We start from the raw sequence: 115343 nt of genomic DNA, 5'->3' as shown, positions 1-115343 counted from the left end.
ATGCTGGCTGCACTTTCTGCGATATTTTGCCGCATAATCTGCCATCGCCCATTGTGAGAAAGTTTAAAATAGATAGTCTGGCTGTCGGCCCCCCAAGATGGTTCACGACTCTGCTGATCCGGAGTGGTAATTGCAACAGGCTCTTTTCCATCCTCGAGCAGCCATATCATAGCGTTCACCAGCACCAGTAGTTTTTTTCCATCCGGAGAAAACTCAAGCACTTTGGGATACATTTGGCCGGTAAACGAACTAATTTGTTTTTGCCTTCCATCAGGGTAATAAAGCCAGACCTGCTGCCCGCCTGATCTGCTGGTTAACACTGCCGCAGGTCCATCAGAATGTGGATTCAGTTGAACTATTCCTTCCGACCGTTTGGCAAATTCAACATCATCGGTACTTTGTATTGGGTTTTCCAGACGATTATTTATTTTACGGATACTGCTTTGCCAGAACCGCCCGATACTTGCAAATATCCGATTATCTTTACTAACTAAGACGTCATGAGGAGAACTGTCTGTATTTGCGAAAAGTGCAGAGACACCGGAGTCCAAATCATACACAGACAACGAATTAGTGCCCGACGGGTAGATAATTCCTTTACCATCAACGGTCCAGGCGACATTTCCAGGGTAGTTATGTTCTGGTTGAAATAACATTTTGCTAGATCTGGTTTCCATGTCCAACAACCAAATCTGTCCGGTACCACCGGCTACATCTCGGACGAATACAATTTTACTGCCGTCGGCGGAAAATCTGGCGGCAAAATCCCCTAAGCTGGTTTGCGGCGGTGTGGTCAGCTCTTCAGCCGGACCGCCATCAACGGGTTGAAGCTGTAAAACTATACTTTCGGTTCGGGCCAACCAATTGGGAAACACTACATATTTACCATCAGGGGACCAGCTCATCCGCGCGCCAACACTCTTCAGCCCGCAGTGTGTCAAAAGTTTATCTGATTCAACATCATAGGTTTTGGCATTCAACGCCATGATGCGAATCTCGCAAAAGTGCTCTCTTAGTAGATGTTGATATACCACCCGAGTCATATCAGGGGAAAATATAGGACCTCTCAAACCACCCGAGCTAACTGTTTTCAGGAGCTTTTTTTCCAATGTTTGCGTGTTTTGCAGGACTAATGACGAGTTGCCTTCAAAATCCGGAGAATGGCCATACACCAGATAACGACCATCATTAGAAACATCCGGATAGAGTTCCAATCCATCCATACTGGAGATTGGTTCAAAACGACCAAAAGGTACATGCTGTTCGAGCTGGCTTTGCTGCCAATAATGCCAGCCAGTGATGACCACCATACAACTCACAAATACTGCAGCGAGTAACCACCAATGCCGGTGCTGGTTTTGGCTTTGCTGTTGGGCGGAGTGTTCGTCCTGTGCGGTTGCAACATCGGCGTCAGCATTATCAGCGACGAGAATTACTTCAGAGACAGGTGCAATAAAGCGAAAGCCGCGTTTGGGGATAGTTTCGATATACTTCGGCTCGCGGCTGTCATCTCCAAGCGCCACCCGCAATACACGGATCACCCGGGAGATGCGCCCGTCAGAAACGTCGCGGACGCCCCAGACATCACTGAGTAACTCATCGCGGGTGATCAGCCGTCCCGCATTGACCAGAAAATAATTCAGTGCCTTCTGACACAGATTATCCAGACTGGCGGTTTCGCTGATATCACCGGTTTCATCGATTTTGACTAATTTATCCTGTTGGGGCAGATACCACCAATCACCGACTTTTAAGTGTTGTTCTGGTTTGGCTGACATATGCTGCTCATTTTATTAACAATTAATCGCAGGTACCACTAAGCGGCATTTCAACCGAAATGACCGGTAATAACAATACATTAACGCAACTTTCTGCTACAGGTCGACCTGATAATTTTGAAATAAATTGTTTACGAACTTTGTCCGGCACCGCGCGGAACAGCGAATTTGGCGGCATCCGGCTGAAATAACCGGCAAACACCGGTAAGGCGCCGCTGCCCCCTGTCAGGCCAATGGCCTGGTTATCATCTCGGCCTAACCAGACCACAATACCAGTTTCGTGGTCAAAGCCGCTGAACCAACTGTCCCGATAATCACTGGATGTACCGGTTTTACCAGCAAAGCGGGTGCGTGGAAACTGTGATGATAACGCGGCCGCAGTGCCCTGCTGTGTCGCCTGCTGCAGGGCATATTGCAACAGATACAATGGCTCCTGCGCGATACGCTGTTCAGCTTTTTGTTGACGCTGATGCAGCACGCGACCTTCAGTGGTTGTGATGGCACTGACCGCAGCCAGCGGCAGATATTGGCCTTTATTCGCCAGCGTCTGATACAGCTGCGCCACTTCAAAAGGACTGAGCTCAACAGCTCCCAACAAAGACGACGGCTGCAACGACAGCTCGCGCTGCAACCCGAGCTGTTGCAGATTATCAGCCAGTTTAGGCAGGCCAACCTGCATGCCAAGCCGCACAGTCGGAATATTCAGCGACTGACTGAGCGCTGTCACAATCGGCACCGGACCGCGGAATTTTTTATCATAGTTTTGCGGTTGCCAGTTGCGGCTGCCGCTGCGCAAATTCATCGGCGTATCCTGCAGCATAGTACCAAGATTAAATACTGCCGGTTGCTGCAGCGCCCCTAAATACACCACAGGTTTGACAATACTGCCGATTTGCCGGCGCGCCGACAAAGCGCGGTTGTAACCAGCATATTGCATCTGACGGCCGCCGATAATGGCTTTTAATGCACCGCGCTGATAATCAGTGACCAGCATCGCACCTTCAATTTTGTCATTGAGCTGACTCAAACGGGCCGACATCGCCTGCTCGGCTGCCTGTTGCGCCATCGGGTCCAGATAAGTAAAGACGCGCAATCCCTGCTGCAACTGAGATGTGTCGGCAATCAGCTGACGCAATTCCTGGCGGACTTTGTCGATATAGGCCGGAAAACGGCCTTTTAAATGTTGTCCGAGCGGGATCACATCCAACGCCTGCTGTTTGGCCGCGTTGTGCTGGTCATGATTCAGGATGCCGTGTTCAGCCATTAAGTCGAGAATGAGATCACGCCGGCTCAGCGCACGGTCGGCAAAGCGGCGCGGGTCATACACCGACGGGCCTTTAATAATGCCGACCAGCAAGGCGTATTCGTGCGGCTTTAGTTCTGCCAGCGGTTTACCAAAATACAGCCGGCTGCCAAGCCCAAGGCCGTGCACCGGGTTGTCTTTGAACTGGCCGATAAAAATCTCGTTTAAATAGGCTTCCAGAATTTGGTCTTTGCTGTAGCGGAAATCCAGCACCAACGCGATCAGCGCTTCATTCACTTTGCGCAAATAGGTGCGTTGCTGATTGGTATACATGTTCTTCGCCAGCTGCTGGGTCAGCGTCGATCCGCCTTGTACAGTGCGGCCGGCCAGCAGGTTTTGCCAGAAGGCGCGGATAATAGATAACGGCGACACACCGTGATGGCTATAAAACTCCCGATCCTCTACCAACAACAAAGTTTCCCGGATCGGCTGTGGCACATCAGCTAAACGAACCAGTTCGCGGTCTTCCTGCTCGGCAGCCACCAGATGTTGTAATAATTGCGGTTCCAGCCGGGCTTTTTGCAGCGTTTTATCACCCTGATACAGCCGCTGCACAAATTCACCGGCGAACTCGACACTAAAACGCCGCACGCCGTCAGCGCCATCCGGAAACTCAAAAGCGCGCCGCACCACGTGTACCGTATTGCCACTGACATCATATTGCCCCGGGCCGTTCAGCCGCGGATCGGCGCTATATTGCAGCCGCGACAGTTCGTCAAGAAACTGCTTCTGATTTAAGTGGCTACCCGGTGTCAGTTCCAGCGTGCGGCCGTATAACTGCGCCGGCACCTGCCATTTATGCCCGGAAAATAACGTGGTGATTTTGCTGTCGAGGTAAATCAGATAAATCGACATCGCCGCCAGTAGCAGCAGGCCGAGTTTCAGGCTGAATAACAATACTGAACGCAGCAGTGGGTTCATCGGCGTTTTTTTTGCCGTTTTACGTTTTGTCGTCATCGGTCCGTCGCTTTATTTGCCATCGCTTTTTTGGTTTTGTTGGTTGGTTCTGCTTCTGCCGGGTCATCCGGCCAATAATGTTTAGGATAACGCCCGCGCATTTCCTTTTTTACATCCTGATAAGCATTTTGCCAGAAACTGGCCAGATCTCGGGTTACCTGCAGTGGTCGTTTTGCCGGTGACAACAGAGTGATAGTCACAGGCACAGCGCCCAGACCCACCGTTGGTGTGGTGAGCTGACCAAACATCTCCTGCAGCCGGATAGCTAAATGCACTTCACCGTCTGGCTGATAATCCAGCGCAACATAAGTACCCAATACTGAACGCCAGCTGGCCGGCAGCAACGCATCGAGCTTTTGTTGCTGCGCATAATCAAGCCTGTCCCGCAAAATCTGGCTCAGGTTCAGCTGCTGTAACTGCGTCAGACTGCGCACATCGCCTAAATAAGGCCCGAGCCAGTCCGGGAGGCTGTCCTGCAGCTGTGTTAAGGATAAATCAGGCCAGGGCTGCTCCGGCTGTAACTGCCGCGCCAATGCCAGCCGCTGCTGTAACTGCAAGGCTTCGTCGCTCCAGTGTAATACCTGCAGACCTTTTTTCTGCAGATAGTCAAGCCAGGCCTGACGCCGGTCATCGCTGCGTATTTCATCATTGCGCTGTTGCCGTTTGAGCACCAAAGCGCCGAGCCGCAACTGTTTTTCAGCAATAAAACGGCCGTTTTGCTCATCAAATTCCAGCCGGTTCTGCCAGTGTAAATCGGCTTGCCAGCTTTGGATTAACGCATCAAGCGTCCATTTCTCGGCCAGGCTAATCACAGCTTGTTGTTGCCACAGCCGCAAATCCGCCACCACCAATACCGCAGCGCCCTGCAGCGCATCGTCCGGCGGCAGACTGGCACCACTACCGTTGGCCAGCAGATAACCCTGACCACGGTTTTGCGCAATGCGGTCGGGAAAAGCCCGGCTTAACAGCTCTGGTGTTAACGACAGAGGCAGGCTTTGACTATGCCGGCCCTGCATCAGCTGTAACAGCTGCTGGTACTGCTGCCTTGCCATGTCGTTCTGGAACCTGAGCTGACTGCTGAGTTCAGTCTGGGCAAAACGCCGCGTCTGTTCGATTTGGGCGGCAATGGTGGCCGCCAGACTGACGGCACCGGTTTCACCTTGCTGCTCTAATTTGCGGGCATGTAATAACATCGCCGCTAAGCGCGGTTCCACTGGTAAAGCCAGCATTTGCCGGCCTTTAGCGGTTAATTGCAACCGCTCGTCCAAAGCGCCGAGCAGCTGCAGACATTGTTCGGCGGCCTGCAGCTGTTTCGGCGGTGGCGCGTCCAGCCAGAACAAATCACTGACTTTGGCGCCCCAACCGGCAATATCAAGCCGCAGCGCCAACAAATCAGCCTGCAGAATATCCGGCACTGTCTGGGCCCGGCGGCGCTGCCATTTCTCCAAGGTATCCAGCCGGTAACAGACGCCCGGCATTAGCCGGCCAGCGCGGCCTGCCCTTTGTGTTGCAGCCGCCTGGCTGATTTGAATAGTTTCAAGTTTGCTAAAACCGAGTTTCGGCTCAAACACTGCGGCACGGGCCTGCCCGGAATCAATAACCACACTGATGCCATCAATAGTTAAACTGGTTTCGGCGATATTGGTCGCCAGCACCACTTTGCGCTGGCCGGCTGGCGGTGCGGCGATGGCGGCTTGTTGCTCCGACAGCGACAAACTGCCAATCAGTGCATGTACTTTGATGGATGCATCCGGCAAGCGCTCTTGTAAATACTCGGCGCACTGGTCGATTTCACGTTGTCCCGGCAAAAATACCAGCAGATTGCCAGCATGTTGCGCCAGTGCCTGCAGCACTAAATCGCCACACTGCAGCGCCAGCGGCTGCTGAGTTGGCGCCTGATAACGCACATCGACCGGAAAACTGCGGCCGAGGCTTTTTAGCACCGGCGCCTGTAAACGCTGACTGAGTTTGTCACTGTCCAGCGTGGCCGACATCAGCAGCAACTTCAGCTGATCGTTAAGCTGTTGTACTTCCAAAGCCAGCGCGAGCGCGAGGTCGGTTTGCAGGCTGCGTTCATGGAATTCGTCAAAAATCAGCAGGTCGACAGCTTCAAGCAGCGGGTCACTGAGCATCTTGCGGATCAACACGCCTTCGGTCACCACCAGCAAGCGGGTTGCCGCCGACTGTTTTTGCTCCAGCCTGATCTGATAACCGACCGTGTGCCCGACGGCTTCCCCGAGCTGCTGAGCCAGATAAGCAGCAATACTTTTGGCGGCCAGCCGGCGCGGCTCCAGCATGATGATTTTTTTGCCGGCAAAGGCTGGCTGTTGCAGCAGATAAAGTGGCAAATAGGTGGATTTACCGGCACCAGGCGGCGCAGTCAGGATCGCAACCGACTGCTGCTCCAGTTGCAGCACTAGCGCAGGCAGAATATCGGCAACCGGCAAGGCTGCGGCAGAAAACGACGTCATGGCAGTCCGTGTCAGTAAAAGTGATACGCGGTAGCGCCGGGTTCAGCGCTACCGCAGGGCAAATTAAGCAGTTTCGCGCAGCAGCGTCTCAGCAATCAGCCGGATGCCCATACCAGTTGCGCCAGCGCCCCAGAAGCCATTGGCGGAGCCCTGGAAGGCGGCGGCTAAATCAACATGCAACCAGCCGGCGCCGTCATTGCCAACAAAACGGCTGAGGAAACCAGCGGCGTTACTTGCACCACCCGTGCCGCCGCCTTTGACCGGCCGGCTATTCGCCGTGTCGGCATAAGCAGACGGACATTGTTGCTGATGCCAGCGCTCCAGTGGTAATGGCCAGGCCGGCTCTGTGACTGCGTTAGCATAACCCAGCACCCTTTGTTGCAGGCCTTTGTCCAGACCAAAAATCGCATTGTATTCAGTACCTACCGCCATCATGGCCGCACCGGTTAAGGTCGCGGCATCGATGACTAAAGGTGCACCTGAAGCTGCTGCGATTTGCAGGCCGTCAGCCAGCACTAAACGCCCTTCCGCATCAGTGTTGACGATTTCCACCGTCACACCGTTTTTGTAAGTCAGGATGTCGCCCAGTTTAAATGCACGACCGTTAATCAGGTTTTCCGCGCAGCATAAAATCAGCTGGACGCGCTTTTGCAGGCCCTGACTTATTGCCAGCGCCAACGCGGCGGTAACAGTGGCAGCGCCGCCCATGTCACATTTCATCGTCAGCATGCCTTCAGAGGCTTTAATCGAATAACCGCCGCTGTCAAAAGTGATGCCTTTACCGACCAGCGCAGCAGCGACAGGCGCTTGTGAGTCAGCCGACGGATTGTAGTCCAGCACCAAAATAGCAGGCGCGCGATCGCTGCCGCGGCCAACGGCATGCACACCAACCCAACCTTCACTCAGCAGCGCATCGCCGCTGATCACCCGGTGTGTCACTTTACCGGCCCCGGCCACCGCACCGATAAACTCGATGGCTTCGTGGCAGAGTTTTTCCGGATATAAATCTTCCGGCGCGGCATTGGTTTGTTTTTTCGCCCAGGCAAAACATTGCTGTAACGCGACCAATTGCGCCACAGTGGTGTCATCACCAGTCCAGTGCACGCCGCCTAATTTTTTCGCAGTGCAGAAACCCTGATAAAAGGCCCATTGTTTATCCAAAGTCCAGCCGTCACCAGCCAGTTGCAGTGTCTGTACACCGAGCCCATCTAAAGTCCGGCCAGCTTTTTGAATTTGCCGCAGCACTTCAGCGCCACTCTGATGGATTTGATAACCATCGGCAGTTGGTGTTAACAGCGGGTTTTTACCAAAACGGACGTCAGCAGCAGCGCTGCTTAATTGAATTTGCAACAGTTCAGCCATAACAAAACCTTTTAATCGGGACAAATACCACAATGGGCCGAGTGTATCACAGCGCAGCAAAGACAGGACAGCAGCGCGGACCGCAGCTGTTAATGTGTCAGAATGCTATGCAGCATTTTTGCACTCAGGCCAATCAACAGCAGCGCAAAGATTTTTTTTAAGGTCGCCACCGGCAGACGATGCGCCAGTTTTGCGCCGAGCGGCGCCGTAAAAAAGCTGACTGCCGAAATCAATAAAACTGCAGGCAGATAGATATAACCCAGGCTAAATGGCGGTAAACCAACCTGATCCCAACCCGCCACGGCGTAACCAATGCTGCCGCTCAGCGCAATCGGCAAGCCAATCGCAGCAGAAGTGCCAATCGCCTGTTGCACCCGCACATTACACCAGGTCAGAAATGGCACTGTCAGCGAACCACCACCAATCGCAACCAGTGCAGAAATACTGCCGATGCCAATGCCAGTCGCAGTCATGCCAACAGCACCAGGTAAGTGCCGGCTCGGTTTGGGTTTGATATTCAGCAGCATCTGCAGCGCAACATAAGCCATAAAAACACTGAAAAAAATCGCCAGTGGTAACGCACTGACACGGGCAGCAATAAAAGTGGCGCCAAAAGTCCCAAGCACTATACCTGCGCTCATCAGCCTCACCACGGGCCACAACACGGCCTGATGTTGCTGATGCGTACGGGTACTGGCGATACTGGTCAGAATAATCGACGCCATCGACGTCGCGAGCGCGATGTGCACCACCTGTTCCGGCAGAAAATTCAGTGACATAAACAAGGTCGTCAGCACCGGCACCATAATAGCGCCGCCGCCCACGCCAAGCAGCCCGGCGACAAAACCGACCACTGCGCCCAATAATAAAAATGCCCACCAAATTTCCATCTTGTCTTCAATCTCCTGTTATTTGCCTGATTTTCTGCTATTGTGCCGGCCCTTTTCCGCGCATGTAACGGAAAGCGGTGAAAATTGCCACGGTTTGCTGAGAAAAACAGCAGAACCGGATGACGGTTCTGTGGTCTGTCTGTATACTTCCGCGGCTTTTTTTAATGTGATTGCGATGGTGCCGATATTCTGCTATCAATAGCCGCCATCTTTTTGCTTGGCACTGTTATACAGGAGACTACCATGCCAGAAGGCAAAACTACCAAATCTCTCGGCCTGTTGGCCATGGCTGGCGTGCTGCCTTATCAGGACGCGCCGGGCGAAGAGTACATGAACCCGAAGCAGCTGGAACATTTCCGCAAAATCCTCGACGCCTGGCGTCAACAGCTGCGTGAAGAAGTGGACCGCACTAAAAACCACATGGCCGATGAAGCAGCAAACTTCCCGGATCCAGTGGACCGCGCGGCACAGGAAGAAGAATTCAGCCTGGAACTGCGTGCCCGCGACCGCGAGCGCAAACTACTGAAAAAGATTGAAAAAACCCTGCAGAAAATCGAAGACGAAGACTTCGGTTACTGCGATACCTGCGGCATCGAAATCGGTATCAAACGTCTGGAAGCCCGGCCAACGGCGGACCAGTGTATCGATTGTAAGACGCTGGCAGAGATCAAGGAAAAACAACTCGGCGGTTAATGATGACCGTCGACTTCTCCTGTGTCAGGGGCCGGTTTGCGCCATCGCCATCCGGCCCTTTGCATTTCGGCTCATTAGTGGCCGCGCTCGGCAGTTATCTGCACGCCAAATCACAAGGCGGCCAGTGGCTGGTCCGCATTGAAGATATCGACGCCCCCCGCACTGTGCCCGGCGCAGACAGTGAAATTTTGCGCACGTTGGAACAGTTTGGCCTGCATTGGGACGACAGCGTAGTCTGGCAAAGCCAACGACTTGATTTATACCAGGATTATTTCGAACAGTTCCGGCAACAGCTGTATGGCTGTCAGTGTAACCGTGCCCGTGTTGCTGCTTTGGGTGGTATTTATGACGGTCATTGCCGTGGTTTGGGTTTGCCGGCCCATGCGGGACCACTGGCCTGGCGCCTGAAAAGCGCAGGAGTCAACACTGAATTTACCGATGTGTTCCGCGGCCTGCAGCAGATCCCAACCGCCCTTGCCGGGGAAGATTACATCATCAAACGCCGTGATGGCCTGTTTGCCTACCAGTGGGTGGTGGTGATTGATGACGTCGAACAACACATCAGCGAAGTGATCCGCGGTGCCGATTTATTACAGATGACACCGCGCCAACAGGCGCTGTGCCGCACTTTTGGTGCACCGGTGCCGGTGTATGGCCATTTGCCGCTGGCCGTGACAGTGCCTGGCCACAAACTCAGTAAACAAAATCACGCCACCGACATTCGCCGTTTTGCACCGGCGCAATCACTGACGGCCGCGTTACGGTTTTTAGGCCAACAGTTGCCTGTAGACGCAGAGCAGCTACCAGTCACAGAATTGCTGCAGTTTGCCCTGCAACACTGGCAGGCAGCGACAGTGCCACGGCAGCCTGAAATTCAAATCAACAGTTTTACCTGACCGGTTTCTGATTGCCGGCAGTACCGTATTTTCATTCATTTTTTCACCAGCCTGCGTTATCATACCGGCAATTTTTTTTCGCCTGTCAGGTGACTGGCCGCCGGCCGCATTGAAGTCTGTCTGTTTCCGGAATGCGCTGCCAGCAAGTGCCGCAGGAATGCGCCGCCACAACTCACCACACAACACCGTTCTTTCAAGGAGAAAGGCCATTATTTCCAGAGTGTTAGATTTTTGCCGCAAGCTCACCGGCAAAAAAGCCAAAGCCATCACCGAAGCTGTGGTGGAACAAACCGACGCCCAGCAACCAGCTGCAGCGGCTCCGGAACGTCGGCCACGTCGCACTAATGTTGAGTATCAGCGCAACGACAATGGCCGTCCGGGCCGGCCACCGCGTGAACGTTTTGAACGTAACAAAGACTCTCAATATCAGGGCGACCGTTCGCGCCATGATTCGCACCGCGACGCACAACGAGACACACACCGCGACACACACCGCGACACGCCCCGCCCACGTCGCGACAGCGGCAATCTGGGCCCTAAACTGAATCCTGATCATCAATCAGCGATTTTACCGGCGCTGCGCGTCATTCCACGCGACCAGCACAGTATCTCGCGCAAAGACATCAGCCCGAATGCACTCAAAGTGCTGTATCGCTTAAATGATGCTGGTTTTGAAGCTTATCTGGTCGGCGGTTGTATCCGTGATTTGTTACTGGGCCTTATTCCAAAAGATTTTGATGTCGTCACCAATGCCACCCCAGATGAAGTGCGTGCCGTCTTTAAAAACTGTCGGCTGATTGGCCGGCGTTTTCGCCTCGCTCACGTCGTATTTGGCCGTGAAGTCATTGAAGTGGCGACTTTCCGTGGTCATCACAGCGGCGGCGAAGAAGAGGAAAACATCCCGGCCGGCGTGCGTTCTGACCACGGCCAGATCCTGCGCGACAACGTCTACGGCACTATCGAAGAAGACGCAGAACGTCGTGATTTCAGCATTAATGCACTGTATTACTCAGTACGTGATTTTGCTATCTACGATTTTGCCAACGGCGTAGAAGCCATCCAACAGCGCAAAATTGAACTGATTGGCGACCCGGAGACCCGTTACCGTGAAGATCCGGTGCGGATTCTGCGCGCCATCCGCTTTGCCACCAAACTGAATATGGATCTGGCGCCGGCCACTGCCGCGTTAATCCCGGAACTGGCGGTCCTGCTGAAAAACATCCCGGCGGCGCGATTATTTGACGAATCGCTGAAGCTGCTGATGGCTGGTAAGGCGTTTGACAACTTCGTGATGATGCGCGACCTCGGCATCCTGAAACAGTTATTGCCACAAGTACACAAAGTGCTGAAGCAGGACAACGAAGGTAAAGTGTTCCACCTCATCACTAACGCGCTGCAGGACACCGACGAGCGGGTCGCGCAGGATAAACCGGTCACGCCAGCGTTTATCTATGCGGCGTTGTTGTGGTATCCGGTGGAACTGCGCATGCAGACACTGCTGATTGAAAGTGGCCTGAATGACATCGACGCGCTGAATATCGCCATGACCGAAGTGCTGGACGACCTGGTCCGCACTATCGGTATTCCAAAACGTTTTACGCTGGTGGTGCGTGACTTGTGGTCGCTGCAAGGCCGCCTCGGCAAACGGGCTGGCCGGCGCGCCTTTAAACTGATGGAGCTGCCGAAATTCCGCGGTGCTTTTGATTTTATGCAACTGCGCGCTAAAGCCGAAGGCGGCCACCTGGCCGAACTGGCGTTGTGGTGGCAGCAATTTGTCAACGCCGATGACGCAGAGCGTGAAGAGCTGGTGCTGGATTTAGGCAAAGAAGGCATTGAACCACGCAAACCACGGCGTAAACGCAAGCCTGTGCGGCGTAAACCGGCAGCTGATCAGGCATGATCCGGGTGTATCTCGGCCTTGGCGCCAATCTTGACGCGCCACTGCAACAGCTGCAGCAAGCGGTGAACGCTTTGATGCAGTTACCACTAAGCGAGCTGGCCGCTGTCAGTAGTTTCTACGGCTCCAAACCGATGGGGCCGCAAGACCAGCCGGATTATGTCAACGCGGTTGCGGCGCTGGATACCCACTTAGCGCCGGAAACCTTACTGGACGAATTACAGCGCATTGAGCTGGAACAGGGCCGGCAACGTAAAGATGAACGCTGGGGCCCACGCACTTTGGATTTGGATATCCTGCTGTATGGTGAAGCGGTACTCGCGACATCGCGGCTGACAGTGCCACACTATGGCCTGCATCAGCGTGAATTTGTGGTCTACCCTTTGCTTGAGCTAGCGCCGGCACTGGTTATTCCAGGCCTTGGTGCGCTGGCAGATATTGCATTACAGGTGCCGCGCAACGATCTGACGATCCTGGCGGCGCCGCAAGCCTGAGATCCGGCGCTTTCGCGCCATCTGATGCTTGCAGCACCGGGCTTAATATGCCATCTTGCGCGCGGATTTTTTAATGGTCGGAAAAGAGCATCATGGCAAAAATTACCACTGCAACTTTGCTGAAAATGAAACAGCAAGGTGAAAAAATCACTATGCTGACGGCGTACGACGCCAGCTTTGCCAAATTGTTCGCCGACAGTGGCGTCGAGACTTTATTAGTTGGCGACTCGCTGGGGATGGTGTTACAAGGCCAACCCGACACCCTGCCGGTCACCGTTGAACAAATTGCCTATCACACCCGCTGCGTGCGCGCCGGCGCCCCACAAGCTTTTATCATCGCCGACATGCCTTTTATGAGCTACGCGACTATGGAGCAGGCCTTTACCAATGTCACCCCGATGATGCAGGCCGGCGCCAATATGGTAAAAATGGAAGGCGGCGAATTTCTGTTACCGACCATCAAAGCTTTAACTGAACGCGGTGTGCCGGTCTGTGGCCACATTGGCCTGACGCCGCAATCTGTGCACGTGTTTGGTGGTTTTAAAGTGCAGGGCCGCGACGATGCTGCCGCTGAACATATCCTGCAGCAGGCCATAGCACTGGAGCAGGCCGGTTGCCAGCTGTTAGTGGTCGAATGTATCCCAACTTTACTGGCCGAGCGCATCAGCAAAGCGCTGCATATTCCGGTGATTGGCATCGGCGCTGGTGTCGTCACCGACGGTCAGGTGCTGGTGATGCACGATTTACTCGGGATCAGCAGCGGTTATATTCCGAAGTTTTCCAAAAATTTCCTGCAGGAAACCGGTGATATCAAAAAAGCCATCAGCAAATTTGTCGCGGATGTGAAAAGTGCGGCCTTTCCTGGCCCTGAGCATAGTTTCTGATACGGGAGCCCTCTGATGCTGGTGATCTCAGATATTAAAGTATTACGCGCGACGGTCCGGGCCTGGCGTCAGGCCGGCCAGACTGTAGCTTTTGTACCAACAATGGGTAATCTCCATTCCGGTCATTTTAAGCTGGTCGATGAAGCCCGTCAGCGCGCCGACCGGGTCATCGTGTCGATTTTTGTCAATCCGATGCAATTTGGTGCCAATGAAGATTTGGCCAGTTATCCGCGCACTTTAACTGAAGACTGTGCTGGCCTCACCGAACATCAGGCCGATGCCGTATTTACGCCAACGCCGGAACTGATGTATCCGCGTGGCCTGGATGTACAAACCGCAGTAGAAGTGCCGAAAGTCGGCGACCAGCATTGTGGCGCCAGCCGTCCGGGTCATTTCCGTGGTGTTGCTACTATCGTCAGCAAGCTGTTTAACCTGGTGCAGCCCGACTTAGCGCTGTTTGGCAAAAAGGACTACCAGCAACTGGCGGTGATCCGTCAGCTCACTACTGATTTGTCATTCCCGATTGAGATCATCGGTATCGACACCGAACGCGCCGCTGATGGCCTGGCACTCAGTTCACGCAATGGTTATTTATCTGTGGATGCCCGTGCCAAAGCGCCGCTGATTTATCAGCAACTGCAATGGCTGCGCCAGCAAATCAGCCATGGTTTTGCTGATTTCCGCGCGCTGGAACAACAAGTTGCCGACACGCTGAGTCAGGCCGGGTTCCGGCCGGATTACATTCATATCTGCGACCGTCAGACGTTGGAACTGGCAGACAGCAACAGCAAACCTTTGGTGATTTTGCTGGCTGCTTATTTGGGCACTACGCGCCTTATCGATAATCTGGAAGTCTGATGCCATCGGCACTGGAGCTCGCTGCCAACCTGCTGGTCGCAGGCTCCATCTGGCTGGCCGCACGCAACTCGGCGCTGACCTGGTGGGCGACCATCGCCGGCTGTGCTTTGTTTGGTGTGCTGTGTTATCAGCATCAGCTTTATGCCGACGTGGTTCTGCAGTTATTTTTCATCGCGGCCGCAGTCTGGGGCCTGTTTAGCTGGCAGAGTGCACAGGCCTTGCCGATCCGGCAATTACCTGGCCGGTATTTGCTACCTTATCTCACCGCAGCATTAGTCATAGCCGCACTCTATGGCGCGCTGTTACACTTCTGGACTGACGCCTATGCGCCGTTTTGGGACAGTCTGGTGCTGACACTCAGCGTGTTGGCGCAGTTGCTGCTGATTCGGCGTTACCTGCAAAACTGGTGGTGTTGGTTACTGGTCAACAGCATTGCTATCCCGCTGTATTATCACCGCGGCCTGGAACTGACCGCGGCGTTTTATGCGTTATATTGGCTGAATGCTGCTTATGGCTTGTGGCAATGGCGTCATTGGCTGTCATCGCCGGCAGGAGCTGCGGGCGCTTCTGTGGATAAATCTGTCGGCTGAGGCGCGACCCGCTTCACACGCCCCGCCCTCACCAGCGCATCCCGCAGCAAAAACTCAATCTGACCATTGACGCTGCGAAACTCATCATCCGCCCAGTGTTGCAGCGCCTGCAACATCTGTTCGTCAATGCGCAACGCAAAAGCTTTTTTAGCCACGGCTCACCTTTTTAAGAATAAATAGTTCCGGTATTAATCACTGGCGACACACTGTGGTCACCACAAAGCACCACCAGCAGATTACTGACCATCGCCGCTTTGCGTTCTTCATCAAGCTGCACCACGTCTTTTTCCGACAAACGCTGCAGCGCCATTTCGACCATACCAACCGCGCCTTCAACAATCTGCTGACGCGCCATCACCACAGCCCGCGCTTGCTGACGTTGTAACATGGCACTGGCAATTTCCTGTGCATAAGCCAGATGACTGATGCGCGCTTCAATCACTTCCACCCCGGCTTTATGTAAACGGTTTTGGATTTCGGTACGGAGCAAATCAGTAATGTCAGTGCCGCTGCTGCGCAGGCTGATATCGTGCTCTTTTTCTGCTTCATAGGGGTAACTTGACGCCAAATAACGAATGGCGGCTTCGCTCTGAATGCTGACAAAATTTTCGTAGTCTTCCACTTCAAACACCGCTTCGGCGCTGTCGACCACTTTCCATACCACCACAGCTGCGATATCCACCGGGTTACCGGCATGGTCGTTGACCTTTAATTTACTGCTCTCAAAGTTGCGCACCCGCAGGCTGACTTTTTGTTTGCTGTAAAACGGATTAGCCCAGCGCAGGCCGTTTTCAAAGTCAGTACCGACATAACGGCCAAACAACTGCAGCACCGCCGACTGATTCGGTTGCACCATATAAAAGCCAAACCAGCAGATAAACACCACAATACCGCCCAGCAATGCCAACACTTTTAACAACGGCGGCATGGTCAGGACTAATGCCACAGACGCAATCTGCAGTACGAGCAACACAAACAACGTAGTAAAACCTGATTTGGCCTGCGCCCGAGTTTCTTTCAGCATAACTCACCTCAATGTGATATCAATTTAATATCACACTAGATCGCATTGGATCGTAGTGCAAGCAGATTGTCGGATTTTTCGGCACTTAAAATGACAAAACCGCCGGGAGCGGTTTGGATACCGATAGATGTTGATGTCTTTAGGTAGCCTAAGAAATTGATATTAATAAGTTATTTTTCAGACCTTACCGCCATTCCTCACTTTTCAATACTTAAACATTCAGCCATTTGTAATGTTCCAGATGGGCTCAATAAAAAAGTACCAGCCTTGCTTTGCAGCACTAAACGACCATCTGCCAGTTGCCAGACCGCCTCTGCTGTTGCCGGAATTTCGCGCCACAACTCCAGCGTCCATTGCTCCTTATCATTCTGTCGCAATTTGTAGATTCGACCATCGGGGGAATAGACGCCACCTTTAACCACGACGACATCGGTACCAACTATAAATACGTCCTGAAAATTACCTTTCGCAAGCTGAATATTCTTTTGCGGGTTGACGTAACGAAGCTCACCACTCCATTCACCGCGGTCGGCCACACTAATCCAACCATTCTCAAGTTGCAAAGCTGCTCTTGGCTCAAAATGAAATGCCTCTCTTTCCGGAGGCTGAGCAGTTGTTTCCTGCCGGGCTAATCCCTGATCAACTCCCCACTGCGCAACAAGAGGTACAAACTCTGTCCCAGTTGTTGTCGCACGCCAGGGTGCAACAACATTTGCCACGCTGAAACCTTCGGCACTTAGATCAGGGAAACGGAACGTCACACTTTCCAGCTGCTCTTGGTTATACCATTTATTTTGCTCAGGACTTGCTGGAGGTTCACGCAGATCGTGGCAAGCAGACATTTGTAACTTGTCGCGCACTCTAAGCATTCTACTTCGCTCTGAACGCTCATCTTCAGTCATCCCCCGAGGCACTGCGGTGTGCCTTGACAACGATTCTGCCAACTCGCGGATTGGTGGGTACCAATGCTGCTTGGCTTGAACACTTAATTGCTGCCATAGCGGTGCTGAGTAGAATGCGGCAGCTGTTAAAGCGGCAGCATTTTCGACTGGCGCATGCTGTTTTTGCCATGCACGCAAAATCTGAGACTCCGCTCCCGACTGCCGGGTCATGCCCAGCAAGATAATCCATGCGGGATAGTCATAGTCAGAAACCTCTGGATGTCGGAAACCATTGAATGCTTCTGGTTTTACCAATGGTGCCATTGCAGCAACTTCTTGCACAACATCGAGCAGTTGCCGATGCACTGGCCGCGAATTTGCAGCCAGAAGCTCTTTCAGCTGTGCAACAGCTTCGATGACAGCGGATGGACGCCCCATTGCTATTAATGTATGTTGCCTGGCGTGATGTAACCTGGGATTGTTGGTTTTCAGGCGAATAAGCTGGGATTCAGTCTTTTCAGCCAAATCCGGCGACAACTGTTGCAGCAAATTTTTGTCTGCCAGCATCAACAGCAATAGCACAAAGTCTTCCGGCAACTTGTTGTCTGCCAAGCGCCCGCCCCAAACTTGCCATATTTGTAAACGATGTTCCAAAGACAGAGACCGAAACATCTGAGAGAGTATGTAACACATCGAATGTTGGAAATTTTCTGCACTCTCACAGCTCATCGGGTGTTCAGTGACGGACAAACGTTCTAATTCACTCTGCAGGAAAACTCTGACTTGCTGATGACTTTCAGGCCACCTCAGAGACAGTAAACGAGCATCGAGCTGATGCTTCAGAATGAGCTGCAACACAGCAGGGACTATCGCGGGATGACGCATCCTCCGAGCAACTTCAATCCATTGTATCGGGTCGCGGTTTAACTTCACTTCAATCTGCGGCCAATAATGATCGTCTAATCCGGGCATCTCTTGCAGAAAGAGCAAGGCCAGCTGTTGGACGTTTGTATCAGGATCATCGCTCAGTCTGAGCAACAAAGGACTTAACCAATCCGCTGGCCGCTCTGTAACAGACTTAATCAGTTGGTGCCGTGCTAAAGAAGTCGATGGCTGTTTTGTCAGCTCCCGCATACTTTGCTCACACAACGCTGCAGTACTGCAATTAAATGTCTGCAGAAGCTGTTCTGATGCCTGAATGGGAACAGACAGTGACAGAGCGAGCAGAAACATTGCGCTCAGGTTTTGCAAGGATGTTGGCATCGCGTCCTTTTCGATATTGAAATTGCAAAGCGTTCCGACAATAACATTTATTTTACGCGGGTTTAAATGATCAGGAGTTCAAGTCGGTTAAAAATGCTGTTGCAAATGGACCGTCTGAGCAATCAGACGGCATAAAAAACCGCCGGAAGCGGTTTTTAACAACGCAAAGCGTTGGCCTGAAAGGTGAGCGCCATGGATGGTAGCGAATCGCAGAAAATTGCTCCTGCATTTTCTGCATACAATCCCCCCTGGATATAAAAAACCGCCCGGAGGCGGTTTTTTTACTACGACAGGATCCTGTAATCTATGAAGGATCAGGCCAACGTCACTTTGGCAAACTTACGTTTACCAACCTGAAAAATAGTGCTGGAGCCTTTTTCAAACACCAGTTTGCTGTCTTCTACTTTCACGTCACCGTTCAGTTTCACCGCACCTTGTTTGATCATCCGCAGCGCTTCTGAGGTGCTTTCTACCAGGCCGGCTTCTTTTAACAGCTGGGCGATTGGCAGGTTGTCGCCTTCGATATTCAGTGTCAGCTCCGGGATATCATCCGGTAACGCGTTTTTGGAAAAACGCTGGATAAAGTCCTGATGCGCGGCTTCAGCGTCGGCATCAGAGTGGAAACGCGCGATGATTTCTTTCGCCAGTTCGATTTTGATGTCGCGTGGATTGCGGCCATCTGCTGCTTGTTGTTTCAGCGCGGCAATGTCTTCGATAGCGCGGAAACTTAACAGATCATAATAACGCCACATCAGATCATCTGAGATCGACATTACTTTGCCAAACATTTCGGTTGGACTGTCGGTGATGCCGATGTAGTTGCCGAGAGATTTCGACATCTTCTGCACGCCGTCCAGACCTTCCAGCAGCGGCACCATTAATACCGTTTGTGGGCGCTGGCCTTCGTCTTTTTGCAACTCGCGGCCCATCAGCAGGTTAAAGCGTTGATCAGTGCCGCCCATTTCGATATCGGCCTGCAGCGCCACAGAATCCCAGCCCTGTACCAGCGGATACAAAAATTCATGAATCGCAATGGATTGATTGTTGGCATAACGCTTTTTGAAATCGTCGCGTTCCAGCATGCGGGCGACGGTCTGGCGCGCTGCCAGTTTGATCATGCCGGCGGCGCCAAGTTTTTCCATCCATTCGGAGTTAAAAGCAATGCGCGTCTTAGCCGGATCCAGGATCTTAAACACTTGATCCTGATAAGTCTTTGCATTGGCCAGCACGTCTTCACGCGTTAATGGCTTACGGGTGACGTTTTTACCGGTTGGATCGCCAATCATGCCGGTGAAATCGCCGATCAGGAAAATCACCTCGTGACCGAGCTGCTGGAAAGTGCGTAATTTATTGATCAGGACCGTGTGGCCTAAGTGCAAATCTGGAGCTGTTGGATCAAAACCGGCTTTTACTTTCAGCGGTTTACCTTCCTTCAGTTTTTCGATTAATTCGTCTTCCAGCAGGATCTCTTCTAAGCCCCGCTTGATCTCGGCCAGGGCCTGTTGCCACTGCGTCATGCGCCAGTTCTCCGGATATTTTTTCAGCTAAAAATCTAAGTCCGCATTCTACTGCAACATTACTCCCGATTAAACGCACAAAAGTCTTGGATCTTGCAAAAAATCGTTATATGCTCATTTTTTACGTGGAAAGAACCATAATAATAAGAGATGCGCCTTCAATGATTTCATCTTTGCCTACTCCGCACCGTGTTCTGATAGCCACATTGGCCACTATTTTGTCTGTGACGCTGCTTTTACCATCGGAAAAAGCTGAAGCGTCCAAAGACAGTGAAAAATCCAGTTTAGAAGTCGGCAAGCGTTATAGCCTTGCTGTGCCAGTTGTCACTGATTCCCTGCCACAAACTGTTGAAACCACCATTCCAACTGAAGACAACTCGTTAGAGTGGATTTCTGTTGAAGTGAAAAAAGGCGACATTTTGGGCTCAGTGTTCAAACGCGCCAAAATCGACGCCCAAACCATGCAAGCCGTGTTAGACGCCGGCAAAGACGCAAAAAACCTGACCCGGTTGTTTCCGGGTGTGCAGGTCGAGTTTGGTCTGGATGCTGAAGGAAAATTACAGGAACTGCGTTACAACCTCAGTAACCTGAAAACCCTGCGCATCACCCGTGGTGACGACGGCCAGTTTGTTGCCAAACAACTGCAAAAAGAAATCGAAACCCGCACTGAAGTCGTCGCCGGCATCATCAGCGGTAGCTTCTGGGGTTCAGCGATGAACGCCGGTTTATCTGAAGCGCAAATTATCGACCTCGCTAACGTGTTCGGTTATGACATCGACTTCGCGTTAGACATTCGCTCAGGCGACTCTTTCAGCGTGATGTTTGAACGTCAGTATGCTGAAGGCCAGTTTATCGGCAACGGCGCTATCGTTGCCGCTCAGTTCCAAAACCAGGGCCAGCTGTATCAGGCGGTGCGTCACACCGACGGCAATTTCTACAAGCCGGACGGCGGTTCGATGCGACAGGCTTTCCTGCGCGCACCAGTTAACTTCCGCTATGTCAGCTCCAACTTTAATCCACGTCGTTTACACCCGGTCCTCGGTAAAATCAAAGCCCACAACGGTGTTGATTATGTTGCGCCAATGGGTACACCAATTATGGCGGCTGGTGATGGCAAAGTGATTGAATCTTCAATGAAAGGCGCCAACGGTAACTACGTGGTGATCCAGCACTCTAACGGCATCGTCACTAAATATCTGCACTTGTCTAAACGCGACGTCAAACGTGGCGACAAAGTCAAACAAGGTGACATCGTGGGTCGTTTAGGCGCAACCGGCCGTGTCACCGGCGCGCACTTGCACTATGAATTCGTGGTTGGCGGCGTGCACCGTAACCCACGCACTGTGAAACTGCCACAGGCCGAGCCGCTGCAAGGCGTGGCCCGGGTTGAGTTCACTAAAAACGCCAAACAGCAAATCGCCCAGCTCAAAGCTCATGAGCGTGTGGTTCTGGCTGCAAACCAATAACTGGTTGTGACTACCGACTATTCGAATGAAGCCCTCTACATCGGCATCATGTCAGGCACCAGCCTGGATGGTGTTGATGTGGTGCTGGTAGATTTCTCCGCAGCTTATCCCAAGCTTGTTCACAGTTTATGCCTGCCCTACCCTGCTGAATTAAAAGCAGAATTAGCACTTTTAGCCCAGCCTGGCGCCAATGAAATTGAACGCTTGGGTCTGGCTGAAGCTGATTTAGCTGACTGTTATGCCGTAGCGGTGCAGCAACTGTTGCAACAAGCGCAGGTTGATCCAACCAGGATCCTGGCGATCGGTTGCCACGGTCAAACGATCCGACACAGACCGAACGCCCGCCAGCCCTTTAGTTACCAGATTGGCGACCAGCATCGCCTCGCTATGCTGACCCAAATCCCGGTCATTGCCGATTTTCGCCGTAAAGATATCGCTTATGGCGGCCAGGGTGCGCCTTTAGTGCCAGCCTTTCATCAGGCGATTTTCGCCGCCCAGAACCAAGGACGCTGTATCCTGAATATTGGCGGTATCGCTAATATCACGCTGTTATTACCCCATCAGCCTATACAGGGCTTTGATACTGGTCCCGGCAACTGTTTGCTGGATAACTGGATTGAACTGCATCAAGGCAAAGCTTTTGACGCCAACGGTGCTTATGCGGCGAGTGGCAAGCTGGATGCCGCGTTATTGGGTCTGTTACTCAGCGACCCATATTTCCAGCAGACCGGGCCGAAAAGTACCGGTCGCGAATACTTTCAACTTTATTGGCTGCAACAACAGCTACAGCAGCTTCAGACCTTGACCGGCAGCATGCCGGCCGCGGCCGACGTGCAACGCACTTTAAGCCGTTTTACTGCCGGCACTATAGCATTAGCGGTCAGCCGTTTTGTGGTGTCGGAGATTTATGTCTGTGGCGGCGGTGCGCATAACGCCGTGTTGCTGCAGGATTTGTCGGAGCTATTGCCACAATGTCAGATCAACACCACGGCGGCTTTGGGCGTTCATCCGGACTGGGTTGAAGCCATGGCATTTGCCTGGCTGGCTTATGCCTATGATCAGCAAATTCCCGGTAATGTCCCGGCAGTGACAGGAGCCAGCCAACCCTTGGTATTGGGCGTGCGCTATACGCCCTAATCCATAGCTATACCGGTCTGCGGTTTATTGTGCTGTTGTAACAGGTGCGAAGGTACCAACTGCCGCCGCAAACTGCGTGATGGCTTGTTGCCAGCCTTGTCCCAGAGTGTCCACTAAGGCCGGATACCCCTCTTCTGGCTGCGGCAATTGCAGCTGAAAGCTCTGGCTTTGTACTTTATCACCCTTGAGTAAATGGAAACGGCCGCTGACCAGCGCGATGCCCTGCTGCTGACCATGGAACTGATCCACCTGCACCAGCAGCCGAACCACATCGTTGCCTGGTTGTTGACTGGTCACCCGATACCCCGGCAATGCCTGCTGCAAACCATTTACTAATGCCCGTTGCAGCTGTTGGTCCAGCGCCTCAGCCCACTGATGCTGCGTCGTTTTGTGCAATTCGACGGCGGAAGTCTGCAAAATCAACGCATTGGTATTGAGAAACGACGCCACCATCACAGGTTCCACATAAAGTACCGGCGCATTGGCAACAGGCGGCGCCGTCACCCCAGCGGTTTGCGGTAACTGATAGTACCGCAGCTCCACTGACGAGCTGCAGCCGGCCAATAAGGTCAGCGCGGCCAGTGTTGTCATAGCGCTTAGAAAAAATCCTGTTTTCATGGTTGGTTTCCTTGCTCGGGTTCCGGATCTGTTGCCGGATCAGCGCTGATGATCAGCGCATTACTTTGTTGGTTCAGCGTCTGCACCACTGGCTGCAGGTCACGCAGCACTTTGTCCATCGCCTGCAAATTACTGTTGATGCGTTCATACACCGGTGAGCCCGGGCTTAAACCGGCCAGCGTTTTGCGTAAATCTGCCAGACTTTTATTCACTTCGGCCGGCAACTGTTGCGTCGCGTCGGCTTTAACCAGCGCATCCAGGCTTTGCACCAGCTGTTGGCTTTGCTGCATCAGATCTTTGGTCGCGTTTAACGTCGCAGAGCTGTCTGCCAGCACTTGTTCTACCGGCAGATTGTTAATTTTATCCAGCGCCTGCAGCACTTTCTGTTCGATATGGCCAAGGCCACTGCGGCTGGTCGGCAGAATTTTATAACCGGCAAATTCGGGTAATGGTTCTGGTAGCAGTGGCGTCGCTACTACTGTTGGTACTGTCGCAACCACTGTGGGCGTTGTCGCTGGTTGTTCCACAGCAGTAGCCGCAGTCTGGCTTGCTGACGCTGGATTGGTCATAACAGTGGCCGGCGCTGTTGATGCATTGGCTTCTGACCCGCTCTGCTGATTTAAATCAATATACAAACCGCCGGTCAGCAGGTTGCCGGTTTTCAGCACGGCGCGCAGGCCCAGACTGACCGCCTGATCCAGTTCTGCCTGTAACTGCGGCAACGTCAGATTGTCGTACAGCCGGCCGGTTTCAATCCGGATCAGCACCGGGATGCCTTTATTAAAAGCCACCTGCAGCGGGTTTTTCATCTTAAAGAAATATGGCACTGAGGCGACGGTACCGACCCGCACACCGCGGTATTCCACCGGCGCGCCGGCAGTCAGACCACGAATCGACTCGTCGAAAAACAGCAGGTACTCGAGATATTCGTTGTACAAGCCATCCTGAATACTTTTGCGGTTCTCAAACAGCTGGAAGTCGGTGTTATTAGCGGCTTTGTTGCCGGCCGGCCAGCCGTCGAGCACATCAAAAGTTACGCCGCCGCCGAGCAAAGTCGCCATCGACGCCATCTCAATCCGTACGCCTTCCGCCGACATATCGAGCGCCATACCGGACGATTTCCAGAAGCGGACGTTTTCAGTAACCAGAGCGTCATAAGGCGCGCGGATAAACAGCTGATACCGCATATTGCGTTTTTGCATATCAAATTCGCTGCGCTCAACAGTACCGACGTCATAACCGCGATACAAAATCGGGTCGCCGACCGCGAGTGCTGCGGCGTCGCTGCTGCTTAAGAAAATCCGGACACCCGGAGCATCCGGTGGTGCAATCGGCGGCGTTTCCAATAGTTCAAAGAAGTATTTTCCGCTGTCGCCTTTGCCGGGCTGCAATTCGATATAAGCACCGGATAACAGCGTATTAAGACCACTGACACCACCACGGCCGATGGTGGGTTTGACCACCCAAAGCTGGGATTCATCGTTCAGCAGATTGGCAGTGCCGGGATTCATCCGCGCCCGGATCACCACCTGTTTTAAATCCTGCGACAATTCCACCGACACCACTTTACCGACGTCGACACTGCGGCTTTTAATCTGGGTTTTGCCGGAAATGATGCCTTCAGCGTTGCTCGCGAGCAGCGTCACTGTCGGGCCCTGATTCTGAAAAGTGTGGTACAGCATCCAGCTGCCGATCAACACAGCAGCGACCGGCACTATCCAGATTGGCGACCATTGGCTGATTTTACGTACTGTGGCCTGTACCGGACTGTTTGTCACTTTGTAACTCCATTTCTGCAGGACTCGGGTCCCATAATAAGCGTGGATCAAAACTCATCGCCGCCAGCATTGTCACTATCACCACGGCTGCAAATACAAAAGTCGCTGCGCCGGGATAAACACCGACGAGGCTGTCGAAGCGCACCAGCGCAGCCAGAATCGCCACCACCAGCACATCAACCATCGACCAGCGGCCAATCCAGTCCACCACCGGGTAAACCCAGGTGCCGTGTTTACTGCGTTCGCTCAATGGCAAGGTTGTCAGATAACATAACCAGAACATCACGACGATTTTGACAATAGGCACCACCACACTCGCCAGCAACACCACTATCGCCACCGGATAAGCACCGTCTGCCCACATCAATAAAATACCGCTGATAATGGTCGATTCGATACTGTCGCCAAGCGACACCGTCTCCATCATCGTCAATAAATTCGCCGGAATATATAAAATGGTCGCAGTGACCAACAGCGCGATAGTCTTTTGTACACTGGCCGGAATGCGGGCCCGCACTTTGCTGCCACAGCGACTGCAGCGCAACTCCGCCAGTGGCACTAAGGCGGTACAGCACTGGCAGACTTTCAGTTGCTGGCTGAGGCCAGTGAGACCAGCTACAGCACCAGACACCGGTTGCGGCGCCGGCGCGATGCGCGACCAGAGTTCGTGCCGGTCCACCACCTGAAAAGTGCGCAGGTGCAGCAGGCAAAAACCACAAAACGCCCAAAAACTCATGCCGAGCGTCAGCTCAAAATGGGTCAGCAATTTCACAAAACTGACCAGCAGCCCCATCAGAAAAATATCGACCATGCTCCAGGGCTTCAGCGCATACAGCAGACGCGCCACCTGAACTAAGGCCGGCAACTGGTAAAACATACCCAGTTTCAAATAGATAATGGCCATCATACAGAAGGCCGGAATGGCCTGGATAAAGAGCCAAACCAACACCGCCAGCCAGGGATAATCTTCATCCAGTAACACAGCTGATGTATCGAGGAAGGTCATGTCGCGATGGCTGCCGGCCGCATCCATGCCGACAAATGGAAACAGATTGGTCAGCACCAACATAAAAAGCGCAGATAACGCGTATAAAATCGGCCTCAGGGCAGATTCACGCTGCCGGGCATCCAGTTCATGGCCGCAGCGGCTGCAGTGCGCTTCTTCGCCATCGGCCAGCACCGGCAAGTGTTGCAATAAATCGCAATAACGGCACAGCACCAGCTCCGCGGGCGCCGCTTGCGGCGACGCCGGAACTGGTGCCATTGATGAGTCTGACACCAGGCTGGCAGACACTGGTTTCAGATCGCCTCTTCGTCTTCTTCGCCGGTACGGATGCGGATCACCCGCTCGACATCAAAGACAAAAATCTTACCATCACCAATCCGGCCGGTTTGTGCCGTTTTCATAATGGCCTCAACACAACGGTCGACCTGATCGTCGGCGACGACTATGTCTAATTTCACTTTCGGCAGGAAATCCACCATGTACTCAGCACCACGGTACAGTTCAGTGTGGCCTTTCTGCCGGCCAAAGCCTTTGACTTCGGTCACTGTCATCCCAGTGACATTGATATCCGCCAACGCTTCGCGCACGTCATCGAGTTTAAAAGGTTTGATAATGGCTTCAATTTTTTTCATAACCCGCTTTACCTTTGTTTGCGCAGCGCTGAGGTGATCGGCACCCGGCGATCTTTACCAAAATTACGTGGCGTAACTTTGGGGCCAATTGCCGATTGCCGGCGTTTATATTCATTAAAATCAATTAGATTGAGCACACGACGAACAGTAGCTTCAGCATAGCCCATCGCCACAATGTCGGACAGCGATTTGTCCTGTTCGACATAAGCTTCAATCATCGCATCCAAATCATCATACGGTGGTAAATTGTCCTGGTCGGTTTGCCCCGGCGCCAGCTCAGCGGTTGGCGGCCGGTCGATCACACGCTGTGGGATCACCGGCGAGATGGTATTGCGATAGGCCGCCAACCGGTAAACCAGCGTTTTCGGAATGTCTTTAATCACGGCAAAACCACCGCACATATCACCGTAAAGTGTGCAGTAGCCCACGGCCACTTCGCTTTTGTTGCCGGTGGTCAAAAGGATACGGCCGGTTTTATTCGACAGCGCCATCAACAGCACACCACGCAGGCGTGCTTGTAAATTCTCTTCGGTGGTGTCGGCTTTACGGCCGGCAAATAACGGCGCGAGCTGCGTCATGTAAGCGTCGTACATAGGTTCAATCGACACCACGTCAAACTCAATGCCCATGATACGGGCTTGTTCCGTGGCATCGTCCACACTCATGCCTGAGGTGTAGCGAAATGGCAGCATCAGCGCCTGTACTTTGTCCGCGCCAATCGCATCGGCGGCAATGGCCAGCGTCAGCGCCGAATCGATACCGCCGGACAAACCCAGTACAGCACCGGGGAAACCATTTTGTTCAATGTAGTCACGCGTCGCGACCACTAAGGCCTGATAGACTTCCGCTTCGACCGATTGCGTCACTGGCCGGGCGTGTTGATGCCCTACTTGCCATCCCTGTTGCTGATGGCGCAGCTGCGCAGAATAAATGCCGGTTTCAAAAGCTGGCGCCGCCAGCGCAATCTCACCTTGTGGGCAAACAATCAATGAACTGCCATCAAATACCAGTTCGTCCTGGCCTTGCATCTGATTGACGTAGACAAAACCCAGCTGCAACCGTTTGGCGAGTGTGCTCAGTAAATGCTCACGCTGGGCTTTTTTGCCGATTTCATAAGGAGATGCGTTTAATACCAGCGCCCAGTCGGCCCCAGCCGCTTTGGCTGCCGCGGCAGGTTCTCCGTGCCAGACGTCTTCACAAATCAGTACGGCAAATTTTTGCTGGTTCAGTTCAAACACAAAAGTGTCGCTGCCTGGCGTGAAATAACGTTGCTCGTCGAAGACACCGTAATTAGGCAGACATTGTTTGAAATAACGGCCAATCAGCTGGCCGCCGCGGATCACAGAAGCGGCATTATATAACTTACCCTCGTGCTGCCAGGGGTGACCGATGAGGATGGTGCATGACAGTTTTGCGGCGGTGATCTGTGCTAGTGCAGTGTCGACATACTGCTGTAAATCAGCACGGAACAACAAGTCTTCCGGTGGATAACCGGTCAGCGTCAGCTCAGGGAAAATCACCAAATCGGTGCCAGCTTCGGCCGCAAATTGCAGGATTTTGTCACAGTTTTGCTGCACAGCACCGATGCTGAAACGCTGCTGGATCAAACTGACGGAAATGGAATGCGACATATCAGGGTGCCTGTACAACAACTTGGGCGCTATGGTAGCGATTTTTCGCTGTTTTCTCAAACCACACAAGGTGGATCTTGGTTGGATGGACCCGGAAATCCGGCGACGGTGAGCGACTTGCAAGCCGGTGGCTTGACGACTAAGGTAAACAAGTGTCTTCACGGAACCGAAACACAGGAGCAAGCGATGGAACTGCCACAATCAAGCCCTGCCGTCACACCAGTAACAACTGCCGCAACCGGCGGATTTTCATTAACAGAACTGCTGGTCTGTCTGGCGATTTTCGCCGTGATGTCACTGTTGGCATTGCCCAGTCTGGCTGAGCTGTTTGCCCGGCAACAAGCCGAAAGTTTTATGCAGCAATTTCGCCAGCAGCTCAGCTACGCCAGAGTGCAGGCGGTGAGTCTGGGCAGCATAGTCACAGTCTGCCCCCGCCAACTGCAGCAATGTGACGGACGCTGGAGTGAAACGCCGGTACAAATCTTTGATGCCTCACCAGGTACTACGGTGCTGAAACAAATCGATGCGTTAAAACCGGATCACCGCCTGTATTACAACAGAGAACTGCTGGAGTTTCGCGCCGATGGCAGTCTGAACGCGCTGCAAAATGGCACTTTTATTTATTGTGTGGCGCAATATCGCTGGTACGCCAGCCTCAGTGTCAGTCAGAGCGGGCGCAGCCAGCTGCAATGGCATGAACAGCCATGCCCTTATTAAAAATGCCAGCAATCGGTCGTGGGGCTGCTGAGCTTCTGGCCGGTCTGGTCCAGCCGAAACCACTGACATGCCACATCTTTACGCTGTGGTCCAACCGCTTCAGCCTGCAAAATAAAGCCCTGTGCTGACACCACTGCCGAGATCTTGTAACGCCCGCTCGCTGTCAGATAATTGTCGTCCGGTGCGGCCAGAGAAGACAAGGCTGCGGTGTAGTGTTGTTGCTCCAGATAATATTGCTGTTGCAATACAGCAAGGCGTAATAACTCCTGCGTTGCCTCAATGCGATAGCTGTTCAGTACCTGCTGCTGATAACCGGGTACTATCATCGCCAGCAAAATACCAAACAGCGCGACTACTACCATCATCTCAACCAGTACAAAAGCGGAAGCTGTAGTTTTCATCAGTACACCTGCTCACGCCGAAATACTGCGATAGTCTGCTGGCCTTGCAAGTGGCGCGGAGCTAATTGCTCAGTACACATCAGGCATGCCGGGTCTAGCGTGACTAAACGGGGAAAAACCGGCACTGCACCCGACCACAGCTGCAGCTGTTGTGCTGTCTGTACCAACCGGAGCGGCGCCTGGAGTGGTTGTGCAAGGCTAATTACAGGCTCGTCGTAAGCCGCAGCACCGCTATAGAGCTGCAGTGCCAGAATTTGATCATAAGCCGCATCGTCGGCACAGCCGGTGTCCGCTTTTAGCGGCAGATATAGAATACCCGCCAGTAGTTTGGCGGGGCTCAGCGGCGCGTCAGCAAGCTCAGTGTACCAGCCGGATTTAGTTAGATCGGGAGCAGCCGCCACATCAGCAAAGGTCAGCGGTAGTTGCATATTGGTTCCGCGCCGCAGCACCAGCAGACGATAGTCAGTACCAGAGCGCGCCTGGATCACAAAGACTTCACCGTCCATCCAGCCAGTCGTTGACTGCCAGCGGGCAGCAAAACGCTGCAGACTGCCGCTGAAATCCCAGCCACTCTTTTGCATATCAGCAACCAGGGTCGCCTGCCAGCCGCGGCCGGCTTGCCAGTCATATTGCCACAACAGACCTTGTTGACTGAGCAGATACAATCGCTCAGCAAGACCGTCCAGGTCTGGATCAGCCGCCAGCGGCAGCAACCCAAAAGTACCCGTCGTTACCGGCAATGGCAACTGACGGGGCAGACCGCTGCGCGCGTCAAATAAGCGGATCGGCAGCTGCGCATCACCCGGTAACAACAGCCATTCGTTGGCGGGATCGTCAGCCAGCCGCTGCGGTGTTAATTGATCGGAGAGCAAAGGTGTCGCAGATGCCTGATAGCTGGCGGTCCATTCTGGTTGCCACTGTAGTGGCGACAAGGTCAAGCGGGCTGCCCGAATCACTGCGGCAGCTTCATCCTGCCAGTACAGCCTGAACGCCGTTGCACCGCGACTATTCCCCGCCGGCTGGATCCCCCAGTAAGCAGCCTGTTGCGATGTTACAACAGGCGTCGTGACCGGACTGACGCTCACTGCGGCAGCAGTCAGTGGGATAATCTGCAAAGGCGCCGCAGCATCAGCGTGGAAGCTGAAATGTGCTGCCTGATATTGCACCGGGTTGTATTGCGCCCGGCTGTATTGCACCCGGTTGTATTGCGAATGCCCGCTAAAGGGTACGCTCAGATAAGATGGTTGATTGCCAGCAGCGCAGCCCGTCTGCAAAGCAGTGGCTGGCTGCAGCTGGATAGTCCCGGCTGCGACTTCCTGCCAGACTTCAGCCTTCACTGCTGTAGTCGAAACGCTGCCAATGACAACAGCCCATATTAGTCGATTGTTCATAGTTCCCCTCCCTGGGTTTGTGGGTCAATTTGCCAGGTCACCATGACACCGTCATCACTATCGGTAGTGAGATCCGTGTTGGCTACACGCCTGAGCTGACAGCTTTGCCAGGCCGAAGGCCACAGATTAAATTGTGGCGGGCACGGCACGGACAGTTGTGCCGGCGCATTCACGACTGATATTGGTGGTAGCTGTACCGTTACCGGCCTTTGCTTTTGCCACAACACCGCCTGATTGAACTGCGCACAAAGCGCCGTCAGGGTCAAAGCAGCCAGCGCCAGCGCGCTGCACAGCAAGCCAAATAACAAACACATCACCAGCACAAATCCTTTTGCACGCATACAGTGACTCCTGCTACAGGTTATGGAAATGACACAGAACTGCTGATTAACAAACGCCGGTAAGGATCGCCCGGCGCCTGAAAACGCCGTTGCCCGAGTTGATATTGCTGCTGATTGCGATAACCAGGTTCAGCTTGCAGCGCCCGCAGCAACACAAAATAACGCAGCTGGCTGATGAGATGAGGCTGGCGCCACTGTGCAGCCGTCAGCTGGGCTGCTGGCAGGAACTGTTCGGCATAACCATCACCGTCGTTATCCAGGCCCAGTTCAAATACCAACAGCTCGACACCGTCAAGCACTGCGTGAGTGTCCACAACAAAGTTGCCTTGGGTGTTACGGATCAAGCGCTTACGCATCAACACCGGAATGCCAACGCCGGCCAGCGTCTGACCGGCCACATAATACAATTCGTGCACATAAGGCCAGTACCAGGATTGAGCGTCTAAGCCGGCGTCGTTGCTGCTGACAAATCGACCCCGCCAGCCGCTCTGCTGCAGATAAGCCCGGTTGTTGCGCAGGTCCGCCAGCACTAAAGGATCGCCAGCCAGATGTTTCAGCTGGATAAAATCGGATTGTTTGTTGGCATTGGTCAGGCATACCGGTGTCAGGGCGCTGCCGACTGTGCCGGCGAAAAATGGCAGCCATTGCCGGGTGTTGGTCGGGAAACTGCCTGTGTCGGGCGCTGCACTGGGACAATCGCCGGACACCGGCACTGACGATGGCAACAACTGTAAATGTGACAAACCGGCCCAAAACTGACTGTTACTGAGTTCACGTTGCAACAATGCATGCAGTTGGACTGCCGTCTGTTGCAACAAAGTCAGCTGACTGTGCTGGCGAAACGCCTGCCACTGTAAAACCAGCGCACTGCTGAACATCAGCAATAACAAGGCAGATAACGCCAGCACCACCATCTGCTGCACTAACAAAAAGCCCTGTTGCGGCAACAAGCGCTGGTTCATGTTGGCAGCTCCAGCATCACCTGACGTCGACCGCTGCCCCCGCCGCAGCGCTGCACTGCATCTGCGGCCGGTACCACGGCACTTTTCCAGCTCAGGATAAGATGCAGTTTGCCGCCAGCAGTTTCCGTACAAAGCTCAGGGTCTTTGAGCCGCAGACCTGGTCCCTGCGTCAACATGGCCGCTGCGGATTGTAAGTGCTGTAAGGTCTGGGCGTCACAAGTCATGCAGGCGGCGAGGGTTGCCGCCACCGATTGACCGGCCACAAAACGGCGGCTGTCTGTGCTGTGACTGATATCAATCAACAGATGCATGGCGGTCATCTGTTCAAGGCTGATTTGAAAACTGCGACGGGCAAACCACTGGCAACTGAGCGCCGATAACAACAGCAGGCAACTCAGGGCTAACGCCAGTAAGGTTTCCAGTAAACTGAATCCTTTGGTAAACACAGGTATATCCTTACACCTGAAATTTACATTTAATTTAACTTACATTTTCAAATTTGCCACTAACCAAAGCATTTTTTGATCTGGTCGGGTGTGCTGACACCTGCAGCGCTGCGTGCACCAGCCTGATTAATGGTCAGGGTGCCGCAGCTGGTGTCGCCGCTTTGCGCGCCTTTGGGCACTGCTGACAAAGTGTAGGTCTGCGCAGCTGCCGTCAAACTGAAAGTATAAGTGGCATCCAGCGTCTGCCGACAAGTCGTGGCAGGCAACGCTGTTGCGACACCGTTATTGAGGTTGTACACCATGCTGGTTGTGTACACCCGTTCCATAAATTGTGACAACTCGACCAGACAAGCACCGGCGACAGCCCGGCGGTTGCCATTCAGATAATTCTGGTACGACGGCACCGCGATGGCGAGCAGGATACCTGCCACCGCCACCGCCACCATCAGTTCCATCAAACTAAAGCCCCGTTGTTTTGACTGCATATTTCACCTGTTAATTTGTCAGTTCACGCCAGGACTGCATACCGACATTACGCGTCGGATCTATAGCCCTGGATTCGATACAACCGCCTTCGCAGTTATTAAAGCTCTTAATCAGTTCGCCGACTTTCGCCAGACGAGTGACCGAGTTCAGACTGCTGACTTTAATACCACTGACGATAGTCGGGTTACCAGAAACGCTGACTTTATCGTCTTCATCAAATTCGCTGTTGTTATCAATATCAAAAAAGGTCTTTTTCAACCGGCCGCCGGTATAAGGCGACACCACCATCAGATAACCCGAACCGCTGGGGTTACAGACGTTGGTATCTGGAATAGTGGTATTCATCACCAGCTCAGGCCCAACCATCAGCGGCATATCAACAATCCGCTCACGGGTGTCAATCAGGTCCATATACCAGCCTTTTTTACCGGCGGTGATGTTGTTGACTTCAGTGACCACCCGCTGGTCGCCGACATTGGTGATAGTGCGGCTTTCCAGCTCGGCACGGCCACTGATAGTCGCGCCGTCCATCAGCCCATACCAGGTCTGCTGGTCGTTATTACTCGGGTCGTTGACATTCAGATAACGGCCGGTGCCAAAAAACAGCCAGACTTTGCCGGTCGTTGGCTCGACACTGGACAACACGCCGCCGGTGATCATCTGCCGGGTGCCACTGCCATTTTTGGCCTGGAACAGCGGTTGCCCGCTGTAGGCAATATTCCAGGCTGATGTAGATGCCGCTGACAAATCAAACTTCCAGACATAACCAAACATGTCGCCACCGTACACCCAATCGGTATTGCCGTCGGCATCCACGTCCAGTAAGTTGACTTCAGCCATACCATTGGGGTCACCGGCACTGCCCTGGCCGGTCGCAAGTTGTTTGACGATATTGCCGGTGGCAATATCAATCACCAATAATCCCGATTGATTGGTGCTGTTGTTATAACCATAACCGGCAATAATCACCCACTGGCCAGATTCCGTGCGCGTCACCTGCGGCGTGCCGAGGTAAGCACCTAATTCGCTGAACGATTTATCCCATAACACTTTGCTCGGAGTGATGCTGCCGGGATCTGTGACATCGATGACAAACATACTGTTACCCCCACGCCCCTGGCCGCCAATCAGCAGGCTCTTCCAGCTGCCGCTGATATAAACATCGACCACCACCGGCGAGCCGTCGACGGAGAATTTATGGCTGTAGTTAGGCTCTGAATATTTTTTCAGTACATTGACAGTATCGGATGGCAAAGGCGCCATCACTGCTTTAGGGATATAAGCAAAGACTTCGACGCCGGTATCAGCATTAAAACCATGCAACATGCCATCGTTAGACCCGACATACAGCATCGGCGTACGGGATTTCGCTGGTCCTTCAATAAAACTGCGGTAGGTGGTAGCTCCGGTCCAGTTGTATCTGTGGTAACTCAGATCATAAGGCGCTTCCACCAATTCTGGCGAAGAGTTCACCAAATCACCGAGGATCTTCCCACGATTACGGTAGAGGCCACCCGGATTACGTTTTTCCAGCGTGGTATCGCCGCGAATATAGTCCAGCACTGTACTGACATTACTCAGCGCGGTTTTTTCTGCCGTGGATAAATTACTCCAGACAAAACTTTTTGCGGCACCTGTATCCGCACCATACAGCAGATTCCTGCTACCATGCGCCGGGATCACATCACTGGCTTTCCAGATTGGTGTGGTGGTGTCATCAGTGTCATAGGCCCACAGATCGCCGCTCCATTCGCCGGCGACATAACGCGCCTGATACAGATTTGATTCCGATTGCAGCGAGTTAATTGCGGTGGCCGCGATATTTGACGAGGTGCCGATACGCTCAGAAATCGAGCTCAGTGTATCCGCCATACCCTGCGAAAACGCATTTGGGTCACTCGCTGCAAAAAAGCCGCCACGGCCATTGACTGATGCATGCAATAAATCGTCGATTTTACCGGCATCGGTGCTGGTGGTGGGCCAGTTAATTGTCCCGTTATTACTGATTGCATTAAACGCTGTGGTTGGATTGATGCTGCCCTGAACACCAAAACCAACGCCAAAGGTGACCATATGTTGCCAGAAGGCCGGATTGGCCGAAGACGTCGGTACGGTATTTTCCAGGCGCTCAGATGCAGACCAGCCGGCGTCCAGATCATTTTTCCAGTAATGCATCGCTACGTCAGCCAATGTGTTGCTATAAGACGAGGCGAAGGGACTTTTCGGTGTGTATGTATAACTCCGGCCTTTGGGTCCGGTAATAGTAGTACTGGCACTATTGTCCTGCTCACCTATGGTACTTGAATCGGAGTAATATCCATCTGTCATCAGGATGGTAAAGTTCTGCCGGCATTCCAGTAGCGCCGAACTGGTATTTGCCGGATCAACCCGCCACGGGTTTTTGGTTTTGTAATAAGTGCCGGCTTGATTCAGAGCGCCAAGTAGTGGTGTTCCACCACTGGCTTGCACCCCAAATAGCCAGTTAAAAAATGCAGTTCTGCTCGTTCCGGAAAAAGTACTGACACCAACCATGGCCCCTATCGAATTGATACTGCCGTAACCAACACGCATCGCAGTTCCTTGTTGATGAAACGCTGCGGAAATACCCGCTTTAGCGGCAAGGATCCGCGTGCGGTAATATGAATACCAGTTTGCGAAGTTGGTTTTTTCTGCCGTTGTGCTGAGACTTTTTTGGGTATAACAGGAATCGCTGTAAATTCCGTTGCTACAACCAGTGTTAAACGTGTAATAAAAAGCAGCACCGGCAGTATTGCCCGGACTGATGGCAAAATCTTCCTTGGCGCCAGTACTGCTGCCATTGTCTGAAGCTGACATGATGGCCCGATAGCCAGTGCTTAGATTGATCTGGGTCGAAGTGGACTTGTAACCATCGACCTTTGCTGCAGTAAAGCTGGCATTTCCATAACTGGTACCATCAGCTTTAACAGGCGCAGTGTATGTCACAGTCGGGTTGTAATACATTTTATTTACGTGGCTTGATGCCAAAAATGCTCGGCCACTTGTGTTAAATAAACACATACTCATGCCAGCGTAACTTTGGTTGCTACAATTACTCTGAATGTTGGCGTTATCTTCTAAATTTTCCGGCATCATCCCCTGTTGCATCGAGCCAGAGTCATCAAGCAGAAACATGATATTCGGATCCACCGTCGAGCCCGTTTCCAGCGGCGCAGAGGCGATATCAATAGCGGCCTGGACCGTGCCGCTCGCCAGCAAGGCGCCGCAAAGGGCCGATTGCCAGTGCCAATTTTTCTTAGCCATCATACTTCTCCTGTCGACTAGGACCTGTTGACGTACAGTTAAATCCGCCAGACCACCTGCACCACGACCGCTGCCCGGCCATTAACTGGCTGGTTGCGTACTGTGATGCGGTAAGTCTGGCGTTCGCACAGCGGATTTTCTTTCGGTTTACAGGTCGGGTCCTGCCGGCTGGTCCAGAACCCCATATTTTCCACCAAAAACTGACCGTTATAGCTGACGCCGTTGACGGCCACAGCGACAGTGCCGGCATTGGCCCAAATCGCCGGATTGTTCCAGCGATCAGCAGTGCCTTGCGCCGGCACCGGAATAGGTGCATTAAACCAGGCACTGCCGGCGGCGGGCGGTAACAAAGTACTGACCTGACGTAAGGTGGCTTCTGTCACTTGTTTCGCCACTTCCCGGTCGTTCAGATTCGACGCCATTTTTTCCTGCAAGGTAGTGCCACGCATCGCACTGACCGCCAGCAAAGTGATGGCCACCAGCATCAGTAAACTCAGGACTAAGGCGATTCCGCGTTGATGATTCTGCTGCATAGTGCTGGCCTCAGTGATTGCGCAGGTTAATAACCTGGGTGAAGGTCCGAAGCCCGGCGGCGACCGGCATTTTGGCGTCGTTGCTGAGCGTCAGCGTCGCGCGCAGCGCCACCACCTGTTCCCAATCCGCAACGGCAGTTGCATTGACATAATTGGCAGCACCACGGGACAGGTACTGAATTTGCAGATTGTCGACGCCGGGTAAAATCTCTTCGGTACGCATTTGCCCGGCCACCAGCGCCACCCGGTACAGCGAATTGCCATCGCTGTTGGTGCCGACAAACCAGCCAACTGTTTCCAGCGGCATCACAGTGCCGGCATCAGATGCCAGGCTCTGCGGGAAATTCACACCATTGGCGCCAAAACCAAAATTCAGCGACGCATTGCCCGGCGCGCCGGCGCCAACCGCATGGCTGATATTGTTACCGGCAATCGCAGTGACCTGAAAAATCACCGCCATTTTTGAATCGCAGGCCAGCACGATGTCATTGGCAACGATGCCGGCGACATTTTGATTGATCACCATCGGCGGATTGCCGACCACGTTGTGCGAGACAATCGAAGCGCTGGTACCACGGCCATACATCAGCTGTACACCATCAGCACCTGCCAAAGGCACAATACCGGCACCGGCAAATTGCGGCACTGCGCCCTGTTCATGGCCACGAATGCCGGCAGTCCAAATCGCCCACCAGGCCAGTGGTGGATTTAACACATTGACCACCCGCTGCGTGATCATATTGGCGCAGCCGGAAAAGCCGGCGTGCATCGCATCGCGGCTTAACAGCTGAAAACCGATTTGGCTGGATTGCTGCGACGACATTAAGCGCTGCTGCACCTGGCCAGTGCGGATGTTGGACACATACACACCGACCACGCCCGCCACCAGAAAACTGCCCAGCACCAACGCTATCATCAGTTCGGTCAGGGTGAAGCCGAATTGGCGCTGAGATTTCAACATCGGCATGGTTAGATCCTTACCTGCTGGCGCAGATTCATGGTGCTTAAACCGCCCACAGCCCGCGAGTCATCCCAGCTGACTGTAATAGTGTAAGTGCGGTTGCCCGCGTCATAACTGACTTCGCCGCAACTGGTACCTGCGGTACCAAGCGCCAGTAAAATTTCTGCAATCCACTGACTACGCTCAACATTTTGGATAGAACCTACGAGGTTGATGCTGGTACAGGTTTTTGCCAGCACAAAAGCCCCGGTCGCAGCCACAGCTGTATTGGCGCGGATGCGTTCTGCCATGCTGCCTGTCAGCATCACGGCCATAGTACGCTGATGGGCGCTTTGGCTGTTTTTTAAGTTTGCCGTCTGCAGACCGGCAACGCCTAACAAACCAATCGCCAGTACCAACACGGCGATCAGCGTTTCGAGCAGCGAAATGCCCCGCTGACTGTGCAAAGTATTCATAGGCAAATCCCGTCGGTGTCTGTGGTGATTTGTTGCAACCGGCCACCGGAGTTAAACCGCACTTCATATTGATTTGGCTGTAAGGACAGATCGGCGATGCAGAGCCTGATGCTGTCACTGAGTGGTGTATTGTTACCAAAGATCCGGATCAGCCCCTGCGAATTAAAGCGCAGTGCATGTTGCGCACTGGCCAGCACTGTGCCGGAACTGACTTTGACTGTGCTGTCGGAAAACAGGTTGGCGCGCAGCACCGGACCGGTCTCAGCGCCGATAGCGGCGGCGGCAGGGATCACTAACCAGCCTCTCCAGCCCGACACTGGCGGCGCGGAACAGACCAGACTGTCGACACTGTGACAAAACAATACATTTTGATTAAGACGGATGGCTTCAGAACGGGCGAACACCAGAGCATTCTGGATCTCGCGGCTTTGCGCTTCTAATTTGCTGCTTCCGCTGAAGGTGGTCAGGCCTGGGCCAGCCACCACAATACCAATGGCGAGAACTATCAGGGCCACCATTAATTCAATTAAGGTCACCCCGGACTGCTGCTGTATCGGGTTCATCTGTCATTCCTTGCTACGGCATTTCAACTTTATTGCGCCCGATGTCTTTCGACATGATTTGTACCCGCTGTAACCGACCACACTGGGCTATGCGCATTTTAAATGCTGCGCCGGCACAGACAAAACAGGTACGTTAACGATAATTGTTTTTATTACAATTTCTTGTTGATTGTCAATGCATTACAACTGCAACAAACAAAGTTATCCAGCGCCAATTTAAGCCTTATTTTGTTAAACAAATATCAACATTGCAATCCGCTGGTCAGTCCATATTGACCGTTCATCCGACTCTCGATGACACTTTATTAAGTTGCCCTAATATAGAACATGCAGATGCATGACGAGCCGAACGCCAATGAAACGACCTACAGGTTTTACGTTAATTGAATTAATGATTGCAGTGGCCATCGCCGGAATTCTGGCGTTTATTGCCTTGCCCGCTTACCAGCAACACATTCTGAAATCGAACCGTTCTGACGCCATTCAGACACTCGCCACTACCGCGACCACGCTGGAACGGCAGTTTACCAATACCAATAGTTATCAGGGGCTGGCGCTGCCAACCCAATCGACCAACAACAACTACAGCATTACAGCCGTGGTCACTGCGACCACTTTCACGCTGACCGCCACTGCCAAAGGCAAGCAAACTAAAGACACTGAATGCGCCACTTTCAGCCTGAATCAGGCCGGCGTTAAAACTGCGACAACTGCCGGAGCTTGCTGGTGATGCGCGCCGCCAACAGATCACGCGGCTTCAGCCTGATCGAATTTATGATTGCGCTGATCATCCTGTCGATTCTGGTTGGGATTGCAGTGCCCGGTTTCCTCGATTTTTTACGCCGGCAAAAAATGTCGTCCAGTGCCAATTCCGCCTTGGCGATGTTGCAATATGCCCGCTCTGAGGCCATCAAACGGCAATCCGATATAGAGGTGAACTTTGTCGCGGACAGCACCGGCTGGACCATCGAAGTGCGCCGGGATGACACCGACGAACTGCTCAGAACCCTGAGAAAAGATGACACCCAGACCGAATGGTCTGGCAGCAACCGGATACTGTTTGATTTACGCGGACGTCCCGCTGCAGCCAGTTGTATGCAGCTGGCCGTCGATGGCGACAGCAGTCTTAATCGTCAGATCAGCGTGCTGAGCGGCGGCAAAATCGCGGTCAAAGAAGGAGACTGTATATGAGCTGGCAGATCCGCAGCAATAAAGGGTTCACGCTGCTTGAAGCTTTGATCGCTTTGTTAGTGCTGTCATTTGGTTTGCTTGGGCTTGCCGGCCTACAGCTGAAAAGCTTGCAATCCAGCCATTCATCCTATCAGCGCGGGCTGGCCAACATTATCGCTGCTGATGCAGTAGAGCGGTTGTGGGCCAATATGGCGGCAGCGGCACCACTGACCGCGGCTCAGGTACAGGCGCAGTGGTTACAGCACTGGGCCAACACAGCAAACAACCGCCTGACGTTGCCGGGGCTTGGCGGCGTGATCGCAGCACCGGCTGCCGGCGGCACGCAATATTCAGTCACTGTGACCTGGACGGAAAATCGTTTTGGCAACAATGGCAACAGCAGTTTTGTTTATAACTTCATGTTGTATCCGTAGGAGGCCAGATGAAACTGCACAGACACAGCACTCAGCATGGCCTGACCCTGATTGAACTGATGATTGGTCTGAGCCTCGGGTTAGTGATGCTCGGCTCCGTGATTAGTGTAATGGTCGCCGGCAATACGTCTTACCAGAACGCCCAGCGTTTCAGCAACCTGCAAAGTGAATTTGGTTTTATCAGCGACAGCCTGATGGTGGATTTACGCGGTGCGACTGCGGTTGCCGTGACCGGCGGCAACACGGTGCTGACGATCACCACGGCCGCAGGCCCGGTGGTGTACCGGCTGGATGCCGACAGTAATCTGCAGCGGCAGCTCAATGCAGATCCGGTGAGCCTGATCGCCGAAAACGTTAACCTGTTTAATCTGGCCTGTCTGGATGAAACCCGGGCCGTGGTGAATTGTGCCGCCGCAGTCACCGTTGAATCCACAGTGGAACTGAGTGATGACAGTGCCGGAGCAGTGCAACTGCACCGGCTGATATTTGCCACCACGCTGCGTAACGCCATTCTGGCGAAAAAATTCGCGGCGATTTAAGGAGACGAAGATGCACCACAGTGCCAAAGGCTCAGTTCTGATTGTTGCATTGATGCTGCTGCTGATCACTACACTGGTCAGTGTCGCAGGCATTACCAATATGCAAACCAACGAAAAACTGGCGGCCAACAACAAGCAAGTCTCCGAAGCCTTTCTGGCGGCAGAAAGTGGCATGATCCAGATAAAAACCTTGTTAGACGACGAGGACAATGCCGCACTTTGGGGCGATTCACCCGCCACCTTAGCGGCGATTAATGCGCAAAACCGCGATCTGGGGAATATGGTGCAGTGGCAGATTGAGTCTGTTGACTACGTCACAGTGCCTGGCTTTGCTGCCATTGTCAGCATAGGGACTGTCACCACCACCGGTGTACAACGCAAAATTGCCGCAACCTACAAACCGAAAAAAGCTTCAGGCAATCTCGGGGCAATGAATATCATCGGTGGCATCAAAATTTTTGATACCGCCAACAGTAACAGTTTCCAGATCATCGGGGAAAAAGACAGTGCCGGCAATTTAATCGGGCCAGCACTGGCCACCAATACCGACGCTAACTACGACATGATTGTTGACGATATCAACGACAAAGGCCGGATGGCCAACTATATCGGCGGCGTTAAAGTGGTCGACTTCGATGACCCCTTTGGCGACCCGGAAAAAATGAACCAGTTTATTGAGTCGATCAAAGCCGAGTACAACGCCCTGCCCCTGGCAAGCCGTGGCACAGCGCCGAACAATATGGGCACGCCTGCAACACGGGATGCCAACGGCAATATCACAGTGCCGGCCGTGGAAAAAATTACCTATGTGTCTGGCAATCTTGAATTTAAAGGACAAGCAAAAGGTGCCGGGATCCTGGTGATCGAAGGCAATCTGACCATTAGCGGTAACTTGCTGGAATATGAAGGCCTGATTGTGGTGCGTGGTCAGTCGTTCCAGATGAACGGCGGCGGTAACCGTGAATTACTTGGCTCTATTGTGTTTGCCAATCCGATCAAAGATGCCACCACCGGTGAATGGGCTTTCGGTAAAGCTGAAGCGACATTTGTGTTTGATATCAATGGTGGTGGTAATGCAACTTTCGAATACAACGAAGACACTTTAGTCAAAGCCCGTAATCTGCTGTCCGATAACAGTGCCGCCAAACAGCTGTGGCAGGTTGGTTCAGGCACCGGCGGTAAAGGCGGCGCAGCGATTAGCAGCATGATGAACTGGGTTGAGGTGCATTAAGCCGGCCGCACTTTTTAATAGCTGCCGGCAGCTTTGTTTTTGCTGCCGGCTTTTATCCGTCAGCTTTCGCCGATCAGTTCTCGAATATGCACCAACTCACGGCGGCTGATCTCCGGCTGGTCCGGGCAATCCCGTAACAACACCACATGCTGTCCGTCAGCAGAGCGGCCAATGCCACAGATACGCTCCGCCACCACCAGCGTATTGCGGTGAATACGGACTAATTGCTGCGGAAATTTCTGTTGCAGTTGTTTCAGACTGGTTTCGGTCAGCGCTTCGCCGCCCTGATACACCAGCCGCACATATTTGTCTTCCGCCTGCAGATAAAATAGTTCGCTGAGCAGAATGCTGCGTTGCTCCAGCCCAATGCGGAAAGTCAGCCGCGGTGCACTGGCTTTTTGTTTTTCCAGATGGACACGGGTACTGACCCCCAGCCGTTGCAGGCACTGCTGTAAAGCCTCCAGACCAACGGGTTTGAGCAAATAACCGGCCGGCGCGACCTGATAGGCCGCCAGCGCATGTTGCGGGTGTGCCGTGACAAAAATCACCGCCGGCGGCGGCTGATTGTTACCAAGTTCTGCCGCCACACTGAGCCCGTCAGCACCGGGCATTTCAATATCGAGAAACACTAAATCAGGGTTTAACCCGGCACAAAGCTGCAGCGCCTGCTGACCGTTTTCCGCCTCGCCCACCACCTGATAATCATTGAGCTGCGTTAATAAACGACTGAGCCGGCTACGGGCCAGGGGTTCGTCATCAACGATGAGTACGCGCATCACTGCCCTCCTCTGCCAACGGCAACGTCAGTTTCAAACCATAGCTGTCGGCACTCATCACCGCCACAAGCCTGGCTTTGTCGCCATACATCAGTTCCAGCCGGCGGCGGATATTCGCCAGCGCAATACCATTGCCACCAGAATGCGGCCGGTTCTGACCGCGTGGATTTTCAATCTGCAAACTGACGGCGTCAGTACCCAGCGTCAGTACCAGCCGGATCAATCCGGGTTCAGAGCGCGTTTCGATGCCATGGCGCACAGCATTTTCCAGCAAAGGCTGTAGGGTCAGACAAGGGATTTTTAGTTGTGGTAACTGCGCCGGCACCTGCCAATCCAGCTGCAGCCGGTGTTGTAGCCGCAGTTGCTCCAGCGCCAGATAACGCCGCGCCAGTAACAAATCCTCTTCGAGCGTGACCGCGGTATCCGAATGCAGCGCTGCCCGGAACAGGCTCGCGAGGTCCAGCAAGGCCTGTTCCGCCAGATCAGGCTGGCTATGGGTCAGTTCAGCGGCGGTGTTCAGGCTGTTAAACAAAAAATGTGGCCGGATCCGCGCCTGCAACGCGTCCAGTTCAGCGCGCGCCTGCGCATCAAGGCGAAGCCGCTGCTGCACATACAAAGTGCCGAGCTGAATACCAATGACCCCCACCAGCAGGCTCATTAACAACACTTGCAGCAAAAAACTGTGATACGCACCGGCGCCTGGCCAGCCAGCGCTTTGTAAGAACTGATGGGCAAAAGTGCCAACGACCAGGCTGATCAGCAGTAGCAATAACAGGAAAAGCCAGGCCAATGCCGGCGGGCTGAACTGACGCCAATAGCGTTGAAACACACAAAGCAGTGCCAGTAACGGTAACGTCACCCAATGCACAAATAAAGAAATGAGGCCAAGCCGCGACCAGAATTCAGAGGTCACACCCGGCACCAGCGCCAGCAAAATCGCCAGCGCCTGCGCCAGAATAATGATGCGCAGCACAGTACCACTGCGGCAAAACTCCGGTAGTAATTGTTCGACCGGCATGCGGGGCGCCACAGCATTGCGCTGCAGCTGACCAACGCGCTGCGAATGAGCACCGCGTTGCCGAAGGCTCACTCAGCGCAGCTCCGCCGGAACGGCAAATACCACGTTTTCTTCGCGGCCCGGATGTTCAATCACTTGTTTGCCGCCCCAGGCGGTCAATTGTTGTACTACTTGTTGCACCAGCACTTCTGGGGCAGAAGCACCGGCAGTGACGCCAACAGCTTTGACATCCTGCAGCCAGTCCTGCTGAATATCTGCAGCAGTATCAATCAGATAAGCACAGCAGCCCATTTTTTCCGCCAGTTCACGCAGCCGATTGGAATTACTGGAGTTTTTCGCACCGACCACCAGCAATAACTGCACCTTAGCAGCCAGTTCCCGCACGGCGTCCTGGCGGTTTTGCGTGGCATAGCAGATGTCGTCTTTCCGTGGGCCTTCGATATCGGGGAATTTCTGCCGCAGCGCGTCAATCACATCGGCGGTATCATCAACTGACAAAGTGGTCTGGCTGGAAAAACACAGCTCTGCCGGGTTTTTCACCTGCAGTTTTTCCACATCTTCCACCGATTCAACCAGATAAATGCCGCCTTCCGAATTGTCGTATTGGCCCATGGTGCCTTCCACTTCCGGGTGACCGGCGTGGCCAATCAGAATACATTCGACACCTTTACGGCTGGCGCGGGTCACTTCCATATGCACTTTGGTCACCAGCGGACAGGTCGCATCAAACACTTTCAAACCACGTTGCCGGGCATTTTCCCGCACCGCCTGCGACACGCCGTGTGCGGAGAAAATCACGATATTGCCATCCGGCACTTCGTCCAGCTCGTCAACAAACACCGCGCCACTGCGACGCAGGCCGTCGACGACAAACTTGTTGTGCACTACTTCATGACGCACATAAATCGGTGGCTCGTACAGTTCCAGCGCGCGCGAGACGATACTGATGGCCCGGTCGACACCGGCACAAAAACCGCGTGGATTGGCGAGAAAAATATCCATAATCAGCTGATAACCTCAACAATTTCAACGTTAAAGGTCAGGGTCTGCCCGGCCAGCGGATGGTTAAAATCGATAGTAACCGAATCGCCTACCACTTCACGCACCAGACCCGGTAACTCAGAACCGTCCGGCATGGCAAAACCGATAATCATGCCGACCTGCGCCGGCGCATCCAGCGAAAATTTGCTGCGGTCGACATAATAAATATTGTCCGGATTCGGCATGCCATAAGCATCCTGCGGTGCCAGCGTAAAAGTTTTTTTGTCGCCGGCCTGTAAACCGGTTAATTCCGCTTCAAACGCCGGGGATAACGAGCCATCGCCCATCTGCAGCTTCGCCGGCTTGTTGTGTACCCGGGTGCTTTCCGCGGCGCTGCCGTCGGCCAGTTTGATATCAAAATGAAAAATGACGGTACTGCCTGCCCCAATCATCCGTTTGTCCTCGTTTGTGCGGGTTCATCATCGGACGTAAAGCTGTCCCAAATCAGTAAACCGGCACCAATCGTAATGGCACAATCGGCGATGTTAAACACCGGATAATGCCATTGTTGGTAATAGACATGAAGAAAATCAACCACATAACCATAGAGGCTGCGGTCAATTAAATTCCCGATGGCACCGGCAATAATCAGCACCAGCGCCAGGCTGAGTTTCAGCTGCGTTGGCTTCAGCCGGCTCAGCCAGACGCTTAATACGCAAGTCACCACAATTGCGATCGCCGTAAACAACCAGCGTTGCCAGCCACCGGCGTCACCTAAAAACGAAAAGGCCGCGCCGTAATTGCGGGCATAGGTAAAATTAAATACCGGCAACAACTGAATCGACTCGCCGAGCGTGAAGTTTTGCAACACCCAGATTTTGCTGAGCTGGTCGACGACCAGCACCAGCAGCGCTATCCACCAGAAGCGCCAGCCTGTGTCGTTTAACAACCGCATCAGGCAAAAGTCCTGTGTTCGCCGCCACCTTCGACGTTGTCGACACAACGCAGGCAAATCAGCGGGTGCGCCGGGTTGGCGCCAACATCGTGGCGGTGATGCCAGCAACGGTCACACTTGGCGGCCGTTGATGTCACCACTTGCACTGCCAGGCCAGCGATACCGGTTGCGACCGCATCAGCAGGCGCTGCGCTAACTTTCACAGCCGCAGTTGATGTCATCAGCACAAAACGCAGTTCATCACCGAGTTGCTGCAGCTGCGCGCCAAGCTCACCTTCAGCGAACAAGGTGACTTCTGCCTGTAACGATGCACCGATGTTGCCGTCTTTACGCGCGACTTCGATGACCTTATTCACTTCATCCCGCACCGCCAGCAGCTGACGCCAGAAGGCATCTGACACTTTGCCGGTTGGTACTGCAGCAAGGCCTGTGTACCAGACGCCGGTGAACACAAAAGGCTCAGTGCGAGCAGGTAAGGCTTCCCAGATTTCCTGCGCGGTGAAACTCATAATAGGCGCCATCCAGCGCACCATGGCTTCGATGATGTGATACAGCGCAGTTTGACAAGAACGCCGCGCCAGACCATCAGTTTTGGCGGTGTACTGACGATCTTTAATCACGTCTAAATAAAAACTGCCCAGTTCCACAGTACAGAAATTCATCAGCTTCTGGCTGACCAGGTGGAACTGATAATCCAGGTAATCGGCTTCAATTTCTTTTTGCAGTTCCGCCGCGCGCTGCACCATCCACAGGTCCAGCTCAACCAGCTCAGTCATTGGCACTAAATCTGTCGCCGGATTAAAACCGTTCAGGTTGGCCAAAATAAACCGTGCGGTGTTGCGGATACGGCGGTATTTGTCGGCTGCACGATTCAGAATTTCATCAGAAACGGTCATTTCTGAGGTGTAGTCCGTCGTTGCCACCCACAAACGCAAAATATCAGCACCGAGTTTGTTCATCACATCTTGCGGTGATACCACGTTGCCGAGTGATTTCGACATCTTGCGGCCTTCACCGTCCACGGTGAAACCGTGCGTCAGCACTTGTTTGTAAGGCGCATGGCCTTTGATGGCGACACCTGTCATTAAAGACGACATGAACCAGCCGCGGTGTTGATCTGAACCTTCCAAATACATGTCGGCTTGCGTTGCACCGCCAAATTCCGGACGCGGGTCAATCACACAGGCGTGGGTCACGCCGGAGTCAAACCAGACGTCCAGCGTGTCAGTGACTTTGACATAGTCTGCCGCTTCAGCACCTAACAGTTCTGCCGCGTCCAAATCAAACCAGGCCTGAATGCCAGCTTGCTCAACCTTGGCTGCTACCTGTTCCATCAACGCTTTGGTGTTTGGATGCAATGCACCGGTGTCTTTATGCACAAAAAGCGCAATAGGCACGCCCCAGGTGCGCTGGCGGGAAATACACCAGTCCGGCCGGCCTGCGACCATGTTTTCGATGCGCTGCTGGCCCCAATCCGGGATCCAGCGCGTGTTATCGATTTCAGTTAAAGAAGTTGAGCGCAGCTTGGCCTGATCCATGCTGACAAACCACTGCGGCGTCGCGCGGAAAATAATTGGCGTTTTATGGCGCCAGCAATGCGGATAGCTGTGTTTGTAAGCTTTATGCACCAGCAGTGCACCAGCAGCCTGTAAGGCTTCAACCACAGAATCATTGGCTTTAAATACATGCTGACCGGCAAACATTGGCGTATCCGGCAGATAAACACCATTACCACCAACCGGGTTAGCCACTTCCAGACCATATTTCAGGCCAACCACAAAGTCTTCCTGACCATGACCTGGTGCGGTGTGTACAGCGCCGGTACCCGAATCTGTCGTGACGTGGTCGCCCAACACCACAGGCACGGTGAAGTCGTATAACGGGTGCTTGAGCTGCACCAACTCCAGCGCTTCGCCTTTGGCAAAACCCAGTGCATGATATTTTTCGATACCGGCGCGCGCCATCACGTCTTTGACTAAATCTGTGGCCAGTACCAGACGCTCAGCGCCATTCGGGCCTTCTTCAACTTGCACCAGGCTGTAGCTCAGTGCCGCATTGAGGGCCACAGCGCGGTTGGCCGGAATGGTCCATGGTGTGGTGGTCCAAATCACAATCGAGATTGGGCCGGTGCCGGCATGGCCAGCAGGATGGTCGAATTTATCAGCAACGGCTTCGTCAACCACCCGGAAACGCACGTCGATGGCTGGTGAGACTTTGTCCTGATATTCCACTTCAGCTTCAGCTAACGCCGAACCGCAGTCGGTACACCAATGCACTGGCTTAAAGCCTTGATGCAAATGGCCATTTTCGATAATGCGTGACAAAGAGCGGATGATATTGGCTTCAAAAGCAAAATCCATAGTGCGGTATGGATTGTTCCAGTCGCCGAGCACGCCTAAGCGGATAAAGTCGGTTTTTTGTGCTTCGATTTGCGTCAGCGCGTATTCACGGCATTTTTCGCGGAATTCGGCAGCGGATAATTTCACACCAGGTTTGCCGTATTTTTTCTCGACGACCAGCTCAATCGGCAGACCATGGCAGTCCCAGCCCGGTACATAAGGCGCGTCGAAATCAGCCAGGGTGCGGGATTTGACGATAAAGTCTTTGAGGATTTTGTTAACAGCATGGCCGATGTGAATGTTGCCGTTGGCGTACGGCGGGCCGTCGTGCAGGATAAAGGTCTTTTTACCTTTTTTCGCCGCGCGGATCTGACCGTATAAATCAGCCGCAGTCCAGTTTGCTAACATTTGCGGCTCACGCTGCGCCAGGTTGGCGCGCATCGCAAAGGCCGTATCCGGCAGGTTCAGCGTTGCTTTGTAATCACTCATCCGATCAATCCCGTGTTGGCTGTCTCAGCTCGCCTGTGGCGGTGCTGGTATTAAAGCAAAGCGGCAAAAAAGTCGCGGGCGGCTTGCGCGTCGCGTTGAATTTGCAGCTGTAATTCGTCGACCGAACTGAACTTTTGTTCAGCGCGGATTTTTTTTCGTAGCACCACTTCGATTTGCTGGCCGTATAAATCGCCTTTAAAATCAAAGAAATGCGCTTCTAATTGCTCAACCCGCCCTTGCACGGTCGGGCGTAAACCGATGTTCGCCACGCCGCGAAAATGCCCGTGCGCAGTATGGGCTTCAATGGCAAACACGCCGTGCAGCGGTAATTTTTTCCGGTACAGCCAGACGTTGGCGGTCGGAAAACCGAGTTGCCGCCCGAGCTTTTGTCCATGCCGCACCCGCCCCATCAGCGAGAATGGCCGGCCGAGCATGGCCGCGGCGCTGTTCAGATCATCCGCCGCCAGCGCTTCGCGGATCAGCGTGCTGCTCACCCGATGCTGCGCCAGCTTCAGACTGGCGGTCGGTGTTAAGCCAAAACCATGTTCAGTCGCGGCTTGTTGCAACAACGCAAAGTTACCGGCGCGATTTTTGCCAAAACAGAAATCGTCACCGACGATTAAATGCCGCACATCGAGTTTTTCCAGCAATAACTGCCGGATAAAATAGTCCGGCTCCTGCGAGGCAAAAGCCTGGTCAAATTTGACACAAAGCAGACGGTCTAAACCTTGTTGCGCCAGCCAGTGATATTTTTCCCGAAACCGCGTCAAACGCGCCGGCGCCAGTTCCGGTTTAAACAGCTCCAGCGGCTGAGGTTCAAACACCATCACCACTGCCGGCAACTGCTGCGCAGACGCGATTTGCCGGACCTGTGCCAACACCGCCTGATGCCCGAGATGGACGCCATCGAAGTTGCCAATGGTCAGCACACAACCGCGGTGCTGCGGCAGAATATTCTGCAGGCCACGAATCAACTCCATCCGTTTGCGCTTCTCTGTCTTGCTGTCTAAACGGCCGATTATAACGACATCAGTCGTGACTTTCAGCAATAGTTTGCCGTTTCAGGTCACGCAAACGGACGCCCAACAACGCCAGCGCGACAAAATACAGCGGTACCGCCGCCAGGATCACCAGACCGACGCTATGCGCCCGCTCACCAAAGCTGTTGGCCCGTAGCATCGCCATATCGGGTAACAGATACCAAATCAGCGCCGCCATAGCCGTAGCGGCCAATAAAGCGCGGCCTATGGTCAGCAACGTCTGGCGGGATAACTGGTAAATGTCCGCCTTTTTCAGGCCCTGATACAGCAGCCATGCATTGAGCGCACCGGACATAGTGGTCGCAAGCGCAAGGCCGACATAACTGATAAAAGGCGCCAGCATCAGGTTAAATACCATGTTGGCGATCATGGCGATAATGCCAATCCGCACCGGGGTTTTGATGTCCTGACGGGCATAAAACGCCGGCGCCAGTACTTTAATCAGCATCAATGGCACCAAGCCGATGCAATAAGCAATCAAACTCCAGCTGGCCTGAGTGGCATCAAAAGCGGTGAATTTGCCGTGGGCAAACACCGTCAGCAAAATCGGTTCTGCCAGGGCAATCAGGCCAAACATCGATGGAATGCCTAATAAACAAATCAGACTGATGGACCAGTCCAGCGTGGCACGAAAATCTTTTTGATTATCCAGCGCATGTAACCGCGACAAATTTGGCAGGATCACGGTCGCAATCGCAATGCCAAACATGCCAAGCGGAAACTCGAGTAAACGGTCGGAGTAATACAACCAGCTGACTGAGCCGGTTTGCAGGAAGGACGCGATAATGGCATCCAATAACAAATTGATTTGGCTGACCGAGACGCCAAACAGCGCCGGCAACATCAGTTTGCGGATACGGACGATGTATTCATCGTGCCAGGCCCAGCGCGGTAATACCAGCAAACCGGCTTTGGCTAAAAATGGCAGCTGGAACAAGAATTGAAACAGACCACCCAGAAATACACCCCAGGCCAAAGCTGCCGCCGGGTCTTCGGTGTAAGGCGTCAGATATAACGCAGCGCCAATCATGGCAATATTCAGAAATACCGGGCTGAACGCCGCCACGGCAAATTTGTTGTAAACGTTCAGTACCGCACCGGACAGCGCGACAAAAGTAATAAACCACAGATAGGGAAAAGTGATTTTCAGCAGCACGCTGGCTTGTTCATATTTAACGCCATCTGGGCCGCCTTGCAGATAGTCTTCAAACCAGCCCATGCCAAACAGCGCCATCAGCACCGGCGACCCCAGCATCGCCAGTAAAGTCACCACAGTGACAATCATCCCGAGGGTCCCCGCCGCCTTCGCCATCAGCTCTCGTACGGCGTCATCACCATGTTTGGCTTTGACTTCAGACAACACAGGCACAAAAGCCTGCGAGAATGCGCCTTCGGCAAACAGCCGGCGCAAGAAATTCGGAATACGGTTGACCATCAAAAAGACGTCAGCGGCTGCGCCGGCACCTAATACGTTGGCGGTGACCACGTCACGAACCAGTCCCAACACCCGGGAAATCAGCGTCATCACGCTGACAATCATGCCGGATTTCAATAACTTCGCAGACAAGGGAAACTCCATCTTTTGCTTCTGGCGCTATTGTCACTAAAGCATCTGCTTTATGCCAGCTTCCTGTGATTTTAATCCGTTCAAAATCACTGAAAACAGCCGCAAAATGATTTGACACAGGGCGATAAAATAGGCATATTATGCGGCCTTTAAAGAGTCCCGGTTTAGTTTTTAGGAGTGTTACCTTGGCTAACATTAAGTCTGCTAAGAAACGCGCTATTCAATCAGAAAAGCGTCGTCAGCAAAACGCAAGTCAGCGCTCAATGATGCGTACTTTCATTAAGAAAACCTACGCAGCAGTGTTAACTACTGATGCAGTAGCCGCACAAGAAGCGTTCAAGAAAATGGTTCCAGTGCTGGACCGTATGGCAGACAAAGGTCTGATCCATAAAAACAAAGCAGCTCGTCATAAGTCACGTTTAAATGCCCACGTTAAGGCATTGGTAACAGCTGCTTAATTGATTAGCTCACAAAGAAACGCCGAAAGGCGTTTTTTTGTATCTGCGGATATTGTCAGGCCGCAGCAGTCAATGTCGATGATTATCTGATTTTAATCAGGACCAACGACAAGAAACAAAAAAACCAGCTGAAAAGCTGGTTTTTTATTTTGCCTCAGGCGCGTTCTGAATTAATGATTAAATGTTCGTTCAGGCAGCCTTTGCGCAGTACAGCGAGTGCATCAAACCAATCACTGCTTCTGCTTCTTTACTATTCATACTGTAAAATACTGTTTGCGCTTCTTTGCGGGTTTTCACCAGCTTATTGCGGCGTAACAATGCCAGATGCTGCGATAACGCTGACTGGCTTAACCCCAGCTTTTCATTCATTTCACCAACCGATAATTCACCGCTTAGCAAATGGCACAGGATTAACAGCCGGCGCTCATTCGATACAGCTTTTAGCAGTCTGACCGCTTTAGCCGAATTATTCACCATATCTTGTAAGTTCATGTTGTTTTCACCGTGCATGTCTAGACGTCTCATTATCTAACAGGCAAGCCGTAGCTTACAATAGTAATCTTGTGAAATAGTTGCTTATTTTTTCTAATTAATTAACTTTCAATGATTTTTAATTTAGAAAAAACAACATCAGAATACGCACCAAAAAGCAGAAAGAACTGTCCTGAAAGCCTTGTTTGGCGTGACTGTTACCAAAAAGCAGCCAAATTATACCGTGCTAATAAAGCAATTGCATACCTACAAAATGTTAACTTTTGTATATTTCCGCTGTCCGCGACTGCGACTAACTCCACAGGAAACGGGTCATGCTGCCCTTCTGATAACTTGGGACGCTATGTTAGATTGACAACTACAACACACAAAAAATTCCGGGAACTATATGAATGCGCTGAAACCACTTTTGTTAAGTCTGCTGCTGACTCCGTATTGCAGTCTGGCTGCCTCAACGCCCCTCAATGAGCAGCTTGCTTATCAGCTGACTGAAAGTCTGACCACAGAAGTTGGCCCACGGCTGGCCGGTAGTCCGGGCGATCGGGCATCGGTGGCTTGGGCCACAAAAAACCTGCAAGCGCTGGGTTTTGACAAAGTCTGGACCGAAGAATTTGTCACCCCGTATTGGCAGCGTGGCCAGGCCCGGTTGGAAATTCTGTCGCCTTTTCCACAAGCCTTAGTGCTGACCGCTTTGGGTGGGTCTGTCGGCACTCCGGCTAATGGCATTGACGCCAGCCTGGTGATGTTCGACAGCCTAGAAGCGCTGATGGCTGCTAAACCGGAACAAGTGAAAGGCAAAATTGTATTTATCAATAAAGCCATGATCAAAGACAAAGCCGGTTCTCAATACGGCAAAGTGGTTGGAGCCCGCGCCAAAGGCGCTGTTGAGGCCGCCCGGCTTGGTGCCAAAGCGCTGATTATTCGTTCGGTCGGCACCAGCAGCAATCGTTTTGCTCACACCGGTAAAATGACCTATGACCCTGCAGTGCCGAAAATTCCGGCCGTAGCCGTCTCCGCACCCGATGCCCAGCAATTAGCGCGGATCCTGACCAAGGCGCCAGAGGCGAAAATCAAACTGCAGCTCGACACTCAACAAACCGAAGATGCGATCAGCCACAATGTCATTGGTGAAATCACCGGCTCAGAACGGCCGGACGAAATTGTGCTGATTGGCGCCCACCTGGATTCATGGGATCAGGGCACAGGCGCGCTGGACGACGGCGCCGGTGTCGGCTTAGTGATGGCAACCGCTGCGCTCATCAAACAACAAGGCCAGCCAAAGCGCACTATTCGTGTCGTGTTGTACGGTAATGAAGAAGGTGGTTTAGTAGGTGCCCGCGCTTATGCGGCAAAACATGCCAAAGAACTGGACAAACATGTGTTAGCGTCGGAATCAGACTTTGGTGCCGGCCGCATCTGGCAATTCTCGACTAAGTTCGGCCCCAAATCTCTGGCATTCGCTGCTGAGATCCAAAAACAGCTGACACCGTTACAAATTCAGCCGGGTAACAACGAGGCCTTTGGTGGACCGGATGTGTCCGTGTTAAAAGCGCTGGGTGTGCCCGTGGTCAGTCTGGAGCAGGATGGCTCTGATTATTTTGACTATCATCACACGCCAAACGATACGCTGGATAAGATTGACCCGGCAGCACTGCAGCAGAATCTGCAAGCCTGGATCCGCATGACCAGTGCCGTGGCCAACAGTACTGTGGATTTTCGCAAGTAACTATATTGTGCCAGGCCCGGTTTTCTCCGGGCTTGGCTCAAAGCTTCAGCCTGACACCCGCTTTACCGATAACTGATGAGCCGGACGACGTTGCAACGCCCGCATCAGCCAAACCTGAAAACCGATCACCGCTAACACCACGGCCGATGGGTACATCAACATATTATCGCTATAGACCAATAGTGATAACCCCAAAGTCAGATAACTAAACGGCAACATTTCATAACACCAGAATGGTAACCTGCCATGAAGCTGCGGCGTCAGTCGATGGCGGATCCGCCGATGCTCTGAACGCACGACCCAGACCACAGCGCCGGCCAGGATAAATAGCAACGCAGAGGACAAGGCATAAGGATTTTTTACCGAGCACAAAATAGCCACCCCAAGTCCCAAATACAGATACGGCAAACTCTCATAAACCCGTTGTGATAACATCGGTCCACTCCGCTTTACAACCCACTCTCTTTGCAGTCTAGCTGAAAGTGCTCCGGCTGCCAGTTGCGGCCATTTGGTCGTTTTGGGCTGCGGAAATCAAAGCCCCGCATGGTCTGAGCGCAACAGGCCGCGTATAATCCGGCTTATTCCACATTGCTAATCTGAAGTATCGAATATGGCCAATGATGAACTCGAGTTATTTTTACAGGAAATGTCTGGCGTTAAACGACTGGATACCGACGTATTAGCTGATGAAAATGGCGCAGGATCGCCGACGCTGGCGCAGCTGGCCCGACGCAAAGCTGCGGAGCTCGAGCCGGAATACGACCCCAACTATCTGAGTATGGAATATGTAGATTTGGTCAAACCTGACGAAATCCTTGCCTACAAAAAAGATGGAGTACAGGAAGGGGTCTACAAAAATCTGCGGTTAGGCAAATATCAGGTCGATGCCACGCTGATGTTACTGGGTAAATCGCTGGTGGAAGCCCGTTCAGCACTGGCGCAGTTTGTGTTGGATTGCCATCAACGCGGCATCCGGACTTTACTGGTGCATCACGGTATGGGCCGCGACAGTAAACCGCATCCGGCGATTTTGCGCAGCTACACCTTTAAATGGCTGCAGCAAATCCCACAAGTGCTGGCTTGCCATACCGCCTTAAAAGCCCAGGGCGGTTATGCAGCAACTTATGTGTTATTGCAGAAAAATGCCGAGCAAAAACGCGAAAACCGCGAAATGCATCAGAAAAGGTAAGTTTGTTGTCAGATGAAGCTCAGCTCAGTAACAACACTGCTGCTTCTGCACTGGTGAACAAGGCCGAACAGGCCATCAGGATAACAAGCACTGCGATAGCAGTGAAACCAAAACCGCGGCTGGATGCTTTACGCATGGGGCCCCCTCATTGCTTTTGTTGTCAGGGTAAATGCAACACCCGGTTGGAATTACGGCCATATCGCCTGCGCTGACCAAAGGGGTCAACTGTTCCAAAACTGGTATCTTCGCCAGTGTAGACAGTTTAAAGTCGGATCACAACAGCTCTAACCAATTGATCCGACAATTTATTCAGTTTTGTTTAAAACGCGCCAGCCGGCTTTGTACATAAGGCGCTGCCAGGGCCAGGCTGTCATAATTTGCCGGTAAAGCCGCCACTTCCTGCTCTTCACCCACCACGACAAAACCAGCACTTTGATAGGTTTTCAGTGCCGCCGGATGATCGTCGCTGCAAGTGTTCAGCCAAATCCGGCCCGGACTCCATTGCTGCGCCAACGCGACTGCGGCAAGCGCCATTTTCGGGCCCAGCCCCTGACCAATAAAAGCCGGCATGATGCCGAAAAACTTCAGCTCGACACTGTTTTCATCTTCGGGGTGACGCCATAACTCAATAAAACCCGCCGGTGTACCTTGTTTGTAAAGCACCCAGGTCCGGACCTGTCCCGTGCTCAGGTAATCCAGCCAGTCCTGATAGGTCCAGCTCAGCCGGCTGAACCAGCCCCAGGGCGTCCCTACAGCACTAAACAAAAACTGGCTGAATTCCGGACTGACAACTTCAGCCTCCAGCAGACTAAAACCCTCAGGCCACTGCGGAACCTGCAGCGCATCCCCTTGATAATCAAGATACCAGGTGGTCACGATCCCGGCGTTGTTTTGGCTGACTGCCATATTTGTTCCTTCGTACAATGTTATTTGCTTTGGATCCGTTGCAGCAGCGCGGCAATATGTTGTTGCGCCGCATCGGTCTGCAGCGACTGAAACTGTTGGCGGAACTCAAAGGCTACCGCATCATCCTGCCGGTAACAGCTGCGTAGCTGCAGCATCGAGGTTTTGGTCTGGCGCACCAGTGCGGTCGGGATTGTCGCCAGGTGAGCACAGAGTTGTTTGGCTCGGGTCAGCAGCACTTCTTCATCAAGTAGTTCTTTGACAAAACCCTGTGTCAGCGCTTGCTGGGCCGACAAACGCTCGCCGGAAAAAATCATCGCCGCCGCCTGCTGCCAGCCGACCAGTTGCGGTAACAGCCAGGTGTGACCGCCGCCCGGATGAATGGCGAGATTAAAAAACCGGCTTTCAAACCAGGCTTCCGGACTCGCCAGGCGAATATCACAAGCCATCGCCAGATTCATGCCGGCACCTAAGGCCGGACCATTGACCAGCGCTATGGTAAATAACGGGCTATGCGCGACTGAGGTAAAAGCCGAATAAATCTGCTGCAACTCTTCGCCGTCACCGTGCGCGGCCTGCTGCAGCGCCGACAAATCGGCACCGGAGCAAAATGCGCCGGCGCGCCCCGTTACTGCTAAGGCTTTGACTGCCGGGTTATCCAGCAAACCTTCTACCGCTTTGGCAATTTCCAGCGCAGAGACCGGTGTTAACAAGTTACGTTTTTCGCTGCTGACTAACGTCAGCACCGCGAGGTGATCAATGATTTCTAAGGTATAAGCAGCCATCAGTATCCTCTTGTGCGGTCGACCTGATTGACCATCGGCAGGCCAGCCTGCACCCGGCGGTAGTTTTCGGCAATTTGTGCCACAGCAGTATCGGCATTGGTCACTGCCGAAATATGCGGTGTTAATAACACACCCGATGTGTGCCAGAACGGATGCTCAGCCGGCAAAGGTTCTGTACGGAATACATCAAGGCAAGCCGCCGCAATCTGACCACTGTGCAGCGCCGTGAGCAACGCCTCGTCATCCACAATAGCACCACGCGCCACGTTGACCAGAATAGCGCCTGGTTTAAGCTGTGCGAGCCGCGTTTCATTCAACAGATTTTCTGTCGCCGGCGTTAACGGCAACAGACAAATCAACAGATCCGCCTCTTTTACCGCAGCGGCAAACTGCTCAGCTCCGGCAAAACACTGTACGCCGCTGATGTGGCGCTGACTGCCAGACCAACCGCTGACCTGATAACCCAAAGCGGCAAAATGTTGTGCCGCCGCGGCACCCAGCTCGCCTAAGCCCAGCACACAAATCTGCTGAATTTTCCGCGCTGAACGCGGCTTCCACAGCTGTTGCTGCTGATTGGCGCTGAATTCATCAAACCGCAGCCGGTAATAATTCAGCACGGTATCGAGGTATTGCAGCATAGACGCAGTCAGATGCGGGTCGACGATGCGCGCCAGCGGTAAGGTTGGTGGCAAGGTGCTGTCTGACATAATACTGTCGACACCGGCACCAAAGGACTGCAACGCCTTGAGGTTGGGTAAAGAAGCCACGACGCCTGGCGGCTGTTTCCACAGCACGGCAAAATCGACAGCGGTCGGATTGTGCAGCTGCGGCCAGACTTCAATCGCCACCTCCGGCAATTGTTGCTGTAACGCCGCAACGACGCCGTCTAGTTTTCGGTCAGGAATAATCAGCGCAATGCTCATAACAGGCTCAGCCAACGAAAATTGGCCTTCATTCTAAACAGCCCCGTCCCTGCCTGACCAGCATGATCACCGACCAGCCGCCTGAAATTTCAGCAAATTGCCATAATTCTGTGACCAGACTGTCATACAGCCTGCTTAGCCTTGGCGTGATACCGAACAAGCCGGCACAGAGGCAAGCATGTTAAATGTGGAACAAGTCGTGGAGCGGCATCTGCCGCAACTGAATAACAACAGCTGGCTGGCCAAACCGGTCAAAGGCGCACTGAAACATCTGCTGCATGAAGATGAGTTTCAGCGCTTCGCAGCACAGTATCCGCATCTGTTTGGCCTGGAGTTTGTTGAGCAGGTACTGGATTATTTCGCGTTCCGCTATCAGGTGCGTGACAACGAATTAGAACGCATTCCGGCGGCCGGCCGGGTCGTCATTATCGCCAATCACCCGATTGGCTCGCTGGACGGCCTGGCGCTGATTAAGTTAGTCAGCGATATCCGGCCTGATGTCAAAGTGGTGGCGAATCAGTTACTGAGCAGTATCGGCCCGCTGCACGACCTGCTGCTGCCAGTGAATAACATGCAAGGCAATACTGAGCGGCGAATGCTGGATAATATCGGTGCCCATCTGGCTGCCGAAGGCGCGGTGATTTTATTTCCGGCCGGCGAAGTGTCGCGGCTCAAACCGAACGGTGTGCGCGACGGTAAATGGCATGGCGGCTTTTTACGTTTTGCCCGGGCCGCCAAAGCGCCTGTGCTGCCGATTTATATCGATGCCCGCAATTCACTGCTGTTTTACGGCGCCTCGATGCTGTACAAGCCGCTGTCGACCATGTTGCTGGTGCAGGAGATGTTTAAGCAAAAGCATAAACATATTGGCATTCGCATCGGTGACATGATCCCGTACGACAGCTTTGCCCAGCCGTTGTTTGACCATAAAACCATGGTCAAAGTGTTTAAAAAACATCTGTATCGCCTCGCCAAAGACAAAACACCGCTATTAAAAACTCAGTCGGCTATCGCCCACCCGGAAGACCGGCAAATGCTGAAAAAAGCCATCAGCCAATGCCCGCGCCTTGGCGAAACTGCTGACGGCAAACAAATTTATCTGTATCAGCCAGAACCGAGCTCAGTGCTGCTGCGCGAAATAGGCCGGTTACGTGAAATCGCCTTTCGGGCGGTCGGCGAAGGCAGCGGCAAACGCCGTGATACCGACAAATACGACAGTTATTACCAGCAGCTGATTTTATGGGACAACGACGAGCTGGAAATTGTTGGCGCTTATCGTTTTGCCGAAGCAGCGCCTGTCATTGCAGAGCACGGCCCGCAAGGTTTGTACACGGCATCGTTATTTCAGTTCAGTGAACAACTGCAACCGGTACTGGCGCAGGGACTGGAACTTGGCCGCAGTTTTGTCCAGCCGAAATACTGGGGCAAACGCAGCCTGGATTATCTGTGGTATGGCATTGGCGCCTATTTAAAACAACGGCCGCACATTCGTTATTTGTTTGGTGGTGTCAGTTTGTCAAACAGCTACCCAAAAGCTGCACGCGATTTGCTGGTGTATTTTTACACTTTATATTTCAGCAGCGAAGATGACAGCGCCTTACCGAACCGGCCTTATGCGCTCGACATCACCACGATGCAGCAGCTGCAGCAGCATTTTAGCGGTACCAATTACACCGAAGATTTTGTCGAGCTGAAACATTTGCTGGCGAATATGGGCCTCGCGGTCCCCACTTTATACAAGCAGTACAGTGAACTGGCCGAACCTGGTGGTGTGCAGTTTTTATCTTTTGGCGTGGACCCGGAGTTTGCTGATTGTATCGACGGGTTGGTGCTGGTGGATATCAGTAAGATCAAAGCGGCAAAACGGGCGAGATATCTGGGTGACGCCTAAAAACAAACGCCGGCAGTTGCCGGCGTTTTTGATCATCTGCAGTTAAATCTGCGGCTGCTTAATCTTCGAGCCAACCAAACCGTAATAACAGATATAGACGTAACAAAATACCGGCACGATAAAGCTCAGTTGCAGGCCAATAGTATCCGCCAGCACCGCCTGTAACACCGGCACTAAAGCGCCACCGACAATAGCCGCACAAAGCACACCACTGCCGTTACTGGTGAAACGGCCAAGGCCTGTCACCGCCAGACTGAAAATCGTTGGGAACATAATTGAGTTAAATAAACCCACTGCCAGCAAAGACCACATCGCCAGCTGACCACTGCCAACAATAGCCACCACTACTAATAAAGCCGCGGCCACGGCGTTAAAGGCCAGCACTTTACCAGCAGAGATTTTTTGCATCACAGCTGCACCGATAAACCGGCCGACCATAGCGCCGCCCCAGTAATAACTTAAATAAGCTGCAGCCTGCGCTTCCGGCATACCGGCGATATGCGGCTCGCCCATAAAATTCACCAGATAGCTGCCAATCGACACTTCGCCGCCGACATAAACAAAAATGCCCAGCGCGCCCAGCACCAGATGGCTGTATTGCCAGGCCGAACCAGGGTCAGCGTTTACTTTTTCATCGACGTGATGCTCGGATACTGTCGGCAGATTTAATTTGGCAAACACCACCGCCAGCACCAGCAAAGCAGCGGCCAGCATCAGATACGGAATTTGCACCGCTTGGGCTTCCTGCAACTTATGTTCTGCAGTGCCGGCAGCAGCAGTAACAGCGCCCATAATCATCAGGCCGCCAAACCAGGGCGCAATGGTAGTCCCCAGCGAGTTAAACGCCTGCGTCATCGACAAGCGGCTTGATGCGGTTTCGGCACGACCAAGCGCTGTCACATATGGGTTCGCTGCCACTTGCAGAATCGTGATACCGGCCGCCAGCACAAATAAAGCACCCAAAAACAGCGAGTAAGTTTGGGTTGAAGCCGCCGGATAAAACAACACACAACCACTGGCCGCTATCAGCAAGCCAATCACAATACCACGCTGATAACCGGCGCGACGCACCAGCAAACCGGCCGGCAGCGACACCAGGAAATAAGCGCCAAAGAAACAGAACTGAATTAACGATGCCTGGGTGTAACTCAGGTCAAACACATTTTTCAGGTGCGGGATCAAAATGTCGTTCAGACAAGTGATAAAACCCCAGATAAAAAACAAAAACGTCAGGCTGGTCAGGGCAAAACCATGATTCTGCCCGCTGGCGTTGGTGGTATAAGCCTCGCCGGATGGTGTGGTTACTGACATACAATTTCTCTTGTTATGGAAGTGTCTATCCTGTGCGTGACTAAAACGGCCTCAGCGGTCTCTCCCCTCTGTCAGTCAATGCTGACGAAGCCCGCAGCCAGATTTAGCTGTTTGTACTATACGCATCAATCACCGGCTTGCAAACACCTCAACCCTGCCATACGTATGTAAGTTTCCAACATTTTGTCGAAAATGTACCTCTTTATCCTCCAACTGCTACCACTTCAGCAAAGTTTGTTTCATATCAAACTTTGGCGCTGCAAAGCCGCTTGTTGCGGCAAAAGCTTGATCCAGCCCAAAGTTTTGCCTGCTCAGAAGCGCACAATGCCCGCAGTTAAACAAGACCTGTGTCTCTGAAGGAAAATAACATGAACACCAAACTGAACCTGTTTGCCCTGGCCCTGGCTGGTTTTACCACTGCCGCTTCTGCCAATATATCTGTCAACGTTGGCGCCATTACTGTGGCACCGAACGACAGTAGCAGCTCATTAAACGTGGTGGAAAAGGTTGCCGGTTTACCAACAGGCTCCACAGCGGTCTCGGTGGACAACAACACCCAGCTGGGGCTGACCTTTGACTACAAACTCGATAAAAACTGGACCGCAGAACTGATTGCCGCCACGCCTTTCAGTCATGATATTGCGGTAAAAGGCTCAGCGATTGATGGCCTGGCGATTGGTAACACCAAACATCTGCCACCAACTTTATTAGGGCAGTACCACTTTGACCTTGGCAACAGCAACTTTGACCCATTTGTGGGTGTTGGCTTGAACTACACCAAATTCTTCGACGAGTCTGCATCAGGTGCGTTAAAAACCACCCTGCAGGCACTGAAAGTGACCACAGCTTCTGATGATGTCGACCTGAAGTTAAAAGCGAGCTGGGGCCTGGCACTGCAAGCCGGTTTTAACTACAAACTGAGCGATACCTGGGGTCTGCACTTTGTCGCCACAAAAATGGATATCGACACGACCGGCGAAGTTCGCGTCAACAACAACGTGATCCAAAGCGTCGATGTACAAATCGACCCATGGGTTTACATGGTTGGCGTGCGCTGGAGCATGTAAGGTATTTGACCTGCGGCAAACAGGTCAAAACGCCGGCAGGCAGCCGGTGTAGCAGCACGGAAGGTGCAGAATAAGGGGGAACAAAACAGCGGCTTTGCCGCTGTTTTTATATGTCCAGGAAGGACGTTAAGCCGTAAATGCATGGAGCAATTTTCGGCGATATCCAGGATGGTAAAGAACATCAGACTCTATTGTGAACCGGGCCCCTGCTGCAACGCCGGCAACGTCAACACCCGGTCTGCCGAGGCAATAGTCTCAGGCCGGTGCGCGATAATAATCCGGGTGATCTGCAATTGCTGCAATGCGCCGGATACCACGGCTTCAGTGGCCATATCCAAGTGACTGGTCGCTTCATCCAGAAACAGAATTTTCGGCCGCCGGTACAAAGCACGCGCCAGCAAAATCCGCTGTTTCTGGCCGCCAGATAAAGCCGATCCCATATCGCCAATCAGGCTGTGATACCCCATCGGCATCCGGCTGATATCATCATGCACGGCCGCGAGTTTGGCACAATGCTGCACCCACAGATCATCCGGCTCGTCGGCAAAAAAGCAGATATTGTCGCGGATGGAACCAGACAGCAGCTGGTCATCCTGCATCACTGCGGCAATCTGATTGCGATAACAAGCCTGATTCAATTGACTGAGCGGCACGCCGTCGACCCGCACTTCACCTTGTTGCGGTGTAAACAGCCCCAGCATCAGCTTTAATAATGTGGTTTTACCGCAGCCGGAAGGGCCAACCACAGCGACAGATTCACCGGCGGCGACTTCGAGGCTAACCTGCTGCAACACCGGCGCGCCAGTGCTGCTATAGGCAAAACTTAAATTATCCACGCTGATTTGGCCGCTGAGCACCAGCTCCCGCTGCGCAGCACCACCCTGCTTATCTTCACGCGGTGTGGCAACAATATCCGCCAACCGGGCAAAATGCAGATTGAGCATTTTCAGCGCCAGGCCTTTATCGATGAGCCGCGACATCCGCTCCATAAACTGGCTTTTATAGGCAATAAATGCGAACAACATACCGGTACTGAAACCACCGTCCAGCACCAGCAAAGCGCCAAAATATATCACCAGTACATGCTCAATACCGGTCAATAACTTATTGATATGCTGAAAACTTAAGTTAAATACGCCAAGCTGAATGCCACGATTGGCAGCAACGACATACAAATGCTGCCAGCTGGCTTCGCGTTTGGCTTCAGCGCTGAACAGCTTTAACGTCTGCATCGCGCGCACGGTTTCAATCTGATGGCTTTGCACCTGCGCCTGCGCCACAATTTGCTGCTCTGACACTTTACGGTACTGGTGGTACATCAGCAGTTGCACCACGCCATAACACAGCAGTGCTATCAATACAATCAGACACAATAACGGGCTGTACCACAGCAGCACCGCCAGAATCGCCAGCGCCATCAGGCCGTCGATCAGCGCTTCCATCACGCCACTGGTCAAGAGTTCGCGCACTTGCTGTAGCGAACCAAAACGCGACAACACATCGCCAATCTGGCGTTTTTCGAAGTAACTCAATGGCAGGCGAATCAGGTGATGCAGCAGATTGGCTGCCATCTGGATATTCATCGCGCTGTTAAAATGCAGCAGCACAAAAGCACGGAGCACTGAGGTGCTGATCTCAAACAGCAATAACAAACCAAAACCAAGTGCCAGCACCAACAACAAACTGCGGTCCGCACTTAACAGCACATCGTCGACCACCAGCTGCAGATAATAAGGCGCGACCAGCGTAAACAGCTGTAATAACAACGACAAAGTTAAAATCAGCGCCACCGAGCGCTTCAGCCCGCTGATACCGGACCAAAAATCCCGCAGCCGCAGACCTTCATCGGCCGGCCTTTGGCTGAAATCCTGTGTTGGTATCAGCTCCAGCGCCACCCCGGTAAAATGTTCGGAGACTTCGGCAAGGCTCAGTGTACGCTCACCGCGGGCCGGGTCGTGGATCAGAACTTTGCCGCGCCGCACTGATTTCAGCACGACAAAATGATTCATATCCCAATGCAAAATCGCCGGCAGCTGCAATTTACCCAGTGCTGCAGGTTCCAGCTTCAGCGCCCGGCTGCTGAGCGCCAACCGGCTGGCAAATTCGACCAAATCTTTCATGGTGCAGCCGGCAATCGAGCTGCCAAATAAAGCGCGTAATTGCTGGATATTTAAATGATGACCATAAAAACCGGCCACCATGCCAAGACAGGCAATACCACATTCGGCTGCTTCGGATTGTAATAACACCGGCAGCCGCTGGGCGGGCCATAACTTCAGTTGACTGGCAAGCTGACTCATCAGAATTGTCCCCGTAAGGCCAGGATCGGGTCAAATAACCACTGCCATAAATTACGTTGTTCGGTAATTAAATCGGCCTGTAACGTCATACCGGCTTTGAGTGGCAATTCACGCTGATAGGCCTGAATTGACTGGCCATCTAAGCGTACTTTCAGCCGGTAACTCGGCTGCTGCAGCGCGACTTCTGCCACTTCGGCCGGCAGTAATACGGTGTTACTCAGTTCATGTACTGTGCCGCTAAACACACCGAAACGCTGAAACGGAAAGGCGTCGTAGCGAATTCGCACCGGTTGACCGGTACTGACAAAAGCAATGGCCCGGGTCGGTACATACAATACAGCTTCAAGTTCAGCATTCACTGGCAATAACGTTAGTGCCACAGCGCTGGCATCTAAGCTTTGGCCGGCACTGACGCGAAGCGCACTGACCTGACCGTCCACAGGCGCCGTCAGCCAAATTTCCTGTTGTTGCTGCAGCTCGGTTTTTTGATTTTTTAAGGCGGAAACAGCGTTATCCAGCTGGGTGGTTTCACTTTGCTGGCGCAGCGGCAACTGGCTGAACAAATCCTGATTTTGTTGCAGTTGTTGCTGCAGTTTCAGCTGTTCTGACTGCAGGCTTTTCTCCTGCTGTTGCAGCGCCAGCAAAGCGTCTTTTTGTTTGTTGATTTCAAGGCCGGAAATATAACCGCTGCCGGATAACTTTTGTAACTGCGCCAGCTGTTGCTGGTTAATCGTCAGACGTTCACGAAAAGTCACCAGCTGCTGCGCCAGTTCGGTCAGGCGCGCTTTATCATTATCGATTTGATTCTGCAGCGCTTGTTGCTCGAGCTGATGGCGCTGCAGCAGTTGCTGCTGCTCGGCAATTTTGTTGTCCAGCATCCGGTCCATTTCGGTTTGCAGGCTTTGGCTTAAATCGGTCTGGCCGGCACCAATTTTACTGCTGTTGAGCTGTAACAGCGGCGTGCCGGCTTTGACCAGCTGCCCTTCCTGCACATTGAGTTGGCTGACCACACCGCTGTTTTGCGCCTGCACTCTGACCTGCCCCTGCACTGGCAACAGCAAGCCTTGCACTGTTTCTTTGCGGGTATAGTCGGCGCTGAGTAAAAAGCTGATGCTCACCAGCGCAATCGCCAATAACAAGCCACTCAGCCATACCAGCTGTGGTGGTCGGGTCAGGTTGATTTGGCCTTGCAGCCGTTGCTGCTGTCTGGCCAGCACTTCGGGACGAAAAATGGAAGACATCGGCTCGCTTCTGTTGGAATTGTTATAGCGTGTCACTGCGTGAGGTTCAGCTTAAAACGAAGCGCTGCCTTAGTGCAACCGGCAATAGCAGGCGGTGCGCTGCTTGGCCTGCATACCGACGACGTATCGTGCTGGACATCAAACAAAAAAACCAGCCGAAGCTGGTTTTTATTCGCACCATCCCTGGCGCTCACCTTGCAGGCCAACGCGATGCGTTGTTAAAAACCGCTCCCGGCGGTTTTTTTGAAGAGGATCAGTTGATTAACCCAACCAAACCCGCGCGTTGCGGAACATGCGCAGCCATGGGCTATCTTCCTGCCACTCGTCCGGGTGCCAGCTGTTGCTGACAGCGCGGAATACACGCTCCGGGTGCGGCATCATAATAGTGACGCGACCGTCGGTGGTGGTCAGTGCCGTAATACCGTTGGCAGAACCGTTCGGGTTAGCCGGATATTGCGTGGTGACCTGACCATAGTTGTCGACAAAACGCAGCGCGATAGTGCCGCTTTGCTCCGCCGCCGCTAAGGCTTGTGCACTTGCAAACTCGGTATGGCCTTCACCGTGTGACACGGCGATTGGCATGCGTGAACCAGCCATGCCAGCAAACAGCAGCGACGGGTTTTGCTGCACTTCGACCAGGCTGAAGCGGGCTTCAAAACGCTCTGATTTGTTGCGGACAAACCGTGGCCACAAATCTGCGCCAGGGATCAGCGATTTCAGGTTCGACACCATCTGACAGCCGTTACAAACACCCAAGGTGAAGGTCGATTCACGCTCGAAGAACTGGCTGAATTCGCGCCGCGCCTGTTCGTTAAACAGAATGGATTTGGCCCAGCCTTCACCGGCGCCTAATACGTCGCCGTAGCTAAAACCACCACAAGCCACCAGACCGTTAAACTCTTCGAGCTTACGGCGACCACTTAGGATGTCGCTCATATGTACGTCGACGGCAGTAAAACCGGCGCGGCTAAAGGCGGCTGCCATTTCGACGTGTGAGTTAACGCCCTGCTCGCGCAGCACCGCCACTTTCGGCTTGGCACCTTTTAAAATATAAGGCGCAGCGACATCTTCGTTCAGGTCAAAACTCAGTTTGACGTTCAGGCCCGGGTCTTTTTGGTCCGCTTTGGCGGCATGTTCCTGCGCAGCACAGGCCGGATTGTCGCGGCGTGCCTGCATCTGATACGTGGTTTCCGCCCAGATACAACGCAGACGGGTGCGGCTGTCGCTGTAAATCACGTCGTTGCCACGACGAACCGTTAATTCATCACTGTTGCTGACGGCACCCAGCACATAGCTGTTAGCGGCTAAATTGTGTTTTGCCAGTACTTGCTGGACAGAAGCCAGTTCGATGTCGGCTACCTGCACGACTGCACCTAATTCTTCACTGAACAGCACTGCCAGGTCATCAGCGCCTAAAGCGCTGATATCAACATTCCAGCCAGCTTTTCCAGCAAAGGCCATTTCCGCCAGTGTCACCAGCAAACCACCGTCGGAACGGTCATGGTAAGCCAGCAGTTTTTGCTCGTGCGTTAACTGCTGGATGGCGTTAAAGAAATTCGCCAGCAGCTCTGGTGAGGCCAGGTCTGGTGTGGTTTGACCCAGTTGTTTGTATACCTGTGCCAGACAAGAAGCGCCTAAACGGTTCTCGCCCTGACCTAAATCAATCAGCAGCAGCGAGCTTGCGCCTTTGTCGGTACGCAGCTGTGGTGTCACGGTTTTGCGTACATCTTCAACGCGGGCAAAAGCGGTGATCACCAGTGACATCGGCGCTGTCACGGCTTTATCTTCGCCATTGTCCTGCCACTTGGTTTTCATCGACATCGAGTCTTTGCCAACCGGAATGGTAATGCCCAGTGCCGGACACAATTCTTCGCCGATGGCTTTTACCGCCTGATACAGGCCCGCGTCTTCACCCGGGTGACCCGCTGCGGCCATCCAGTTCGCGGATAACTTGATGCGTTTTAAATCGCCGATGTCGGTTGCCGCGATGTTGGTGATAGCTTCTGCCACCGCCAGACGTGCTGATGCGCCGAAGTCTAACAAGGCGACCGGCGTACGTTCGCCCATCGACATGGCTTCACCGTGGTAAGTATCCAGCGCCGCTGTTGTCACAGCACAGTTCGCCACCGGCACCTGCCAGGGGCCGACCATCTGATCGCGTGCCACCATACCGGTGACAGTGCGGTCACCGATGCTGATCAGGAAGGTTTTCTCGGCAATAGTCGGCAAACGTAACAACCGTTCCGTCGCGTCTTTGATGCTGACACCGGCCAGGTCCAACGCTTTACCGCTGCTTTGCTTAGAGGCTACATCGCGGTGCATTTTTGGCGCTTTGCCAAGTAACACTGACAACGGCAGGTCGATTGGCGTATTGCCAAAATGGGTGTCTGACAGCGTCAGATGCTGCTCTGCAGTTGCTTCACCGACGACGGCGTAAGGCGCGCGCTCACGTTTACAGATTTGCTCAAAGACTGGCATTTTGTCGGCCGGAATGGCCATCACGTAGCGCTCTTGCGATTCGTTACACCAGATCTCTAACGGTGACATGCCTGGCTCGTCGTTTGGCACATTACGCAGTTCAAACTTGCCGCCAACACCACCGTCGTTCACCAGTTCCGGGAAGGCGTTGGATAAACCACCGGCACCGACGTCGTGGATAAACACAATCGGGTTGTCCGCGCCTAACTGCCAGCAGCGGTCGATCACTTCCTGACAACGGCGTTCGATTTCCGGGTTTTCGCGTTGTACTGAAGCGAAATCCAAATCTTCGGCCGACTGGCCAGAGGCCATCGAAGACGCAGCACCGCCGCCCAGACCGATATTCATTGCCGGGCCGCCCAGAACTACTAATTTGGCACCAACCGGTAAATCGCCTTTTTGTACGTGCTCAGCGCGGATATTGCCAAGGCCGCCGGCGATCATAATTGGCTTGTGGTAACCGCGAATTTCTTCACCGTTATGGCTTGGCACCTGCTCTTCATAAGTACGGAAATAACCGAGAATATTCGGCCGGCCGAATTCGTTGTTAAACGCCGCGCCACCGAGTGGGCCTTCGGTCATGATGTCCAGCGCCGACACGATACGGCCTGGTTTGCCAAAATCGGTTTCCCACGGCTGTTCAAAACCCGGAATGCGTAAGTTCGATACGGAGAAGCCCACCAGACCAGCTTTTGGTTTAGAACCGACACCGGTCGCGCCTTCGTCGCGAATCTCACCACCAGAACCTGTCGCAGCGCCCGGGAATGGCGAAATGGCAGTTGGGTGGTTGTGAGTTTCGACTTTCATCAGCACATGGATATCTTCGTGATGGTACTGATATTCCTGGGTGTCTGGCGTTGGGAAAAAACGGCCGGCTTTAGAGCCTTCCATCACCGCCGCGTTGTCTTTGTAGGCTGACAACACGTGGTCCGGCGTTTTTTCCATGGTGTTTTTAATCATTTTAAACAGCGATTTCGGCTGTTTTTCACCGTCGATAGTCCAGTCGGCGTTAAAAATCTTGTGGCGGCAGTGCTCCGAATTGGCCTGCGCAAACATATAAAGTTCGATGTCGTTCGGATTGCGGCCAAGCGCGGTAAAGTTGCTGAACAGATAATCGATTTCATCGTCTGCTAACGCCAGGCCCATGCGAATATTGGCTTCGGCTAAAGCTTCACGGCCACCGGCCAGAATATCTACTGAAGATAATGGTGCAGGTTCCGCTTTACGGAATAACGCCTGCGCTTGCTGCAGCTCAGTAAATACCACTTCCATCATACGGTCGTGCAGCAGCGCTGCGACTTGTTGCTGCTCAGCCGCAGTCAGTGCGCGTGTGCTGGTCAGGTAATAAGCCACACCACGCTCTAAGCGCAGCACTTTGCTAAGGCCACAGTTGTGCGCGATGTCGGTCGCTTTGGACGACCACGGAGAAATAGTACCAAGACGTGGCGTCACCAGTAATAACTGGCCGGCCGGCTGGTGCGATGCCAGCGTAGGTCCGTAAGTCAGCAGTTTTTCCAGCGTGTTGTGCTCGTCAGCGCTCAGGCTGTCGTTTACATCAGCAAAATGCATAAATTCGGCGTAAACATCGCTGACAGGCAGTTGCGCCTGGGCACACAGATCGATGATTTTCTGAACTCGGAACTCGGACAGTGCAGCTGCACCACGCAGGATTAACATAGATTTTTTTCCCGTGGGTTGGTCGTGGACGGAACCTTGAAATCGGCGCCGCATTATAAAGAAAAAAGCCGTCTTTGGGTATCAATAAAGCCGTTTGCCGGCCAGACCACAGCACTGCAGCGGCCACCAGAACCGCCGGCTTTGGCGGCAAAGCCTGACGTTTTGCGCAAAATTTGATATAAATACCGGCTTCTCCGACCAGAGGTTGCTTACGGATGCGATTTTTTCTGACTGTTTTGCTGTGGATTTTGCTGTTGACCGGTTGCACACCGGCGCCAGCTCCTATGCATTTACATCAGATTTATCAAAGAGATAGCATTCGTGTTGGTATTTTAAACGGCCCGACCAGTTATTTTGTTGGCCCGGATGGCGCCACCGGTTATGAATATGAGCTGGCGCAGGCGTTAGCCGACAAACTCGGCGTGAAACTGGAACTGGTCCCGGCCTTTTTTATTGATGAGCTGTTAGTGAAACTCAGTAATGGCGATATTGATTTAATCGCCAGCGGTTCGACTATCTCCGAAGCACTGCAGCAAAAATACCGTCTGGCGCCGGCTTATCAGCTGGCCGACGAAGTACTGGTATTTGGCCAGCAAAAGCGCCGGCCTAAATCTCTGCAGGATTTATCCGGCCCCATCGTTGTGTTGAAAGGCTCCAGTCAGGCCGAAACTTTGCTGGCACTGAAAACCACTGAGCCACAGCTGCAAATTGAATTAAACGACACCGACGACCCGACCGAACTGCTGCAAAAGGTCGCCGAAGGCAAAATCGCTTACACCTTAGCCGACTCCCACATGCTGGCGATTAATCAGCGGTTTTATCCAAACCTCGGCGTCGCATTAACCTTAAAACGCCAGCAACCGGTCGCCTGGCTGTTACCAAAAAATAACGACGATTCGCTGTACGCCGTGCTGATTGAATTCTTTGGCCGCAGTTATGAGGGTGCAGATTTACTGACGCTGGAAGACAAATACTTTGGCCATGTGCGGCGTTTTAACTATGCCGACACGCTGGATTACATCGAAGCCATCGACAGAACGCTGCCGCGTTATAAAAACCTGTTTGAACAACATGCCGGTTCCCTCGACTGGCGCCTGCTCGCTGCACTCGCTTATCAGGAATCACGTTGGGACCCCAAAGCCCGCAGCCCGCAGGGCGTGGTTGGGATGATGATGCTGACCGTCGATACCGCCAATCTGATGAAAGTCTCAAGCCGGGTAGATGCGGCGCAAAGTATTCGCGGCGGCAGCCGTTATCTGCAACGCATGCTAGACCGTTTGCCGGAGCGCATTCCAATGCCGGACAAGCTCTGGTTTGCCTTAGCAGCCTATAACCTGGGTTTAAGCCATGTCGAAAGTGCGCGCTTATTAACGGAAAAAGATGGCGCTAACGCCGATAACTGGGCGGAAGTCAAACAACGGCTGCCGCTGCTGCGCCAGCGTAAATATTACCGCCAAACCCGCACCGGTTATGCCCGCGGCGATATGGCGGTGTATTACGTCGAAAATATCCGTCGTTATTACGATACTCTGCTGTGGGTTGATGAGCGTAAACAAGCTGAGCTGAAACAAAAAACAGCCCCGGTTGCCCCGCCCCCGGCTGGCAGCAAAAAAGCCGTGCCACAGAAAAAAATTGCACCCAAAGCCAGCACCGTCAGCAAAAAATCTGAACCAAAACAGCCATGAGATATTCCAATTCCGCAGCATGGACAAGCAGTCTTGCTGATGCGGGCTGATTTCCCTATAGTGGCGGCATTCAGGTAAAGGAACCAGACATGTTAAGACGTAAGAAACCGAAGATGTTACGCAAACGCCGCTTGATGGACGTGGGCTCGAGCCGGCGCAGGATTAAACGCAATATGGCCGTGTTAAAGTTATTTCGCCGGCAACGGGAATATAATCAGTTATTGGGCTCGTCACTGTCTGCGGCTGTTGAAGCTTGTGTCTGAACAACCTCATCCACACTTTTACTGCTGAGTTTTAACGCTTTTTGTTCGGCCCGACGTTTGCGGAAAAATGCCGACAACTGCGTCGCACAATCCACTGCCAGCACCCCGGCACAGACGTCCAGCTGATGATTCAGCTGCGGATGCCGCACAATATCAAACACTGAACCGCAGGCACCGGCTTTTAAATCGGTGGCACCATAGACCAGCCGTTTCACCCGGCTGTGCACTAAGGCACCGGCGCACATGGCGCAAGGTTCCAGCGTGACATACAAAGTACAATCCAGCATCCGGTAATTCTGCAGCACCTGACCAGATTGTCGGATCGCCTGCATTTCGGCATGTGCTGTCGGGTCGTGGCAACTGATCGACAAATTCCAGCCTTCGCCGAGCACTTGCCCGTCTTTGACCAGCACTGCACCAACCGGTACTTCGCCGGCAGCTTCAGCTCTGGCCGCAAGTTCGATGGCATATTGCATCCAATAGATGTCTTGTTCGTTGTGATTCAACTTCAACCTCGTGCTGTGCAACGGCGCCATTTTAGCATAAGGCCACAAAGCGTCAGCCAAATTGACCAGATGTTAGTGATTTTGCGCATAGAGCATTTTTACTTTGAAACAACTTCGTTGTTTTATATGGAATTTATTTGTGGCATAACTGTTGCCTACCCAAAATGTCAGGTCAAAAAATCAGGTCAAAAATTAAAGGGGAACAACAATGGGTGTATTTGATATCGGATTTGTCGCAGTAGTGGGCGCTTTTGCTTATGCCTTCTATGAGCAGCACACCAAAACCAAAGTAAAACTGGCAAACGCCAATCAAAATACTGACGATGTGCGGGCAGAGCTCGAGCAACTAAAACAACGGATAGCGACTTTGGAAGCCATAGTGACCGACAAGTCCTACACCCTGAAAGATGAAATCAACCGCTTGTAAGTTAGTGCCCCAAATCAACAGCAGCATCCGCTGCTGTTGTTGTTTCTGGCGCTGGCGCAATTAGCGGCAACAACAGAATAAACCGGCAGCCGGCGCCGGGTTGACTTTCCACCGTCACTGTGCCACCCAGCCTTGCCGTAACCAGATTAAACAGAATATGCAGGCCAAGCCCGGTGCCGCCGTGCGCTCTTTTGGTGGTAAAAAACGGCTCAAACACTTTTTCCAGATGTGCAGTGGCGATGCCGGCGCCATTGTCGGCAAAGATAATTTCCAGCTGTTCCAGTTCCGTCTGACGCACATAAAGGCGCATTTCACCGCCACCGTCTGTGGCAAAGCCATGCAACAGACTGTTTTGCGCCAGGATAGTGATCACCTGACTAAGCGCGCCTGGGTAAGTATCGAGCTGGATATCGGCCGGACAATCAATAATGAATTGCACGGAGCGGTTGCGCCATAACGTCGCCAGGCTTTGTTCCACCTCCAGCAGAAAACCGCGCAGATTAAATTGCCGGCGCTCGCCGCTGCTGCGATCCACCGACACTTGTTTGAAATTACTGATGAGGTCAGCCGCGCGCTGTAAATTGCGTTCTATCAGCTGCGAACTTTCCAGGGCACTGCACAAAAAGTTATCCAGCTCCTGTTTACGCAGCTGGCCGCTGCCAAGCTGGCCGGCCAGAATTTCCGTGCTTTCGCGTAAAAAACTGCTGCCGGTCAGCGCCACGCCGAGTGGTGTATTGACTTCATGTGCCACCCCGGCGACCAACTGCCCAAGCGCCGCCATCTTTTCGGCACGGACTAACTGGCGTTGGGTAGATTTTAATGAGGTCAGCGTTTGTTCCACTTCAGTTTTGGCTTTGGATAAATCGGCGGTGCGTTGGTCGACCAGCTGATTCAGCAGTATCGCCTCGGCCCGCAGCCGGCTGCTGCGCCAGTGATACCAGCGATTAAGCAGCAGCAGGAACAGCAGCGCATAAACCGCATAGGCCCAGATAGTGCGGAACCAGGGCGGCGAAATCTGCAGGGCAAACGGGGCCAGCTGCGCTTCGAAGCCTGCGCCATTGCGCGCTTTGACTTTCAGCACATAGTCGCCTTCCCACAGGCTGTTGTAACTGGCAAAGGCTGCAGGGCTCCATTCTGACCAGCCGGCATCAACCCCTTCCAGCCAGACGGCATATTCACTTGGCCCCTGGAAACTGGTGGCGGCAAACTCAAAGCGCAGTTTGTTTTGCGGATAACGGAGCGCAAACGGCTGCTCCTGCACAAAGGCCTGTCGCAGCGGCAATAGCCCCTCTGCGGCAATGACCTGACGCAGCACCAGCGAAAATGCGCCCGCCGGTGCAGGCGTCGCCGTTGGATCCCATTGATAAAGTTCAGTGCCGCCGAGCCAAATCCGACCATCGTCTTCCCGATACCAGTTGCTGTAGGCATTTGCTCCGCTGTCTTCCTTCGCTTGCCAGCGATAGCTGCCATCGTTCTGTAAGCTGGTTTTACCCATCACCCAGCTATTCGACACCGGATGCTGTGCCAGCAGCCAATGACCATCTGGTGTATCACCGATAGCCTGGATCTGATACGCCACCATCTGGTTAGCTTCGGAGGCAAACAACTGCCGGAAGCGCGGATCAATCGACAGTTTTCCGCTGCTTTCGTCCAGCTGATACAGCTGTTGCTGATGAATGATCCGCATCTGCCCCTGCAGCAACGTCAGCCAGAACAGCGGCAGACCAGCCAGCTGCTTGCCAATATCCATCCGGCTGACATTGACAGCACCTTTGGCCCAATCACCGTTTTGCGCCTCGAGTTTGACTAATACATCCTGACCGCGCAGTTTCAGCCAGACGACACCTTGACGGTCCAGCTGCATAAGAGTGGCGTTGTCATGAACATCAGGGATCCGGCCGACAAAGCGCCAGTGCTCACCTTCTGGTTTTAACCGACTGATGCCGTTGAGTTCAGCAACCAATAACATGGGTTCAGCTCCGGGCACCAGCAACAGGCCATTGGCGCTGTCAAACTTATGCAACAATTCTGCACCGACAGGCCCAAGCCGGTACACGCCGTTGTAATGGCCGACGATCAGCTGGTTCTGATAAGGCTGCAGCGCAAAGACGGCCCCATGAAAACCGGGCACCGCAGAAAAGACTGGCAAAGGACCAGGCTGAAGGCGATACAGCCCCTGCGCCGTGCCCACATATAACTGGCCGTTAAAGCGCTGCATGGCATAGACATTGCCATCCAGACCCTGCGCCAGATTAAACCGGCTGAATCCCAGCCCAAGCTGCAGCCGGGCGATACCGTTATCAGTCCCAAGCCACAAGCCTTGTTGCTGGTCCTGAAACAATTTATAAATACTGTTGTCCGGCAGCCCGGTCTGCCGGTTTAGCTGCCCCACAAGACGACCAGCGCTATTCAGAATAAATAACCCGTCTTTTAACATCCCAACCGCCAGCCGGCCATCGGCCAAAGGCGTGGCCGATACAATCAGTTTGGATTGCAGTTCGGTATCTATCTCTGTGGGCCAGTTGGTAAATCCCTGGCCGTCATAACGCATAAAACCTAAAGTCCGGCTGATTGCCAGTAAATCTCCTTTACCGGGCCATTCCAGCAGCACCGAGATGCGATGCTCAGAAAACATCTCACCACCCGGTACTAACCGCAGTTCGTCATCAGTTTGTTCTAATAAACCAACCTGCTCATCACGCAGAAAAAAACGCTCCCCCACGACCGTGCTATGTACAAACTGATGTTGGGACGGCCAGCTTTTTACACCATCCGGCCCAAAGCGAAACAGACGGCCGCTGGTGGTGAAATACACCCCGTGTTTATTAACATGACAATGCCAGACATTGGAAAAACTCCGTTGCTCCGCCGGCAGCTGCGGCAACAACGATTGGTATTGCATCACACCATTGGTATCGGGTTCGAGATAACCTATTTCGTCAAGCGCACCGACATACACTCTGTCTGTCGTTGGATCCAGCGCCAATGCCCTGACAAGCGCATTGTTGGGGATCGCGATCAGGCGCCAACGCACCCCGTCATACTCCAGCACCCCGGCCGAATTGCCGATGTACATCACGCCGTTGGCGGTTTGTGCAAAAGCCCAGTTCTGCCGGTGTGCCTGATAATCCGCCGGTAAAAACTTCTGCATCGGCGGCAAGCCAAATTCCACGGGGGCGCTTGTTGGCACAGGAGCATCTGGGATGGTGGCGGAATCTGGCACTGTCTGCGCCTGACCGTCTGGGAGCGGCCCGATCATGAGCATTATGAACAGAGAAAAAGCGAATAGTTTAGAACCTGCCGGGCATCGCACCACAAGGACCTCCGCATAAACAATGTATGGCAGGGTCCATGCCGGTTCAGCTCCTGAGCGGCACCAAACGACTGATTTGTGCGCAGTGTCTCGCTGTGTGAACAGCATTGAGTGTGGAAAAGGAAAGTCTAAAAAGCAATGTCAGGGCCAGAAACAACAACAGCAGCCGGAGCTGCTGTTGGAAACGCATATTAATACCGGCGAATCCCGGCTTACTCCCACTCGATAGTCGCAGGTGGTTTGCCCGATACATCATAAACCACGCGGCTGATGCCGTTGATTTCGTTGATGATACGGTTCGACACATGGCCCAGCAGCTCATACGGCAGATGCGCCCAGTGTGCCGTCATAAAGTCGATAGTCTGCACAGCACGTAATGACACCACCCAGTCGTATTTACGGCCATCACCCATTACACCTACTGATTTGACCGGCAGGAACACCACAAAGGCCTGACTGACTTTGTCGTACCAGCCACTGTTACGCAGCTCTTCGATAAAAATCGCGTCGGCGCGGCGCAGAATGTCGCAGTATTCTTTTTTCACTTCGCCGAGTACACGTACACCGAGACCTGGTCCCGGGAATGGGTGGCGGTACAGCATGTCGTATGGCAGACCGAGCGCCAGACCGACTTTGCGCACTTCGTCTTTAAACAGCTCACGCAGCGGCTCGACCAGACCCATTTTCATGTTTTCCGGCAGGCCACCAACGTTGTGGTGCGATTTGATCACATGGGCTTTACCGGTTTTAGACGCCGCCGATTCAATCACGTCTGGATAAATAGTGCCTTGCGCCAGCCACTTGGCGTTCTGCAGTTTTTTCGCTTCTTCATCAAAGACTTCAACGAACACGCGGCCGATAATTTTACGTTTGGCTTCCGGCTCGTCCACGCCGTGCAGCGCTTCAAGGAAGCGTTGTTCCGCCTGCACATGGATAATATTCAGGCCGAAGTGGTCACCGAACATTTCCATCACCTGCACGCCTTCGTTTAAACGCAGCAGGCCGTTATCAACGAACACACAAGTCAGGTTTTTACCGATAGCACGGTGCAGCAACATCGCCACCACCGACGAATCGACACCACCGGACAAGCCTAAAATCACCTGATCATCGCCGACTTGTTTTTTCAGGCTGACAATAGCGTCATCAATGATCGACGCTGGCGTCCAAAGTTTTTCGCAGCCACAGATGTCGACGACAAACTGTTCTAATAAGCGCATGCCCTGACGGGTGTGCGTCACTTCCGGGTGGAACTGCACGCCGTAGAACTGGCGAGCTTCATCGGCCATCGCCGCGTGCGGACAAGTTGGTGTGCGGGCAGTGGTAACAAAACCTGCCGGGATCTCAACGACTTTATCGCCATGGCTCATCCAGACATCGAGCTGCGCCACGCCTTGTTCAGTGACATGGTCTTCGATGCCTTTAAAGAGTGCTGACACCGACACCACATCAACCTGCGCATAACCAAATTCACGCTGATCTGAACTGGCGACTTTGCCGCCCAGTTGTTCGGCCATGGTTTGCATGCCGTAACAAACGCCGAGCACCGGTACATTTGCTTCAAACACATATTGCGGCGCACGCGGTGAACCGGCTTCAGTCACGCTTTCCGGACCGCCGGACAGGATAATACCGGTTGGATTAAATTCGGCGATTTGCTCCGCCGTCACATCCCAGGCCCAAAGTTCACAATAAACGCCAATTTCGCGGACGCGACGCGCGATGAGCTGGGTGTACTGTGAACCGAAGTCGAGGATCAGAATTTTATGGAAATGAATATTTTTGCTCATATCAACCTTTGTGAGGTGCGGGGCTAAACCAGCCCGGAAAAAACCGCGCCGGAGTCAGGGGCTGAGTCCGGCGCTGCAATTTTTAACTGACGCGGTAGTTTGGCGCTTCTTTGGTGATTTGCACGTCATGCACGTGCGATTCACCCATGCCGGCTGCGGTCACTTTGACAAACACTGGCTTGGTGCGCAGCTCGCCGATATTGGCACAGCCGGTCAGACCCATTGATGAGCGCAGACCGCCCATTTGCTGGTGAATGATGTTTTCGATCGGGCCTTTGTACGCCACGCGGCCTTCGATACCTTCCGGCACCAGTTTTTCCGCGTTGTTGCTGCCCTGGAAATAACGGTCAGACGAACCATTACGCTGCGCCATGGCGCCTAATGAGCCCATGCCACGGTAAGATTTGTAATAACGGCCCTGATACAGTTCAACATCACCCGGCGCTTCTTCAGTGCCGGCGAACATTGACCCCACCATCACACAGTGCGCGCCGGCCACTAAGGCTTTGGACACGTCACCGGAGAAACGGATACCACCGTCAGCGATGATACAAACGTCCAGGCCTTTGACACCTTCTACTGCATCGGCAATCGCAGTGATTTGTGGCACACCACAACCAGTGACGATACGGGTGGTACAGATAGAACCTGGGCCAATACCAACTTTGACGGCGTTCGCACCGGCTTCTGCCAGCGCTTTGGCGCCTTCAGCGGTCGCGACGTTACCCGCCACAATTTGTAAATCCGGGTACATAGCGCGGGTTTGTTTCACCCGGTCAAGCACGCCTTGTGAGTGGCCGTGTGACGTATCAATCAGCAGAATGTCGACGCCGGCTTCAACTAAAGCCGCGATGCGCTCGTCAGTGCCAGGACCAACACCAACCGCAGCACCAACGCGTAAACGGCCAAATTCGTCTTTACAGGCATTTGGTTTACTGGCGGCTTTGTAGTAGTCACGGACTGTGATAAGGCCTTTGAGTTTAAAGGCATTGTCGACCACCAGCACTTTTTCAATGCGGTGTTTGTGCATCAGCGCTAAGGCGTCCTGACGCGGTGAATCTTCGTGGACTGTGACCAGACGCTCACGCGGCGTCATCACTGACGAAATAGGTGCCTGTGGGTTGGTTTCAACGTTTAAGTCACGGCCTGTGACGATACCGACCAGGTTATGGTCAGCGTCGACTACCGGGAAACCGGAGAAACCATGTTGTTGCGATAATTGCTGCACGTCGCGGATAGTTTGTTCCGGCCGTACTGTCACCGGGTCAGACACCACGCCACTTTCGTATTTTTTTACTTTACGAACGTTAGCGGCCTGATCTTCGATGGTCATGTTTTTATGGATAAAACCTAAACCACCTTCCTGCGCCAGCGCGATGGCTAAACGTGCTTCTGTGACTGTATCCATCGATGCAGACACCATCGGAATATTCAGGCTGATTTTGCTGGTCAGTTGAGTCCGCAGATCTGCGGTATGAGGTAGTACGGTGGAGTGCGCCGGTACAAGTAACACGTCGTCAAATGTAAGGGCTTCTTTGACTATCCTGAGCATTGCAACAATCTCGCTGTGGTGGTTAAAAATCGGGGAATGTTGCGGCGCTATTTTATCCGCAAAGCGCGTTTCAAACAACGCATTTTTTGTTTTTGTGGTAGATTGTGCGGATCCTCAGCTGGTACCTGCCTGTGATGAATCAACAACAAAACCCGGCAACAAACCCGGAGATATATACCGTTTCGCGGCTAAACGCCGAAGTTCGCTTAACTCTGGAGCTGCAATTCCGTCAGCTCTGGCTTTGTGGTGAGATCTCTAATTTTGTCGCGGCCAGTTCCGGTCATTGGTATTTCTCGTTAAAAGACGCGGCGGCGCAAGTCAAAGTGGCGATGTTTAAGCAGGCCAACCGTAACGCCGCTTTTATGCCGCGCAATGGTCAGCAGGTGCTGATCCGTGCCCGCATCAGTGTGTACGAACCGCGCGGTGAATATCAGCTGCTGGTCGATTTTATCGAACCGGCCGGTGACGGTTTGCTGCGCCAGCAATATGAAATGCTCAAAGCCAAGCTGAGCGGCGAAGGTTTATTGGCGCCGGAGCGGAAAAAACCGCTACCAGCACAAGTACGGCGCATTGGTGTCATCACCTCGCCGACCGGCGCAGCGGTACGCGATATTCTGACCGTGTTAGCGCGGCGCGCACCGGCGCTTGAAGTCATTATTTATCCGGCTTTAGTGCAAGGCGCACAGGCTGCGCAGGATTTGCAGGCGGCGCTGTCGCACGCCATCCGCCGCAATGAAGTCGACGTGCTGATCATTGGCCGGGGCGGCGGTTCGCTGGAAGATTTGTATTGTTTTAACGATGAGCAGTTAGCGCGGCAAATCGCTTTTTGTCCGCTGCCGATTGTCAGTGCTGTTGGCCATGAAATTGATTTTACCATCGCCGATTTTGTCGCAGATGTACGCGCTGCGACGCCTTCAGCTGCGGCTGAGCTGGTGTCACCGGATCAGCAACATCAGCTGAGCCAGTTAATGCAGTTACAACAACGGCTGCAGCGTGGCATCCGCCAGCAACTGGGCCGACAAGCGCAGTGGTTTTTACAGCAATATGGCAAGTTGCAATTGCTGCACCCCAAACGCGCACTGGAACAACAGCAGCAGCGGCTTGACGAATTACAGCTGCGGCTGAATCGTGCTGGTCAGCATCAGGTTGAGCGCAAACAACACCAGCTGCGCCAACATCAACAAGCTTTATTGCAGCAGGCGCCACGCACCGGCGAATGGTTCCAGCACAGCAAGACGCTAAACGAACGGCTACAACGCGCGATGCAACAACAACTGCAGCAGCGCACTCAGCAATGGCAACAACACAGCGCCTTGTTACATCAGGTCAGCCCGCTTGCCACCCTCAATCGCGGTTATAGCTTAAGTTTTAACGCCGACAACACGTTAGTGAAGTCGGTGCAGCAGCTTAAAGCAGGTGATACGCTGACGGTGCGTTTTGCCGACGGCAGCGCGCTGACAGAAGTGAAACAAATTCAGTCCTGAGCCACAGCGCGCGCTAAAGCGGCCTGAAGGAGCAGCACTTTTTCCGGCCGTTCAAACAGCTGATACAACACCAGCCAATCGCGAAGTGTCATCCAAGGCAGGCCATGACGGCGCTGCAGACAATGCGGGTCAATGTGCGGGTCAATATGCGGGTCAAACTGCCAATGCTGCAAAGTCCCGGTTGAATTTCGCACCGCAATACCTGCCATCAGTTCAATCACCAGGCCGGAACTATGTTGATAACGACGGAAAAACTGGCTGCAATACTGCGGATGCGGTGTAGTTTGCAGCGGAGTTGCCAGCCGTGAAAGCTCTGCGTCAAGCGTCGGCGCCGCGTGTGTCGTGCAGACCAAATCGATATCACGAAAATCTTGTTGCAGTTGCTGTTCAACCAATAGCAAACTGCCGCCGATGCCCCAATCCGGCAACACTGCCAGAGGTTGCAGCAGCGCCAGCGCCTGCTTCAATCTGTTGCTCACCTCACCCATTTCCTGACACTTCCTTACATAAGCACAGCAATTGACCGACAGTTAATTCCGCTTGGTGTAGGCAGACTGCATGGCATTAAAAACTGCAGGAAGCGAGTGTACCATGCGATTTAATTTTTCTTATCTGACCCTTTGCCTGAGTTTGACCAGCCCTTGCCTGTTTGCCGGCACAACGGACCAACCCAAGGCAACCAAACCCGCCAGCGAACAACCCATCGAACGTATTCAGGTCAATGGCAGCGCCTTGCCCGCCGCCAGCCAGACCAATGAAGAGACCGAACAACTGCTCAAAGTGGCCGGCATTATGAATGACCCGCTGGCCGCCGTCTTCAGCCTGCCCGGCGTGGTCTATGCCGGCGGCGATTATGGTGGCATGCCGGCGGTGCGCGGCTCCAGCCCGGCCGACAATGCGTTTTTAATTGACGGCCTGCCTGCCGGTTATTTGTTCCATCTGTTCGGCAACAGCGTATTTAACGAAGCGCTGCTGCATGACTTTCGCCTCGAAAGCGGCGGTTTTGGCGCACAATATGGCAATGCCACCGGCGGCGTGTTTGCGGCGACACTACGCGACCCGAAAATGCAGCCAATCGGCGGCGAAGCCGAGCTCAGCCTGCTGCAAATGAGCGCTTTAGTCGAGGGCGCTGTGACCGACGATCAGGCATTTTATCTGGCCGCCCGGCAGAGCACAGTGCAGCTTTTCATCAAATCCGGCGATGAACTGGACGATGGCGTGAAAATTTACCAGCCGCCGAAAAGCGACGACTATCAGGCGCGTTATCTGTGGCAACTGTCGCCAGAGCAAAAACTAACCCTGACGCTGACCGGCGCCAGCGACAGTGCCCGCGCCAATATCAGCCAGGCTTCAGAACAAGGCCGCACCGATCCGGAATCCGTCGGTGATCTGCGTATCGACAGTGCTTTTGCCAATCAGCAACTGAGTTACCAATATCAACATCCGGCCGGACATCAGCTGCAACTGCGTTATCAGCACAGCAGTAACAGCGAAGACAATCAGTATGGTGGTGACCAGTTTGTCAGTTACGAAGATGAGCAACAGTTTTTGCAATTACAGTCGCGCTGGCAACTGAACGCGGCGCAGCGCCTCGACGCCGGGGTTGAACGCAGTCAGCGCGAAGCGGACTACCGTTTTGACGTGATCCCCTATTATTGCACCGACCATCAGGCCGATTGTTTTGCCCAGCGTGGTGAGCGCATCAAAGCCAAAGACCAGCTGCGTTACAACACCGACAGTGCTTTCCTGCAGCATCAGTGGGTGTGGAATCAATATCTGAGCTCGTCGGTGGGCCTAAGATATGACCAGCAGGACTATACCGATGAAAGTTTCTTGCAGCCGCGCGCGGAGCTGAGCCTGCAACTGACGCCGCAGCAGCGCTGGTTTATCCGCGCCGGGCGCTACAGCCGGCTGGCTGATCTGGAGAAAAGTCTGCCGCTACTCGGCAACCGCCAGCTGAAGCAACCGACCGCGACTCATTATGTGCTGGGGCAAGACTGGCAGTTTGCCGACGCCTGGAATTTCACGACTGAACTCTATTTGAAAAAACTGCAGCAATTACCACTGGGTCTGACTGACAAAGACCCGGATCAGGCGCTGCATTACAGTAATGACAGCGCAGGTGAGGCGTATGGCGCTGAATTGCTGCTGAAAAAACAACGCAGTGCCGGCGACTGGTATGGCTGGGCGTCGCTAAGCTGGTCCAAAGCCGAACGCACCGACCTGCGCCGTAACCTGACGTCGGAATATTATCTGGACACGCCGCTGGTCGCCAATGTCGTTGTCGCTTATCCCTTTGATGAAAAATGGGATCTCAGCGCCAGGCTGACCGTACGCAGCGGTGCCAAATACACGCCGATCATTGGTGATAAACCCAATCCTTATTACCCGGATTATCGCGTCGCTGTGTATGGCGAGCTGAATTCAGCTACCTTGCCGGTTTATCACCGGCTGGATATACAGGCCGAGCAACAAGGCAGTTTGTTTGGCCTGCCGGTCACTTACACTTATGCCATTCTGAACGTGCTGAACCGCAAGAATGTGTCGGGCTACTTTCTGCAAAAAGGCAAAGCCGGCGAAGACCCGGCCTACAGCATAGAACCGGAAGAAAACCTCGGCATCTTTCCGTCGGTCGGCATCAAGGTGCAGTTCTGACGCGGTCCGCAGCAAGTTTGTGATATCTGCTTACACTTTTTAAACATTCGAATGCAGGCCCCGCCAGTTATGATGGGGCCTGTGTTTTTTGGAGCCCGGCATGCGACGTTTTTTTGCTCTGTTTATTCTGTTGTTTCTCAGCACCGCCTGCCATGCCGGCTGGGATGAAGTTGAATTCACCGGCTATTTCTCGGTCGGCGCCGGTTATCAGCGGGCGCTGATTGGCCCTGTCGACCCCGCGATCAATGGCAAGCTGCTGCTAAATCTGTCCGCCGACCTGAGCTATGGTAATTTTTTTATTGAATCGGACGAGCGGCGCAATGTGCTGCGCTTTGGCAGCGGCATTATTGGTTATCAGTTGTGGCAACAGGACGACAGCAGCCTTGCGCTCATCGGCACCAATTATCAGCAGGCCATAGGGCCAGATTTAGTCACCGCCTTTGGAAAACAGCATATTGCTGAGCTGGAGGGCCTTGAGCTGCGCGACTCCGATTTTTTAGTCGGTCTGCGCTATCAGCGGTTTTGGGGCCAGCACTACTGGGCCATTGAGGCCGGTCAGGACATCGAATCCCATTATGGTCAGCAATTGCGACTGCTCTACAGTTACCGGCAGCAACTGCGCAACTGGGACCTGTACTACAACGCCGGAGTGTCGTTTTCAACGGCCAAAGTGGTGGATTTTTATTACGGCGTGCGGCCGGCAGAAAGCCTGGTTGACAGGCCTGCTTATCAGGCCGGCGCCGGCCAGCAATTGCATATAGGTCTCAGCGCCTTATATCCGCTCAGTCCAAACTGGTTACTGGAGTTAGGGCTGGCCGTCAACTTGTTTAGCAAGGCTTATATCGATAGTCCGCTCAGCAACCGCAACAGCGAATGCCTCAGTCTGGTGAAATTCCGTTATGTGTTCTGAGCGCAATTTACTAATCGCCTGTTGGCTGGGCTTATTTGCTGCCAGTTTTGCCGCAGCGAATGCGACCGCAGCCGAGCCGGTCCGGCTGAAACTAACGCCTGATACTTGTGTGGCGCTGCAACAAGGCCGCCAATGTTACGCCACTATCCAGATTGACTGGCACAGCCAAACTGCACAAGACCTCTGTCTGCATGCGGGTGCCCGCAAACTGCAGTGCTGGCAGGCCAGCCACAGTGGCCGGCAACGTTATGAATTTGTCGCCGCCGACAACGAGCAGATCCAGTTAGTTGGGGCTGATGGTGTGCTGGCGGAGGCCGTGGTCAAAGTGAACTGGGTGCAAAAAAATACCAAGGTAAAACGGCACTGGAGATTATTCTGAGATGGAACATAGCGTCTATGGCACCATTTTGCTGGTCGAAGATGACCTGTCATTGGCTGGCTGGGTGCAGGAATTTCTGCAGCAAAAAGGCTACCAGGTGCTGCTGGAACAGCGCGGCGACACTGTGCTACCGCTGCTGCGTCGCCAGCATGTCGATTTAATTTTATTGGATTTGATGTTGCCGGGCATGAATGGGCTGGATGTCTGCCGGCAGATCCGGCGTGATTATCAGGTACCGGTATTGATGCTGACGGCACAAGGCGAAGAAGTCGATGAAGTGATTGGCCTTGGTGTCGGCGCGAATGACTATCTGGTCAAACCGGTGCGGCCGCGTATCTTGTTAGCGCGCATTCAGGCGGCGCTGCGCCAGGGCGCTGATGTCAAACCTAAAGAGCAACTGAGCTTCGGCAATCTGAGCATCTGCGCCAGTTCAAGACGCGTTTTACTCGGATCAGAGGATATCAATCTGACCAGCGCCGAATTTGCCTTGTTATGGTATCTGGCCAGCCGGGCCGGCCAGGTTTGTAGCAGAGACCAGGTGTTTCAGGCGCTCAAAGGCCGTGAGCACGATGGGCTCGATCGGCGTTTTGATGTAATGATCTCGGTGCTGAGGAAAAAACTCGGCGACGACGCCAAAGAGCCAAAGCGGATCAAAACCGTCTGGGGTCAGGGATATTTATTTAGCACTGAACACTGGGCCAGCTGATGCTGAAACTGGCGCTGAGTTTGTTATGTTCGGCTATTTGTGCGCTGTTTTTACTGGGGGCTGTGCTGGACCAGCTGGCATCCAACGACAATTCACCTACACCACCACAGCTGCAATTGCAGCTGCAGTTACAGCGGACAGTCCTCGACACCATCGCCACACAAGCCGATGAGCAAAGCGCAGCTCAGCTCAGCGATTTTATCGCTCAGCAACAGCAACACTGGCAGCTGGCGCTGAGCTTAGTCAATTGTAACAGTCTGGCGCTGCCGCCTGAACTGCAACAACAGCTGGCGGCCAGCCAGATTTTGCCGTTAGCCGGTAGCGAGGGCACTTCCTACCTCAAAGCCTTAGCCAGCCATCCGGACTGGCTGCTGCAACTGCATATCCCACCCGAAGCCGGCCATCAACCGGAAGATTTGTGGCTGACGCTTGCCCTCTATGGCGGGCTTTGTCTGATTATGTTGTTGTGGCTGGCGCCACTAACCCGCCGGCTTTGGCTGCTCAGCCACACTGCCCGGCAATTTGGCGCCGGACAGTTGCAGGCACGGCTGCCTCATAGCCGCTGGTCTTATATCAGTGAGCTGGAACAGAGTTTTAACCAGATGGCGCGGCAGATTGAACAACTGATGGCCGACAACCGCCTGCTCGCCTCCAGCCTGTCGCACGATTTACGCACGCCTATTGCTTGTTTGCGTTTTGGCCTTGACGCTGCGCTGGACGAGCCGGACCCGGCACAAAAAAATCAATATTTACAGCGACTTGAGCAAGATCTGGATCGGATGGAGGCGATGGTAAACGCCTTTTTAGAATATGCCAGCCTTGACCGCCAGCATCAGCACTGGCAACTGAGCCAGGTCGATATGCTACAGCTGTGTCAGCAAGCGTTGCATAGCTGCGCGCCGCTGGCAGCTGCCAGGCAGCTGCGGCTGGTGCTGGACAGCCCCGTCACGCCGTTACCTATGCTGTGCGGACATCCGCACTGGTTATACCGTGTTTTACTGAACCTGCTGCAAAATGCCTGTCGGTATGCTGAGCAGCAAATCACGCTGGAATTAAGGCTTGAACCGCTGCAATTGTGCGTTCGGGTGCGGGATGATGGCGCCGGCATTGCGGCCACCGATGCCAGCCGGATTTTCCAGCCTTTTGTCCGGCTGGAGACCCAATCGAGCACAGCGCCACAATTTGGCCTGGGCCTGGCTATTGTGCGTAAAGTGTTGGACTGGCATCAGGCCCAGATCACGCTGGAAACCCATGCGCCGACCGGGGCCAGTTTTTTACTGAGCTTTCCGCTGACACAGCAGGCCGGTGTCGACTCAACGCCGGCGCAACATCAGGCAAATGGCGCAGTGCCGGAGATGAAGTAAAAAAGCCGGCAAAATTGCCGGCTTTTTAAAGATCACAGCTTGTCGCCGTTTAATCCTGGTTATGACCAATTTTCTTTTTGTTGGCCAGATTGGCTTTCGCCTTAATCAGCCGGTCACGTTTGTACTGCTGGTTCGGCGTCAGCGTATTGCGTTTCTCGGCGAACGGGTTTTCCGTGCCGCGGAATTCGACCCGCACCGGGGTGCCCATCAGCTGCAGTGATTTACGGAAATAGTTCATCAGATAACGTTTGTACGAATCCGGTAAATCTTCCACTTGCGTGCCGTGGATCACAATCAACGGCGGGTTGTAACCACCGGCGTGGGCGTATTTCAGTTTGACGCGGCGGCCTTTGACCAATGGCGGCTGGTGATCTTCCTGCGCCATATTCATGATTTTGGTCAACAAGGCGGTATTAACGCGGCGGGTGGCTGAATCAAAAGCTTCTTCAACCGATTCAAACAAGTTACCAACACCTGAACCGTGCAGCGCTGAAATAAAATGCAGACGGGCAAAATCGATAAAACCAAGACGGCGGTCCAGCTCACGTTTGACTTCATCTTTGATGCCATCATCCAGACCGTCCCATTTATTCACGGCAATCACCAGTGACCGGCCGGCATTGAGTACAAAACCGAGGATGCTCAAATCCTGCTCAGAAATCCCCAGACGCGCATCTAATACCAGGATCACCACGTTGGCATCTTCAATCGCCTGCAGGGTTTTAATCACTGAGAATTTTTCGACGACATCGTCGATGCGGCCGCGCCGGCGCACACCGGCGGTATCAATCAGGGTATATTCGCGTTCACCGCGTTGCATCGGAATATAGATGGCATCCCGCGTAGTGCCCGGCATATCGTAAACAATGACCCGTTCTTCACCGAGAATGCGGTTGGTCAGCGTTGATTTACCGACGTTCGGCCGGCCAACGATGGCCAGCTTGATATGTTTGTCGCGTTGTTCCTGTTCGGCGTCTTCGTCGATGGCATCCAGATCTTCACCGGCCTCAAAAGCCGCCAGCCGCTGCACTTGTTGTTCCGTTAATAACGGCACCAGCGCCTGTTGCAACAAGGCAGTGACACCACGGCCATGCGCCGCAGCGATAGGATAGACTTCACCAATGCCTAAGCTGTAAAAGTCAGCGATCGCCGTGTCGGCGTCCAGACCATCGGTTTTATTGGCGACCAGAAACACTGTTTTATTCACGCGGCGGATATGATTGGCAATGGCTTCGTCGGCAACAGTGGCGCCGGCGCGGGCGTCGACCAGAAACAACACCACATCAGCTTCGTCGATGGCTTTGAGCGACTGCTCGGCCATCTCCAGCTCGATGCCCTCTTCGCTGCCATCGATACCGCCGGTATCCACCACGATAAATTCCAGACCTTCGTAGTCAACGGAGCCGTATTTACGGTCGCGGGTCAAACCCGGAAAATCCGCAACCAAAGCGTCGCGGGTGCGGGTCAGGCGGTTAAATAATGTGGATTTTCCCACATTTGGACGGCCAACAAGGGCAACTACCGGTAACATGTTTCACCTCAATGGAGCTGACACATCCCACGGCGGTCAGCTGCTGTAATCACTTGATTGTCGTCAGAGACGACCGGTTTTGTCGGCCGCGATCAATACGGCCAGGCATGGCGCCGCTGCAAGCGACACCTAAGTTTGTAGCAGCTTCGCTGCATTCAGCAACCTGGCTGCGGTACGAACCGCAGCACCTGGTTCGCAGTCGCCGAAAAGCTCCGGGTACCGCGTACCTGCATTTTCGCCGGCCATTCGCGGAGCTTATGGCGTTCATCAGGCGCGACGCCAACAGATTGGCGTTACGAACTCCCTGATTCACCATACCGTACATCCTGTACATAAAAAAAAACAGGCCTGCGAACAGGCCTGCTTTGGCATGACTCAGAGCGCAGCCTTTAATCGTTGGTGCGCAGCACGTCGATTTCGCCGTTGCGGGTCTGCAGAATTAAATAGTCAGATGTCGTGACAGCTTCGGTGTAAAACCCAGAGCTGTCAAACTCGTGCCGCGCCAGGTATTCGCCTTTGTCGCGGCTGAACCAATGCAGATTGCCTTCATTGTCGCCAACGACCACAAAGTTTTTGTACACGGCCGGGCCTGTGACAAAATGTTTGTGCAGCGTCTGCTGTGACCAGATCTCCAACCCATTACGGCTATCCACAGCATAAAGTTTGCCTGTTGAATCAACCAGATAAATGATGTTGTCGACCACTGTCATGTCGCGGAAACTGGCGTAATCCCGCTTCCATAGCGTCCGGCCGGTCCGCAGCTCCATCGCAACCAGCTGGCCATTGTAAGCAATTGCGTAGATTGTACCATTTTGTACAACCGGTGTCGCATCGACGTCGATGATCCGTGCCAGATCAGTCGAACCTTTAGCGACAGCAACCGCTTCTTCCCAGGCAGGGGCGCCTTGCTCAGAGATCAGCACACCGACTTTACCGTTACCAGTGCCATAAACCACACCACCAGCCGCTGGCGCTACCTCAGAAATACCACGCAAAGTCAGCAGCGCGTTTTCTGATTCATGCATCCAGCGTTGCTCACCAGTGTCGGGCTGCAGCGCAAAAATACGACCACCACCGGTGTTCACCAAGACAAAGCCTTCACCGGCCACAGGGGCTGCCAAGACTTCGCCTTTGACTTTCACCCGCCAGACTTTTTCACCGGTTTCCGGATTCAGCGCAACGACTTCACCGTCTTCAGTGCCGACCAGCACCTTGTCAAAACCAACGGCTACACCGCCAGCCAGCTTGGCATTGCGTTCATTCCACCAGTGGCTGATACCACCAAACATCGGCGCATCGTCACCATCGCGTAAATCGTAACTCCACAGCTTATCGCCATTTTGCAGATTAAAGGCCACCACTTCGCCTTTGCGGCTGGCAACAAAGACTTTGTCACCAAAGACTGCTGGTTTGATGTTGGAATCGTAGTGTTCGATACCGTCACCAACAGAGCTGCTCCAGACATAATCTGGTTCTACTTTATTGTCGATTTCCGGAAGGATCAGTTCTTCTTCATCTTTGGACGAGCAGGCCGCCAGCGTCAGCGCTAACAGAGCCGGCACCAACAAGGTACGCACAGATAACTTCACAGCAACCTCTTAGCCGGCAACGTGGGCCAGTTCGTTCAGTTTGACATCCAGTAACGGGTTTTTACCGGCTTCGGAGCCAGCCTGAGCTGCTTTATAGGCAGCCAGTGCAGCGACTTCGTCACCGGATTTCAGTAACACGTCGCCTTTCAGTTCGTTTTGCTGCGCCGCAAAAGCAGCCGGCATGGTTGCGCTTAAAGTAGCCAGCGCTTCTTTGTATTTAGCCTGCTCTGCCTGAACTCGCGCCAGACGCAGCTGCGCGACCGCCAGTACTTCCGGCACTTTACTGCTGCTAATCACAGCGCTCAGCTGCAGCTCAGCTGCTGCATAATCTTTCAGTACCACAGCTTCTTTGGCTGCCAGCAGCGCGGTCAGATGGCTATAATTTGAATCTTTGTGATCGGCGATAAATTTTTGCGCATCAACCAGCCAGGCTTTTTTGTCTGTGCCTTCAGCAGTCGACTTTTCGACCAGCACCGCATAAGCAGCAGACTGAGATTCCTGAGCTTCCAGTTGCTTGGCCTGATAATAGCGGAAGCCATATAAGCCGCCGAGGCCAATCACGATACCGGCAGCAATTGACAGACCGTGTTCATGGAAAAAGCGTTTAATCGCTTCGACTTGTTGTTCTTCGGTATTATAAATTTCCATCAGGAACTCCGTTAAACCTGGGCCAGCACTGCGGCCAGATCTGCAATATGGACAGTTTGTTGTGGGTGATCAGCGCGTAACCATTTGACAGTGACCTGCCCGGCTGCCAGTTCGTCGTCGCCAAGCAACAGACCTACAGCAGCACCGGATTTGTCCGCGCGTTTTAATTGTTTCTTCAGATTACCACCGCCACAATGCAACATGACGCGTTTACCCGGCAGGGCTAAACGCAGCTGTTCGGCAACAGAAACTGCGGCAAGTTCCGCAGCCTCACCCAGTGGCATCAGATAAACGTCAGCAGCATTGCTGACGGCCGGCAACAGCGGCAGGCTTTGCAATAACAACACCAGCCGCTCTAAACCTAAACCAAAACCAACAGCCGGCGTGGCTTTGCCGCCGAGCTGTTCAACCAGACCGTCGTAACGGCCACCGGCACAGACAGTGCCTTGCGAGCCTAAGTTAGTGGTGACCCACTCAAACACGGTTTTGTTGTAATAATCCAGGCCACGTACCAGACGCGGATTGATGGTGTACTCAATACCGGCGGCACGTAAACGGGCTTGTAAGCCTTCAAAATGCTGTTTGGATTCTTCATCGAGATGGTCAAGCAACTGTGGCGCTTTGGCCAGCATCTCAGCCATGGCTGGATTTTTGCTGTCCAGCACCCGCAGCGGATTGCTGTATAACCGACGTTGGCTGTCTTCATCCAGCAGTTCTTTATGCTGTTCCAGATACGCCACCAGCTTATCGCGGTATGCGGCGCGGGCTTCATTGGAACCCAGTGAATTCAGCTCCAGCCGCACATAAGGTGTCAGGCCAAGCTGTTGCCATAAACGGGCTGACACCAGAATGACTTCGGCGTCGATATCCGGGCCCTGCATGCCAAACACTTCCAGACCAAACTGGTGGAACTGGCGATAGCGGCCTTTCTGCGGGCGTTCGTGGCGGAACATCGGGCCCATATACCATAGCCGCTGTTCCTGGTTGTACAGTAAACCGTTTTGGATGCCAGCACGGACACAACAAGCAGTGCCTTCCGGTCTTAACGTCAGACTATCACCATTGCGATCGGCAAAGGTGTACATCTCTTTTTCAACGATGTCAGTGACTTCACCAATCGAGCGTTTAAACAGTTCGGTCATTTCGACGATTGGAAAACGGATCTCGTCATAGCCATAGCTGTTCACCGTCTGGCGGATCATCTGCTCTACATACTGCCACACCGGGGTATCCTGCGGCAGGCAATCATTCATTCCGCGGATAGCTTGAATTTCTTTAGACACTTAAATACCTGAATATCTTAAATTTATTCTACGTTCTTCACATCGATCAGCTGCTTCTGCGCGGCAAGGTACATGCGCACCTGCTGCTCCAGCTGTTCGGCGACAGATTCATTATCAATCCGCAGCTTCTGCCGCTCGCCTTTGAGATAAAAACCGCTTTTTTTGCTGGCTCCCGCCACGCCGAGATCTGAGATTAGTGCCTCACCCGGTCCGTTGACCACGCACCCTATCACAGATACGGTCAGCGGGTCGACCACATCTTCCAGCCGCTGTTCCAGCTCGTTCATGGTTTTGATCACATCAAATTCCTGCCGTGAACAACTTGGGCAGGCGATGAAATTAATGCCGCGCGAACGAATGCGCAGCGATTTCAGAATATCAAAACCGACTTTCACTTCTTCCACCGGGTCAGCCGCCAGCGAAATGCGCAGCGTGTCGCCAATGCCTTCTGCCAGCAACATGCCTAAACCAATGGCTGATTTGACCGCGCCAGCGCGGGCGCCGCCGGCTTCAGTGATCCCCAGATGCAGCGGCTGCTCGATTTGTTTGGCTAATAAACGATAAGCACCAACAGCCAGAAACACATCTGAAGCTTTGACGCTGACTTTAAACTGGTCAAAGTTCAGCCGGTCCAGAATTTCGACATGGCGCATCGCCGATTCGACTAACGCAGCCGGTGTCGGTTCACCATATTTTTCCTGAATATCAGCTTCCAGCGAACCACCGTTCACACCAATCCGGATTGGAATATTGTGAAAACGCGCGGCATCCACCACGGCGCGGATGCGGTCTTCACGACCGATATTGCCTGGATTAATCCGCAAACAATCCGCACCATATTCGGCCACCTGCAGGGCGATGCGATAATCAAAATGGATATCGGCGACTACAGGAATAGGCGACTGTTGTTTGATCAGCTTAAATGCTTCCGCCGCGTCCATAGTTGGCACCGACACCCGCACTAAATCAGCACCAGCTGCAGCGATAGCGCGAATTTGCGCCACTGTCGCATCAACATCTGTGGTGCGGGTATTGGTCATTGATTGCACAGCAATAGGTGCATCACCACCAATCAATAAAGAACCAACACGGATTTGTTTTGATTTGCGGCGGATAATTGGATTTTCAGCGTACATCTTATTCGGACCCGGTTAGTGTCAGGCGCACGACCTGACCTTGCTTATAGCCTGATAAATCAAGAGTTTTCCCACTGAGTGACGCAGTCACTGCAGTAGGATCACCGAAAGTAACTTTGAATGGCGCAGTGCCTGTTAACGTCAGGCTCTGACCGCTATTTTGCATATTGTACGCGAGCCGTTTGCCACTACCATCTGTCACGGCAACCCAACACTGGGCACTGAATTGCAGCTGCAAAGTCAGAGTCCCGGCGACGGCCACTTCGGGCTGTAAACCAGCTGGCTCTGTTGCAGTATCTGTCGTGCTGGCAGTGCCTGCGTTGTTCGCGCCTGCAGTTGTCAGGTCACCGGTAGCAACAGCAGGCGCGATTGCAGCTTCTGTCGTGTTAACAGGCGTCGTGGTCTCTGCTTGTGTCTCTGGCACTGGCTGATTTAAGCTTGCATCAACCACAACAGGTGTGTCTGCCGGAGCTAAGGCTGAGTTCGCCACGGATTGTTGCGGGTTGGATAGCGCCGGCGTGCTTACTGGCGATTCGGCCATCTCAGAGGTTGCAACCGCTTCAGGAGCCAGAGAGGACGGCACGGGGTCTGACGACTTGATGACGACCGCACTTTGAGCTGACTGTGGCTGCGTGCCAATCACCGTACTGTCCGATTCGGGCAACATAGCGACCGGCTGTTCATTCAGCATATGCGTCTGCCAGAACCAAATCAGAAACAACCCAATCAGTAACACCAGCAGAAAATAAGTCGCCAGCATAAAACGGTTTTCAGCAGCGTCGCGACTCGCCTTGTTCGAAAAGCTGTGTAGCGTAGCGCTGGCCTGCGGCAACGTCGCCAGTTGCTGGTCAAACTGCGCCAGCAAGTCGGCTTCATCCAGCTTGAGTAAACGAACATAGTGGCGTAAATACCCACGGATAAACGTCGGCGCCACCTGCGGGTCCCATTCGCCGCTTTCCAGCTGCCGGATCACCACAGCTTTCAGATTCAGCTGCGTTGCAGCCTGCTCCAGGCTCAGGCCCAGCGCTTCCCGGCGTTGACGCAACAACGCGCCGGCGTCAGCAAATGCGACCGGCGCCGTCATAGACCAGTCTCCGCCGGGTCGTGCAATAAGATCGTCTGACCTGGAGTCAGCACTGCATCAGTCGGTAGCTGATTCCAGGCGGCCAGTTGCGCCAGCGCCAGGTTAAATTTGTAGGCAATACTAAACAAGGTATCGCCATCCAGTGCCAGATATTCACGCGGAATTTGCCGCGCATCAGACAGACGCAGCACCTGGCCGGCTTTTAAATCACCCGGATCAGCCAATTGGTTCAGGCGCTGTAATTCGGAAACGCTGAGGCGGTATTTGCTGGCAATGCGGAACAATGTCTCGCCATATTGCACTTTGTGCGTGGCAGGTGCCTGCGCTGTGGTTTCAGTGGTCGCTGTTACGGCTGTTGTTCCAGTCGGCGCGGCCGGTACGGCAGAAACTGGCGGAGCGACAGGGACTGGGACGGCGGTGGTCTCAGGGACTACATTGGCAGTGCCAACTGAAGCCGCTGCAGACATCGCAGGTTCAGGTGTTCGCTCCATCAACTGTGGACCGGTCTCCGTGGTTAAACCAAAAGCTTCTGAATCCGGATTCACGCCAGTTTTACGCTTGACCACTTTGATTTTTGGGGTTGCTGCCGGTTTCGCCACCAGATCAGCCGGCTCCAGCCCAAGCAAGCTGGCTTTATATTGCTGACGTAATTTTTCCGGCGCTGAAGCGCTGAAATCGGCCGACAGCATCCAGGCGGTTTCCGGCGCAGTCGGATAAACCGATAACATAAATTTTTCAGTGGTTTGTTGCTCGGTTTTGTCATCGAGCTGATAGGCAATCATGTAACGCAGTAACGTTGCCTGTGGTGACACTTGCCCCAGCTCCTGCAGGCGTTTTTGCCAGATCCGCGCTTTTTCCAGGTCACCTTTGGCATAGTTCAGCATCGACAGGTTGTAGACAATGGAGTGCTTCACACCATTATGACGCAAGGCCTGTTCCAGATATTGCTGGTATTTATCAAAGTCTTTACGGCCCAAAGCGCAAAACGCCAGATTCTCATAACTGTCCGCCACCCGGATATAACCGGGCCGTTTCACTGCGGCCAGCAGTAACTCTTCAGCTTCATCAAACTTATTGATTTGGCATAGAAAAGCGCCAAAATTGTTATAAGTATCGGCGTTATTATGGTCTTTACGCAGCGCATCGCGGTACGCATCTTCTGCCTGCTCCAACTCGCCGACCTGCTGGTAATAATACGCCAGCGCGTTATCGACTTCCGGCATGTCCGGCGCCAGTTCGCGGGCTTTTTCCAGATTAAAGCGGGCTTGTGAGGTTTCGCCGCGTTGCAGGTAATTCAGCCCCAGCGACAAACGGGTGCGGGCAATCTGTTTGTTGTCGGTTGGACGTTCACCTGGAACTTTGCTGTCGACAATAGTTGACTCCGAGACGCAACCAAATAGCAGCGTACTACAGAGTCCAATACCAGCAAGCCAACTAAAACGCATAACTGATTGCCTGTCCTTGTCTTTTCAGACCATTTTTACTGAAATTTCCTCACCTTTCATCTGTTTTTTTACCAGACGTTTGGTGCGATCGATGACATCACCGACCAGCTGACCACAGGCGGCATCAATATCGTCGCCGCGGGTCTTGCGCACTATGACAGTAAAGCCATATTCCTGCAGAACTTTATTAAACCGATCGATGCGGGAATTGCTGGAACGCTTGTAAGGCGAGCCCGGATAAGGGTTAAACGGGATCAGATTGATTTTAGACGGAGTGTCTTTCAGCGCTTTGGCCAGTTCATGCGCCTGGTCCATGCTGTCGTTGATGCCTTCAAGCATCACATATTCGACTGTCACTTTATCGTTGGCACGGGAACCATCGACGTAACGTTTGGCTGCGGCGAGGAATTCTTCCATCGGATATTTTTTGTTCACCGGCACCAGTTCATCGCGCAGTGTGTTGTTCGGCGCGTGCAACGAAATCGCCAACGCCACATCGATTTTATCTTTGAGCAGGTCCAGTGCCGGCACGACGCCGGAAGTAGATAAAGTGACGCGCCGCTTGGACAGACCAAAACCATAGTCTTCCATCATCAGTTCCATCGCTGGTACCACATTATTGAGGTTCAGCAGCGGCTCGCCCATGCCCATCATCACCACGTTGGTGACCGGTTTTTCACCGGTGTCGCCATAACTGCCAATGATTTGGCCAACGCGCCAGACCTGACCGATAATTTCTGACACCGTCAGATTGCGGTTAAAGCCCTGCTGTGCGGTTGAACAGAACGAACAATCCAGCGCACAACCGACCTGCGAAGAGACACACAAAGTGCGGCGGTCTTTTTCCGGGATCCAGACCGTCTCCACTTCCTGGCCACCTTTGAGGCCCATGACGAATTTGATAGTGCCGTCAGCACTGTCCTGACGGGTCACAACTACAGGGGCTTCGATCACCGAATAGCGTTTGAGCTTCTCGCGTAACACTTTGTTGATATTCGTCATTTTATCGAAATCATCGACGCAGAAGTGATAAATCCATTTCATCAGTTGGTCGGCGCGAAAGGCTTTTTCCCCTAATGACACCATAAATTCTTTCATCTGCTCACGGGTCAGATCGAGTAAATTGATTTTCTGTTCAGGATTTAGGGTCATGGTTCACTCCGATGGCAGCGTTGCTGCAATCTAACTTGCTGGATGTATCGCGGCGATTTGGTCTGGCATCTGCATGGGTTTCTGGCATATGACAGACAAAATCGTCTCTGGTTCTTTGGCGCTCGCCAGATCAGGCAAAAAGGGGCATCAGCCCCTTCTGCTCTGTTGCAATGGTTCAGACTGGCCAAACAGGCCCGGCTGAAGCCTGAATGCAATTAACGGGTACGACCACAAACTTCAGCATCGCTGAAGAAGTAAGCGATTTCACGGGCAGCTGAAGCAGCAGCGTCAGAACCGTGTACCGCGTTTTCGTCGATGCTGGCAGCGTAGTCAGCACGTAAAGTACCGGCTGTAGCATCTTTTGGATTGGTTGCGCCCATGATTTCGCGGTTTTTACGCACTGCGTCTTCACCTTCCAGTACCTGGATCATTACCGGGCCTGAAGTCATGAAAGAAACCAGTGCATTGAAGAATGGGCGCTCTTTGTGTTCTGCGTAGAAACCTTCAGCCTGTTCACGGCTCAGGTGCAGCATTTTAGCAGCAACGATACGCAGACCTGCAGATTCGAAACGGTTGTAGATAGCACCGATCAGGTTTTTTGCGACTGCATCTGGTTTGATGATTGAGAAAGTACGTTCTAAAGCCATGTCAGACTCCCTTAAAAATAACAGTTGAAAATTTAGCGGTCGCGAATTATACGCGATCAGTTCCGCCTTGCCTATGCTTTCCGTCACTGCGACAAATCGCGGTAAAACGGGTTAAAGCACAGTGCCCGAACTTTGTGACTCTTTGCCTGCTAAACAACTAGTTAGACGTCAGTCATACGGCCTGAGCCAGACCTGGTAAATATTCAGAGTGCAGCAGGCTGCAAAAACAGAAAAACCGGCATCAGCCGGTCTTTCTCGCAGGTTAAACAGTCAGATCAGTTAAAACTTACCGACGACTTTGACCGATGCATCAACCGAAGCGGCGTCGATGTAACCAATCGCCGATGCGTCTGCCGCAACCGCAGCTTTGACATCAGCATCAGATGCCAGCTCTTTAGGTGGGGTGCCCTTACCGGTAAATACCAGCTTGGACCAATAAGCTTTCATCTGACTAGACGATTTGCCTAACACTTTGCTGTCAAATTCAGCACGAGCCGGCGCACCTTCCGCCAAATTTAATGGCGTGGCCTTGCTGCCGCTACTGAAGGTTGTACCGCGTCCGGTAAACAAACGACTAATCTCGGCCTGATCCAGGCTGGCCGCATTCGATGGATGCACTACTACAGCAACCTCAGCGGTGGCAACAGCCGACGATAAAACCAATGGAATAGCTACAAATTTCAACCAGTTCATGGTTTTCTCCACTCTTAGAATACTAAATCAATGCCGAAAGTAATGGCTTTGCTGTCACCTGCGACCATCTGGCCGTTAATGCCATCATCGGTAACATCGTCATATTGCACTTTAAATGCAGCCGAACTATGAAAATCCCAGCGCGCACCGACGCTGGCAGTGCTATGCATTTCCGACTCAGAATCAAAATCTGCGAAGGAGACAAAAGGCGTCCACTGACCAATCCGATAGCCGGCTGACAGCAGATAAGTGTCGAAATCACCGCCATCCAGCGTCAGACGGTTAAATTCGGTCAGCACCACCCAATTGTTGTAATCGACGTTCGCCGACACGCCGGCAAACTTGCCACGACGCGAATCGTCACCATCCCAGGTCACTTGTACGCCGTTGCGGTAGCGCTCGTTCTGATAGGTCATGTACGTAAAACGCAGGTCCAGCCAGTCACGATTCAGACTCAGCACACCACCGACGATATTTTTCCAGATCTCCCGGATGGGCTGCGAGCCGAAAAACTCCGACAACAGTTTGTTTTCAGTATCATCCTCACGGCCGGTATAAATATTGCCGGACACAGTCCAGTCGTTGACCTGATAGTTAAACTGCGCGTTGACGCCGTTGTAGTTAAAGATCTGCCAGGTGTAGTTGTCGGCAGCCGGCCGGATCCACAGATAGGCGTAGCTGACATCAAAAAAGTCAGAATAATAATACAGCGGTAAGCGTTTTTTACCGGCCTGTAAGGTCCAGTGCTCGTTCAGCACATAGGACAAATAAGCCCATTCAAACTCGGCATTAAAATCGTCAGCCCCCCGCCCAACCAGCTGCGCTGTGGCAGACAGACCTTCGGTCAGATCGGCGCTGATTTGCAGACCATATTTTGAATCTGGCTTAAAGCTCCAGTCTTCTTCATAAAAACCGACTATTGGGTAGTTGGCCAGAAAGGTCGGTTCCAGACCAAATTCCGGCACGCCCTCACCGCTCAGCACCTTGCCGCCAACAACGGATGCAAACCCGGAGATATCGACTTCAGCAACTGAGCTGGTGCTGACCAGCGCTGTGCATAAACCTAACGCGACTAAAGACTTCTTCATAGAGACGTTCCTCCAATCAATGCTGCTGCCTCAGACTGACAGCCTTAAAATACCAGGTCGACACCCATTGTCAGCAGACGATCTTTGTCCAGGGTGTAGTTGTCCTTTGCTGAACTCAGCTGTAGTTTGAACGCAGCTGAAGGGTGGAAATCGTAGCGCAGGCCGAAACTCCAGGTGTCGCGATCCGCCAGCTGGCTTTCGACAACCCCGGCGACTGTCGCTAACAGTGGCACTTGCGGCGGGATTGCTTTGTAAATCGCAGATTTGCTGGTGTCGTCGTCTTTTTCGTAGGAGATGTATGGTGTCACCGCATCAAAGCGCCGGCCAACCGAGACGAAATAGGCATCGCGGTCAGCCATGTAGGAATTCTTCACTTTCACGTTGGTGTATTCGGTCACAGCGACCCAGTTATTGCGGTCGTAACTTAAGCCAAAACCAAAGAATGTGCCTTCGTCTTCATTAAAATCAATGTCGCGGGCGACTGCGCCAAAACCAAAGGTATTCAGCGCGTTAAACAGTGGTGTCAGCGCCGTCGCATTGATAGTGACATCCGCCATGAAATACGCGACACGGGCACTTAACCAGTCATTCGATAATTCCCAGGAACCGCCGCGGATATCCTGGACTTTACTGCGTGATAAAGCCCCATTGACTGAAATATCGCCCTCATATGCGCCATATACTAACTGGACGTTGGACGTCATATCGGCAATTGAGGTGGAGTGATACAACGAAATACCATCCATCGTATCAAACTCAACATCGTAGACAGCGCGTGGCGTCCGGGCCCAGTCAAAAGCGTAACCGACATCGAGGTAATCAGAATATTTGTAGAAAGGAATACGGAAACGGCCGGCGTTCAGACGTAAATCGTCGTTCAGCTGATAACTCAGAAAAGCCCAGGCAAATTTTGCGTCGAAATCCTCTGCACCTTTGGCCATCAGCTGTGCCATTACAGATAATTTATCGCCTAAATCAGATGACAGTTGGACAGCAAATAAGGATTCATTTTTAAATTCGATGTCGTTGGTATAGTCATACAACGTATCGTCATTGCCGGTAGTCATCCCACCTTTGACCGATGCAAAGCCGTTAATTTTAACTTCTGCCATTGCAGCAGATGACAACAAACAAGCAGCAGAAACGCACAATCCGATCAGAGTCTTTTTCATTCAAACAATCTCCAGACTTACAGCGATATTTTTCAACCAGCTTAGTTCACCGAAGTAAAAAAACCAGAAAATTCAGAACTATAAATTTAAGTTCCATCAACGGCGAAAAAAATTTTTGCGGACTTTATATGAGAAATCAGAGACTTACAAGAATCATCTACTGCAGGAACAAAAAAGCCTGCAACAGCAGGCTTTGGTGGAATAAAAACAGGGAAAATGTACCTAAAATCAATGACCTTCGCTAACCATGTTAATAGTGTACTTCGGAATTTCCACCACCAGGTCAGCATCTGCGACACGAGCCTGACAGCCTAAACGCGACTCCGGTTCCAGACCCCAGGCCTTGTCCAGCATGTCTTCTTCCAGCTCGTCGCTTTCATTCAAAGAATAAAAGCCTTCGCGCACGACCACATGACAAGTGGTACAAGCGCACGACTTTTCGCAGGCATGTTCAATCGAAATGCCGTTTTTCAGCGCCACATCCAGGATAGTCTCACCGGCCTTGGCTTCTAACGCAGCACCATCCGGGCATAATTCCGGGTGTGGCAAAAATATAATCTGGGGCATATCAGACCTCGTCGACTTTATGACCCTGCAGCGCCAGCCGGATAGACATGTCCATGCGCCGTGCAGCAAAATCGTCGGTTAAATGATTAGTGTGTTCGATCGCCGCTTTAATAGCGGCAGTGTCTTCACCGGTCGCCAGTTGCTGCAACTGATGTAATGACTGTTCAATGTGATGTAATTCAGCGGACGACAACAGATGCGCATCGGCACTTAAAGCGGCGCTGACCGCTTCATAGACTCGATTGGCTTCAACCTGCTGCTCTCGCAATAAACGCAGCTGCATATCTTGTTTGGCGTATAACATCGAATTTTGGATCATCTGCGCAACCTGGTCATTGCTCAGGCCATAAGATGGTTTCACCTCAATCGACGCACTGACACCACTGGATTTTTCCTGCGCTGTGACACTGAGCAGCCCGTCCGCATCGACCTGAAAGGTCACACGGATATGCGCGCCGCCGGCAGCCATCGGCGGAATACCGGTTAAATCAAAACGCGCTAATGAGCGACAGTCGGCAACACCTTCACGTTCACCTTGCAGCACATGAATTGCCATCGCAGTCTGACCATCTTTAAAAGTGGTAAATTCCTGCGCCCGCGCGACCGGGATCACAGTATTGCGCGGAATGATCTTTTCGACCAGACCACCCATAGTCTCCAGGCCCAGCGACAGCGGAATCACGTCCAGCAACAAAGTGTCGCTGTCCGATTTATTGCCGACCAGTACATTGGCCTGAATCGCAGCGCCAATGGCCACCACTTTATCCGGGTCAATTGAGGTCAAAGGTTCAGTTTCAAACAGTTCAGCCACCGCCTGGCGCACCAATGGCACCCGGGTAGAACCACCGACCATCACCACTTTGGCCACGTCTGTGACATCAAGGCCAGCATCACGCAGCGTCTGTTTACAGGCGCGTAAAGTACGGCGCACTAATGGCTGGATTAACTCATCAAATTCGCTGCGGCTTAAACTGAAAGTGGTAGCAACCCCTGCAACATCCAGCTTGTAGCTATAGCTGTCGGCATTGCTTAATGCTTCTTTGATTTGCCGCGACAGTTGTAATAACTGACGTAACTGCTGATGACTGAGCTCTGTGATCCCAGCTTGCTGCTTCAGATGCAGCAGAATTTGCTGGTCAAAATCATCACCACCAAGCGCCGAATCGCCGCCGGTTGCTAAGACTTCAAACACACCACGGCTTAAACGCAGAATAGAAATATCAAAAGTGCCACCACCTAAGTCATACACGGCAATCACGCCTTCCTGACCGGAATCCAGACCATAAGCCAGCGCCGCGGCCGTCGGTTCGTTTAATAACCGCAGCACATTCAGGCCAGCCAGCCGTGCGGCGTCTTTGGTCGCCTGACGCTGCGCATCATCAAAATAAGCCGGCACTGTGATGACCACACCGGTCAGCTCACCACCGAGCGTCTGACTGGCGGTATCGGCCAGCGTGGCCAAAATCTCGGCCGACACTTCAACCGGGTTTTTCACCCCGGCGACGGTATCAAGCGCGACTAAACCTTGTTGATCGACCAGCTGATACGGCAGTTCCGCAGCATGTGCCAGCGTCTCCTGATAACCGCGGCCCATTAAGCGTTTTACCGAAATAATTGTGTTGTGCGGGTCAAGCGCCGCATCGGCCAGCGCAGCTTTACCGACGATGACTTTATCTGCGGTATAACGCACCACAGATGGCACCATGTCGTCGCCCTGGGTATTTTGCAGCGTTTTGGCTTCGCCACTGCGTACTGTCGCGACTAACGAATTGGTGGTGCCGAGGTCGATACCGGCGGCGAGTTTATGTTGGTGCGGGGCGGCGGTTTGGCCGGGTTCAGCAATTTGTAATAAGGCCATGGCGGTCAGTCTTGTGTCTGCTGTGCAATAAACTCAAGCTCTTGCTCGAGTTTAAAGAAAAATTTGAGTTTGCGGATTATATCAGCCGCTGCTAAATCCTGCTCGTGAGAGTTCCCGCCAAGCGCGCCGCTGAGGTTAGCCAGCAGCTGCTTTTTCTGCGCACGGATTTGGCGTTCGGCGTCGTCAATCACAGCATCCGGATCTGCGGCATGCGGGATCTCGGCCAGCAATTCACGCAGTTCCATTTGTTGCATTAGAAATGTGGTGTCGGTGAAACTGCGCTGCTCAGCGCTGATTTTCACGCCGCGCAATGCCAGCAAGTGTTCGGCGCGTAATAAGGGTTGTTTCAGGCTGTGGTAGCCGTCATTGATATTGGCGGCTTGTTGCACCGCCAACATGCGGTCACGCTCGGAGGCGCTGGCAAAATTATCCGGGTGGAATTGCTTTTGCAGCGCCAGATAACGGGTGCCCAACTCGGTCAGATCCACATCAAACTGCGCAGGCAGCTGAAACAACTGGAAATAATTCATTCAGGGCACCAATTTGCAACTAACCGGCATTGCACTTAAACCGTGAAGCTCTCGCCACAACCACACTCGCCATTGACGTTCGGGTTGTTGAACTGGAAGCCTTCGTTTAAGCCTTCTTTGACAAAATCCAGCTGAGTGCCGTCGATATACACCAGGCTTTTGCCATCAACGATGATTTTTAAATCGTCTTGTTCAAACACCTGATCATCATCATTCAGCTCATCAACAAATTCCAGCACATAAGCCAGACCAGAACAGCCGGTGGTTTTGACACCCACCCGCAGTCCAACGCCTTTGCCACGATTTGTCAGAAAACTGCGCACCCGCTCAGCGGCCGCGCTGGTCATGGTAATGGCCATGGCGCTTAACCTCCGTGACGTTGCTTATAATCCGCAATCGCCGCTTTGATCGCGTCTTCCGCCAGAATCGAACAGTGAATTTTCACTGGTGGCAACGCAAGTTCCTGTGCGATGTCGGTGTTTTTGATCTGGGCGGCTTCGTCCAGGCTTTTGCCTTTGACCCATTCAGTCACCAGGCTGCTCGACGCAATAGCGCTGCCGCAGCCATAGGTTTTAAATTTGGCATCTTCGATAATGCCCTGGTCATTGACCTTGATTTGCAATTTCATTACGTCGCCGCAAGCAGGTGCGCCGACCATACCGGTGGCTACTGTCGGGTCATCTTTGGCAAATGCGCCGACATTGCGCGGGTTTTCGTAGTGATCGATAACTTTGTTGCTGTATGCCATGATCTTTACCTCAATGCAGGTTGGGTTTGCGCCCCGCCCTGTGCTTAGTGAGCCACCCAGGCCACTGTATTTAAATCAACACCGTCTTTGTACATGTCCCACAGTGGCGACATTTCGCGTAATTTCGCGATTGCTTCGTGCACAATTTTGATGGTGTGGTCAATTTGTTCTGCCGTGGTGAAACGGCCAATACTGAAACGGATTGAGCTGTGTGCCAGTTCGTCAGACAAACCCAGCGCCCGCAGTACATAAGAAGGTTCCAGACTGGCTGAAGTACAGGCTGAACCGGAAGACACCGCGATGTCCTTCAGCGCCATAATCAGCGACTCGCCTTCGACATAGTTAAAACTGATATTGGTAATGCCCGGCACACGGTGCGTCGCATCGCCATTTAAAAAGACTTGTTCGATGTCTTTGATACCGTCCCACAGACGCTGACGCAGCGTGGCAAAGCGTTGATTTTCTTCAGTCATTTCCAGCTTAGCGATGCGGAAAGCTTCACCCATGCCAACGATTTGGTGCGTTGGTAAAGTACCTGAACGCATACCACGTTCATGGCCGCCACCATGGGTCTGCGCTTCTAAACGAATGCGTGGCTTACGACGCACATACAGCGCGCCAATGCCTTTTGGACCGTAAATTTTGTGGGCAGAAAACGACATCAGGTCGATTTTCAGTGTTTGCAGGTCGATGGCCACTTTGCCGGCCGCTTGTGCAGAATCGACATGGAAAATAGTGCCGTTAGCGCGGCACAGTTCGCCGATGGCAGCCACGTCTTGGATCACACCGATTTCATTGTTGACCATCATCACGCTGACGACTGTGGTGTCAGGGCGTAACGCTGCTTTGAATTTTTCCAGATCTAACAAGCCGTTGGCTTCGACATCCAGATAAGTGACTTCAAAACCTTCACGCTCTAAAGCCCGCATGGTATCCAGCACGGCTTTGTGTTCGGTGCGCAGCGTGATCAGGTGTTTGCCTTTTTTATGGTAAAACTGCGCAGCGCCTTTGATGGCCAGGTTGTTGGATTCTGTCGCGCCAGAGGTAAACACGATTTCGCGCGGGTCGGCATTGACCAGCTCGGCAATCTGACTACGCGCCACTTCAACCGCCTCTTCAGCCTGCCAGCCGAAGCGATGCGACCGGGAGGCCGGGTTACCAAAATCACCGTCCATCGTCAGGTATTGCATCATTTTTTCTGCGACCCGTGGGTCAACTGGCGTAGTCGCGGCGTAATCTAAATAAATCGGTAACTTCATGCTTGGCTCCGTCTGAAGTCTACAACTGGCAATTGACTTCAATTTCGCTGATAGGGTGTTTTAACTGGCGGCTGTCCTGCCGCTTGGCCACGCTCTGAATTTCGTGCTGGCTGACCAGCTCGCCCAGCGTGATCCGGGTCAAAAAGTCCTCGATGCGATGGCTTAGATCGCTCCATAAACTGTGGGTCAGACACTTGGCACCGCCCTGACAGTCGGATTTTCCCTGACAGCGTGTCGCATCGACAGATTCGTCGACCGCGCTAATCACTTCAGACACGCTGATTTGTTCTGCTGGTTTGCCCAACTGATAACCGCCGCCAGGTCCGCGCACACTGCTGACCAGACCCTGTTTACGCAGGCGGGCAAATAATTGTTCAAGATATGATAATGAAATTTCCTGGCGGACTGAAATGTCAGCCAAAGGTACCGGCCCTGCGGCTGCGTGCAGCGCCACATCCAGCATCGCGGTGACGGCATAACGCCCTTTCGAGGTAAGTCGCATCTGAACTCCGGAGTCCGGTAAAGGAATGGCGCCGATTGTACATTCCTGACTGATTTAGTCAAGTATTAATCCTACTAAAATAGTCAGGTATTATCCATCACAAACCGAATTTCCAAACAGCTACTGCGGCAACAAAACTGGCCGGTATTGTGCTAAATCGTCGGGTCAAACTCTTCCAGTTGTTTCTTACGCTGCTCAGCCGCCAGTCGCTCCGCTTCCCGGAACGCTTCATCATCAATATCCATAGTCGGCACTGCACTGCAGACGTTGCCGCCGAGCTGGTTCACACTCTGGCACAGCTCCGCGACTTTGTTGTCCAGGCAATGGATATGGTCCAGCATCCGGCCAATGGCATTGGCCACCGGATCCGGGTTGTCGCTCGCGACCGCATAGGCATCAAAGCCAAACTTTTTCGCCAGCTGTTGGCGTTCGGCAGTGACTTCAACGCCTTGTTTCGCGACGATCCGGCCCGGAATACCCACCACAGTGGCACCCGGCGGTACATCTTTGACCACCACAGCGTTGGAGCCGATGCGGGCATTTTCGCCGACATACAAAGGCCCGAGAATTTTTGCACCAGCGCCGATGACCACGTTATTGCCCAGCGTCGGATGGCGTTTGCCCGGATTCCAGCTGGTGCCGCCCAAAGTCACGCCATGGTACAGCGTGACGTCATCACCGATTTCCGCCGTTTCGCCAATCACCACGCCCATGCCATGGTCGATAAAAAAGCGTCGGCCGATTTTGGCGCCGGGATGAATTTCCACGCCGGTCAGCCAGCGGGCGATGGTACTTAAAAAGCGGGCTAACCATTTAAAATTGGCTTGCCACAACTGATGATTCATCCGGTGCCACCAGATGGCGTGTAAACCCGGATAATTGGTCAGCACTTCAATAAAATTACGTGCCGCCGGGTCACGCTCAAATACGCTTTTGATGTCTTCTCTGATACCTGCAAACATGAGCGGATCCTTGTCTTAATCGTCTTGCCGGCCTTGCCGGCCAAAGCGCTGCACTGAAGTTAAAATGCCACGCAGAATATTCAGTTCAGTCTCGTCCGGCCTTGCCCGGCTGAACAACCGGCGTAATTTAATCATGATGTGGCCCGGGTGCTGACGGATGATAAAACCGGTTTGATCCAATGTGGTTTCCAGATGCTGGTAAAAACCTTCCAGCTGTTCAGCCGTTGGATACTTCTCCGGCACATCCGCTGCAGGTAAGGTTTGCGCACCCAGCAGCGCCATGCGGATTTCGTAACTGACCACCTGCACCGCCATCGCCAGATTCAGCGAGGTGTAGTCGGCGTTGGTCGGGATACACAGATGGAAATTACACTGGCGTAATTCGTCGTTCGACAAGCCGTTGCTTTCGCGACCAAACACAATAGCCACCGGCCCTTGCGCGACTTCCGCCGCCACTTTTAAACCACACTGACGCGGGTCGAGCACTGCAATATCATGACTTTTTGGCTTGTGACTGGTGCCGATCACTAAAGAGCAATCGGCAATAGCTTCGCTAAGCGTGCTGACAGTGCGGGCATTGGCCAGCACATCGCTGGCGCCGGCCGACAACGCATAAGCCTGACCATCGACTTCAGTCTTGGGTGACACCAGCACCAGTTGCGACAGCCCCATCGTTTTCATTGCCCGCGCCACAGAGCCAATATTGCCGCTGTGGGTGGTTTCAATGAGGACGATACGGATCTGTGCAAACATGGGTTAAAAGTCCGGCTGCAGCCACGCCAGAATAAAAGGCATAGCGATTTAAAAAAGAGCGGCATTTTAGCATAAGGAATTCACCGATGGGCAGGAAAAAAAGATGTCTGGCCATCTAAAAGCACGGTTGTAGTCCAGCGAGCGGCATCTGACGTATTTGCCACTGCAAAGCGTTGATGGCTTTGCTAGAATAGCGCCCGTTTTCCCCCACAATAAGGATAGATCGCATGAAAGCTTTGACTTCGCTCGTGGTTATTTCCAGTTTGTTTGCTCTCTCTTCGTTCTCTGCCACTGCCAATACCGTTGATACTGCTGCCATTCAGGCCGCGGTCGACCATCCGGTGCGCAGTGCCACTAATAAGGCCCGTGACCAATATCGCCATCCGGTGGAAACACTGAGTTTCTTTGGCGTCACACCACAAAGCACTGTGGCCGAAGTTTCTCCTGGCGGCGGCTGGTATACCGAAATCCTGGCACCGCTGCTGCAACAACAAGGCAAATACTACGCCGCGCATCAGCCAAAAGATGCGACTTCAGAATATGCCAAAAAGACCCGTGCCGATTATCTGGCGAAACTCGCCGCCAATCCGGTCTACAGCAAAGTAGAAGTGACTGAGTTCTCCGCCGCCGGTGGCAAACAAATCGCACCAGCCGGCAGTGCTGATGTTGTGCTGACTTTCCGCAACCTGCACAACTGGTACATGGCTAAAGGTGATGAAAGCCTGCTGACGGCATTTAAATCTTTCCACACTGCGTTAAAACCAGGTGGTGTACTCGGCGTGGTGGAACATCGCCTGCCGGAATCTAAGCTGAATTCGAACTGGAAAGAATCCGGTTATATGCCGCAAAGCCTGGTGATTAAACTGGCCGAACAGGCTGGTTTTGTGCTGGAAGGCAGCAGCGAAGTGAACGCCAATCCAAAAGATACCGCTGATCATCCGGGCGGCGTCTGGGCCTTACCACCGACTTACACCAACAAAGAGCAGGATAAAGCCAAATATCAGGCTATTGGTGAAAGCGACCGTATGACCCTCAAATTCCGTAAACCTGCAACTAAATAAGTGGATAAACCGATGAAAGTTCTTGTGATTGGCGGCGGCGGCCGTGAACATGCCCTGGCCTGGAAAGCGGCGCAGTCGCCACAGGTCAGCCAGGTGTTTGTGGCGCCGGGCAATGCCGGTACTGCGCTGGAAAGCACTTTAACCAACGTCGCTATTGCGGCTGACGATGTGCCGGCGCTGCTGGCTTTTGCCAAAGCGGAACAGATTGCGCTGACGATTGTTGGCCCAGAAGCGCCACTCGCGCGGGGTGTCGTTGATGCCTTCCGCGCGGACGGTCTGCAGATCTTTGGGCCTACCCAAGGCGCTGCGCAGCTGGAAAGCTCAAAAGCCTTTGCCAAGGACTTTCTCGCCCGCCACCAAATCCCGACGGCGGCTTATCAGACTTTCACCGACATTGCTGCAGCCAAAGCCTTTGTTGTAAAAATGGGCACACCGATCGTAATTAAAGCCGATGGCCTGGCCGCCGGTAAAGGCGTGATCATTGCGCAGACCGAAGCCGAAGCTTTTGCTGCCATCGAAGATATGCTGGCCGGCAACAAGTTTGGCAGCGCGGGCAGCCGCGTAGTGGTAGAAGAGTTTCTGGTCGGTGAAGAAGCGTCTTTTATCGTGATGGTAGACGGCAAACATGCGTTGCCTTTTGCTTCATCACAAGACCACAAAGCGCGCGACGACGCCGATCAGGGCCCGAACACCGGTGGTATGGGCGCTTATTCGCCGGCTCCGGTGGTCACGCCTGCTGTACATGACTGGGTGATGCAGCACGTGATTTACCCAACAGTGCAAGGTATGGCTGCTGAAGGCCAGGTCTATACTGGTTTCCTTTATGCCGGTTTGATGATCGCGCCCGACGGTACTGCCAAAGTGCTGGAATTTAACTGCCGCTTTGGCGACCCGGAAACGCAACCTATCATGCTGCGCCTGCAGTCTGACTTAGTTGCGCTGTGCGCCGCCGCTTGTGCCGGTAAACTCGACAGCATGCAGATCGACTTTGACAGTCGTGCTGCTGTTGGTGTCGTACTGGCCGCTGGTGGTTACCCGGATGATTATCGCAAGGGCGATGTGATTGCTGGTCTGCCAACGGACGACAACCGTGAAGCCAAAGTGTTTCACGCCGGCACTGTGCTCAAAGACGGTCAGGTGCTGACGGCCGGTGGCCGTGTACTTTGTGCCACCGCTTTAGGTGCGAATGTTACGGCCGCACAACAAGCCGCTTATCAGCTGGTCGACCAAATTCACTGGGATGGCGTATTTAGCCGCCGGGATATCGGTTATCGCGCCGTGGCGCGGGAAAAGCAGCAGTAACCTTATCAACATACTGTGCGTGTAATCTTCTAAAACTGCCGGCTGATGCCGGCTTTTTTGCCAAAGCAGGATCCTATGATGCGTTTAACTTTTACTCCGCTGGCGCTGCTGTGCGCTGGCCTGAGCAGCCCGCTGCTCGCTGCCGAATGTGCTGCACCTTTTGTTGCGGTGCACGCTATTCAGGGCAATAGCGATCAAAGTCCGAAAGCCGGTGAAACCCTGACCACCCGTGGCGTGGTACTCAGTGTGCTGTACGGCGACAGTAAAAACCCACAGTTATTGCTCGGCAGTGTCGAAGCGGACCAAGACCCGGCAACTGCCGAAGCCATTCTGGTCACCGACAGCCAACAGGCGAAACAACGCCAGGCCGGTGATGTGTTGCAGTTAACCGGTACAGTGCGTGAAATGGCCGGCATGACAGCACTGACCAACATCACTGTGGCCGAATATTGCGCCCGGCAACCCCTGCCAGCCGCCACCGCAGTGACGCTGCCGCTGGCATCCGCAACAGCCTTTGAAGCCTTAGAGGGCATGCTGCTGAGTTTTCCACAGTCGCTGATCGTTAACGACAGTTACGGTTTGTCGCGTTATGGCGAACTGGTGCTGGCCAATGAACGCCTGCCGGTTGCGACCGAAGTTGCAGTGCCAGGTGATGCCTCCAAAGCGCTGATGGCAAAACAACTGCTGCAGGAAATCACTATCGATGATGCCAGCCTGAAACAAAACCCGCAGCCGGTGCGCTTCCCGACCGGCAATTTATCTGCCGACAATACAGTGCGGGTCGGTGATACCGTCAATAAACTACAGGGTTATCTGCTGCAAACCAAGGCCGGTTACCGAGTGGTGGTGAGCCAGCAGCCGGAGTTTGTTGCCAGCAATCCAAGACCGGCGGCGCCTGCCGCGAGAAAAGCCGGTGCACTGCGCATCGCCAGCTTTAACGTGCTGAATTTCTTCACCGGCGAAGGCAGCAGCCCACGTTTCCCAACCAAACGCGGCGCCAGTGATGCCAATGAGTTGCAGCGTCAACAAGCCAAAATGCTGGCAGCGCTCAGCGCTATGGATGCGGATGTGATAGGTCTTTTGGAAGTGGAAAATAACGGTTTTGGCAGCGGCAGCGCCTTAGCAACCATAGTGCAGAGCCTGAACCAGCAACTCGGCAGTGACGTTTATGCTTTTGTGCAACCCAGCGAAAAACCGGGCTCGGACGATATTATGGTGGCGATGATTTACCGTAAAGCCAGTGTGGAGCCGGTTGGCACCACGGCTGTCTACACCAAAGCGCCATTTGATAAAGGCAGCCGGCCGCCGCTGGCTCAAAGCTTCCGTCACCTCGATTCAAAAGAGCAGCTGACCGTCAGCATCAACCACTTTAAATCCAAAGGCAGTTGTCCAAAACAAAGCGGACCGGATTCAGATCTGAACGACGGTCAGGGCTGCTGGACACCAACCCGGGTCGCAGCCGCAAAAGCTTTGACCGGATGGCTGAAAACCGAACCGACCGGCATTGATACTGACTATGTGCTGCTGATGGGCGACTTAAACGCTTACCGCAAAGAAGCGCCGCTGCAGTATCTGGAGCAAAACGGCTGGCAACATCTGGCCCCCAAAGACGCAGTACATTCATCTTTTGTCTATCGCGGCCGCTCCGGCACGCTGGACCACGCTTTGGCCAGCCCGCAGCTAAAAGCCAAACTGCAGCAGTTCCACCATTGGGGCATTAATGCCGATGAACCAGCGGTACTGGATTACAACACTGAGTTTAAATCCAAAGCACAGCAACAAGAGTTGTACGCGCCAACGCCGTACCGCTCGTCTGACCATGATCCGTTGTATATGGACTTTAAGTTCTGATCTAAATAACAAAGCCCCGTCACCGGGGCTTTGTTTTATCTGCGCTACCGCTTACACACTTACACACTAAGCGCAGCCCGCACCAGCATGCTGAATACACTGATCACACCAAAGCCCCAGACAATAGAGCGCAACAAGGCATAATCCAGCAGGTAAAACAGGATAAACAGCACCCGACAGCCGACGTACAACCAGGCCAGAGTCTGCATGATGTTGTCGTAATTACCGCTGACCACACAACCAAGTACTGCTGCCAAAAACAGCTGCAGCGCCTCAAAGCTGTTGTAATGCGCGGCATTGGCGCGGGCTCCCAGCCCTTCTAGCCGTGCTTGCTGCGCACGTGGCAGGTGATTGTCATAACCGCCTAACTGATTCATTGCCCGCGCTACCGGCACCCGCGCCAGATAAGGCAGCAAAGCCACGGCAAATAACGCCCATAAAATACTGGCCATTAACTTTCCTTCTCACAGACAAAGGCCAGCACCGGCTGGACCGGGTTTAATTTGAAGCGGCTGACTTTGCCGTCACATGGTTTGGATAAATCCGCCCAGGGCAACCAGTGGTCATCGACCAGCTGGAAGATAAATTTGCCGGCGCTGACCAGCACTGTGCCCTGACTGGTGACGGCTAAATCCTGACCATTGGCCGGCATCGGTAACAAGGCTTCGGCTTTTTTGCCGCCGGCCTGATAACGCCACAACCACAGCGGGCTGTCAGCAGGCTGGCCTGGCCGTGGCGCCGTAAAGAAAAACCGGTCTGTGCTGGCCTGATATAACAAAGCCCGGCCAATGTGGCCCGCTAATGTCGTCAGTTCGCCGTCTTTGGTTCTGTAGACAGCACGGTTTGGCCCTGTGCTGTCTTCGAGTAAAAACAGCAATAAATCTTCATCTGAACCCCAGACGTGATAACCCACACCTTTGAGTTCCGGAAACAACAGCTGCTCCGTCTGGCTGTTGATTTGCCACAGCCGCTGCGTGCCGTCGGCTTCGACCCGGACGACGGAGTAGTCGCTGTCAGAGCCTGGCAGCGGTGTCGCCGAAAACTCACCAAATGGCGTGGCGCGCAGAGCTTTGCCAGCGCCGCCTTCCGTTAACAACAACCAGTGAATGTCGGTCGCCATCGGCCCTTCACCCGCTTGTGCTGTCCAGAGCAAGCGGCTGCCGTCACGGCTAAAAGCCGGCTGATTCTGGTAACCTTTTTGCTTGATAGTGCCGAGGACCTTTTGAATGGCGACGCCATGTTCGGCGCTTTGATATTGCGCGTATTGAATTTGATATTGCGGGTCCGCACTGGCACTGAGCGCCAGAAACAACGCGGCAAAACTGAACACTTTCATGAGATTCCTGCTGAATAAGTAGAAGACGACATCCGCTGCCGCTTGCTGTGACTTCACTTTATCCTTTATGGTAAAGCCAAAGCAAATCAGAACGGAGTGCGCGGATGTCACAAAAAAACCCGATTATTGCCGTGACCGGCTCCTCCGGAGCCGGGACTACCACGACTACCAACGCCTTCTCACATATCTTCCGCACTCAGGGCATAGATGCAGCTTTTGTTGAAGGCGATTGTTTCCATCGCTACAGCAGACCGGAAATGGATGTCGAAGTTCGCAAAGCGCGGGAACAAGGCCGCCATATCAGTTATTTCGGTGCTGAAGCCAATGATTTCGGCGCGCTGGAGAACTGCTTTGCCAATTATGCTGAGCATGGCAGCACGAAAATCCGCAAATATCTGCATACCTTTGACGAAGCTGTGCCTTTTAATCAGCTGCCCGGTACTTTTACGCCCTGGCAGGATATCCGCCCTGACACCGATTTATTGTTTTATGAAGGTCTGCACGGCGGTGTAGTGACTGAGCAGAACAACGTGGCGCGCCACGTCGATTTGCTGATTGGCATGGTGCCTATTATCAACCTGGAGTGGATCCAGAAAATCATGCGCGACACCAGCGAGCGCGGCCATTCACGGGAAGCGGTGATGGCCAGCATAGTGCGCAGCATGGACGATTACATCAACCACATCACGCCGCAGTTTTCGCGCACCCATATTAACTTTCAGCGTGTGCCGACGGTGGATACCTCGAACCCGTTCAGTGCTAAAGATATTCCGTCGCTGGATGAAAGTTTTGTGGTGATCCGCTTTCGCGGCATCAAACACGTCGATTTCCCTTATTACCTGCAAATGCTGCAGGGCTCTTTTATGTCACGGGTTAATACGCTGGTGGTGCCGGGCGGCAAAATGGGTCTCGCGATGGAGCTGATATTAACGCCGCTGATTGAAGAGCTGATGCTCAAACGCCGCCAGGCGCGCGGTCAGGTCAGCTGGATTGAATAAGGCTGGGATTTAACCGGGCTTAGCCCCGGTTAAACCTCACTGACCTGAAAGTCACTGAGTAGCAACTGCCAATAACCGACGCTGTGCCACTGGCCTTGTTTAAAGCCGATATCGGGTAACAAGGCCACCTGTTTCATGCCGCATTTTTCATGCAAAGCCACACTGGCCGCATTCGGCTGCACGATGCCACCCAGCGCCGCGTGGTAACCCGCGGTTTTTAACAGGCTAAACAGCTGCTGATACAGCGCATAACCGACACCACGCCCCTGTGCAGCAGGTTTCAGATAGACCGTCACTTCCACTGAATAACGATACGCCGCCCGCGTTTTCCACGGCGTGGCGTAGCAATATCCCAGCACTTCGCCGGCCACATCAGCCACCAGATAAGGCAAGCCTTGTTGCAGCACGCCGCTGATGCGGGTTGCCATCTCGTCTGCAGTCACTGGCTGCTCTTCGAAGCTGACCGCGGTATCCGCCACATAAGGATTGTAAATCGCCGCAATAGCTTCAGCATCTGCGATGGTAGCGGCGCGGATCAGCATGTCAGACTGGGGCATCAGCAAAGTCCTGTTCGCGATAGAAAGATGGCCTTACTAGTTGCAAGCAAGGCCTTCAGATTTAAGCCAAATCCGGCAGATTACGGCCATAGAATATTTCGCGCATTTCGCGTTTTACTTTTTTCGCGATAGCACGTTGTTCGTCCGCGCTGACAGAATCCACGCCGGCACCAAAGATATAGTTATCCAGCGCAAAGTCTTTTAGCATCATCTTGGTGTGGAACAGGTTTTCCTGATAGACGTTGACGTCGACCATCTGGAAGGCGTTTTTCGTCGCATCGTCCATAAAGTTCTGAATGGAGTGGATCGGGTGGTCAATGTAATGTTTCACACCGCTGACATCCCGGGTAAAACCACGTACCCGGTAATCGATAGTGACAATATCTGACTCAAAGCTGTGAATTAAGAAATTCAGTGCCTTCAGCGGTGAAATCACACCGCAGGTTGACACTTCAATATCGGCGCGGAAAGTACAGATGCCGTCATGCGGATGGTGTTCCGGATAGGTGTGCACGCAGATATGACTTTTATCCAGATGCGCCACAATAGCGTCCGGCGTCGGGCCTGCGGCTTTGTCTTCCATGGGTTCTTCACAGACCAGAATCGTCACACTGGCGCCCTGCGGATCATAATCCTGCCGCGCAATGTTGAGGATATTGGCGCCGATAATATGCACCACTTCCGACAGGATGTCGGTCAGCCGGTCGGCATTGTATTGCTCGTCAATGTAGGAAATATATTCCTGCCGCTGCTGATCGGTCTGCGCGTAGCAGATATCGTAAATACTGAAACTCAGGCTTTTGGTTAAATTGTTAAAGCCATGCAGCTTCAATTTTTCAAAAGGTTTGACCACGGTCTTCTTCTCTCCACTGAGTACAGAGTACTCAGTATAGGTTACTCAATTTCCGAACTGGCTAGAGCACCATATAGTTTAAAAAAGCGGCAGCAGCGATAAGCAGAATGGCCGCAGGCAAGGCAGATTTTTGAAGCTTTAGTGGTTCTAAAGCGAGAAA

At 53.2% G+C, this 115343-nt stretch carries 104 protein-coding genes (1 of these 104 running past the window's edge); 32 read left to right on the top strand and 72 right to left on the bottom strand.

All coding sequences use genetic code 11. From position 1 onward, the window contains the following. The 5 genes from ABNT34_RS08040 to ABNT34_RS08020 form a co-directional block, all read right to left on the bottom strand. A protein-coding gene (locus ABNT34_RS08040; protein WP_348730452.1) for a winged helix-turn-helix domain-containing protein crosses the window boundary here: on the bottom strand, nucleotides 1-1778 show its 5' portion. 373 nt of this gene lie to the left of the window's left edge; 1778 of the gene's 2151 nt are visible here — the first part of the coding sequence; the start codon lies at nucleotides 1776-1778; the stop codon falls past the left edge of the window. 22 nt (nucleotides 1779-1800) lie between these two features. Next, entirely contained in the window at nucleotides 1801-4038 is a 2238-nt protein-coding gene (gene mrcB, locus ABNT34_RS08035) for a penicillin-binding protein 1B (protein WP_348730450.1), read from the bottom strand. Beyond that, on the bottom strand, nucleotides 4035-6509 hold the full coding sequence (gene hrpB / locus ABNT34_RS08030; protein ID WP_348730448.1) for an ATP-dependent helicase HrpB: 2475 nt from the start codon (nucleotides 6507-6509) through the stop codon (nucleotides 4035-4037). The genes mrcB and hrpB overlap by 4 nt, the downstream gene beginning before the upstream one ends. Before the next feature lie 63 nt (nucleotides 6510-6572). Next, nucleotides 6573-7871, bottom strand: a complete 1299-nt coding sequence (pepB, locus tag ABNT34_RS08025) for an aminopeptidase PepB (protein ID WP_348730446.1) — start codon at nucleotides 7869-7871, stop codon at nucleotides 6573-6575. A gap of 89 nt (nucleotides 7872-7960) precedes the next feature. Further along, nucleotides 7961-8761, bottom strand: coding sequence for a sulfite exporter TauE/SafE family protein (locus ABNT34_RS08020; RefSeq protein WP_348730444.1), 801 nt, complete (start codon nucleotides 8759-8761; stop codon nucleotides 7961-7963). Nucleotides 8762-9004: 243 nt separating this feature from the next. Here ABNT34_RS08020 and dksA point away from each other — a divergent pair, with 243 nt between their 5' ends. The 7 genes from dksA to pnuC all read left to right on the top strand — a co-directional run bounded on the left by dksA (nucleotide 9005) and on the right by pnuC (nucleotide 15073). After that, on the top strand, nucleotides 9005-9454 hold the full coding sequence (dksA, locus tag ABNT34_RS08015) for an RNA polymerase-binding protein DksA (protein ID WP_348730442.1): 450 nt from the start codon (nucleotides 9005-9007) through the stop codon (nucleotides 9452-9454). After that, nucleotides 9454-10350 (top strand): tRNA glutamyl-Q(34) synthetase GluQRS, encoded by an 897-nt coding sequence (gene gluQRS / locus ABNT34_RS08010; protein WP_348730440.1) that lies wholly within the window; start codon nucleotides 9454-9456, stop codon nucleotides 10348-10350. Before dksA ends, gluQRS begins: the two co-directional genes overlap by 1 nt. A 220-nt stretch (nucleotides 10351-10570) precedes the next feature. Beyond that, a complete protein-coding gene (gene pcnB / locus ABNT34_RS08005) occupies nucleotides 10571-12250 on the top strand; it encodes a polynucleotide adenylyltransferase PcnB (protein ID WP_348730438.1) in 1680 nt (559 codons plus the stop codon). Continuing rightward, nucleotides 12247-12741, top strand: a complete 495-nt coding sequence (folK, locus tag ABNT34_RS08000; RefSeq protein WP_348730436.1) for a 2-amino-4-hydroxy-6-hydroxymethyldihydropteridine diphosphokinase — start codon at nucleotides 12247-12249, stop codon at nucleotides 12739-12741. Before pcnB ends, folK begins: the two co-directional genes overlap by 4 nt. Nucleotides 12742-12833: 92 nt before the next feature. Next, on the top strand, nucleotides 12834-13625 hold the full coding sequence (gene panB / locus ABNT34_RS07995) for a 3-methyl-2-oxobutanoate hydroxymethyltransferase (protein WP_348730434.1): 792 nt from the start codon (nucleotides 12834-12836) through the stop codon (nucleotides 13623-13625). A gap of 15 nt (nucleotides 13626-13640) precedes the next feature. Then, nucleotides 13641-14483 (top strand): pantoate--beta-alanine ligase, encoded by an 843-nt coding sequence (gene panC, locus ABNT34_RS07990; RefSeq protein WP_348730433.1) that lies wholly within the window; start codon nucleotides 13641-13643, stop codon nucleotides 14481-14483. Next, nucleotides 14483-15073: a nicotinamide riboside transporter PnuC gene (gene pnuC, locus ABNT34_RS07985; protein WP_348730431.1), complete on the top strand. Its 591-nt coding sequence runs from the start codon at nucleotides 14483-14485 to the stop codon at nucleotides 15071-15073. The genes panC and pnuC overlap by 1 nt, the downstream gene beginning before the upstream one ends. Here the strand turns inward: pnuC and ABNT34_RS07980 are convergent. The 4 genes from ABNT34_RS07980 to tyrS form a co-directional block, all read right to left on the bottom strand. Next, nucleotides 15013-15228, bottom strand: a complete 216-nt coding sequence (locus ABNT34_RS07980; protein ID WP_348730429.1) for an Arc family DNA-binding protein — start codon at nucleotides 15226-15228, stop codon at nucleotides 15013-15015. The genes pnuC and ABNT34_RS07980 overlap by 61 nt on opposite strands. Nucleotides 15229-15239: 11 nt before the next feature. Then, nucleotides 15240-16097: an SPFH domain-containing protein gene (locus ABNT34_RS07975; protein WP_031567620.1), complete on the bottom strand. Its 858-nt coding sequence runs from the start codon at nucleotides 16095-16097 to the stop codon at nucleotides 15240-15242. Between the two features lie 197 nt (nucleotides 16098-16294). Continuing rightward, nucleotides 16295-18241, bottom strand: a complete 1947-nt coding sequence (locus ABNT34_RS07970) for a hypothetical protein (protein ID WP_348730427.1) — start codon at nucleotides 18239-18241, stop codon at nucleotides 16295-16297. Between the two features lie 314 nt (nucleotides 18242-18555). Then, nucleotides 18556-19758, bottom strand: coding sequence for a tyrosine--tRNA ligase (gene tyrS, locus ABNT34_RS07965; RefSeq protein WP_348730425.1), 1203 nt, complete (start codon nucleotides 19756-19758; stop codon nucleotides 18556-18558). Between the two features lie 206 nt (nucleotides 19759-19964). Between tyrS and ABNT34_RS07960 the strand changes: the two genes are divergently transcribed. Together ABNT34_RS07960 and ABNT34_RS07955 are read left to right on the top strand one after the other, a co-directional pair. Continuing rightward, on the top strand, nucleotides 19965-21224 hold the full coding sequence (locus ABNT34_RS07960; protein ID WP_348730423.1) for a peptidoglycan DD-metalloendopeptidase family protein: 1260 nt from the start codon (nucleotides 19965-19967) through the stop codon (nucleotides 21222-21224). Nucleotides 21225-21230: 6 nt separating this feature from the next. Next, nucleotides 21231-22361: an anhydro-N-acetylmuramic acid kinase gene (locus ABNT34_RS07955; protein WP_348730421.1), complete on the top strand. Its 1131-nt coding sequence runs from the start codon at nucleotides 21231-21233 to the stop codon at nucleotides 22359-22361. Nucleotides 22362-22385: 24 nt separating this feature from the next. Here the strand turns inward: ABNT34_RS07955 and ABNT34_RS07950 are convergent, their stop codons facing one another. Genes ABNT34_RS07950 through ABNT34_RS07930 form a run of 5 tightly spaced genes read right to left on the bottom strand, consistent with a single transcriptional unit; the run spans nucleotide 22386 to nucleotide 28026 of the window. After that, nucleotides 22386-22979 (bottom strand): ABC-type transport auxiliary lipoprotein family protein, encoded by a 594-nt coding sequence (locus ABNT34_RS07950; RefSeq protein WP_348730419.1) that lies wholly within the window; start codon nucleotides 22977-22979, stop codon nucleotides 22386-22388. After that, nucleotides 22976-24757 carry an intermembrane transport protein PqiB gene (pqiB, locus tag ABNT34_RS07945; protein ID WP_348730417.1) on the bottom strand — a complete coding sequence of 594 codons (1782 nt, stop codon included), beginning with the start codon at nucleotides 24755-24757 and terminating at the stop codon, nucleotides 22976-22978. The genes ABNT34_RS07950 and pqiB overlap by 4 nt, the downstream gene beginning before the upstream one ends. Then, nucleotides 24723-26021 (bottom strand): PqiA/YebS family transporter subunit, encoded by a 1299-nt coding sequence (locus tag ABNT34_RS07940; protein ID WP_348730415.1) that lies wholly within the window; start codon nucleotides 26019-26021, stop codon nucleotides 24723-24725. The genes pqiB and ABNT34_RS07940 overlap by 35 nt, the downstream gene beginning before the upstream one ends. 35 nt (nucleotides 26022-26056) lie before the next feature. Next, on the bottom strand, nucleotides 26057-26395 hold the full coding sequence (gene glnB / locus ABNT34_RS07935) for a nitrogen regulatory protein P-II (protein ID WP_031567605.1): 339 nt from the start codon (nucleotides 26393-26395) through the stop codon (nucleotides 26057-26059). Nucleotides 26396-26403: 8 nt separating this feature from the next. Further along, complete coding sequence (locus tag ABNT34_RS07930; protein WP_348730413.1) at nucleotides 26404-28026, bottom strand: NAD+ synthase; 1623 nt, start codon at nucleotides 28024-28026, stop codon at nucleotides 26404-26406. A gap of 186 nt (nucleotides 28027-28212) precedes the next feature. On the opposite strand from ABNT34_RS07930, the gene ABNT34_RS07925 reads away from it, so the two are divergent. Then, nucleotides 28213-28743: a GspH/FimT family pseudopilin gene (locus ABNT34_RS07925; protein ID WP_348730411.1), complete on the top strand. Its 531-nt coding sequence runs from the start codon at nucleotides 28213-28215 to the stop codon at nucleotides 28741-28743. Here the strand turns inward: ABNT34_RS07925 and ABNT34_RS07920 are convergent. The 11 genes from ABNT34_RS07920 to ABNT34_RS07870 are packed head-to-tail and all read right to left on the bottom strand — an operon-like array spanning nucleotide 28740 to nucleotide 38564. Then, nucleotides 28740-29144, bottom strand: a complete 405-nt coding sequence (locus ABNT34_RS07920; protein ID WP_348730409.1) for a type IV pilin protein — start codon at nucleotides 29142-29144, stop codon at nucleotides 28740-28742. The genes ABNT34_RS07925 and ABNT34_RS07920 overlap by 4 nt on opposite strands. Beyond that, nucleotides 29144-30535, bottom strand: a complete 1392-nt coding sequence (locus ABNT34_RS07915) for a hypothetical protein (protein WP_348730407.1) — start codon at nucleotides 30533-30535, stop codon at nucleotides 29144-29146. The genes ABNT34_RS07920 and ABNT34_RS07915 overlap by 1 nt, the downstream gene beginning before the upstream one ends. Further along, the gene (locus ABNT34_RS07910; RefSeq protein ID WP_348730405.1) at nucleotides 30532-30876 is read right to left on the bottom strand and encodes a hypothetical protein; all 345 of its coding nucleotides are present in this window, start codon (nucleotides 30874-30876) and stop codon (nucleotides 30532-30534) included. Before ABNT34_RS07910 ends, ABNT34_RS07915 begins: the two co-directional genes overlap by 4 nt. Before the next feature lie 20 nt (nucleotides 30877-30896). Beyond that, a complete protein-coding gene (locus ABNT34_RS07905; protein WP_348730403.1) occupies nucleotides 30897-31838 on the bottom strand; it encodes a PilW family protein in 942 nt (313 codons plus the stop codon). Next, on the bottom strand, nucleotides 31835-32284 hold the full coding sequence (locus ABNT34_RS07900; RefSeq protein ID WP_348730401.1) for a prepilin-type N-terminal cleavage/methylation domain-containing protein: 450 nt from the start codon (nucleotides 32282-32284) through the stop codon (nucleotides 31835-31837). Before ABNT34_RS07900 ends, ABNT34_RS07905 begins: the two co-directional genes overlap by 4 nt. Before the next feature lie 59 nt (nucleotides 32285-32343). Continuing rightward, nucleotides 32344-32769 carry a type IV pilin protein gene (locus ABNT34_RS07895; protein WP_348730399.1) on the bottom strand — a complete coding sequence of 142 codons (426 nt, stop codon included), beginning with the start codon at nucleotides 32767-32769 and terminating at the stop codon, nucleotides 32344-32346. A 10-nt stretch (nucleotides 32770-32779) separates the two neighbouring features. Further along, on the bottom strand, nucleotides 32780-36052 hold the full coding sequence (locus tag ABNT34_RS07890) for a PilC/PilY family type IV pilus protein (RefSeq protein ID WP_348730398.1): 3273 nt from the start codon (nucleotides 36050-36052) through the stop codon (nucleotides 32780-32782). A 38-nt stretch (nucleotides 36053-36090) separates the two neighbouring features. Then, the gene (locus ABNT34_RS07885) at nucleotides 36091-36585 is read right to left on the bottom strand and encodes a PilX N-terminal domain-containing pilus assembly protein (RefSeq protein WP_348730396.1); all 495 of its coding nucleotides are present in this window, start codon (nucleotides 36583-36585) and stop codon (nucleotides 36091-36093) included. Between the two features lie 10 nt (nucleotides 36586-36595). Then, on the bottom strand, nucleotides 36596-37552 hold the full coding sequence (locus ABNT34_RS07880) for a PilW family protein (protein ID WP_348730394.1): 957 nt from the start codon (nucleotides 37550-37552) through the stop codon (nucleotides 36596-36598). A gap of 2 nt (nucleotides 37553-37554) precedes the next feature. Then, on the bottom strand, nucleotides 37555-38001 hold the full coding sequence (gene pilV, locus ABNT34_RS07875) for a type IV pilus modification protein PilV (RefSeq protein WP_348730392.1): 447 nt from the start codon (nucleotides 37999-38001) through the stop codon (nucleotides 37555-37557). Beyond that, nucleotides 37998-38564, bottom strand: coding sequence for a GspH/FimT family pseudopilin (locus ABNT34_RS07870; RefSeq protein WP_348730390.1), 567 nt, complete (start codon nucleotides 38562-38564; stop codon nucleotides 37998-38000). The genes pilV (ABNT34_RS07875) and ABNT34_RS07870 overlap by 4 nt, the downstream gene beginning before the upstream one ends. Nucleotides 38565-38919: 355 nt before the next feature. On the opposite strand from ABNT34_RS07870, the gene ABNT34_RS07865 reads away from it, so the two are divergent. Genes ABNT34_RS07865 through ABNT34_RS07845 form a run of 5 tightly spaced genes read left to right on the top strand, consistent with a single transcriptional unit; the run spans nucleotide 38920 to nucleotide 41938 of the window. Further along, entirely contained in the window at nucleotides 38920-39294 is a 375-nt protein-coding gene (locus tag ABNT34_RS07865) for a type IV pilin protein (protein WP_348730389.1), read from the top strand. Next, on the top strand, nucleotides 39294-39755 hold the full coding sequence (locus ABNT34_RS07860; RefSeq protein WP_348730628.1) for a GspH/FimT family pseudopilin: 462 nt from the start codon (nucleotides 39294-39296) through the stop codon (nucleotides 39753-39755). The genes ABNT34_RS07865 and ABNT34_RS07860 overlap by 1 nt, the downstream gene beginning before the upstream one ends. Next, nucleotides 39752-40168, top strand: coding sequence for a type IV pilus modification protein PilV (gene pilV, locus ABNT34_RS07855; RefSeq protein WP_348730387.1), 417 nt, complete (start codon nucleotides 39752-39754; stop codon nucleotides 40166-40168). Before ABNT34_RS07860 ends, pilV (ABNT34_RS07855) begins: the two co-directional genes overlap by 4 nt. Before the next feature lie 8 nt (nucleotides 40169-40176). Beyond that, on the top strand, nucleotides 40177-40707 hold the full coding sequence (locus tag ABNT34_RS07850) for a prepilin-type N-terminal cleavage/methylation domain-containing protein (RefSeq protein WP_348730385.1): 531 nt from the start codon (nucleotides 40177-40179) through the stop codon (nucleotides 40705-40707). A 10-nt stretch (nucleotides 40708-40717) separates the two neighbouring features. Further along, nucleotides 40718-41938, top strand: a complete 1221-nt coding sequence (locus ABNT34_RS07845) for a pilus assembly PilX N-terminal domain-containing protein (protein WP_348730383.1) — start codon at nucleotides 40718-40720, stop codon at nucleotides 41936-41938. A gap of 59 nt (nucleotides 41939-41997) precedes the next feature. On the opposite strand, the gene ABNT34_RS07840 is transcribed toward ABNT34_RS07845, so the two are convergent. The 8 genes from ABNT34_RS07840 to murJ are packed head-to-tail and all read right to left on the bottom strand — an operon-like array spanning nucleotide 41998 to nucleotide 51103. Then, the gene (locus tag ABNT34_RS07840) at nucleotides 41998-42714 is read right to left on the bottom strand and encodes a LytTR family DNA-binding domain-containing protein (protein ID WP_348730381.1); all 717 of its coding nucleotides are present in this window, start codon (nucleotides 42712-42714) and stop codon (nucleotides 41998-42000) included. Continuing rightward, on the bottom strand, nucleotides 42695-43804 hold the full coding sequence (locus ABNT34_RS07835) for a histidine kinase (protein WP_348730379.1): 1110 nt from the start codon (nucleotides 43802-43804) through the stop codon (nucleotides 42695-42697). The genes ABNT34_RS07840 and ABNT34_RS07835 overlap by 20 nt, the downstream gene beginning before the upstream one ends. Continuing rightward, nucleotides 43805-44734, bottom strand: coding sequence for a 4-hydroxy-3-methylbut-2-enyl diphosphate reductase (ispH, locus tag ABNT34_RS07830; RefSeq protein WP_348730377.1), 930 nt, complete (start codon nucleotides 44732-44734; stop codon nucleotides 43805-43807). Between the two features lie 2 nt (nucleotides 44735-44736). Continuing rightward, entirely contained in the window at nucleotides 44737-45165 is a 429-nt protein-coding gene (gene fkpB, locus ABNT34_RS07825; RefSeq protein ID WP_348730375.1) for an FKBP-type peptidyl-prolyl cis-trans isomerase, read from the bottom strand. Then, nucleotides 45162-45668, bottom strand: coding sequence for a signal peptidase II (lspA, locus tag ABNT34_RS07820; protein WP_348730373.1), 507 nt, complete (start codon nucleotides 45666-45668; stop codon nucleotides 45162-45164). The genes fkpB and lspA overlap by 4 nt, the downstream gene beginning before the upstream one ends. Then, nucleotides 45668-48496: an isoleucine--tRNA ligase gene (ileS, locus tag ABNT34_RS07815; protein WP_348730371.1), complete on the bottom strand. Its 2829-nt coding sequence runs from the start codon at nucleotides 48494-48496 to the stop codon at nucleotides 45668-45670. The genes lspA and ileS overlap by 1 nt, the downstream gene beginning before the upstream one ends. A gap of 50 nt (nucleotides 48497-48546) precedes the next feature. Beyond that, complete coding sequence (gene ribF / locus ABNT34_RS07810; RefSeq protein WP_348730369.1) at nucleotides 48547-49476, bottom strand: bifunctional riboflavin kinase/FAD synthetase; 930 nt, start codon at nucleotides 49474-49476, stop codon at nucleotides 48547-48549. 49 nt (nucleotides 49477-49525) lie between these two features. Next, a complete protein-coding gene (gene murJ, locus ABNT34_RS07805; RefSeq protein ID WP_348730367.1) occupies nucleotides 49526-51103 on the bottom strand; it encodes a murein biosynthesis integral membrane protein MurJ in 1578 nt (525 codons plus the stop codon). A gap of 185 nt (nucleotides 51104-51288) precedes the next feature. On the opposite strand from murJ, the gene rpsT reads away from it, so the two are divergent. After that, complete coding sequence (rpsT, locus tag ABNT34_RS07800) at nucleotides 51289-51561, top strand: 30S ribosomal protein S20 (protein ID WP_031567557.1); 273 nt, start codon at nucleotides 51289-51291, stop codon at nucleotides 51559-51561. A 189-nt stretch (nucleotides 51562-51750) separates the two neighbouring features. On the opposite strand, the gene ABNT34_RS07795 is transcribed toward rpsT, so the two are convergent. Then, nucleotides 51751-52053, bottom strand: coding sequence for a metalloregulator ArsR/SmtB family transcription factor (locus tag ABNT34_RS07795; RefSeq protein WP_348730365.1), 303 nt, complete (start codon nucleotides 52051-52053; stop codon nucleotides 51751-51753). A gap of 388 nt (nucleotides 52054-52441) precedes the next feature. Here ABNT34_RS07795 and ABNT34_RS07790 point away from each other — a divergent pair, with 388 nt between their 5' ends. After that, nucleotides 52442-53779, top strand: a complete 1338-nt coding sequence (locus ABNT34_RS07790) for a M20/M25/M40 family metallo-hydrolase (RefSeq protein ID WP_348730363.1) — start codon at nucleotides 52442-52444, stop codon at nucleotides 53777-53779. A 45-nt stretch (nucleotides 53780-53824) separates the two neighbouring features. Here the strand turns inward: ABNT34_RS07790 and ABNT34_RS07785 are convergent, their stop codons facing one another. Then, nucleotides 53825-54214 carry a hypothetical protein gene (locus ABNT34_RS07785; RefSeq protein WP_348730361.1) on the bottom strand — a complete coding sequence of 130 codons (390 nt, stop codon included), beginning with the start codon at nucleotides 54212-54214 and terminating at the stop codon, nucleotides 53825-53827. Between the two features lie 175 nt (nucleotides 54215-54389). Between ABNT34_RS07785 and smrA the strand changes: the two genes are divergently transcribed. Beyond that, entirely contained in the window at nucleotides 54390-54968 is a 579-nt protein-coding gene (gene smrA, locus ABNT34_RS07780) for a DNA endonuclease SmrA (protein ID WP_348730359.1), read from the top strand. Between the two features lie 309 nt (nucleotides 54969-55277). Here the strand turns inward: smrA and ABNT34_RS07775 are convergent, their stop codons facing one another. Genes ABNT34_RS07775 through ABNT34_RS07765 form a run of 3 tightly spaced genes read right to left on the bottom strand, consistent with a single transcriptional unit; the run spans nucleotide 55278 to nucleotide 57579 of the window. Continuing rightward, complete coding sequence (locus ABNT34_RS07775; RefSeq protein ID WP_348730357.1) at nucleotides 55278-55874, bottom strand: GNAT family N-acetyltransferase; 597 nt, start codon at nucleotides 55872-55874, stop codon at nucleotides 55278-55280. Nucleotides 55875-55894: 20 nt separating this feature from the next. Beyond that, the gene (locus ABNT34_RS07770) at nucleotides 55895-56656 is read right to left on the bottom strand and encodes an enoyl-CoA hydratase-related protein (protein WP_348730355.1); all 762 of its coding nucleotides are present in this window, start codon (nucleotides 56654-56656) and stop codon (nucleotides 55895-55897) included. Beyond that, a complete protein-coding gene (locus ABNT34_RS07765; RefSeq protein WP_348730353.1) occupies nucleotides 56656-57579 on the bottom strand; it encodes a glyoxylate/hydroxypyruvate reductase A in 924 nt (307 codons plus the stop codon). The genes ABNT34_RS07770 and ABNT34_RS07765 overlap by 1 nt, the downstream gene beginning before the upstream one ends. Nucleotides 57580-57757: 178 nt before the next feature. Here ABNT34_RS07765 and ABNT34_RS07760 point away from each other — a divergent pair, with 178 nt between their 5' ends. Next, complete coding sequence (locus ABNT34_RS07760; RefSeq protein ID WP_348730351.1) at nucleotides 57758-59470, top strand: GNAT family N-acyltransferase; 1713 nt, start codon at nucleotides 57758-57760, stop codon at nucleotides 59468-59470. Between the two features lie 42 nt (nucleotides 59471-59512). Here ABNT34_RS07760 and ABNT34_RS07755 read toward each other — a convergent pair whose 3' ends face one another. Beyond that, nucleotides 59513-60781 (bottom strand): sugar MFS transporter, encoded by a 1269-nt coding sequence (locus ABNT34_RS07755; protein WP_348730349.1) that lies wholly within the window; start codon nucleotides 60779-60781, stop codon nucleotides 59513-59515. A 368-nt stretch (nucleotides 60782-61149) separates the two neighbouring features. On the opposite strand from ABNT34_RS07755, the gene ABNT34_RS07750 reads away from it, so the two are divergent. Then, nucleotides 61150-61848: an OmpW family outer membrane protein gene (locus tag ABNT34_RS07750; protein ID WP_348730347.1), complete on the top strand. Its 699-nt coding sequence runs from the start codon at nucleotides 61150-61152 to the stop codon at nucleotides 61846-61848. A gap of 188 nt (nucleotides 61849-62036) precedes the next feature. Here the strand turns inward: ABNT34_RS07750 and ABNT34_RS07745 are convergent, their stop codons facing one another. The 3 genes from ABNT34_RS07745 to purL all read right to left on the bottom strand — a co-directional run bounded on the left by ABNT34_RS07745 (nucleotide 62037) and on the right by purL (nucleotide 69544). After that, nucleotides 62037-64148 (bottom strand): peptidase domain-containing ABC transporter, encoded by a 2112-nt coding sequence (locus ABNT34_RS07745; protein ID WP_348730345.1) that lies wholly within the window; start codon nucleotides 64146-64148, stop codon nucleotides 62037-62039. Next, nucleotides 64148-65389 (bottom strand): HlyD family efflux transporter periplasmic adaptor subunit, encoded by a 1242-nt coding sequence (locus ABNT34_RS07740; RefSeq protein ID WP_348730343.1) that lies wholly within the window; start codon nucleotides 65387-65389, stop codon nucleotides 64148-64150. Before ABNT34_RS07740 ends, ABNT34_RS07745 begins: the two co-directional genes overlap by 1 nt. Nucleotides 65390-65650: 261 nt before the next feature. Continuing rightward, nucleotides 65651-69544, bottom strand: a complete 3894-nt coding sequence (purL, locus tag ABNT34_RS07735; protein ID WP_348730341.1) for a phosphoribosylformylglycinamidine synthase — start codon at nucleotides 69542-69544, stop codon at nucleotides 65651-65653. Nucleotides 69545-69759: 215 nt separating this feature from the next. Between purL and mltF the strand changes: the two genes are divergently transcribed. Continuing rightward, the gene (gene mltF / locus ABNT34_RS07730; RefSeq protein WP_348730339.1) at nucleotides 69760-71229 is read left to right on the top strand and encodes a membrane-bound lytic murein transglycosylase MltF; all 1470 of its coding nucleotides are present in this window, start codon (nucleotides 69760-69762) and stop codon (nucleotides 71227-71229) included. A gap of 214 nt (nucleotides 71230-71443) precedes the next feature. Here mltF and tadA read toward each other — a convergent pair whose 3' ends face one another. After that, on the bottom strand, nucleotides 71444-71998 hold the full coding sequence (gene tadA / locus ABNT34_RS07725; protein WP_348730337.1) for a tRNA adenosine(34) deaminase TadA: 555 nt from the start codon (nucleotides 71996-71998) through the stop codon (nucleotides 71444-71446). Nucleotides 71999-72206: 208 nt separating this feature from the next. Here tadA and ABNT34_RS07720 point away from each other — a divergent pair, with 208 nt between their 5' ends. After that, nucleotides 72207-72425, top strand: a complete 219-nt coding sequence (locus tag ABNT34_RS07720) for a hypothetical protein (protein ID WP_348730335.1) — start codon at nucleotides 72207-72209, stop codon at nucleotides 72423-72425. 1 nt (nucleotide 72426) lies between these two features. Here ABNT34_RS07720 and ABNT34_RS07715 read toward each other — a convergent pair whose 3' ends face one another. The 3 genes from ABNT34_RS07715 to guaB all read right to left on the bottom strand — a co-directional run bounded on the left by ABNT34_RS07715 (nucleotide 72427) and on the right by guaB (nucleotide 79080). Continuing rightward, nucleotides 72427-75615: an ATP-binding protein gene (locus tag ABNT34_RS07715; RefSeq protein WP_348730334.1), complete on the bottom strand. Its 3189-nt coding sequence runs from the start codon at nucleotides 75613-75615 to the stop codon at nucleotides 72427-72429. Between the two features lie 335 nt (nucleotides 75616-75950). Beyond that, the gene (guaA, locus tag ABNT34_RS07710) at nucleotides 75951-77528 is read right to left on the bottom strand and encodes a glutamine-hydrolyzing GMP synthase (protein ID WP_348730333.1); all 1578 of its coding nucleotides are present in this window, start codon (nucleotides 77526-77528) and stop codon (nucleotides 75951-75953) included. A gap of 82 nt (nucleotides 77529-77610) precedes the next feature. Continuing rightward, nucleotides 77611-79080 carry an IMP dehydrogenase gene (gene guaB / locus ABNT34_RS07705; RefSeq protein ID WP_348730331.1) on the bottom strand — a complete coding sequence of 490 codons (1470 nt, stop codon included), beginning with the start codon at nucleotides 79078-79080 and terminating at the stop codon, nucleotides 77611-77613. Between the two features lie 134 nt (nucleotides 79081-79214). Here guaB and xseA point away from each other — a divergent pair, with 134 nt between their 5' ends. Then, on the top strand, nucleotides 79215-80564 hold the full coding sequence (xseA, locus tag ABNT34_RS07700) for an exodeoxyribonuclease VII large subunit (protein WP_348730329.1): 1350 nt from the start codon (nucleotides 79215-79217) through the stop codon (nucleotides 80562-80564). Here xseA and ABNT34_RS07695 read toward each other — a convergent pair. Beyond that, nucleotides 80555-81043 (bottom strand): hypothetical protein, encoded by a 489-nt coding sequence (locus ABNT34_RS07695; protein WP_348730327.1) that lies wholly within the window; start codon nucleotides 81041-81043, stop codon nucleotides 80555-80557. The two genes, xseA and ABNT34_RS07695, sit on opposite strands and share 10 nt — an antisense overlap. A 112-nt stretch (nucleotides 81044-81155) precedes the next feature. Between ABNT34_RS07695 and ABNT34_RS07690 the strand changes: the two genes are divergently transcribed. The 5 genes from ABNT34_RS07690 to ABNT34_RS07670 all read left to right on the top strand — a co-directional run bounded on the left by ABNT34_RS07690 (nucleotide 81156) and on the right by ABNT34_RS07670 (nucleotide 86578). Beyond that, nucleotides 81156-83219, top strand: a complete 2064-nt coding sequence (locus ABNT34_RS07690; protein WP_348730325.1) for a hypothetical protein — start codon at nucleotides 81156-81158, stop codon at nucleotides 83217-83219. Nucleotides 83220-83319: 100 nt separating this feature from the next. Next, on the top strand, nucleotides 83320-84129 hold the full coding sequence (locus tag ABNT34_RS07685; RefSeq protein WP_348730323.1) for a MipA/OmpV family protein: 810 nt from the start codon (nucleotides 83320-83322) through the stop codon (nucleotides 84127-84129). Next, nucleotides 84119-84508: a DUF3019 domain-containing protein gene (locus ABNT34_RS07680; protein ID WP_348730321.1), complete on the top strand. Its 390-nt coding sequence runs from the start codon at nucleotides 84119-84121 to the stop codon at nucleotides 84506-84508. The genes ABNT34_RS07685 and ABNT34_RS07680 overlap by 11 nt, the downstream gene beginning before the upstream one ends. A gap of 1 nt (nucleotide 84509) precedes the next feature. Further along, a complete protein-coding gene (locus tag ABNT34_RS07675) occupies nucleotides 84510-85214 on the top strand; it encodes a response regulator transcription factor (RefSeq protein ID WP_348730319.1) in 705 nt (234 codons plus the stop codon). Then, nucleotides 85214-86578, top strand: coding sequence for an ATP-binding protein (locus tag ABNT34_RS07670; protein ID WP_348730317.1), 1365 nt, complete (start codon nucleotides 85214-85216; stop codon nucleotides 86576-86578). The genes ABNT34_RS07675 and ABNT34_RS07670 overlap by 1 nt, the downstream gene beginning before the upstream one ends. 49 nt (nucleotides 86579-86627) lie before the next feature. On the opposite strand, the gene der is transcribed toward ABNT34_RS07670, so the two are convergent. From der to trmJ, 21 genes are all read right to left on the bottom strand, one after another. Then, nucleotides 86628-88109, bottom strand: a complete 1482-nt coding sequence (gene der / locus ABNT34_RS07665; RefSeq protein ID WP_031567490.1) for a ribosome biogenesis GTPase Der — start codon at nucleotides 88107-88109, stop codon at nucleotides 86628-86630. 389 nt (nucleotides 88110-88498) lie between these two features. Continuing rightward, nucleotides 88499-89698 carry an outer membrane protein assembly factor BamB gene (bamB, locus tag ABNT34_RS07660; RefSeq protein ID WP_348730315.1) on the bottom strand — a complete coding sequence of 400 codons (1200 nt, stop codon included), beginning with the start codon at nucleotides 89696-89698 and terminating at the stop codon, nucleotides 88499-88501. A 9-nt stretch (nucleotides 89699-89707) separates the two neighbouring features. Continuing rightward, the gene (locus ABNT34_RS07655) at nucleotides 89708-90346 is read right to left on the bottom strand and encodes a tetratricopeptide repeat protein (RefSeq protein WP_348730313.1); all 639 of its coding nucleotides are present in this window, start codon (nucleotides 90344-90346) and stop codon (nucleotides 89708-89710) included. An 11-nt stretch (nucleotides 90347-90357) separates the two neighbouring features. Beyond that, entirely contained in the window at nucleotides 90358-91629 is a 1272-nt protein-coding gene (gene hisS, locus ABNT34_RS07650) for a histidine--tRNA ligase (protein ID WP_348730311.1), read from the bottom strand. A gap of 23 nt (nucleotides 91630-91652) precedes the next feature. Next, on the bottom strand, nucleotides 91653-92765 hold the full coding sequence (gene ispG / locus ABNT34_RS07645) for a flavodoxin-dependent (E)-4-hydroxy-3-methylbut-2-enyl-diphosphate synthase (protein WP_031567482.1): 1113 nt from the start codon (nucleotides 92763-92765) through the stop codon (nucleotides 91653-91655). A 1-nt stretch (nucleotide 92766) separates the two neighbouring features. After that, nucleotides 92767-93849 (bottom strand): RodZ domain-containing protein, encoded by a 1083-nt coding sequence (locus ABNT34_RS07640; RefSeq protein ID WP_348730309.1) that lies wholly within the window; start codon nucleotides 93847-93849, stop codon nucleotides 92767-92769. Next, a complete protein-coding gene (gene pilW / locus ABNT34_RS07635) occupies nucleotides 93846-95294 on the bottom strand; it encodes a type IV pilus biogenesis/stability protein PilW (protein WP_348730307.1) in 1449 nt (482 codons plus the stop codon). Before pilW ends, ABNT34_RS07640 begins: the two co-directional genes overlap by 4 nt. 24 nt (nucleotides 95295-95318) lie before the next feature. After that, on the bottom strand, nucleotides 95319-96446 hold the full coding sequence (locus ABNT34_RS07630; protein WP_348730306.1) for a bifunctional tRNA (adenosine(37)-C2)-methyltransferase TrmG/ribosomal RNA large subunit methyltransferase RlmN: 1128 nt from the start codon (nucleotides 96444-96446) through the stop codon (nucleotides 95319-95321). 215 nt (nucleotides 96447-96661) lie between these two features. Beyond that, nucleotides 96662-97093: a nucleoside-diphosphate kinase gene (gene ndk, locus ABNT34_RS07625; protein ID WP_031567472.1), complete on the bottom strand. Its 432-nt coding sequence runs from the start codon at nucleotides 97091-97093 to the stop codon at nucleotides 96662-96664. Nucleotides 97094-97372: 279 nt separating this feature from the next. Next, nucleotides 97373-97786 (bottom strand): phosphate ABC transporter substrate-binding protein, encoded by a 414-nt coding sequence (locus tag ABNT34_RS07620; protein ID WP_348730303.1) that lies wholly within the window; start codon nucleotides 97784-97786, stop codon nucleotides 97373-97375. 14 nt (nucleotides 97787-97800) lie between these two features. Beyond that, entirely contained in the window at nucleotides 97801-98874 is a 1074-nt protein-coding gene (locus ABNT34_RS07615) for a hypothetical protein (RefSeq protein ID WP_348730302.1), read from the bottom strand. Between the two features lie 44 nt (nucleotides 98875-98918). Continuing rightward, complete coding sequence (locus ABNT34_RS07610; RefSeq protein ID WP_348730300.1) at nucleotides 98919-99986, bottom strand: hypothetical protein; 1068 nt, start codon at nucleotides 99984-99986, stop codon at nucleotides 98919-98921. Nucleotides 99987-100274: 288 nt separating this feature from the next. Then, the gene (fdx, locus tag ABNT34_RS07605) at nucleotides 100275-100613 is read right to left on the bottom strand and encodes an ISC system 2Fe-2S type ferredoxin (protein ID WP_348730298.1); all 339 of its coding nucleotides are present in this window, start codon (nucleotides 100611-100613) and stop codon (nucleotides 100275-100277) included. Nucleotide 100614: 1 nt separating this feature from the next. Next, a complete protein-coding gene (hscA, locus tag ABNT34_RS07600) occupies nucleotides 100615-102471 on the bottom strand; it encodes a Fe-S protein assembly chaperone HscA (RefSeq protein ID WP_348730296.1) in 1857 nt (618 codons plus the stop codon). Nucleotides 102472-102476: 5 nt separating this feature from the next. After that, nucleotides 102477-103001 (bottom strand): co-chaperone HscB, encoded by a 525-nt coding sequence (hscB, locus tag ABNT34_RS07595; protein WP_348730294.1) that lies wholly within the window; start codon nucleotides 102999-103001, stop codon nucleotides 102477-102479. A gap of 35 nt (nucleotides 103002-103036) precedes the next feature. Further along, nucleotides 103037-103360, bottom strand: coding sequence for an iron-sulfur cluster assembly protein IscA (iscA, locus tag ABNT34_RS07590; protein WP_031567453.1), 324 nt, complete (start codon nucleotides 103358-103360; stop codon nucleotides 103037-103039). 5 nt (nucleotides 103361-103365) lie between these two features. Next, nucleotides 103366-103749 carry a Fe-S cluster assembly scaffold IscU gene (gene iscU, locus ABNT34_RS07585; RefSeq protein WP_031567451.1) on the bottom strand — a complete coding sequence of 128 codons (384 nt, stop codon included), beginning with the start codon at nucleotides 103747-103749 and terminating at the stop codon, nucleotides 103366-103368. Nucleotides 103750-103793: 44 nt separating this feature from the next. Continuing rightward, nucleotides 103794-105008: an IscS subfamily cysteine desulfurase gene (locus ABNT34_RS07580; protein WP_348730292.1), complete on the bottom strand. Its 1215-nt coding sequence runs from the start codon at nucleotides 105006-105008 to the stop codon at nucleotides 103794-103796. Nucleotides 105009-105027: 19 nt separating this feature from the next. Further along, nucleotides 105028-105510 (bottom strand): Fe-S cluster assembly transcriptional regulator IscR, encoded by a 483-nt coding sequence (iscR, locus tag ABNT34_RS07575; RefSeq protein WP_031567447.1) that lies wholly within the window; start codon nucleotides 105508-105510, stop codon nucleotides 105028-105030. Nucleotides 105511-105662: 152 nt separating this feature from the next. Continuing rightward, a complete protein-coding gene (cysE, locus tag ABNT34_RS07570) occupies nucleotides 105663-106472 on the bottom strand; it encodes a serine O-acetyltransferase (protein ID WP_348730289.1) in 810 nt (269 codons plus the stop codon). 15 nt (nucleotides 106473-106487) lie between these two features. Continuing rightward, nucleotides 106488-107225 (bottom strand): tRNA (cytosine(32)/uridine(32)-2'-O)-methyltransferase TrmJ, encoded by a 738-nt coding sequence (trmJ, locus tag ABNT34_RS07565; protein ID WP_348730287.1) that lies wholly within the window; start codon nucleotides 107223-107225, stop codon nucleotides 106488-106490. Nucleotides 107226-107452: 227 nt separating this feature from the next. On the opposite strand from trmJ, the gene ABNT34_RS07560 reads away from it, so the two are divergent. The 3 genes from ABNT34_RS07560 (at nucleotide 107453) to ABNT34_RS07550 (ending at nucleotide 111439) form a co-directional block, all read left to right on the top strand. Further along, nucleotides 107453-108286: a methyltransferase gene (locus tag ABNT34_RS07560; RefSeq protein WP_348730285.1), complete on the top strand. Its 834-nt coding sequence runs from the start codon at nucleotides 107453-107455 to the stop codon at nucleotides 108284-108286. Nucleotides 108287-108298: 12 nt separating this feature from the next. Further along, nucleotides 108299-109588 (top strand): phosphoribosylamine--glycine ligase, encoded by a 1290-nt coding sequence (gene purD / locus ABNT34_RS07555; protein ID WP_348730283.1) that lies wholly within the window; start codon nucleotides 108299-108301, stop codon nucleotides 109586-109588. A gap of 78 nt (nucleotides 109589-109666) precedes the next feature. After that, the gene (locus ABNT34_RS07550; RefSeq protein ID WP_348730281.1) at nucleotides 109667-111439 is read left to right on the top strand and encodes an ExeM/NucH family extracellular endonuclease; all 1773 of its coding nucleotides are present in this window, start codon (nucleotides 109667-109669) and stop codon (nucleotides 111437-111439) included. Nucleotides 111440-111498: 59 nt separating this feature from the next. Here ABNT34_RS07550 and ABNT34_RS07545 read toward each other — a convergent pair whose 3' ends face one another. Together ABNT34_RS07545 and ABNT34_RS07540 are read right to left on the bottom strand one after the other, a co-directional pair. After that, nucleotides 111499-111891: an MAPEG family protein gene (locus ABNT34_RS07545; RefSeq protein WP_348730280.1), complete on the bottom strand. Its 393-nt coding sequence runs from the start codon at nucleotides 111889-111891 to the stop codon at nucleotides 111499-111501. Further along, nucleotides 111891-112775 carry a hypothetical protein gene (locus tag ABNT34_RS07540; RefSeq protein WP_348730278.1) on the bottom strand — a complete coding sequence of 295 codons (885 nt, stop codon included), beginning with the start codon at nucleotides 112773-112775 and terminating at the stop codon, nucleotides 111891-111893. Before ABNT34_RS07540 ends, ABNT34_RS07545 begins: the two co-directional genes overlap by 1 nt. Nucleotides 112776-112879: 104 nt before the next feature. Between ABNT34_RS07540 and ABNT34_RS07535 the strand changes: the two genes are divergently transcribed. Then, on the top strand, nucleotides 112880-113773 hold the full coding sequence (locus ABNT34_RS07535; RefSeq protein ID WP_348730276.1) for a phosphoribulokinase: 894 nt from the start codon (nucleotides 112880-112882) through the stop codon (nucleotides 113771-113773). Nucleotides 113774-113802: 29 nt separating this feature from the next. Here ABNT34_RS07535 and ABNT34_RS07530 read toward each other — a convergent pair whose 3' ends face one another. Together ABNT34_RS07530 and speD are read right to left on the bottom strand one after the other, a co-directional pair. Beyond that, on the bottom strand, nucleotides 113803-114330 hold the full coding sequence (locus tag ABNT34_RS07530; RefSeq protein WP_348730274.1) for an arsinothricin resistance N-acetyltransferase ArsN1 family B: 528 nt from the start codon (nucleotides 114328-114330) through the stop codon (nucleotides 113803-113805). A 61-nt stretch (nucleotides 114331-114391) separates the two neighbouring features. Next, complete coding sequence (speD, locus tag ABNT34_RS07525) at nucleotides 114392-115183, bottom strand: adenosylmethionine decarboxylase (RefSeq protein ID WP_348730272.1); 792 nt, start codon at nucleotides 115181-115183, stop codon at nucleotides 114392-114394. Nucleotides 115184-115343: the final 160 nt, after the last annotated feature.

Origin of the sequence: Rheinheimera texasensis (genome assembly GCF_964031785.1) — a bacterium.
Taxonomy (GTDB): Bacteria; Pseudomonadota; Gammaproteobacteria; order Enterobacterales; family Alteromonadaceae; genus Pararheinheimera; species Pararheinheimera texasensis_A.
Note: the sequence above shows the minus strand (reverse complement) of the source record. Positions and strands in the feature narration are given on the sequence as shown.

What these genes read in the sequence shown, in the direction of transcription:
- mrcB (WP_348730450.1), bottom strand. Translation starts at nt 4,038, where the DNA reads ATGACGACAAAACGTAAAACGGCAAAAAAAACGCCGATGAACCCACTG.
- hrpB (WP_348730448.1), bottom strand. Translation starts at nt 6,509, where the DNA reads ATGACGTCGTTTTCTGCCGCAGCCTTGCCGGTTGCCGATATTCTGCCT.
- pepB (WP_348730446.1), bottom strand. Translation starts at nt 7,871, where the DNA reads ATGGCTGAACTGTTGCAAATTCAATTAAGCAGCGCTGCTGCTGACGTC.
- ABNT34_RS08020 (WP_348730444.1), bottom strand. Translation starts at nt 8,761, where the DNA reads ATGGAAATTTGGTGGGCATTTTTATTATTGGGCGCAGTGGTCGGTTTT.
- dksA (WP_348730442.1), top strand. Translation starts at nt 9,005, where the DNA reads ATGCCAGAAGGCAAAACTACCAAATCTCTCGGCCTGTTGGCCATGGCT.
- gluQRS (WP_348730440.1), top strand. Translation starts at nt 9,454, where the DNA reads ATGATGACCGTCGACTTCTCCTGTGTCAGGGGCCGGTTTGCGCCATCG.
- folK (WP_348730436.1), top strand. Translation starts at nt 12,247, where the DNA reads ATGATCCGGGTGTATCTCGGCCTTGGCGCCAATCTTGACGCGCCACTG.
- panB (WP_348730434.1), top strand. Translation starts at nt 12,834, where the DNA reads ATGGCAAAAATTACCACTGCAACTTTGCTGAAAATGAAACAGCAAGGT.
- panC (WP_348730433.1), top strand. Translation starts at nt 13,641, where the DNA reads ATGCTGGTGATCTCAGATATTAAAGTATTACGCGCGACGGTCCGGGCC.
- pnuC (WP_348730431.1), top strand. Translation starts at nt 14,483, where the DNA reads ATGCCATCGGCACTGGAGCTCGCTGCCAACCTGCTGGTCGCAGGCTCC.
- ABNT34_RS07975 (WP_031567620.1), bottom strand. Translation starts at nt 16,097, where the DNA reads ATGCTGAAAGAAACTCGGGCGCAGGCCAAATCAGGTTTTACTACGTTG.
- ABNT34_RS07970 (WP_348730427.1), bottom strand. Translation starts at nt 18,241, where the DNA reads ATGCCAACATCCTTGCAAAACCTGAGCGCAATGTTTCTGCTCGCTCTG.
- tyrS (WP_348730425.1), bottom strand. Translation starts at nt 19,758, where the DNA reads ATGACGCAGTGGCAACAGGCCCTGGCCGAGATCAAGCGGGGCTTAGAA.
- ABNT34_RS07950 (WP_348730419.1), bottom strand. Translation starts at nt 22,979, where the DNA reads ATGAAAACAGGATTTTTTCTAAGCGCTATGACAACACTGGCCGCGCTG.
- ABNT34_RS07940 (WP_348730415.1), bottom strand. Translation starts at nt 26,021, where the DNA reads ATGGCACCAGTTCCGGCGTCGCCGCAAGCGGCGCCCGCGGAGCTGGTG.
- glnB (WP_031567605.1), bottom strand. Translation starts at nt 26,395, where the DNA reads ATGAAAAAAATTGAAGCCATTATCAAACCTTTTAAACTCGATGACGTG.
- ABNT34_RS07930 (WP_348730413.1), bottom strand. Translation starts at nt 28,026, where the DNA reads ATGTCGCATTCCATTTCCGTCAGTTTGATCCAGCAGCGTTTCAGCATC.
- ABNT34_RS07925 (WP_348730411.1), top strand. Translation starts at nt 28,213, where the DNA reads ATGGAACTGCCACAATCAAGCCCTGCCGTCACACCAGTAACAACTGCC.
- ABNT34_RS07920 (WP_348730409.1), bottom strand. Translation starts at nt 29,144, where the DNA reads ATGAAAACTACAGCTTCCGCTTTTGTACTGGTTGAGATGATGGTAGTA.
- ABNT34_RS07915 (WP_348730407.1), bottom strand. Translation starts at nt 30,535, where the DNA reads ATGAACAATCGACTAATATGGGCTGTTGTCATTGGCAGCGTTTCGACT.
- ABNT34_RS07910 (WP_348730405.1), bottom strand. Translation starts at nt 30,876, where the DNA reads ATGCGTGCAAAAGGATTTGTGCTGGTGATGTGTTTGTTATTTGGCTTG.
- ABNT34_RS07905 (WP_348730403.1), bottom strand. Translation starts at nt 31,838, where the DNA reads ATGAACCAGCGCTTGTTGCCGCAACAGGGCTTTTTGTTAGTGCAGCAG.
- ABNT34_RS07895 (WP_348730399.1), bottom strand. Translation starts at nt 32,769, where the DNA reads ATGCAGTCAAAACAACGGGGCTTTAGTTTGATGGAACTGATGGTGGCG.
- ABNT34_RS07890 (WP_348730398.1), bottom strand. Translation starts at nt 36,052, where the DNA reads ATGGCTAAGAAAAATTGGCACTGGCAATCGGCCCTTTGCGGCGCCTTG.
- ABNT34_RS07885 (WP_348730396.1), bottom strand. Translation starts at nt 36,585, where the DNA reads ATGCAGCAGAATCATCAACGCGGAATCGCCTTAGTCCTGAGTTTACTG.
- ABNT34_RS07880 (WP_348730394.1), bottom strand. Translation starts at nt 37,552, where the DNA reads ATGCCGATGTTGAAATCTCAGCGCCAATTCGGCTTCACCCTGACCGAA.
- pilV (WP_348730392.1), bottom strand. Translation starts at nt 38,001, where the DNA reads ATGAATACTTTGCACAGTCAGCGGGGCATTTCGCTGCTCGAAACGCTG.
- ABNT34_RS07870 (WP_348730390.1), bottom strand. Translation starts at nt 38,564, where the DNA reads ATGAACCCGATACAGCAGCAGTCCGGGGTGACCTTAATTGAATTAATG.
- ABNT34_RS07865 (WP_348730389.1), top strand. Translation starts at nt 38,920, where the DNA reads ATGAAACGACCTACAGGTTTTACGTTAATTGAATTAATGATTGCAGTG.
- ABNT34_RS07860 (WP_348730628.1), top strand. Translation starts at nt 39,294, where the DNA reads ATGCGCGCCGCCAACAGATCACGCGGCTTCAGCCTGATCGAATTTATG.
- pilV (WP_348730387.1), top strand. Translation starts at nt 39,752, where the DNA reads ATGAGCTGGCAGATCCGCAGCAATAAAGGGTTCACGCTGCTTGAAGCT.
- ABNT34_RS07850 (WP_348730385.1), top strand. Translation starts at nt 40,177, where the DNA reads ATGAAACTGCACAGACACAGCACTCAGCATGGCCTGACCCTGATTGAA.
- ABNT34_RS07845 (WP_348730383.1), top strand. Translation starts at nt 40,718, where the DNA reads ATGCACCACAGTGCCAAAGGCTCAGTTCTGATTGTTGCATTGATGCTG.
- ABNT34_RS07840 (WP_348730381.1), bottom strand. Translation starts at nt 42,714, where the DNA reads ATGCGCGTACTCATCGTTGATGACGAACCCCTGGCCCGTAGCCGGCTC.
- ispH (WP_348730377.1), bottom strand. Translation starts at nt 44,734, where the DNA reads ATGGATATTTTTCTCGCCAATCCACGCGGTTTTTGTGCCGGTGTCGAC.
- fkpB (WP_348730375.1), bottom strand. Translation starts at nt 45,165, where the DNA reads ATGATTGGGGCAGGCAGTACCGTCATTTTTCATTTTGATATCAAACTG.
- lspA (WP_348730373.1), bottom strand. Translation starts at nt 45,668, where the DNA reads ATGCGGTTGTTAAACGACACAGGCTGGCGCTTCTGGTGGATAGCGCTG.
- ileS (WP_348730371.1), bottom strand. Translation starts at nt 48,496, where the DNA reads ATGAGTGATTACAAAGCAACGCTGAACCTGCCGGATACGGCCTTTGCG.
- ribF (WP_348730369.1), bottom strand. Translation starts at nt 49,476, where the DNA reads ATGGAGTTGATTCGTGGCCTGCAGAATATTCTGCCGCAGCACCGCGGT.
- ABNT34_RS07795 (WP_348730365.1), bottom strand. Translation starts at nt 52,053, where the DNA reads ATGAACTTACAAGATATGGTGAATAATTCGGCTAAAGCGGTCAGACTG.
- ABNT34_RS07790 (WP_348730363.1), top strand. Translation starts at nt 52,442, where the DNA reads ATGAATGCGCTGAAACCACTTTTGTTAAGTCTGCTGCTGACTCCGTAT.
- ABNT34_RS07785 (WP_348730361.1), bottom strand. Translation starts at nt 54,214, where the DNA reads ATGTTATCACAACGGGTTTATGAGAGTTTGCCGTATCTGTATTTGGGA.
- smrA (WP_348730359.1), top strand. Translation starts at nt 54,390, where the DNA reads ATGGCCAATGATGAACTCGAGTTATTTTTACAGGAAATGTCTGGCGTT.
- ABNT34_RS07775 (WP_348730357.1), bottom strand. Translation starts at nt 55,874, where the DNA reads ATGGCAGTCAGCCAAAACAACGCCGGGATCGTGACCACCTGGTATCTT.
- ABNT34_RS07770 (WP_348730355.1), bottom strand. Translation starts at nt 56,656, where the DNA reads ATGGCTGCTTATACCTTAGAAATCATTGATCACCTCGCGGTGCTGACG.
- ABNT34_RS07765 (WP_348730353.1), bottom strand. Translation starts at nt 57,579, where the DNA reads ATGAGCATTGCGCTGATTATTCCTGACCGAAAACTAGACGGCGTCGTT.
- ABNT34_RS07760 (WP_348730351.1), top strand. Translation starts at nt 57,758, where the DNA reads ATGTTAAATGTGGAACAAGTCGTGGAGCGGCATCTGCCGCAACTGAAT.
- ABNT34_RS07755 (WP_348730349.1), bottom strand. Translation starts at nt 60,781, where the DNA reads ATGTCAGTAACCACACCATCCGGCGAGGCTTATACCACCAACGCCAGC.
- ABNT34_RS07750 (WP_348730347.1), top strand. Translation starts at nt 61,150, where the DNA reads ATGAACACCAAACTGAACCTGTTTGCCCTGGCCCTGGCTGGTTTTACC.
- ABNT34_RS07745 (WP_348730345.1), bottom strand. Translation starts at nt 64,148, where the DNA reads ATGAGTCAGCTTGCCAGTCAACTGAAGTTATGGCCCGCCCAGCGGCTG.
- ABNT34_RS07740 (WP_348730343.1), bottom strand. Translation starts at nt 65,389, where the DNA reads ATGTCTTCCATTTTTCGTCCCGAAGTGCTGGCCAGACAGCAGCAACGG.
- purL (WP_348730341.1), bottom strand. Translation starts at nt 69,544, where the DNA reads ATGTTAATCCTGCGTGGTGCAGCTGCACTGTCCGAGTTCCGAGTTCAG.
- mltF (WP_348730339.1), top strand. Translation starts at nt 69,760, where the DNA reads ATGCGATTTTTTCTGACTGTTTTGCTGTGGATTTTGCTGTTGACCGGT.
- ABNT34_RS07720 (WP_348730335.1), top strand. Translation starts at nt 72,207, where the DNA reads ATGGGTGTATTTGATATCGGATTTGTCGCAGTAGTGGGCGCTTTTGCT.
- guaA (WP_348730333.1), bottom strand. Translation starts at nt 77,528, where the DNA reads ATGAGCAAAAATATTCATTTCCATAAAATTCTGATCCTCGACTTCGGT.
- guaB (WP_348730331.1), bottom strand. Translation starts at nt 79,080, where the DNA reads ATGCTCAGGATAGTCAAAGAAGCCCTTACATTTGACGACGTGTTACTT.
- xseA (WP_348730329.1), top strand. Translation starts at nt 79,215, where the DNA reads ATGAATCAACAACAAAACCCGGCAACAAACCCGGAGATATATACCGTT.
- ABNT34_RS07690 (WP_348730325.1), top strand. Translation starts at nt 81,156, where the DNA reads ATGCGATTTAATTTTTCTTATCTGACCCTTTGCCTGAGTTTGACCAGC.
- ABNT34_RS07685 (WP_348730323.1), top strand. Translation starts at nt 83,320, where the DNA reads ATGCGACGTTTTTTTGCTCTGTTTATTCTGTTGTTTCTCAGCACCGCC.
- ABNT34_RS07680 (WP_348730321.1), top strand. Translation starts at nt 84,119, where the DNA reads ATGTGTTCTGAGCGCAATTTACTAATCGCCTGTTGGCTGGGCTTATTT.
- ABNT34_RS07675 (WP_348730319.1), top strand. Translation starts at nt 84,510, where the DNA reads ATGGAACATAGCGTCTATGGCACCATTTTGCTGGTCGAAGATGACCTG.
- ABNT34_RS07670 (WP_348730317.1), top strand. Translation starts at nt 85,214, where the DNA reads ATGCTGAAACTGGCGCTGAGTTTGTTATGTTCGGCTATTTGTGCGCTG.
- der (WP_031567490.1), bottom strand. Translation starts at nt 88,109, where the DNA reads ATGTTACCGGTAGTTGCCCTTGTTGGCCGTCCAAATGTGGGAAAATCC.
- ABNT34_RS07655 (WP_348730313.1), bottom strand. Translation starts at nt 90,346, where the DNA reads ATGGAAATTTATAATACCGAAGAACAACAAGTCGAAGCGATTAAACGC.
- ispG (WP_031567482.1), bottom strand. Translation starts at nt 92,765, where the DNA reads ATGTACGCTGAAAATCCAATTATCCGCCGCAAATCAAAACAAATCCGT.
- ABNT34_RS07640 (WP_348730309.1), bottom strand. Translation starts at nt 93,849, where the DNA reads ATGACGGCGCCGGTCGCATTTGCTGACGCCGGCGCGTTGTTGCGTCAA.
- pilW (WP_348730307.1), bottom strand. Translation starts at nt 95,294, where the DNA reads ATGCGTTTTAGTTGGCTTGCTGGTATTGGACTCTGTAGTACGCTGCTA.
- ABNT34_RS07630 (WP_348730306.1), bottom strand. Translation starts at nt 96,446, where the DNA reads ATGACCCTAAATCCTGAACAGAAAATCAATTTACTCGATCTGACCCGT.
- ndk (WP_031567472.1), bottom strand. Translation starts at nt 97,093, where the DNA reads ATGGCTTTAGAACGTACTTTCTCAATCATCAAACCAGATGCAGTCGCA.
- ABNT34_RS07620 (WP_348730303.1), bottom strand. Translation starts at nt 97,786, where the DNA reads ATGAACTGGTTGAAATTTGTAGCTATTCCATTGGTTTTATCGTCGGCT.
- ABNT34_RS07615 (WP_348730302.1), bottom strand. Translation starts at nt 98,874, where the DNA reads ATGAAGAAGTCTTTAGTCGCGTTAGGTTTATGCACAGCGCTGGTCAGC.
- ABNT34_RS07610 (WP_348730300.1), bottom strand. Translation starts at nt 99,986, where the DNA reads ATGGCAGAAGTTAAAATTAACGGCTTTGCATCGGTCAAAGGTGGGATG.
- fdx (WP_348730298.1), bottom strand. Translation starts at nt 100,613, where the DNA reads ATGCCCCAGATTATATTTTTGCCACACCCGGAATTATGCCCGGATGGT.
- hscA (WP_348730296.1), bottom strand. Translation starts at nt 102,471, where the DNA reads ATGGCCTTATTACAAATTGCTGAACCCGGCCAAACCGCCGCCCCGCAC.
- hscB (WP_348730294.1), bottom strand. Translation starts at nt 103,001, where the DNA reads ATGAATTATTTCCAGTTGTTTCAGCTGCCTGCGCAGTTTGATGTGGAT.
- iscA (WP_031567453.1), bottom strand. Translation starts at nt 103,360, where the DNA reads ATGGCCATTACCATGACCAGCGCGGCCGCTGAGCGGGTGCGCAGTTTT.
- iscU (WP_031567451.1), bottom strand. Translation starts at nt 103,749, where the DNA reads ATGGCATACAGCAACAAAGTTATCGATCACTACGAAAACCCGCGCAAT.
- ABNT34_RS07580 (WP_348730292.1), bottom strand. Translation starts at nt 105,008, where the DNA reads ATGAAGTTACCGATTTATTTAGATTACGCCGCGACTACGCCAGTTGAC.
- iscR (WP_031567447.1), bottom strand. Translation starts at nt 105,510, where the DNA reads ATGCGACTTACCTCGAAAGGGCGTTATGCCGTCACCGCGATGCTGGAT.
- cysE (WP_348730289.1), bottom strand. Translation starts at nt 106,472, where the DNA reads ATGTTTGCAGGTATCAGAGAAGACATCAAAAGCGTATTTGAGCGTGAC.
- trmJ (WP_348730287.1), bottom strand. Translation starts at nt 107,225, where the DNA reads ATGTTTGCACAGATCCGTATCGTCCTCATTGAAACCACCCACAGCGGC.
- ABNT34_RS07560 (WP_348730285.1), top strand. Translation starts at nt 107,453, where the DNA reads ATGAAAGCTTTGACTTCGCTCGTGGTTATTTCCAGTTTGTTTGCTCTC.
- purD (WP_348730283.1), top strand. Translation starts at nt 108,299, where the DNA reads ATGAAAGTTCTTGTGATTGGCGGCGGCGGCCGTGAACATGCCCTGGCC.
- ABNT34_RS07550 (WP_348730281.1), top strand. Translation starts at nt 109,667, where the DNA reads ATGCGTTTAACTTTTACTCCGCTGGCGCTGCTGTGCGCTGGCCTGAGC.
- ABNT34_RS07545 (WP_348730280.1), bottom strand. Translation starts at nt 111,891, where the DNA reads ATGGCCAGTATTTTATGGGCGTTATTTGCCGTGGCTTTGCTGCCTTAT.
- ABNT34_RS07540 (WP_348730278.1), bottom strand. Translation starts at nt 112,775, where the DNA reads ATGAAAGTGTTCAGTTTTGCCGCGTTGTTTCTGGCGCTCAGTGCCAGT.
- ABNT34_RS07535 (WP_348730276.1), top strand. Translation starts at nt 112,880, where the DNA reads ATGTCACAAAAAAACCCGATTATTGCCGTGACCGGCTCCTCCGGAGCC.
- ABNT34_RS07530 (WP_348730274.1), bottom strand. Translation starts at nt 114,330, where the DNA reads ATGCCCCAGTCTGACATGCTGATCCGCGCCGCTACCATCGCAGATGCT.